Raw genomic sequence first — 86,506 nt, 5'->3', positions numbered from 1 at the left:
CGTGCGGCTTGCGGCTTGCGGCTTGCGGCTTGCGGCTTGCGGCTTGCGGCTTGCGGCTTGCGGCTTGCGGCTTGCGGCTTGCGGCTTGCGGCTTGCGGCTTGCGGGGCAGAGTGGCACGGCCGGGCGTCATTGTCAGCGGGCAGTCAGAACGTTCGGTCGGTTCCGGCCACGAATTGGCCAACTCCCTTCCGTCCCGCCGTCATACGGTGAGCAGCACGCCCGCGTACGAGACGCCCGCCACCACCACCCAGGCACCGAGCCCGAGCGCTGCGGCCCGCCCACCGGTCCGGGCAAGCGTCGGCAGGTGCACCGCGCTCCCCAGGCCGAACAGGGCCGCGGCCAGCAGCGCCTCCTGCACTGTGTGCGCCCACTCCAGCGCCACGTCCGGCAGTGCCCCCGTGGCTCGCAGAGCCGCTGCGGCCAGGAATCCCGCCACGAACAACGGCACCGGTGCCGGGCGGCGGCCCGACGCCGTGCGAACCCCGCGCCGCCGGGCCCGTACGGCGAAGGCCACGGCCGCGACCAACGGGGCGAGCATGGCCACCCGCATCAGCTTGACCAGCACCGCCTCGCCGAGCGCGCCGGGTCCGGCCGTCTGCGCGGTGGCCACCACCTGTCCGACGTCGTGGACGCTCGCGCCGACCCACCGCCCGAAGGCGGGGTCGGAGAGCCCCAAGGGCCCTTGCAGAAGGGGGAGTACCGCGATGGCGAGGGTCCCGCACAGGGTCACCAGAGCCACTGAGGCGGCCACGTCCTCCTCGTCGCTGCCGGACACCTCGCTCACCGCGCCGATGGCCGAGGCCCCGCAGATCGAGTACCCAGTGGCGATCAACAACGGTTGGTCGCCCGGAAGTCCCAGGCGGCGGCCCAGCCAGAGGGTCCCGAAGAAGGTGGCCGCTACCACCCCGGCCACCATCACCACCGTCGCCCAGCCGAGTCGGAGGACCTGGTCCAACCCCAGGCCGAGGCCCAGCAGCACGATACCGATCCGCATCAGCCGCCGGCCCGCCAGGGAAAGGCCCGGACGGGCGCTGCCGCGGACGAAGGTCCGCAGGCCGGGGAGGTGCGCCGCGGCGATGCCGAGCACCACCGACGCGGTCAGCATGGGCACGGCCGGCACCGCCCGATGGATGCCCCACGCCACCAGCGCTCCGCACGCGGCTGCCGTCAACCCCGGCCAGGAAGTGGATGTTTCACGTGAAACACGGGGTGCCGCCACACCCTGAGGACGGTGGAGGAGGGCCATCAGTCGACGGGGAGCGTGTAGACGCGACGGATGCTGGTTCCCAGCCGCGAGACGTCGGCCCCGTACACGTGCAGGGATATCGCCTTCGTGCGACAGGAGTTGCGGACCTTGTGGATGTCACCGGGCGGAGCGAATCCGCAGACCTCGCCCTGGCCGTTGACGACGTCTTCAGTGACCACCAGCCGGGCGGCGTCGGCTCCTGGTGCGAGCCGGTAGCGCCGTTCGCTCTCCTCGCCCTCGTGCACCCCGGCCACGCACCATGACACGTGGTCGTGGATACAGGTCTCCTGGCCCGGCAGCCAGACCAGCGCCACCACGGAGAAGCTTCCGTCGGACTCGGCGTGCAGGATGTGCTGCCGGTACCGCTCCGGGTCGCCTTCCTGCTGCTCCGGGGTCAGCAGGTCGGGGGCGCCCAGGTGCGGGGCGAGGCGTTCGCCCACGAGGTAGGCGGTCAGGTCCGGAGCCAGACCCCGGTCCACGACCCTGCGGATCTCATTGACGAGGGCGGCCATCCTCGTGGTCGTGCGGGCCGGCGTGCTGGTGGTCATATGTGCAGCGTGCCGCCGCCGATCCATCACGTCCAACGACAGTTATGACCCTAAATCCCAAGCCCCGCTTATGGATTGGTCAGCAGCCGACCCGGTTCGCCGCAACCCGCTTCAGCGCGTCGAGCACCACGGCGGTCGCCGGGATCCGCAGGTGGTCCCGGTAGACGTAGGCGGCGATGTGCCGCCGCGCGGCGGACTGGAGCGCCCGCCCGCAGACCCGGCTCAGCGAGAGCGAGGGAAGAACCAACGCCGGCATCATCGCCACGCCCAGCCCCTGTGCGACCAGGCTCTGCACCACCAGGTTGTCGTCGGTGGCGAAGCGGATGTCCGGCACGAAGCCCAGTTCCGCGCACTCGTGCAGCAGGTTGGCCCGGCAGCGCGGGCAGCCCGCTATCCAGCGCTCCTCGGCGAGGTCGGCGAGGTGTACAGCGCGGCGGCGGGCCAGCGGGTGACCGGTCGGGAGCAGCACCGTCAGCTGGTCCTCCATCAGCCTGACCTCGGTCACCTCGTCCGGGACCTCCTCGTGCAGCCCGGGATAGGTGAAGGCCAAGGTGATGTCGCACTCCCCGCGCTCCAGCCTGCGCAACGACTCCGGAGGCTCCCCCTCCAGCAGTTCCACCTGTACGCCGGGGTGCTCCTTCGCCAGTCCGCTCAGGGCCTCCGGAACGAGGGTGGCGTTGGCGCTGGGAAAGCCGCACAGCCGGACCCGGCCCGTACGCAGGCGCGCGTACGCCTTCAACTGGGCCTCGGCGGCGGAGAGACTGCCGAGGATCGTCTCGGCATGCCGGGAAAGGGAAGTCCCGGCCTCGGTGAGCTGCATCTTGCGGCCCACGCGGGTGAACAACGGTGTTCCCACGGCGCGTTCGAGCGCCTTCATCTGCTGCGTGATGGCGGGCTGGGTATACCCCAGCACGCGGGCGGCCGCCGAGTAGGACCCGGCAGCGACAACCGCGTGGAACGTCCGGATGTGCCGGGAATCGAACACCCTTGAAGCATAAGCGGACGTTGGGAGGGCCCGTAGGCGGTATTGCGCCCACGGGCCCGTCGGCATCAAGCCAGTGATCCCGGCTGCGCGGCCGTCACGCGTGGCCGTCACGCGTGGCCGTCACGCGTGCCCGGTGCCCGGGGTCAGAACAAGCGGTCGGGATCAGTGATCGGGCCGACCGCTTGTCCGGACTACTTGTCCCCGACCCGCGAGCCGAGGGTGATGTCGACCGTGGTCGGCTTGCCCCCGCGCAGGTAGGTCAGCTTGACCGTGTCGCCCGGTTTGTAGGTCCAGATCATGCTGATGAGGCTCGGGCCGCTGTCGACCGGCTTACCGCCGAACTCGGTGATGACATCGCCGGGCTTGAGGCCCGCCTTGCCGGCCGGGCCGTTCGGGTCGACCAGGTCGCTGGCGGGCGCCCCCTGCTCGGAGATCTTGGCGCCCTCGGCCTTGGCCTGGAGGTCCACGGAGACCGAGATCACCGGGTAGACCGGCTTGCCCGTCTTGATCAGCGACTCGGCGACGTTCTTCGCCTGGTTGATCGGGATGGCGAAGCCGAGGCCGATGGAACCGGCCTGGCCACCGCCGAAGCCGCCGTTGCCCGCCGACTGGATCGCCGAGTTGATGCCGATGACCGCGCCGCGCCCGTCGAGGAGCGGACCGCCGGAGTTGCCCGGGTTGATCGAGGCGTCCGTCTGGAGCGCACTCATGTACGAGTTCTTGCTGCCGGAGCCGTCACCCGAGGCGACCGGGCGGTTCTTGGCGCTGACGATGCCCGTGGTAACCGTGTTGGACAGGCCGAACGGAGCGCCGATCGCGATGGTGGCGTCACCGACCGCGACCTTCTCGGAGTCACCGAGCGGCAGCGGCTTGAGGCCGGGCGGCGGGTTCTTCAGCTTGAGGACGGCGACGTCGTACCCCTGGGCCCGGCCCATCACCTCGGCTTCGTACCTCTTGCCGTCGGAGAAGGTGGCGGTGAGCTTGCCACCGTTCGCGGCGGAGGCCACGACGTGGTTGTTGGTGAGGATGTGGCCCTGCTGGTCGTAGACGAACCCGGTGCCGGTGCCGCCCTCGCCGTCGCCGGCCGAGGCCTCGATGGTGACCACGCTGGGCAGCGCCCCCGCGGCCAGGCCGGCGATGGAGCCGGCCTCCCGCTTGAGCTCCTTCGGCGTGTTGCCCGCGCTGATCGTGGTGGAGCCGGTGCCGTGCTCGCTGCGGTCCGCGGCCCAGTAGCCGACACCGCCGCCGATGCCACCGGCCAGGAGGGCCGCCACGAGCACGCCCGCGATCAGGCTCCCCTTGCCCTTCGGCTTGGCCGGCGGGGTGCCGTCGGCGCCCGCGGGACCGCCCCAGGCGCCGCCGCCGTAGCCGCCGCCCGCACCGTACGCGGGCACCGTGGGCGGCGGGGGCGGCCAGCCCTCGCTTCCGTGGGCGGCCTGGGCGTGCGGCTGCGCGGGGTACTGACCGTAAGCCGCGGCCGCGGGGCCGGGCGCAGGCGCCGGAGTGGGCGGGATCTGCTGGGTCGGCTCGGTGCCGGGCGCGGGCGTCGGCGGCAGCTGCTGGGTCACCGGCTCGACGGTTTGCGGCGCCGGGGCGCTCAGGGGCGCGGCCGGAGCCGCGGCGACGGGTGCGTCGGCCGGCTGCGGGGCGGACACAGGCGCCGGTCCCGCCGCCTGCGTCTCGGAGGCCTGAGCAGGGGATGCAGACGGGGCCGCGGGGGGTGTCGGGGCCGCGGTGCCCTCGTTCTCGGTGCTCACAGCGCTCTCTCCTCGTCACACACGGCTTCAGAAATCTCTGGCGATATCGGTCCGGCTGAACGTTCGACGTGCCGCACAAGTTCCTGGGCAAAGCCTTTCCCATGACCCGTCAGAGCACTGTAAGCCGGACCTGTGCATCTCCCTCCATTCTTTATATCCGACATTTCAGATGCACCCCCAGTACCGGTCTCGACGCCGGGCGGCTTGTCGGTGGCACCATGACCCAGTGACCCACGCAACGCCGCGCCCCATCCAGGTCGTCGCCCACCGCGGCGCCTCGGAGGACGCCCCCGAACACACCCTGGCCGCCTACCGCCGGGCCATCGAGGACGGTGCCGACGCGCTCGAATGCGATGTCCGGCTCACCGCAGACGGCCATCTGGTCCTGGTCCACGACCGCCGGGTGAACCGCACGTCCAACGGCCGCGGCGCGGTCTCCGCCCTGGAGCTGGCCGATCTCGCCGCCCTCGACTTCGGTTCCTGGAAGGACCGCGAAGAGTCCCCCGACTGGGACGCGGATCCCGAGCTCACCTCCGTCCTCACCCTGGAGCGCCTGCTGGAGCTGGTCTCCGACGCCGGACGGCCGGTGCAGCTGGCGGTCGAGACGAAGCACCCGACCCGCTGGGCCGGACAGGTGGAGGAGCGCCTCCTGTTCCTCCTCAAGCGGTTCGGCCTGGACGCCCCACCCGCCGAGGGCCCGCACCCGGTGAGGGTGATGAGCTTCTCCGCACGCTCTCTGCACCGGGTGCGCGCGGCAGCCCCGACCATCCCGACCGTGTACCTGATGCAGTTCGTCTCGCCCCGGATGCGCGACGGCCGGCTGCCCGCAGGGGTGAAGATCGCCGGGCCTGGCATGCGCATCGTGCGCAACCACCCCGGGTTCATCCGCAAGCTCCAGGGCGCCGGTCATTCCGTACACGTGTGGACGGTAAATGAGCCAGGAGACGTTCAGCTCTGCGCTGATCTGGGTGTAGAAGCGATCATCACGAACAGACCTCGCCAGGTTCTGTCCCAACTCGGCCGCTGATGCCCCTTTTTACCCACCGATCTCTCCCCACCTCGCCGGTAACAGGGTGTGCCCCGGCGCATCCGTTCCGCATTCGGTCGGCGCGAATGCGCCAGAGGGCCGCCCTTCGGCGGTTTCCGGTCCAGGCCATGGGGGCATCCAGACCATGCGTGGGGCTAAGGAGGTTCCGGGGGTGGCGTTGGTGGTGGCACAGGAAGTGCCCACGTCGTCGTACATGGATGTACGCCATGGTCCTGCGGGCGTGGGCGAGGCGCGACAGCGGATGCGCGAGCAGTTGCGTATCAGCGGGGTGTCCGAATCGGTCGTGGACGATGCCGTACTGATCCTTTCCGAACTACTCAGCAACGCTTGTCGACACGGCAGGCCACTGGGCGCGCGGGAAGTCGGGGACGGGGAGATACGCGCCGCGTGGCGCGTCGACGCAGCGGGGCGACTGACGGTCGAGGTCACGGACGGGGGCGGGCCCACTCGCCCTGTTCCTTCCACGCCCTCGGTCACCGCGCGCGGTGGACGGGGGCTGAACATCATCAGCGCCCTGGCGCAGGACTGGGGTGTCCGGGACGGAGCGGCGGGCGAGGTCACCGTGTGGGTGATCGTTGCCTGCGGGCCCCGGCACGACGATTTCGCTACGCGCGTTGCGCCCCCGGCGATCGACTTCAGCACGGCCTTCGACGATCTGGATCCGTGAATCCGGGGGTCCGTGATCGCCGCGGTCATCGCACTGGTCGTCCGCGGTCATCACGCAGGTCATCACAGTAATACCGGCCATCCGCACAGGCGGCCGTCCGGGAGCGCACGCCGACCGTGCTCCCGGCCGCACCCCACCGGTTCCGGCGGTACGAACGGCTAGGCTCGCGCCCAGACACGACGCCGTACCGCCGCAACCGGGAGACATCCACGATGGCCAAGAAGCGCCCCGCAGCCAAGACTGCAAAGCCGCAGCTCAACAACGGTGAGATCCCGGTAGTGGGCGCCCGCGAACCCTGCCCCTGCGGATCGGGGCGCCGCTACAAGGCCTGTCACGGCGCTGCCGCCGCTCACGCCGTCACCGAGCACGTGCAGCGCCCCTTCGAGGGCCTGCCGGGTGAATGCGACTGGGTCGCGCTGCGCGAACTGGTCCCTGCGGCCACCGTTCCGCTGACCCTCAAGGGTGGCCTTCCCCAAGGTGTCCCCTCCGTCACTCTGGTCACCGTGCTCCCCATGGCCTGGCCGGCGCTGCGCCGCGAGGACGGTTCCGTCCTGCTCGGCCTGCAGAACGACTCCTCCACCGGGGACCTCGGCCGAGACATGGCCGACACCCTCGAGCGGGCACTCGCGGCGGAGCCCGGTACTCCGATCGCGGCCCGCCGGGTTCCGGCCGAGGGACCGCGACTTCAGGATCTCCTGGACACCGACGGCGGTTTCGAGCCGGTTGTGCACAGCGGCTTCGAATTCTGGATTCCGGAATCGGAGAGCGCCCAGAGCTCCTCTCCGGAGATCGCCGCCTCGCTGGAGCGCGCCAACGCGGCCGCCATTCCCACCGTCAAGCTGGCCGGCGTCGACGCGGCCTACTGGTGCGAGACTCCGGAGAAGAACCACCTGCGCTGGGTCATGCCGCACCCCGAGGAGAAGCTGCTCGACGCCCTCGCGAGGCTGCACGCGGCCGGCACGTCCTCACTCGGCGAAGGCACCCGACTGGTCGGTTCCTTCCGTGCCCACGGCCTGATGGTCCCGGTCTGGGACCTGCCCACCGGGGTCACGGCCGACGATGTCGAGAAGCCCGCGGCGGAGTTCGCGGAGCGGCTGGCCACGGCCCTGGCCTCGGACGCACCGCTGACCACCGAGGAGCGCCGGGCGCGCGGCGGACTCACCAACCGCCAGGTCACGCTCAGCTGACGCACACTCACGCACAGGTTCGGTGACGGGAGTCACAACTCCCGTTAATCGTCTGCAAATCGGTGTCTGAATATCAGAGATCGAATTTGCGTACAGGCGATCTCTTGTTACCGTTCTTGTAGCCCGGTCGCTGGTGCATCCCCCGTCGCCAGCGACCGGGCCCTTCCATTTCCGGCGGTACTCAACCGTCACCCGGTGCCGGTGAGTTGCTCCCGGACCGGAGCAGTAGCTGCCCTTCATCATCCGGAACTGCAAATTCCGCTACGGCGGAGTAGTTCTCCGGCGCCCCCGCCGAATCCTCCTTGGGCGTCTCGCACAGCCCCGGCTCGTCGCCCCCGCCGAGGGCGCACCGGATCTGCACCGTGCGCCCGCCCGGCCCCATCACCGCCAGCACCGCGTCCAGAGCGCGGCCACTGGTGTTCCGGTAGTAACTCCGGCCCCACGTCTGGCCGTCCGCCACCAGGACGCAGGTCTGCGCCTCCACCCCGTACGGCGAGGACACTTCGGGGCCGCACCGGGAATCCGTGCGGGGCTGCTCGACGGGGCCGGGCCGCTCGGGCCCGCTCGGCGCGCCCGAAGGCGCGGGCGACGCAGGAGACGTGCGCGACGGACCCGACGCGCGCAAGGGGTCCGAAAGCCCGAGCGTCGAGAACAAGCCGCCGCCTTTTCCGTCATCCTGAGCGGCGAAATCCGGCCCGGCGATCGCTCCTGCGAGCGGGAGAGACAAGATGATCAGCACACCGGCGCCGATACCGATCAGGCGGAGATTCATTCGCCGAAGATAGCGATGCGGGAATGGGGCGCGAAGATCCCCGCGCCCAATTCCCTTGGAAACTCGCTCCGCTGGCACCCGTACGAGTGACCAGTCGATCCGGGACAGGTCAGTACGCGAGCCGGCTGCCGCCGCCCGGTGCACCGCTGCTCGCCTCGACCAGCGCGTCAACGACCGCCTCGACCTCGGGCAGCCAGAGATCCGGCGAGCGCACCGGCCCGCCCGCTGATCCCACCGACGCTCCCGCTGATCCCACCGGCCCGTCCGGTGCCGGATGCGGTTCCCGTTCCCAGCGCACCTGGCCGCCGCTGGACGCGGCGGAGGGCGGCAGCAGGAGATAGCCGCCCTCTCCGTGGAAGCGCAGCGAGGACGGCACGTGGTCTTTGGCGTAAAGGAGTTCGCCCAGCCGCTCCAGCGAGTACGGCGCCACCAGCAGCGACCAGCGCGTGGGCGTGGCCACGACCGGTCCGAGCCGCATGCCCTGAGCGTCCAGCCTTACGAGGGCCCGCGCGGCCGCTCCGGCCGGGAGGCTCACCGCGCACGGAGCGGGCCCGCCGGTGGCCATCAGAACAGGGGCGGTGGGCCGGTTGGTCCACCACCAGGACACCATCCGGGGGTCGGTGGTGGCGGCGAGCAGCCCCGGATCGAAGGGGTGCGCGCCGGGGACGACGCAGTCGGGGTCGGGACAGGCACAGCGCGAGCCGTCCACGGCGGACCGGCCGACGCCGGGCAGCACGGGCCATTGCCATGCGGTGGCGCAGGTGAGCGCCGCGTCGAGGAGGGACGGCGTGCCGCCGGTCTCTTCCGGGGCGGAGCGCAGGGATGGGAGACGGTCGCGGAGCCGCTGGAGACGCCTTCCGAGGATCTCGCGCATGAGCGCTCGTTCCTTTCCGTTGAACGTCGAGGGCCACATCACACCACGTAAGCGGTGCCTCACCACACGTACATGTTTCGCGTCACTGTCCGCGCTGAGCAGGTTCACACGGTTCGTGCAGTTCTCTTAAGGGTCCATCAAACGTCGGGCGGGGGTGGAGCACTCCCCGCACCGGATATCGGGACCGGCTGCCGCCGCTAAGGACGACGGCCCGTGCCGGACGGTTCCCGGCGCCCGCCCCGGGCGGCGCTGAAGCGGGACCGGGCGGCGCCAACTGGCTCCGAGCACTACCGATTACGTACCCGAACCCCCTCTGGAGCCCGTCCAGTCGACCGCAAGAACCGTCCGCTTCCGGCATTTTCCGGCCAAGTTCTAGCCTTGGCTGGACAGTGAGTTGCCGCCTCACGGACACCAGGATTCCCACCTGGGCAATGCTGGACATGCGTCCGTGTATGCGTGTAGATGTGGATTCCTTGATGGCGGCGCAGCACGATCTGGGGGTTTGCGATGCTATATGGCGAATCGCACCAGGTGGAAAGGCGGACGCCATGAGCGCTCCGCATCTGCCGAAAGTGGCTGGAATCGATCCAGCAGTGACGACGTCACCGCACACTGTGGCGCCCACGACCGCACGCACCAGCCCCGCCCCGGCCCCGGTACCCGGACCGGGCAACCTCATCCAGGACCGGCTGGCGGGTATGGTCTCGGACCTCACCACCCTCCATGAGCTCACCGAACGCCTGGCCCGCAGCGGCGATCTCGACTCCTCCCTCCATGAATTCCTGCGCGCCGGTGCCGCACTCGTGGGCGCCCGCCGCGGCCTGATCATCCTGGAACCCTCCGACGGGCTCGGCCCCACCCACACGATCGGCCTCGGCCTCGGCCACGCCGACCTCGGCCACATCGAGACGGTGCCGCGCAGCGCCACCTCGTACGGCCGCATCCTCGACGGGCTGCCCGACGCCCATGGCGGTTCCGAGGTGCTCTCCGAGGCGGGCTGCTCCCCCGGCACCGGGGGTTTCGCCACCCCCGTCGACCCCCGGCACCGTGAGGTCGCCGCCCGCCTCGGCTACGCCGCCAGCTACGCCCTGCCGCTGACGGCCGAGGCCACCGGCCGGCTGGGCGCGGCCGTCTGGCTCTACGACGAGCAGGCCGAGCCCAGTGACCGCCAGCGCGACCTCGCCGGCCTGTACGTGCGCCACGCCGCCGAGCACCTGGCCCGGATGCTGGAGGTGGAACGATCCCGCTCCCGCCTGGCCTCCATCAGCGAGGAACTGCTGCCCAGCCGACTCCCCCGGCTCCCCGGGGTCCAGCTCGCCGCCCGCCACCACACCGGGCCGCGCGGCGGGGGCGACTGGTACGACGCCCTGCCCCTGCCCGAGGGCGCCCTCGGGCTGGCCGTAGGCTCCGTCACCGGTTCCGGGCCCAGCGCCGTCGCCGCGATGGGCCGTCTCCGGGCCTCGCTGCGCGCCTACGCCGTCATGGAGGGCGAGGACCCCGTCGCCGTCCTGTCCGACCTGGAGCTGCTGCTGCGCCTCACGGAGCCGGCCCGCTCGGCCACCGCGCTCTTCGCCTACTGCGAGCCCGTCGGGAGCCCCGGTGGGGGCGGCGAACGGAACAAGATCATCCTGGCGGGCGCGGGACACACCCCGCCCCTGCTCATCGGCGAGCGCCGCACCGAGTACGTGGAGACCTCGCTCTCCGCGCCGCTGGGGATGCTGTCCTGCTGGGAGGCGCCCAGCGTGGAGATCGAACCCGCACCCGGAGAAACGGTGCTGCTCTACACGGACGGGCTTCTGCGGCGCACCGGGGACCCGATGGACCGGGCCTACGCCCGGCTGCACGCGGCGGCCGCGGCGGTTCCCCGTGCAGCCCGCGACGACCCGGCCGCCCTCTGCGACCACATCCTGCGGACCGTGCTGCCCGAAGGGGAACCGGCCGACCTCCCCGAGGACATCGTGCTGCTCGCCGCCCGGTTTGAGTGATCTGCGACGATTCAGCCGGTTGGGGCTCTTTGTGCCAAACAGCACATGCCCCTCCGGCCGTTTCCGCTCGCGCCTACGATGGATGGGGCCCACACCCACAGGTCCACACCCATCGCAGCTGAGGAGAAGACGTGGCTGACGAGCTCACCCCGGAGACCCCGGAAGAAGAGCAGCCCAAGAAGGCGCACAAGCAGCGGAAGAACGGGCTGTACCCGGGCGTCAGCGACGAACTCGCCGAGAGCATGCGCACCGGCTGGGCCGACACCGAGCTGCACGGGCTGGAGCCCATCGCCCAGGCCGCGCACACCGCTGCCCGCCGCGCCGCGCTGTCCGCGCGCTTCCCCGGCGAGCGCCTCGTCGTCCCCGCGGGACGCCTGAAGACCCGCTCGAACGACACCGAGTACCCCTTCCGCGCCTCGACCGAGTACGCGTACCTCACCGGCGACCAGACCGAGAACGGCGTCCTGGTCCTGGAGCCCACCGGGGAGAGCGGCCACACGGCCACCGTCTACCTGCTGCCGCGCTCCAACCGTGAGAACGGCGAGTTCTGGCTCTCCGGCCAGGGCGAACTGTGGGTCGGCCGCCGCCACTCCCTCACCGAGGCCGAGCAGCTCCTGGGCATCCCCGCCAAGGACGTCCGCGAGCTCGCCGAGGCCCTCACCGAGGCCGAGGGCCCGGTCCGAAACGTCCGCGGCCACGACTCCGTGATCGAATCCGCCCTCACCGACAAGGTGACCAAGGAGCGCGACGAAGAGCTGCGCGTCTACCTCTCCGAGGCCCGCGCCGTGAAGGACGACTTCGAGATCGGCGAGCTGCAGAAGGCCGTCGACTCCACCGTCCGCGGCTTCGAGGACGTCGTGAAGGTCCTCGACAAGGCCGAGGCCACCTCCGAGCGCTACATCGAGGGCACCTTCTTCCTGCGCGCCCGCGTCGAGGGCAACGACGTCGGCTACGGCTCCATCTGCGCCGCCGGCCCGCACGCCTGCACACTGCACTGGGTCCGTAACGACGGCGACGTCCGCTCCGGCGACCTGCTGCTGCTCGACGCCGGTGTGGAGACGAACTCCCTCTACACCGCCGACGTCACGCGCACGCTGCCGATCAACGGCACGTACACCGACATTCAGCGCAAGATCTACGACGCTGTCTACGAGTCGCAGGAAGCCGGCATCGCCGCCGTCAAGCCGGGTGCGAAGTTCCGGGACTTCCACGACGCCTCCCAGCACGTGCTGGCCGAGAAGCTCGTCGAGTGGGGCCTGCTGGAGGGCCCGGTCGAGCGCGTCCTGGAGCTCGGCCTGCAGCGTCGCTGGACCCTGCACGGCACCGGCCACATGCTCGGCATGGACGTCCACGACTGCGCCGCCGCGCGCACCGAGGCGTACGTCGACGGCACGCTGGAGCCCGGCATGTGTCTCACGGTCGAGCCCGGTCTGTACTTCCAGGCCGACGACCTGACCGTGCCCGAGGAGTACCGCGGGATCGGCGTCCGGATCGAGGACGACATCCTGGTCACCGAGGACGGCAACCGGAACCTGTCGGCCGGGCTGCCCCGCACCTCGGACGAGGTCGAGGCCTGGATGGCGCGGCTCAAGGGCTGACGGCCCCAGGGCTGAGCCCTGCGTGTGACGGTGGGCGGGATCCCCGGGCGGAACCCGCCCATCGGCGTGCCTACGACACCTTCAGCAGTGCGTCGTCGCGCCACTTCAGCATCTTGTCGAAGCTCACCACCGCGCCGCGGCCCGGCCGGTTCCGGAAGCGGACGTGGTCGGCGAGTTCCTCGATCAGGTGCAGTCCCCGGCCGTGCTCGGCCAACGAGGGTCTGTGACGGGCCCCTGTCGCGTACGGGAAACCCGGACCCGAATCGGTCACCTCGATGCGGCATCGGTCCCCGTCCAGATAGGCCGTGACGTGGTACGCCTCGGCCTCATCCGGGATACCGCCGCCCCCACCGTGCTCCACCGCGTTCGTGCACGCCTCGCTCAGCGCCACCGAGAGGTCGAAGGAGATGTCCGGGTCCACCCCCGCGGTCTCCATCGTCCCCAGCAGCAGTCGCCTGGCGAGCGGCACGCTCGCGGCTTCGCGCCTCAAGTGGAGAGACCACCAGATGCTCATACGGTTACCTATTGCCGCCCGTGGGGGGCCGTAAGCGCCCGGCGTCCGTCCGAGCGCTCCATTGCCCTCGTTCGGCCGATGCGCTCGCGGCGGACCCTTGTGCACGCGACGGTGTCCGCCGCGTTGCCCCGCTGTGCCGGTCAAGGGCACCCATGACGGACTCATGGGACCTTCCGGACCTGCCGCATGAAGGCCCTGAGCGCAGTGCGATGATGAGCCGGCCATGACTGACCCCCACGCGACGCACGCCGGAACCGGCCTCCGGCTGATCCGGGCCGCGGTGTTCACCGCGGTCTGCGTCGTGCTGTCCGCGGCCGGGCACGCGCTGGCGTCCTGCGCCACCGTGCCCTGGTGGTCCCTGTTCGCGGGGTTCCTCGTCGTCTTCGCCGTCGCGGCCCCGCTCGCCGGCCGCCGCCGCGCGCTGCCCGGCATCGCCACCGGGCTGGCCGCCGGGCAACTCACGCTGCACACGTTGTTCGGCCTCGCCCAGCACGGCGCCACGGCGGCCCGGACACCGGTCGGCGCCTCCGACGGCTCGCTCCCGGAGCTCGCCGCCAGGCTGGTGTGCGGAGGCAATTCCGTACCGCTCAGCCCGGCCGACGCCAGCCGGATCCTGGAGTCCGCCGGTCTGGACCCGGCCGCCCTGACCGGACAGCTCGCCCAAGCCGGACAGTTCGCGGCCCAAGGCCACAGCGCCCACGCCCACGTGGTCCAGGCAGCCGCCGCGGCCCCCGCGACCGGGCTGTTCAGCCCCGCCATGCTGTTCGGTCACCTGCTCGCGGCGCTGGCCGCCGGCTGGCTCCTCGGCCGCGGCGACGCCGCACTCTTCCGGCTCGTCGAACTGTCCCGGACATCCGCCGAAGCCACCCCGGTACGCCCGCTGCGTGCCGCGCTGGCCTTCGTACGCGCCTTGGGCGCCGGCCTCCCCGGCGCGCCCGCCCGTACCCGGCAGATCCCGCGGACCGAGGCCGATCCCGCTGCCGCCACCGGCCGGGAGGCACTGCACCACTCGGTGATCAGGCGCGGGCCGCCCACGGCCCTCGCCCTCGCAGCCTGACGCGGCACCCTCCTTCCCGGGACACACGACGGGAGCACCGGTGCCGCGAACTCCGCGCGCGCCCGTGCCCGGAGCCAACGTCATCACTGATCCCGTGGAGTGTTTCCGCATGAAGGCCTCTCGCGTCTCCTTCGCCGCCGCCCTCGCCTCCGGTACCGTCCTCGTCCTCTCCGGTACGGCCTTCGCCCACGTCGGCGTGCAGCCCGGCGAGGCCACCAAGGGTGGCTACGCGACGATCAACTTCAAGGTCCCCAACGAGCGCGACAACGCGTCGACCACGCAGCTGGAGGTCAACTTCCCGGTCGACCAGCCGCTCACGTCCGTCATGCCGCAGGACGTTCCCGGCTGGACCGTGGCGGTCGAGAAGAGCAAGCTCGACAAGCCGCTGACCGTGCACGGCAAGCAGATCAACGAGGCTGTCACCAAGGTCACCTGGTCCGGCGGCAAGATCGAGCCCGGCAAGTTCCAGCAGTTCCCGCTGTCCGTGGGCAAGCTGCCCGAGAACGTCGACCAGATGGTCTTCAAGGCGATCCAGACGTACGACAACAACGAGGTCGTCCGGTGGATCGAAGAGGCCAAGGAAGGCGCCGCGGAACCGCAGAATCCTGCGCCGGTCCTGAAGCTGACCGCCGCCAAGGGCGACGACCACCACGGTGACGCCAAGACCGACCAGGCCAAGAACTCCGACAAGGACGCGCAGCACGGCCACGACGAGGCCGCCGAAACGAGCGGCTCGGACACGACCGCCCGGGTCCTCGGCATCGCGGGCATCGTCATCGGGCTCGGCGGTGTCGCCTTCGGTGTCGCGTCGCGTCGCCGCTCCGCCTGACCTGCCGCGCCCGTAGGCGCCGTCGTTCTCAGACCTGTCGTTCTCAGACCTGTCGTTCTCAAACATCCGTACTCCCCGATCCCAGGGACACCTCTCCATGCGCACCACACGTGTGACGGTCGCCGCTCTCATTGCGGCGGCCGCGCTCACCCTGACCGCCTGCGGCGGCCGGCCCGCCGACACGAACTCGGTCACCCAGATCTCCGGCGGCCAGGACAAGACCCGGGCCGCGACCCTCCTGGACCGCCCCTTCACCAAGCCGGAGCTGGTCCTCACGGACACCACCGGCAAGCCGTGGAACCTGCGGGAGCAGACCAAGGGCAGGACGACGCTCGTCTACTTCGGCTACACCAACTGCCCCGACGTGTGCCCGCTGACGATGAGCAACATCGCCGTCGCGAAGAAGGCACTCCCACAGGCGGACCAGGACAAGCTCCGGGTCGTCTTCGTCACCACGGACCCCGAACGGGACACCCCCGACTCACTCGGCGCGTGGCTCAAGTCCCAGGATCCGGCCTTCACCGGGCTCACCGGGGACTTCGCCACCATCCAGGCCGCCGCGCGCTCGCTCGGCATCGGCATCGAGGCCGCCAAGAAGGAGGCCGACGGCAGCGTCGTCTCCATGCACGGCGCCCAGGTCATCGCGTTCTCGCCCAAGACCGACGAGGGCTACGTCCTCTACGGCGAAGGCGCCACCGTCGACGACTACACCAAGGACCTGCCGAAGCTCATCAAGGGAGAGAACCCGTGAACGCCCGCACCACCCGTATCCTCGCCGCCACGCTCTCCCTGACGGCAGCACTCGCCATATCCGGCTGTTCCGGCTCCGAGGGCGACGCGGCCAAGCCCGCGCCGACGGTCAGCGGAGCCTTCATGCCCGAGCCCGTCAACGACAAGATGGCCGGCGCGTTCATGGTCATCAAGAACGGCTCCAAGACCGCCGACAAACTCACCGGCGTCACCTCCACGCTCTCCGACGATCTGCAGATCCACGAGACCAAGGACCAGAAGATGCAGCAGGTCCCGTCCCTGGACGTGCCCGCCAACGGCGAACTCAAGCTGGAACGCGGCGGCAGCCACGTCATGTTCATGGGCCTCAAGAGCACCCCGAAGGTCGGCGACAAGGTCACCATCGAGCTCCGCTTCGAGAAAGCCGACCCCATCAAGGTCGAACTCGACGTGAAGGAACGGACGTACACCGCGCAGAACTCCAACGCCCACTGACGGACCGAGGAAGCCACACGCCATGACGGCCACCGCCCCCGCCCCCTCCACGGTCCACGCCCGGGCCGCAGCACTTGTGCCGCGGTTCACGCTGGTCCTCGCAGCCCTGCTGGCAACCCTGTTCACTGCGGCCTCTCCGGCCTCGGCGCACGCCGCACTCACCGCGAGCGACCCCAAGGACGGGGCGGTGGTCGCCACGGCCCCCGCCCAGGTCACCCTCTCCTTCTCGGAGCAGGTCGCCATGGGCGACGACTCCATCCGCGTGCTGGACCCCCAGGGCAAGCGCGTGGACACCGGCGAACTGCGCGACATGTGCAGCGGGAACACCATCCGCTACGGCGCCGCACTCCACACCGGCCTGCCCAACGGCACCTACACCGTCGCCTGGCAGGCCGTCTCCGCCGACAGCCACCCGGTCTCCGGCGCCTTCACCTTCTCCGTCGGAGCGCCCTCGGCCACCACCGTCGCCCTCCCCGCCCGACAGGCGGGCGGCGGACCCGTCGGCATCGTGTACGGGATCGCCCGCTACGCCGCCTACGCCGGCTTCACCGTCCTCGTCGGCGGTGCCGCCTTCATCCTGCTGTGCCTGCGCCGGGGAGCGGCCGAACGCCCTCTCCAGAAGCTCGTCGTACGCGCCTGGGTGACCCTCACCGCCGCCACCCTCGCGATGCTGGTGCTCCGCACCCCGTACACCGGGTCGGGGAATTTCACCGACGTCTTCGACCTCAACGGACTCAAGGCCGTCCTGGACACCAAGACCGGCGCCTCGCTGATCTCCCGGCTGCTCCTGCTGGGCGCAGCCGCCCTCTTCGTCGCGGTCCTCTTCGGTGTCTACGCTCGGCGCCTGCAGGGCGCCGCGACGGCGGAGGAGGTCAAGGACACCGGCGACCTCACCTTCGGCCTGGGTATCGGCGGCGCCGTCGTCTCCAGCGGCATCGCGGCCACCTGGTCCCTGTCCGAGCACGCCTCCACGGGGATCCAGCCCGGCATAGCCATGCCCGCCGACATCCTGCACCTGCTGGCCGTCGCCACCTGGCTCGGCGGCCTCGCCGCGCTGCTCGTCTCCCTGTACAAGATCCCCGGGATGGAGCGGTCGGCGGTCCGGCGCTTCTCCCGGGTCGCTTTCATCAGCGTCCTGGTGCTCGTCGCCACCGGCGTCTACCAGTCCTGGCGCCAGCTCGGCAGTTGGTCCGCGCTCACGGACACCTCGTACGGGCGGCTGCTGCTCCTGAAGGTCGGGCTGGTGACCGTTCTCGTCGCCATCGCCTACGTGTCCCGGAAATGGACCGCACGGCTCGCCGACGCCCCCGGAGCAACCGTCGATGTTTCACGTGAAACAGATTCCGACGCAGCCGATGTTTCACGTGAAACGGCCTCCGACCCTGCCGATGTTTCACGTGAAACAGAGCCCGTCACCGTACCCGCCGACCCCCGGCGGGCCGCCCAGCTCGCCCGGCAGCACGCCGCCCGCGAGAGCGCGCGCGAGAAGCAGGTGCGTGACGCCGACCCGGAACGCGCCCGCCTACGCCGCTCCGTCCTCGCCGAGGCCGGTGTCGCAGTGGCCCTGCTCGCAGTCACCACGGTCCTCACCAGCACCGAGCCCGGGCGCACCGTTGAGCGGGAGACGACCCGGAGCTCCACCGCCACCGCCGTTCCCGACCGTGCCATCAAGATCAGCCTGCCCTTCGACGCCGGCGGCCAGAACGGGAAGGGGAACGTTCGGCTCGAACTCAATCCGGGCCGGGTCGGCGCCAACGTCCTCCACCTCTGGGCCGACTCAGAGGACGGAAAACCCCTCGACCTCCCCGAGGTCAGGGTGGCCTTCACCCTCCCCGCGAAGGACGTCGGACCCCTGCCGGTGCTGCCCGACCGTTCCGCCCCAGGACACTGGACCGCGTCGGGCGTCCAACTGCCGCTCGCCGGCGAATGGCGCATCGAAGTGACCGTCCGTACCTCCGACATCGACCAGACGACCGTCCAGAAGACCGTGAAGATCGGCTGACCAGCGTGACCGAGAGCAACCCCGACATCGAAATCTCCCGCCGCCGCCTGCTGGGCACCGTCGGCGCCGCAGGCGCCGCAGGGCTCGCGCTCGGCAGCGCAGGCGGCGCGCTCGCGCACTCCGCACTCGCCGGCCCCGCGCACGCCTCCGGCGCCGGGGACGCCTCGCGCCTCTCCTCCCTCGGGGCCACCGAGGCCGCCTTCCACGGCGACCACCAGGCCGGGATCACCACGCCGCTGCAGGCCAAGGGCCACCTCGTCGCCTTCGACCTCGCGGCCGGAGCGGGCCGCACGGAGGCCGCCGCACTGCTGCGCCGCTGGTCCGAAACAGCCCGCCGGCTCATGGCGGGCGAGACCACGGCGTCCGAGGACACCGGGATCGCCCTTGACGCCGGTCCGTCCTCCCTCACCGTCACGTTCGGCTTCGGTCATTCCTTCTTCGAGCGCACCAGCCTGACCGCCCGCCGCCCCGCAGCCCTCGACCCGCTGCCGGACTTCTCCTCCGACCGGCTGGACGACCGGCGCAGCAACGGCGACCTGTGGATACAGATCGGTGCGAACGACGGGCTCGTCGCCTTCCACGCCCTGCGCGCCCTCCAGAAGGACGCCGGGGAGGCCGCCCGCATCCGCTGGCAGATGAACGGCTTCAACCGCTCCCCCGGCGCCACCGCCTCCCCGATGACCGCCCGCAACCTCATGGGCCAGGTCGACGGCACCAGGAACCCGAAGCCCTCGGAGCCCGACTTCGACAAGCGGATCTTCGTCCCCGCGGCGGGCCCCGGGCCCGCCGAGCACTCCTGGATGGCCGGGGGCTCGTACGCCGTCGTCCGGCGCATCCGGATGCTGCTCGACGACTGGGACAAGCAGTCCCTCACCCAGCAGGAGCAGGTCATCGGCCGCACCAAGGCCACCGGCGCCCCGCTCACCGGCGGGGGCGAGACCACCGAGATGGCGCTCGACAAGATCGGCTCCGACGGAAAGCCGGTCATCCCGTCCAACGCCCACGCCCGGATCTCCGCCCCCGAGCAGAACGGCGGGGCCGCCATGCTGCGGCGCCCGTTCTCCTTCCACGACGGAATCGGCTCCGACGGCGCCCCCGACGCCGGGCTCCTCTTCATCTGCTGGCAGGCCGACCCGCTGCGCGGATTCGTGCCCGTCCAGCGCAAGCTCGACCGGGGTGACGCGCTGTCCGCCTTTATCCGGCACGAGTCCAGCGGCCTGTACGCGGTTCCCCCCGGCCCCCGCCCCGGTGAGTACGTGGGGCAGCGACTGCTCGAAGGGTGAACACCGCTCCTTCGGGCAACACCCCGGCATTAGGCTGATCGCATGTCGGCCACCCGCTTCACATATCTCGGTCCCGAGGGCACTTTCACCGAAGCCGCCCTCCGCACACTGCCGGAAGCCGCCACCCGGGAACTCGTCCCGATGGTGTCGGTCCCGGCCGCCCTGGACGCGGTGCGCAACGGCGAGGCGGCTGCCGCGCTGGTCCCGATCGAGAACTCGGTGGAGGGCGGGGTCACCGCCACCCTCGACGAGTTGGCCTCCGGCGAACCGCTGATGATCTACCGCGAGGTGCTGCTGCCCATCGCCTTCGCGCTGCTCGTGCGGCCGGGCACGGCCCTGTCGGACGTCAAGACGGTCACCGGGCATCCGGTCGCCCAACCCCAGGTGCGCAACTGGCTGCGGGCGAACCTGCCCGACGCGGTGTGGGAGTCGGCCGCCTCGAACGCCGACGGCGCCCGACTGGTCCAGGAAGGCCGCTTCGACGCGGCGTTCGCGGGCGAGTTCGCCGCCGCCACCTATGGGCTCGTCCCGCTGATGACAGAGATCCACGACGCGGAGAACGCCGAGACACGGTTCGTGCTGGTCGGGCGCCCCGCCCGGCCCGCCGCCCCGACCGGAGCCGACAAGACCTCCGTCGTGCTGTGGCTCGGTGACGACCACCCCGGTGCGCTGCTGGAACTCCTCCAGGAGTTCGCCGTGCGCGGGGTCAACCTGATGCTGATCCAGTCCCGGCCGACCGGGCAGGGCATCGGCAACTACTGCTTCGCGGTCGACGCCGAGGGCCACATCTCCGACCGGCGCGTCAGTGAGGCCCTCATGGGCCTCAAGCGGACCTGTCCCCAGGTCCGGTTCCTCGGCTCCTACCCGCGCGCGGGTATCGCTCAGGGTGACGTACGCGCTCCGCGGCCGGGGACCTCGGACGGTGATTTCACGGCAGCCTCCGACTGGCTGACCCGTTGCCTCGACGGCCGGGCCTAGGACTTCGTCCACTATCCACAGAGTTATCCACAGGCCGAGTTGAGGACCTGGGGACAAGTCGACAGAGTGGCGCGACAAGGTCGACAAATCGGTCGGGGGCCCGGGTTTCGCGTAGGGGAGCGGGAGGTGAACGGCGTCACCCGTGCATCGCAGATCAACTCTTTGGGACGAGTCATTCCCACCCGAATGAGTGTGTGAGGGTGGTTTGAACCTTGATTCGCCCCGGGCCGCCAACGGATGGGAATGATCTATTTCCGTGTCCACAGAGGCGGCACACAGCCTGTGGATAACATGGGGGCGGCGGGAATTCCTGTGGACAAGGAACCCCTTCCAGCCTGCTCATGCCGTGCCCAACCCCAACGTTGTGCCCCTTTTCGGGGAATGGGCCCGCTTTTCCCGACCGCCCGAGAAGCATCACTTCCGGCCAGCCATCAAGACTTAAGCATTTGCCGCAATTGAGACATAGCGACACGCAGCGTGATATCGGTGTGATCCCAGGAACCCCAGCCCGGTAGCCTGGTGGGGTGATTGACCTCCGGCTGCTCCGTGAAGACCCTGACCGTGTCCGCGCCTCGCAGCGCGCCCGTGGAGAGGACGTCGGACTTGTCGACGCGCTGCTCTCCGCCGACGAGCGCCGCAGGTCCTCGGGCGCTCGCTTCGACGAACTGCGCAATGAGCAGAAGTCGCTCGGCAAGCTCATCCCCAAAGCCTCTCCGGAGGAGCGGGCCGAGCTGCTGAAGAAGGCCGAGCAGCTCAAGCAGGACGTCAAGGCGGCCGAGGCCGAGCAGAACGAGGCGGACGAAGCCGCCAAGCAGCTCCTCCTCCAGCTCGGCAACATCGTCCACGAGGACGTCCCGGTCGGCGGCGAGGAGGACTTCACCGTCCTGGAGACGCACGGCACCATCCGCGACTTCGCCGCCGAGGGCTTCGAGCCCAAGGACCACCTGGAGCTCGGAGAGTCGCTGGGCGCCATCGACGTCGAACGCGGCGCCAAGGTGTCGGGCTCGCGCTTCTACTACCTCACCGGTGTCGGCGCACTGCTCGAACTCGCGCTGGTCAACGCGGCCATCGCGCAGGCCACCGAAGCCGGCTTCATCCCGATGCTGACCCCGGCGCTGGTCCGCCCGCGCGCCATGGAGGGCACCGGCTTCCTCGGCCAGGCCGCGGAGAACGTGTACCACTTGGAGAAGGACGACTACTACCTGGTCGGCACCTCCGAGGTCCCGCTCGCCGCGTACCACATGGACGAGATCATCGACGCCGACAAGCTGCCGCTGCGGTACGCCGGCTTCTCGCCGTGCTTCCGCCGCGAAGCGGGCACGTACGGCAAGGACACGCGCGGCATCTTCCGCGTCCACCAGTTCGACAAGGTCGAGATGTTCTCGTACGTCGCGCCGGAGGAGGCCGAGGCCGAGCACCAGCGGCTCCTGGAATGGGAGAAGCAGTGGCTGACCAGCCTGGAGCTGCCGTTCCAGGTGATCGACGTCGCCACTGGTGACCTGGGCTCCTCCGCCTCCCGCAAGTTCGACTGCGAGGCCTGGATCCCGACCCAGGGCAAGTACCGCGAGCTGACCTCCGCCTCGAACTGCGACGGATTCCAGGCCCGCCGGCTGTCGATCCGCTACCGCGACGGCAAGAAGACCCAGCCGCTGTCCACGCTGAACGGCACGCTGTGCGCCGTACCGCGCACGATCGTCGCGATCCTGGAGAACCACCAGCAGGCCGACGGCACCGTTCGCGTTCCCCCGGTGCTCCGTCCGTACCTGGGTGGCCGCGAGGTCCTGGAGCCGATCACCAAGTGAGTCCGGCCCCGTTCCCGTACAAGCTCGTCGCGACCGATCTCGACGGCACGCTGCTGCGTGGCGACGACACCGTTTCCGAACGCACCCGTGAGGCGCTCGTCGCGGCCACCTCGGCGGGCGCTGCCCACATCATCGTCACCGGCCGCGCCGTGCCCTGGACCCGGCACGTACTGGACGATCTCGGCTACAAGGGGATCGCCGTGTGCGGGCAGGGCGCGCAGGTGTACGACGCGGGCGCGCACCGGCTGCTGACGTCGGTGACGCTCGACCGGCAGCTGGCCGGTCTGGCGTTGTCGAAGATCGAGGCCGAGATCGGCCCGCTGGCCCTGGCGGCCAGCCGGGACGGGGTCGACGGAGAGGTCCTGTTCGGCCCCGGCTACCAGGTGCAGGAAGGCCTCCCGGCCGTCTACCTGGACGACACGGCGGCGATGTGGACGGCCCCGCTGAACAAGCTGTACATCCAGCACCCGGGTCTGGACGACGACGCGCTGGTCAAGGTGGCCCGGGCTACCGTGGGCAGCCTGGTCGACATCGTGATGGCCGGCCCCGGCATAGTGGAGATCCTCCCGCTGGGGCTGACCAAGGCCACCGGCCTCTCGCTGGCCGCCCGTCGGCTGGGGGTGAAGGCAGCGGACACGATCGCCTTCGGCGACATGCCCAACGACATCCCGATGTTCGGCTGGGCTGCGCACGGCGTGGCCATGGCCAACGCCCACCCGGAGCTCAAGGCCGTGGCCGACGAGGCGACGGCCTCCAACGAGGAAGACGGCATCGCCGTGGTGCTGGAACGCCTGCTGGGCGCCGCGTAGCACGCGCGACGCAGAAAGGTCCGGAACGGCCCGCGCCGTATGGCGCGCTCGAAGTGGCCGTCCCGGACCTTTTGTTGCTCCCCGCACCACTCACTCTGCCCCGGTCGGAAGCCCCTTACCAGCGATTTTCCGTGCATCAGCCGTGTGTCCGGCGGCGGCGCCAGTAGGCGGTGGTGAGGACCGCGAGGAGCGGGCCCCACAGGAGCATGGGGATGTAGGGCAGGGTCATGGCCCAGTAACCGATCCCACGCGGTGCGGTCGGGTCGGCCGCGTTGACGCTGTTCCAGAACCAGGCCATGGCGATGGTGACGGCGGTGACGGCGATCGCCGCGAGGGCGAACGGAAGCACGACCAGGAGGCGGGGGATGCGGCGCCCACCGAGCCCGGGTACCCACCGGGGGACCTCTTCGCCCCAACGCTGGACCAGTCCGAAGGCCGCCAGCCCCAGGCACTCCTGGAAGAGGCACAGAAGGACCAGATAGAGCGATCCCCAGCCGGGAAACTGGGAGTGGTGGTGCGGGCTGCCCACGCCGAAGCCGAGAGGGACGCCGGCAGCCATCACCAGCCTCCACAGGCAACTCGGGAGCACCGTGAGCGAGGCCGCCTGGGCCGTCCGCCGGAGCCACGGTGAGACGGTGGCGACAGTGGCGGTCGCGGGGAGTGCAGACATCGTGAAGTCCTTTTGCTGAGACGGCGGGTGATGTCTCAAGCCTCTTGCGGCCCGGCCCTCCCTGACCATCCGCCGATCAGCAGGCCGTTGGCGACGGGCGGGCCGGCCGTCTCTGCCGAACAGCGGATGGCAGGCCCGGAGACCCGCTCGTAGGGTCGGCCCATGACCATGAACCCGCGTGCGGTGTGTGCCCCGTTGCTGGCCTCGGCTGCCGTCGTCGGCATCGTCGCGTTGGTCCTGAGGGCGCCCGCGCCGTGGATGCTGCTCTGGGCCTGCCTCATGCTGCCGCTGCTGGCCCTCATGGCGCGCTGGTCCCCGGTGCGGTCCGGGATCCTCGCGGGCGCGCTGGGTGTGGCGACGGTGGCGGTGTGGCCGGTTCCTCTGGTGTGGGCGACCGGCTCCTGGTTGGACATCTGCGGGGCCGCGGCCTTCTGGTCGCTGCCGGCTCTCGCAGCGGTGGGGGCCGGTGGCCACCTGCGCCGTCAGGCGGCCAGGGCGCGGCAGGCCGTACGCGACGCGCGACGCGATCAACAGCTCGAACTGGCCCGTGATCTGCACGACTTCGTGGCGCACGATGTGAGTGCCATCGTGGTGCAGGCCCAGGCTGCCCGCTTCGTGGCCGCGCAGAATCCCGGGCAGGCGGTTCGCGCCCTGGAGCGGATCGAGGCCGCGGGCCTGAGCGCCCTGGAGTCGATGGACCGAACGGTGCACGCCCTGCGGGAGGCCTCGGGCGGCCCGACCGCTCCGGTACCGGGACTGGCGCAACTGCCGGAACTGGTGGAGCGGTTCGAGGGCGGGTCCCTGGACGCAGACCCGGAGGCCATACGCGGGCTTTCGCGGGAGGCGGACACCACGGCGTACCGGGTGGCCGTGGAGGCGTTGACGAACGTACGCCGGCACGCGCCCGGGGCGGCCCTGGTACGGGTCGCCGTGCGCCGGGCAGGGCCCGCCGTGGAGCTCAGCGTGACCAACTCCGCCGCGGTCAGGGGCGCGGGCCTGCTGGCCCGCCGTCGGCGCGGCGGCACCGGACTGGAAGGGCTGCGCGGACGGGTGGAGGCGGCGGGCGGGACGCTGCGGGCCGGGGCGGACGCGGACGGCGGGTGGCGGGTTTGCGCGGTCTTCCCCCCACAGGAGGGCTCGCTCGGGTGATCATGGCGGCGTGACCACACGCATCCTGATAGCCGATGACCAAGAGGACATCCGCAGCGGTTTCCGGCTGATCCTCGATTCGCAGCCCGACATGACCGTGGTGGGGGAAGCCGCGGACGGGGAGAGCGCGGTGGCACTGGCCGGGGAACTGAGCCCCGACGTGGTGCTGGCGGACATCCGGATGCCCCGCCTCGACGGGCTGGAGGTGACCCGACTGCTGGCACCCCGAACACGGGTGGTCGTGGTGACCACCTTCGACCTGGACGAGTACGTGCACACCGCTCTGCGCAACGGCGCCTGTGGCTTCCTGCTGAAGCGATCGGGACCCGCGCTGCTCATCGAGGGAGTGCGGGCGGCGATGGCCGGGGACACGCTCATCAGCCCGCAGATCACGGTGCGCCTGCTGAGCCGGATCGCCGAGGCCGGGCCGGCCGCTCCGTCGGCGCCCGGGCCCCATCCGCTGACCGGCCGGGAGGTGGACATCGTGCGCCTGGTGGCACGAGGGCTCACCAATGCCGAGATCGGCGCGGAGCTGTTCATCAGCGCGGGGACGGCCAAGACCCACATCGCGAACGTCCAGGCGAAGCTGGGGGCGCGCAACCGGGTCGGGATCGCCGCGTGGGCGTGGGAGCACGGTGTGGCGAAAGCAGAAGCCGACTAGCGATGTTTCACGTGAAACGAGGTGTTTCACGTGAAACACCGTGGCGGGTGAGCGGCCAGGCGAGCAGGCCGACGCAGAGCGCTATGGCGTGGCCGAGGTCGGTGAAGGTGCCGCCGGTGACGAGGGGGAGCCCGAAAAAGGTGATGGCGCCGGCGAGGTAGAGCCATTTCCAGGGGCGGGGGAGCCGGTAGGTGAGGACTCCTATGGAGGCTGCGAGCCCGTAGCTGACGCCGATGTCGACGACATGGGTCATGCTGCGCGGGGCGCGGTGGTCCTGGATGGCCATCAGCAGGACCTTTTGGCTGACCAGCGTGGCGACGATGTGGGCCGTCGCGACGATCAGGAGCCAGCGCATCGTGCCGAGCCAGCGTTCGACGGGGGCGTGGAACAGCTCGAAGAGCAGGGCGTAGAGGGCGAGCGAGGCCGGGTTCTCGATCCAGAAGGCGCTGCTCAGGAGGGCCCGGATGGGGTGTTTGACGAGCTGGTGGATGTTGCTGCTGTTGCGGTGGAGCAGGACGTGCTCGACCCGGTCGGGCGCGATCACGACGACGATGCTGGTGACGGCGATGATCAGCAGCCAGATGTGCGTTCCGGGCGAGGAACGTATCCAGGACCGTATGGGCCTGGACGGCTCGGGCCCGGTGTGCTCGATCATGCACCGATGATGACCCGCAAAGCTGTGCCCCGCCCGGCTGGTGGGCCGGGCGGGGCACAGCTTCGCGAGGGGGGTGCCGCACGGGCGGCGGCGGGGTCTACTCCTCGCCCGCCAGGGTGAGACGGCGCAGCTTCTGGCCCGCGTAGACGGTGGCGCCGACGGTAACGACGGTGAGCAGGACCGCGGCGGTGGGGAGCCCGACGGTGGCATCGACGTATCCCTCGCCCGCGACCCGCTCCGCGAGCGACAGGGCCCACTGCTGGACGCTGAGGGTCTTGGCACCGGAGACCAGGCTGCCGAAGAGCGACTCCCAGATCAGGGCGTAGACCAGGCCGAAGACGACGGCGTGCCGGCTGACGGTGCCCAGGAGGAGGAACAGCGCACTGTAGGCGATCGAGGCGACGAGAGCGGCGACGGTGTAGGCGACGGCGATCTGCTGTCCGTTGCCGTTGAGGATGAAGCCGGCGATCAGGGTGGGGATCGCTGAGAAGGCCATGGTGACGGCGATCGCGACGATCAGCTTGGTCATGATGATCGTCGGGCGCTTCACCGGCTTGGAGAGCAGATAGACGATCGAACCGTCGTCGATCTCGGGTCCGATGGCGCCCGTACCGGCGATGACGCCGATCAGCGGGACCATCGTCGCGAGGGCGAAGCCGCCGAGCAGGTCGGCGGCGACCCTGTCGTCGACACCCGTGAGCGCGCGGACGGCGATGGAGATGACGATCAGCAGGGCCGGGAGCAGGAAAAGGATCAGTGCCCGGCGGCGGCCGAGCAGGGCCCGGTAGGTGAGCCGGGCGACGGTGGGGTTGTACATGGGTGCCAGCTCCTTCAGGCCGCGACGAGGTAGGAGAAGACCGACTCGAGGGACTCGTCGGAAGGCGAGACCGTCAGCAGCCGGATGCCGTGCGCGCGGGCGACTCGCGGCAACAGCTCGGTGAAGCGCCCGAAGTCGACGGCCTGGATGCGCAGGGCGCCTTCCTTCAGGTCGACCTCGATACCGGCCGTGGACGGGTCGGCGATCAGGGCCGCGGCGAGGGCCCGGTCGTCGGAGGAGCGGACGAGGTAGCGGTGCGGGCGGTCCGTCATCAGGCGGCGGATCTTGCGGAAGTCACCCGAGGCGGCGTGGCGGCCGGCGACGACCACCTCGATGTGCGAGGCCAGTTGCTCGACCTCCTCCAAGATGTGGGAGGAGAAGAGGACGGTGCGCCCGTCATCGCCCATCCGCCGCAGCAGGTCCATCAGCTGCATGCGCTGGCGCGGGTCCATGCCGTTGAAGGGCTCGTCGAGGAGCAGGACGGACGGGTCGTGGACCAGGGCGGACGCCATCTTGACGCGCTGGCGCATGCCTTTGGAGTAGGTGGAGATCTTGCGTTCCTGGGCGTACTCCATTTCGACCGTGGCCAACGCCCGCCGAGCGGCCTCGTCGTCGAGCCCGTGGAGTTCGGCGTTGGCGACGACGAACTCGCGGCCGGTGAGGAAGTCGTACATGGCCTCGCGCTCGGGCACGACGCCGATCTGCTTGTAGACCTGCTCGTTGCGCCAGATCGGCGTGCCGTCGAGGGTAACGGTGCCCGTGGAGGGGGCCAGGAAGCCACCCATCATGTTGATGAGCGTGGACTTGCCCGCGCCGTTGGGGCCCAGGAGGCCGGTGACCCCCGGTCCGATGCGCATGGTCACGTCGTTGACGGCGACGACGTTCCCGAACCAGCGGGACGTGTGGTCGATGTCGATGATGGTCACAGCCCGGCCTTCCGGTAGCGGGCCATCAGGGCGGCGTAGGAGCCGGCGATGAGGCCGAGGATGACGAGCAGGTAGACGAAGCCGATACCGGCCGAGGGGCCCTCGCCGCCGGGGAAGGCGGAGGTCGCGCCGAGGAAGGCTGTCTGGAAGCCGTCGATCAGGGTGATCGGGGAGAACAGGCCCATCCACTCGATGGCTCCGGCGTTCCCGGTGTTGTAGGCGATCCCCTGGACGGCGGTCACCGCTCCGTACGGGATCAGGAGCACGGCGATGATCGCGGCGACACCGAACCCGCGGCGCGGGGTGAGCGCGGCCATCACCAGGCCGAGGCCCGCGAAGAGCAGCGACAGCAGCAGTACCGACACGAGTCCTTGCCCGAATCCCTTGGTCTGGTCACCGAAGTCGAACTTCGCCAGCAGCGAGCCGATCCACATGATCAGCAGCGGGGTGGCGGTGAGGATGAACAGGGCCGAGGCCATGGCCGCGTATTTGGCCACGACGTAGTCGACCCGCTCGATGGGCCGTGAGAAGTAGAGCGGCACGGTCTTGAAGCGCAGGTCCCGGGAGACGGACTGGGGTGCCTGGGAGGCGAGGTAGAGGCCGATGACCACCTGGGTGGTCAGGGCGTACGTCGTGTACTTGATCGGCAGTTCGGTGGTGCCGGGGACTGCGATGGCCACCGCGACGAGGATCAGCGCGGGAACGCACATCACCGCGAAGAGGATCATCGGCAGCACCTTGGACTTGGCGGACCTGCCGAGTCCGTAGGCGCCGCGCAGGGACTGTGAGAACAGCGACTTGCGGGCATAGGCGCGGCCGAGCCGGGGACCGTCGTAGGACCGGTAGCCGATGTTGTGGATCTGGGTCGAGGTGTCAGGCGCCATCGGAACCGGCTCCCTTCTGCTGGATGGGCTGCGCGGGCTGGTCGTTGTCGCGGAAGACCTCCGCGATGTGGTGGCGGCGCTGCTCCATGCGGACCAGGCCGATACCGAGGTCGGCGACGGTGTCGCGGACCGTGTCGTACGTGCCCTCGCCCGTGGCCTCGACCAGGAGGATGTGGCCGGCACCCGGCAGGCCCTGCTCCTCGGCCGCATGGAGGGCGAGGCCCGCCTCGGTGAGCGCCTTGCGCAGGGCGGCCGTGCCGTCCGGATGCGCGTCGGAGTCGGTGACCTCGACCGCGAGGGTCGTGGTGATCTGGGTGAAGTCGCTGGTGGAGCTGGAGCGCAGCAGCTTGCCGCCGTCGACGACCACGACGTGGTCGCAGGTCCGCTCCAGCTCGCCGAGGAGGTGGGAGGTGACCAGGACGGAGATGCCGAAGTCGGTGTAGACGCGGCGGATCAGGCCGAGCATCTCGTCGCGGCCGACCGGGTCGAGCCCGTTGGTCGGTTCGTCGAGGAGGACCAGCTGGGGATCGTGGACGAGGGCCTGGGCCAGCTTGACGCGCTGCTTCATGCCCGTGGAGTAGCCGCCGATGGGGCGGTAGCGCTCCTCGTACAGCCCTACGTGGCGCAGGGTGTCGGCGGTGCGCTCCCGGGCTGCTGTCGGCGGGAGCCCGGACATGCGGGCCATGTGGACGACGAACTCGGTGGCCGAGACGTCGGGTGGCAGGCAGTCGTGCTCGGGCATGTAGCCGACGCGTTCACGGATGGCGCTGCCATGCGTGGTGACGTCGAGGCCGAGCACGGCGGCGCTGCCCTCGGTGGCGGGGGACAGTCCCAGCAGAATCTTGATCAGCGTGGACTTGCCGGCTCCGTTGGCACCCACGAGGCCGGTCACACCAGGCCCGATGTCCAGGGAGAGCCGGTCGAGGGCGGTAACTCGGGGGTACCGCTTGCTCAGGCTTTCGGTCGCGATGACAGTCACGGGTTCGACGTTAGTGGCGGAGTTCCCGCGAAACGTCAGACCTTGAGCTGGATCCCGTCTCCGCCTTCCGGCGTACATGCCCGTACTGGAGGCTGATGTGGCCCGGTCAACTTTGTCCACAGGTCTGGGCACGGCTCTTGACGTGACCTCCGGGCATTGTCACATTCATCAGTGTCAACTTACGGGCACGTACGGCGACCGAGACGGGTGCTGACCATGGCAGGGGACGATTTTCGCGGGTTCAGAGAAGTGCAACGCCTCTCCTACGAGTGCGCGCAGACCGTCGCCGCACAGCTGCGGCCCGGGATGACGGAGCGGGAGGCCGCCCGGATGCAGCGGGAGTGGCTGCGCGAGCGCGGGGTACGCGACTGGTTCCACCTGCCCTTCGCCTGGTTCGGGGACCGCACCGCCTTCGTGAACTTCAAGATTCCGCTGCAGTTCTTCCCGACCAACCGGAAGCTGGAGCCGGGGATGCCCTTCATCCTCGACATGGCACCGGTCTACAAGGGCTATGCGGCCGACATCGGATACTCGGGGAGCCTCGGGCTCAATCCGGTGCAGGACCGGCTCATGTCGGATCTGCGGGCGCACCGCACGCTGATCCTGGAGCAAGTACGTGAGCGCCGCTCACTGCGCGAGATCTACGAGAACGTCGAGCGGCTCATGAACCGGCAGGGGTACGCGAACCGGCACCGCGCCTACCCCTTCGGCGTGATCGCGCACAAGATCGACCGGGTCAGGGAGCGGCGCTGGGCGCCTACGGCCTTCGGGTTCGGCACCCAGTCCCTCAAGGGGCTGGCCTCCGACGCCCTGCACGGGCACCGTGAGGGCTGGTCCCCGCTGTGGAGCCCGTACCGCTTCTCCGACCACCCGCCGCAGCCCGGTCTGTGGGCGGTGGAGCCGCATCTGGGCTTCCGGGGCACCGGCGCGAAGTTCGAGGAGATCCTGGTCGTCACCGACTCCCGGGATCCCGAGGAGACCGCGTTCTGGCTGGACGACGATCTGCCGCACGTGCGGCGCTGGGCTGAGGAGAAGACGGCATGAGCGGCATGAGCGAGGCACCTACGACGGGACGACCGGCGGGCGCGCGCGAGCGCTGGGTGAGCACCGGCGGGGTCGAGCTGTGCGTCGTCGAACTCGGCGAGGCCGACCGGCCCACCGTGGTGCTGGTGCACGGTTACCCGGACAGCAAGGAGGTCTGGTCGGAGGTCGCCGAGCGGCTGGCGTCCCGCTTCCACGTGGTGCTCTACGACGTGCGCGGCCACGGGCGCTCGACCGCGCCGCAGCCGTTGCGCGGCGGTTTCACCCTGGAGAAGCTGACCGACGACTTCCTCGCGGTGGCGGAGGCGGTCAGCCCGGACCGGCCGGTCCACCTGGTCGGCCACGACTGGGGTTCCGTCCAGGGCTGGGAGTTCGCCACGGCGGCGCGTACCGAGGGGCGGATCGCCTCCTTCACCTCGATGTCGGGCCCCTCCCTCGACCACTTCGGGCACTGGATCAAGCAGCGCATGACGCGCCCCACCCCGCGCCGGGCTGCGCAACTGCTCGGCCAGGGCGCCAAGTCCTGGTACGTGTACATGCTGCACACGCCCGTGCTGCCGGAGCTCGCATGGCGCGGGCCGCTCGGCAAGCGGTGGCCGGCGATCCTCCAGCGCGTGGAAAAGGTTCCGGCCGGCTCCTACCCGACGGCGTCGCTGCCTTCGGACGCGGCCCACGGCGCCTGGCTCTACCGCGACAACGTCCGTCCCCGCCTGCGCCGTCCGCGCCCCGACGCGTACGCCCACGCACCGGTGCAGCTCATCACCCCGACCGGCGACGCCTTCCTGTCGGAGCGGCTCTACGACGACCTGGAGCGGTGGGCCCCGGACCTGCTGCGCCGCACGCTGCCCGCCAAGCACTGGGTGCCCCGGACCCGGCCCGACCAGCTGGCCGCCTGGATCATCGAGTTCGTCACCACCCGGGAAGAGCCCGCCACGCGGGCACCGGCGCAAAAGGCCCCGGGCAGGTACGCCGACCGCTTCGGCGGCCAGCTGGTCCTGGTCACCGGCGCGGCGAGCGGCATCGGCCGGGCCACCGCCTTCGCGTTCGCCGAGGCCGGGGCCCGGGTGGTGGCCGTGGACCGGGACGCCGAAGGCGCGGCGCGCACGGCGGACATGGCCCGCCTGGTCGGCGCCCCCGAAGCCTGGGGCGAGTGCGCGGACGTCAGCGACGAGCAGGCGATGGAAAAGCTCGCGGAGAAGGTCGCCGCGGAGTACGGAATCGTGGACGTCCTGGTCAACAACGCTGGGATCGGCCTGTCCGGGGCCTTCCTCGACACCACCGCCGAGGACTGGAGGAAGGTTCTCGACGTCAACCTGTGGGGTGTCATCCACGGCTGCCGGCTCTTCGGAAAGCAGATGGCCGAGCGCGGTCAGGGCGGTCACATCGTCAACACCGCCTCCGCCGCCGCCTACCTGCCCTCCAGGACCCTGCCCGCCTACAGCACCTCGAAGGCCGCGGTGCTGATGCTGTCGGAATGCCTGCGCGCGGAACTGGCGTCGAAGTCGATCGGCGTCTCCGCGATCTGCCCGGGCATCGTCAACACCAACATCACCGCCACCTCGCGGTTCGCCGGGGTGGACGAGGCCGAGGAGAAGCGCCGCCAGGAACGCTCCTCGCGGCTGTACGGGATGCGCAACTTCCCGCCGGAGAAGGTCGCCGAGGCGATCCTGCGGGCCGTGGTGCGCAACGAGGCCGTGGTCCCGGTGACTCCCGAGTCCAAGGGCGCCCTGTGGATGTCCCGCTTCGCCCCGCGCACCCTGCGGCGCATCGCCAAGCTGGAGCCCAGGCTGTGAGCGGGGCCTCGTACGCCACCAGCCCTCGCCGGGCGGCCTTCGACTGAAATACCCCCCTGCACTGGATACCCGACGGGCCCACCGCCAGAACTGGGCGGCCGGCTGCGCCACACGCTGCGCGCGCACAACCGGGCGGTGGCCAAGGGACTGCTGCCGACGTGGAGAGAGCTCGGCACGGCCATACCCCGCTACTTCCGGCGGTCGTACCATCCCTCGCAGGAGGGTTCGCTGCGCAGGGCGGTCGAGACCTTGCGGCTTCATCTGCCGCCCGGGCCGCGGCGGGCGCGGCCGGCCGAGCCGCGATGTCGTAGGGAGCCGGGATTGTCCGATCAGACGGTAGCCGAGTACCGGATCGAGGATCTGGCGCACCACAGCGGGGCGACGGTACGCACGATCCGGGCGTACCAGGACCGGGGTCTGCTGCCGAAGCCGGAACGGCGGGGCCGCTCCAACGTCTACCGGGACACGCATCTGGCGCGGCTGCGCCAGATCGCGGACCTGTTGGACCGCGGCTATACCCTGGCCTCGATCAAGGAACTTCTGGAGGCATGGGACGCCGGGCGCGGACTGGGAGGCGTACTCGGGCTGGTCGCCGAGGTCCATGGGCCGTGGACCGATGAGGAAGCGGCCCGGATCAGCCGGGAGGAGCTGAACGAGCGCTTCGGCGGCGCGCCCGACGACGACGCCGTCAACGAGGCGTGCGCCCTGGGGGTGCTGGAGCGGATCCCAGGGCGGCCGGACCGGTTCCTCGTGCCCTCGCCACAGGAGCTGGCGGTGGCCGCCGAGCTGTACGGGGCCGGGGTGCCGCTGTCGGCGATCACCGGGCACCTGCGTGAACTGCGCGGGCAGGTGGAGCACATCGCCTCGCGGTTCCTGGAGTTCACCACCGAGCACGTCTTCGCGCGCTACCTCGGGCAGGTTCCCCCCACCGACGAGGACGCGGCGGAGGCGGCGACGATGGTGCGGCGGCTGCGGCCGCTGGCCCAGCAGACCGTGGACGCGGAGCTGGCGCGGGCGATGAGGCTGTTCGCGACCCGGCATCTGCATCAGCACCTGGGGGCGGCCGGGGGTCCGCAGCCGTCGGGACCGTCTCCGGTGGCCCTGCCGGCCGCGACGGTGCGGGCGGTGCAGGAACTGGTGGGCACCGACCACGTCGCGGAGTTCGTCCGGGCCGCGACGGAACGGGAGCTCCAAGCCCGGACGATGAACGATCTGGCGCGCCGCGCGGACGGGTAGCGCCGCGGGGGCCGGTCGGCAGTCCACTCGGTCGCCCACCCGGTAGTCCACAGGGCGGATCACGCGTTTGGCGTCAAAACCCACCCAAACGGCTGTGGACAAGTGCCGCCTGCCTGTGGGCAACAAGTGTTCCGTCTCAGCCGATGGTCTCGTACGCCGCCTTGTCGGTGGCCACGCCGTCCACCGGCCCGGCCTCGGACAGGGTCCGGGTCTCCACCGCCGCGGGCCGGGGGGACCGGGAGGAGCCGTACAGCAGGCCCGCGAGGACCAGGCCGAGGATCCCACCGATCAGCTGGGCCGCGACGAACCCGGGGATCGACTCCGGGGCGATGCCGGTGAAGGAATCGCTGAAGCTGCGCCCGATGGTGCCGGCCGGGTTGGCGAAGGACCCGGAGGAGGTGAACCAGATCGCGGCGGCGACGTACGCGGCGACCGCGGCCGGGACGAGCCGGGGGCGCCCGATGCGACCGAGGCCCTGAATGACGAGGACGAGTCCCGCCGTGGCCACGACCTCGCCCACGAGCAGGTGACCGCCGTCGCGGACCTGGGTGGCGAAGGTGCCGGGGGTCCGGCCGAACATGGCTTCCGCGAGGACGGCGCCGCCGATGGCTCCGGCCGTCTGAGCCGCGGTGTAGACCAGGGCCTCCCGGGCGTCGAGCCCGTCCCCGCCGGTGCGCCGGGACCACCAGGCGGTGAGGGTGACCACCGGGTTGAGATGGGCACCGGACAGCGGCCCGAACAGGGTGATGATCAGCCCGAGGCCGATGGCGGAGGCGACCGAGTTCGCGATGAGGGCGACACCGGTGTCACGGCTGAGCTCGGCGGCCTGGATTCCGGAGCCGATCACGATCGCGAGCAGACCGGCGGTGCCTATGAGTTCGGCAGCCGCGCGGCGTGGCAGTGAGGTATGGGCTGTCATGTTTCTCCCCCCTGAGCAGAAGTAGCAGCGGAAAATATATTCCGCATACTGGAAGGGTGGTAGGGGGTGTCCACGCCCGGGGGTCCGCGAAAAATCCCTGCCGGAAGCCCTTGTGTGCGGGCACGCTGGGGTCATGGATGACAGGCGCACCGTGAAGGTGTCCAAATACGTCTCGAAACACCTGCGGCATCAGCCGGAACGGATCGGACTGGTTCTCGACACCCACGGCTGGGTGGAGATCGACGACCTGCTGCGCGCGGCGACCGCCCACGGTTTCACCTTCAGCCGGGCCGAGCTCGACCACGTCGTGGCAGCCAACGACAAGCAGCGGTTCGCCGTCGACGGCACCCGGATCCGCGCCAGCCAGGGCCACACGGTCGCCGTGGACCTGGATCTCCCGGAGGCCGAGCCGCCCGCGTACCTCTACCACGGCACCGTGGCCGCCGCCCTGGACGCGATCCGCGCCGAGGGCCTGCGCCCGATGGCCCGCCACCACGTGCACCTGTCCCCGGACCGGGAGACCGCGACCCGGGTCGGCGCGCGGCGCGGCAGGCCCGTCGTGCTCAGCGTGGACGCGGGGGCGATGCGCGCCGCCGGGCACGTCTTCCGGATCAGCGCCAACGGGGTGTGGCTGGTGGACGCCGTCCCGCCGCAGTTCCTGCGCTTCCAGTAGCAACTCCCGACGCACCCCGCGCACCCGGGCACATCACGGCGCACCACTGCCGGCGCTTCCCGGGCACCTCCGGGCGCGGATTCTCGTCTGTACGCCCAGCAGACGGCTTGAGCCCGGCGCCATCGCCGTCGCCGCTCCCCGCTCTGGGCAGCGGCGACGGCCGTGGCATCAGGTGTCCAGCTGGGCCAGGGCCTCCACGGCGATCTTCTCGAAGACCGACTCGTCCGCGGCGAAGTCGGAGTCCGGGATCGGAGCGTGGATCACCAACTCGGTGAAGCCCAGCGCGCGGTGGCGGCCGGCGAAGTCGACGAACGCGTCGACGGATTCCAGCATCGTGCTGCGCTCGGGCGTGAAGCCGGTCAGAAGGATCTTCTCCATCGGCTCGGACTCCCGTCCGATCTCGGCGCAAGCCGCCTCTAGCCCACCGATCTGCCGGCGCAGGGCCTCCAGCGACTGTTCGGGCGTGCCGTCCTCGAAGATCTTCGGATCTCCCGTGGTCACCCAGGCCTGGCCGTGGCGGGCGGCGAGCCGCAGACCTCGCGGTCCGGTGGCGGCAACCGCGAACGGCAGTCGCGGCCGCTGCACGCAGCCGGGGATGTTGCGGGCCTCCTCGGCCGAGTAGAAGGTGCCCTGCGAGTTCACCGCACCCTCGGTGAGCAGCTGGTCCAGCAGCGGTACGAATTCGGCGAAGCGGTCGGCACGCTCGCGCGGGGACCAGGGCTCCTGGCCCAGCGCGGTCGCGTCGAAGCCGTTGCCGCCCGCTCCGATGCCGAGGGTGATGCGCCCGCCAGAGACGTCGTCCAAGGAGATGAGGTCCTTGGCGAGGGTCACCGGATGGCGGAAGTTCGGCGAGGTGACCAGCGTCCCCAGGCGCATCCGCTCGGTGGTGGCGGCCGCCGCGGTCAGGGTGGGCACCGCCCCGAACCACGGTCCGTCGCGAAAGCCCCGCCACGACAGGTGGTCATAGGTGTAGGCGGTGTGGAACCCGAGCGACTCCGCCCGTACCCACTGGTCGCGACCCCCTTCATGCCATCGACGTACCGGAAGGATCACCGTGCTCAGACTCAGACTCATGCGTTCGAGCCTACGGCGCTCAGGCCGACGGGAGTGCCCGCCGGTCTCGCCACGTCGCGTCGGCGCCGAGGCCGCCCTGTCGAATGCCGACGCCTTGTCCGGATTCAGCCTCTGACGCGGCGCCCTCGGCATCGCCGACCGAATGGGCCTCCCCCTGGTGTCCGGGGCCGGATCGCTCCGGCCGGCTGAGCGATCGGGCCGACGCCTCACCGGTGCCAGCCCTGCCGCGGCTTTCGTGTTTCACGTGAAACGCCGCGCCCCGATGTTTCACGTGAAACATCGGAGCCGCCGGCACCGGACGAGCCACACCTGGTCCGGACGCCCTCGGGCCATGGGCGAAGATGGACCCGTGACCTCGGCTCCCCAGTGCCCGGACGGGCCAACCCCCATGCCCCGGCTCATCGCCACCGACCTCGACGGCACCCTGCTGCGCGACGACAAGTCCGTCTCGCCCCGCACGGTCGCCGCTCTCGCGGCCGCCGAGGAGGCCGGCATCGAGGTCTTCTTCGTCACCGGACGCCCGGCCCGCTGGATGGGCGTGGTCAGCGACCACGTCCACGGCCACGGCCTCGCGATCTGCGCGAACGGCGCCGCGGTCGTCGACCTTCACGCCGGACGAGAATTCGTACAGGTGCGAGCCCTCCCGCGCACTGATGCCCTCGCCGTCGTGGACGCTCTGCGGACAGCTGCGCCGGGTACCTCCTTCGCGGTCGAGATGACCACCGGCATCAACTACGAACCGACGTACCCGCCGTTCTTCCAGGACCCGGGCGCCAACGTCGCCCCCGCCGAGAAGCTGCTGCGCGAGGACGGGGAGGAGAGCTCCGCACCCGTGCTCAAACTTCTCGCCCACCACGCCGAGCTGGCCCCGGACGAGTTCCTGGCCCTGGCCCGTTCCACCGCCGGCGAGCACGCATCGATAACCCGCTCCAGCCCGACCTCCCTGCTGGAGATCAGCGGCCAGGGCGTCTCCAAGGCGAGCACCCTGGCGCTGTGCTGCGCCGAGCGCGGTATCTCCCCCTCCGAGGTCGTCGCGTTCGGGGACATGCCGAACGACGTGGAGATGCTCAGCTGGGCGGGCACCTCCTACGCGATGGGTAACGCGCATCCGGATGTGGTCGCGGCGGCGTCCGGCCGTACCACCGCCAACAACGAAGACGGCGTCGCCGTCGTCATCGAGCACATCGTGGCCGAGCGAATCGCGCAGCGACTGCTCTAGGAACCGTCCCGCGGGACGGTTGAAAGCCCGGACGCCTAGAGCGGGGCCTCCCACACCAAGGTGGTCCCGCCGCCGTCCTCGCCGAGGCCCGGGCCGTACGAGCTCGCGCCGCCCAGCGACTCGGCCCGACGGCGCAGGTTCCGCAGCCCACTGCGCCGTCCGCCCCCGGCGATGCCCACTCCATCGTCGGCGACCTCCAGCCGGACGCCGGGGCGCCCGTCGGCCAGCATGACCGTGCAGTCCACGACCACCTCGATCCGGGACGCGTCGGCATGGCGGAACGCGTTGGACAGCGCCTCGCGCAGCGCGGCGATCAGGTTCTTGCCCACCAGTTCGCCGACGACCGCGTCGATCGGGCCGAGGAAACGGTGCGCGGGCTTGAAGCCGAGCGGCACGGCGGCCATGTTGATCTCCCGCAGCACCCGGGTCCGCAGCCCGGAGGGGGCCTCCGCCGGGCCCTGCTGGAGCGCGAAGATCGCGGTGCGGATCTCCTGGATCGTCACATCCAGCTCTTCCACGGCCTTGCCGACCCCGTCACGGACTTCGGGAACGATCGACCGGCGCTGGGCGCCCTCCAGCATCATCCCGGTGGCGAACAGCCTCTGGATGACCAGGTCGTGCAGGTCCCGGGCGATCCGGTCGCGGTCCTCGAACACGGCGAGCCTCTCCCGGTCGCGCTGCGCCTCGGCCATCATCAGGGCGAGCGCGGCCTGGGAGGCGAACTGCGTGGCGAGGGTTCGCTCGGCCTCGCTGAACGGGCGCTTGCCACGGGCCCGCGGCGTGACCAGGGCACCCAGTACCCGGCCGCCGCTGTGCAGCGGAAGCATCATGCAGGGCCCGTACTGGCTGGTGAGTTTGCTGATCATGCGGGGGTCGGACGCGGCATCGTCCGTGAAGACGGGCTCGCCCTGCAACAGCCTGTCCACCACGGGGCTCTCGGCGGGGATCACCACGCCGAGAGAGGTGGCCGGGTTCTCGGCGGAGACGGCGACGATCTCCAGCCCGCCGTCCTCGGTCGGCAGCATCACGATGCCGGCGGAGGAATCCGCCAGGTGACGGGCCTGCTCGGCGACCACCACGAGGGCGTCGTCGGCGTCCCCGCCGGACAGCAGGGCGGTGGTGACGGCCACCGAACCGTCGATCCAGCGCTCGCGCTGGGTCGCGGCCTCGTACAGCCGGGCATTGCCGATGGCGATCCCCGCCTCGGTGGCAAGTACCCGGACCATGTGTACGTCGTAATCGTTGAACGCGCCGCCGCCGTTCTTCTCGGCGAGGTACAGATTGCCGAAGATCTCCCCCTGCACCCTGATGGGGACACCGAGGAAGGTCTTCATGGGCGGATGGTGCGGAGGAAAGCCCGCCGAGCGCGGATCCTTCGTCAGATCGTCGAGGTGCACGGTGTCGGAGTGCGAGATCAGCGCTCCCAGAAGGCCCCGCTTCCCGTCAGGACGGTGCCCGATCTTCCGGGCCAGCTCGGAGCTGATCCCGTACGTGACGAAGTCCGACAGCCCGCGGCCCTCGGTGTCGACGACGCCGATCGCCGCGTAGCGGGAATCCGCGAGCTCGGCCGCGGTCTCGCAGATGCGGTCCAGCGTGGAGTGCAGCTCAAGCCCGGTACCGACCGACCTCATGGCCTCCAGCAGTTGCGGTACGCGGGCCGTGAGCTCGGTGGACAGGCCTTGCAGACTGCTGACGGCCCGAGTGGCGGCCGACAGCGGGTCCGGTGTTCCAGATGACGGGTCCTGCGGTTCCTGCGGCTGCGACTCCTGCAGTGACATGTCCTTGAGACTAGTTAGTCCCCTTTAGCAGGGAAAGTCGGCCTGGAGAGAGTCAGCCACGGTCCCGTCCGCCTCTCTTTCCCGCTCCAGCAACCGCCGCAGCGGACCCTCGGCGGCGGCCAGATCCGCGTACGCCCCGCGCTGGACGACCTCTCCGCCGTCGAGCACGAGCACCTCGTCGACCGCGGCCAGGCCGGCCAGCCGGTGGGTGATCAGCACGGTGGTACGGCCCTCGGTCGCTTCCAGCAGGTCGGCCGTCAACGCGTCTGCCGTGGCCAGGTCCAGATGCTCGGCCGGCTCGTCCAGCACCAGTACGGGGAAGTCCGCGAGCAACGCCCGGGCCAGGGCCAGGCGCTGGCGCTGGCCGCCGGAGATCCGCTCGCCGTGCTCGCCGACCAGCGTGTCCAGCCCGTCCGGAAGTCCGTCGGCCCACTCCAGCAGCCGCGCCGCGGCCAGCGCTTCCCGGAGCTCGTCCTCGCTCGCTCCGGTCCGGGCCAGCCGCAGGTTCTCCCGCACCGAGCTGTCGAAGAGGTGCGCGTCCTGGGCGCAGAGTCCGACGAGCGCGCGGACGTCGTCACCGTCGAGCGTCCGGGCGTCGGTCCCGCCCAGGGTGTACGCCCCGTCGCGCAGGTCCAGGAACCGCAGCAGGACCTGGGCCAGGGTGGTCTTTCCGGAGCCGGAGGGGCCGACGACGGCGACGCGGCGGCCGGCTTCCAAGGTCAGGTCCAGTCCCCGCAGCGCGTCGCGTTCCTGACCGGGGTGCCGAGCGGTGAGCCCCGTCAGCCGCAGCGGGAAGGGCGAGCCGGGCGCGGCCGCCGGCTGCTCCGGCTCGGCGACGGGAACCGGGGCGTCGATGACCTCGTAGACCCGCTCGGCGCTGCGGCGCACCCGCTGGCGGTACTGGACGGCGAGCGGAAGGCCGCCCACCGCCTCAAAGGCGGCGAGCGGCGTCAGCACCGCGACGGCCATGGCCACTCCCGACAGCCGTCCGTCACGAACCGCGTCCGCCGCCGCGGCCGCGGACGCCACGACGGTCAGCCCGCACACCAGGGCGGACAGCCCGCCGCCCAGACCACTCGCGGCGGCTCCGCGCGCGGCGATGCGCGTCAGCACGCCGTCACTCTGCCGGGCCCTGTCCTTGCGGTCCTCCAGCGCCCCGGCGACGGTCAGCTCCGCGGTACCGGTGAGCAGATCCGCCACCCGGGTGGCGAGATCACCCCGGGCGGGAGCGAGCCGGCGCTCGGCCCGCCGGGAGCAAGCCCCGCTCACCAGCGGAACGCCGACTCCTGCGGCGAGCAGTCCGACGGCGAGGGCGGCTCCGGCCTCCGGCAGCAGCCAGCCGGTGAAGGCGACCGAGCCGGTACCCACGAGTACCGCGGTGCCCACCGGCAGCAGCCAGCGCAGCCAGTAGTCCTGGAGTGCGTCGACATCGGCCACCAGCCGGGCCAGCAGATCCCCACGCCGGTGCTCCCGCAGCCCGGCGGGGGCGATGCGCTCCAGCCGCCGGTACACGGAAACCCTCAGATCGGCCAGCATCCGCAGCACGGCGTCGTGCGAGACGAGCCGTTCGGCGTACCGGAAGACAGCCCGCCCCATTCCGAAGGCCCGGGTGGCGGTGACCGCAACCAGCAGGTAGAGCACGGGCGGCTGTTCGGAGGCCCGGGAGATCAGCCAGCCGGACACCGCCATCAGTCCGACGCTGCACCCGACGGCCAGCGCCCCGAGGAGCAGTCCGAGCCTGAAACGCCCCTGCCAGGCCCTGGCCACCGCGCGGACCCGGCGCAGCGGATCGGTCGCTCCCATGTCGTTCCCGCCGCCGGCCCGCGCCCGCTCGGGCGCGGCTCCGAGGATCCGGTCAATGCCGTCCGCGGTGGCACCGTCCGGAGCGGCCCCGGCCCCGGCGGAAGCGGGGCGGGGGAGCGGCCCCGAAGCGGCGGGCGGCCCCGTGCGGCCGGCGGCCTGCGCCACCTGGACCACCCGGTCGGCGACGGCGAGCAGCGCCGGCCGGTGCACGACCAGCAGTACGGTCCGGCCCACGGCGAGCCGCCGGACCGCGTCCACCACTGCGGCCTCGGTGTCGCCGTCCAGCGCCGCGGTCGGTTCGTCCAGCAGCAGCACGGGCCTGTCCGCCAGGAACGCCCGCGCCAGGGCCAGCCGCTGGCGCTGCCCGGCGGACAGTCCCACGCCGCCCTCACCCAGGGGGGTCTCCACTCCGAGCGGCAGGGCCGTCACGAAGTCCCAGGCCCCCGCGTCCTTCAACGCCCGGGCCACCTCCGCCTCACCGGCCCCCGGCCGAGCCAGCCGTACGTTCTCGCCGATGGTTCCGGCGAACAGGTGCGGGCGCTGCGGCACCCAGGCGATCTGCTCCCGCCACTGCTCCTGGGACAGCTCCGCCAGGTCCACCCCGGCTACCCGTACCCGCCCCGCGGTCGGTGTCACGAACCCCAGCAGCACCTGGAGCAGCGTGGACTTCCCCGCCCCGCTCGGGCCGGTGAGGGCCACGCACTCTCCGGGTTCGACCGTCAGCGAGAGCGGTCCGGGCGAATCCTGGCCCCGGCCCTCGTACCGGACGCGGACGTCGTCGATCTCGATGCGCAGGGGAACGCCGGCCGGCATCCCGGCCCCGCCGGCCGGACGCGCGACGGGCGTCTGAAGCACTTCGAAGATCTCCTCCGCGGCGGCCAGCCCCTCGGCGGCGGCGTGGTACTGCGCGCCGACCTGCCGCAACGGCAGGTACGCCTCGGGCGCCAGGATCAGGATGACCAGTCCGGTGTAGAGGTCGAGCTCTCCGTGGACCAGCCGCATGCCGATGGTCACGGCCACCAGCGCCACCGACAGGGTCGCCAGCAGCTCAAGGGCGAAGGACGAGAGGAAGGCGATCCGCAGTGTCCGCATCGTCGCGCGCCGGTAGTCGTCGGTGATCTTGCGGATCGACTCGGCCTGGGCCTTGGCCCGCCCGAAGACCTTCAGCGTGGGAAGTCCGGCGACCACGTCGAGGAAATGCCCCGACAGGCGCGACAGCAGCCGCCACTGGCGGTCCATCCGGGACTGGGTCGCCATCCCGATGAGGACCATGAACACGGGGATCAGCGGCAGGGTGACCACGATGATGGCCGCCGACACCCAGTCCTCGGTGACGATGCGGGCGAGCACGGCCACCGGCACGACCACCGCGAGCCCCAGCTGGGGCAGGTAGCGGGAGAAGTAGTCGTCGAGGGCGTCCACACCGCGGGTGGCCAGCGCCACCAGCGACCCGGTCTTCTGTCCCGTCAGCCAGGCGGGGCCCAGATCGGCGGCCCGGTCCAGCAGCCTTCCCCGCAGTTCCGACTTGACCGCCGCACCCGCGCGGTGTGCGGCCAGCTCCGTCAGCCAGGCGATCAGTCCGCGTCCCAGCGCCACGGCCGCGAGCAGCAGCAAGGGCGTGCGCAGCTCCGTCCCGCCGAGCCCTTCCTCGAAGGCGCCGACCACGATCTCGGCGACGAGCATCGCCTGCCCGACGACCAGCACCGCCCCGGCGAGGCCCAGGGCCACCACCGCCCCCAGGAAGAGGCGGGTGGAACGGGCGTAGCGAAGCAGGCGCGGGTCGATCGGTTTCACGTGAAACATCCCCCAAGGGAGGGTCAGGCGGGAGGGGCGGGTGCCGGGGACTCAGTGCACGTCGACGATGTGCTGCGTCCCGATCCGCTTGCGGAACACCCAGTACGTCCAGCCCTGGTAGAGCAGGACGAGCGGCGTGGCCACCGCCGCGCACCAGGTCATGATCTTCAGGGTGTAGGGACTGGACGAGGCGTTGGTGACCGTGAGGCTCCAGGCGTCGTCCAGCGAGGACGGCATGACGTTCGGGAACAGCGTCAGGAAGAGCATCGCGACGGCCGCCGCGATGGTGATCCCGGACAGGGCGAACGACCAGCCCTCGCGGCCCGCCAGGTTGCAGGCGAGTGCCGCGACCAGCGCGATCACCGCGACGGCCATCGCGACCAGGCTCTTGGCGTCGCCGCTGTCGATCTGGGTCCAGGCCAGGAAGAGCAGGGCCAGTACGGCGGCGGCCACACCCAGCCGGGTCGCCAGCTTCCGCGAGCGCTCCCGGATGTCACCGACCGTCTTGAGCGAGGTGAAGACCGCGCCGTGGAAGGTGAACAGGGTGAGGGTGACCAGGCCGCCGAGGAGCGAGTAGGCGTTGAGCAGGTCGAGGAAGGTGCCGACGTACTCCATGTTCTGGTCGATCTTCACGCCGCGCACGATGTTGGCGAAGGCCACGCCCCACAGGAACGCGGGGATCAGCGAGGTCCAGAAGATCGCGTGTTCCCAGTTGGTCTGCCAGCGTTCCTCGGCCCGCTTGTGCCGGTATTCGAAGGCAACACCCCGAATGATCAGGCAGACCAGGATGAGGAGCAGCGGCAGGTAGAACCCGGAGAAGAGCGTGGCGTACCAGTCGGGGAAGGCCGCGAACGTCGCGCCGCCCGCGGTGAGCAGCCAGACTTCGTTGCCGTCCCACACGGGTCCGATCGTGTTGATCAGGACCCGCTTCTCCGTGCGGTCGCGGGCGAGCAGCTTGGTGAGTACGCCGACTCCGAAGTCGAAGCCCTCCAGGAAGAAGTAGCCGATCCACAGGACCGCGATGAGTACGAACCAGACGTCGTGGAGTTGCATGGTGTGGTCTCCTCAGCCTCAGTACGAGAAGGCCATCGGCCGGTCGGGGTTCTTGTCGTCTCCGCCGATCCTGGTCGGCGGGTTGAGGTCGGCCTCGGTGAGCTCGGGCGGACCGGCCTTGACGTACTTGACGAGGAGCCTGACCTCGATGACGGCGAGCACGGCGTACAGGAGCGTGAAGCCGATCATCGAAGTGAGGACCTCGGCCTGGGTCACGTTCGGCGAGACCGCGTCCCGGGTGCGCAGGACTCCGTAGACCACCCAGGGCTGGCGCCCCATCTCGGTGAAGATCCAGCCCCAGGAGTTGGCGATGAGCGGGAAGCCCATCGTCCAGAGCGCGACGATCCAGTACAGGTTGGCGAACTTCGGGCTCAGCGCCTTCTTGAAGAGGACCAGGTGGGGGACCTCCTCCTCCCCGGTGCGCAGACCCGGCGGCAGCAGGAACTTCTTGCGGGTCAGCCACAGACCCAGCACTCCGACGCCTACGGAGGCCATGCCGAAGCCGATCATCCAGCGGAAGCCCCAGTAGGCGACCGGGATGTTGGGCCGGTAGTCGCCGGGGCCGAACTTCTCCTGCTCGGCCTTGTTGACGTCGTTGATGCCCGGGACGAAGGAGGTGAAGTCGTCGTTCGCCAGGAAGGACAGCAGGCCGGGGATCTCTATCGCGACCTTGTTGTGGCCCTTCTCGACATCGCCGTAGGCGAAGACGGAGAAGGGAGCCGGCGCCTCGCCGTCCCAGAGCGCCTCGGCGGCTGCCATCTTCATGGGCTGCTGCTTGAACATCACCTTGCCGAGCAGGTCGCCGCTCAGGGCCGTGCCCAGGCCGGCGATGATCATGACGACCAGGCCGAGCCGCAGCGAGCTCCGCATCACGGGTACGTGCTTCCTGCGGGCCAGGTGGAAGGCCGCGATGCCGGTCATGAACGCACCGCCGACCAGGAAGGCGGCCGTGATGGTGTGGAAGAACTGGGTGAGCGCGGTGTTCTGGGTGAGCACCTGCCAGAAATCGGTGAGCTCGGCCCGGCCGCGCTCCTCGTTGATCCGGTACCCGACCGGGTGCTGCATCCAGGAATTGGCCGCCAGGATGAAGTACGCGGACAGGATGGTGCCCATGGACACCATCCAGATGCAGGCCAGGTGGATCTTCTTCGGCAGCTTGTCCCAGCCGAAGATCCACAGCCCGATGAAGGTCGACTCGAAGAAGAAGGCGATCAGCGCCTCGAAGGCCAGGGGGGCGCCGAAGATGTCACCGACGAACCGCGAGTAGTCGGACCAGTTCATGCCGAACTGGAACTCCTGGACGATGCCGGTGACGACACCCATCGCGATATTGATCAAGAAAAGCTTGCCCCAGAACTTCGTGGCCCTGAGGTACTTCTCCTTCTCGGTGCGCACCCAGGCGGTTTGCAGGCCCGCCGTGAGGGCGGCCAGCGAGATCGTCAGGGGAACGAAGAGGAAGTGGTAGACGGTGGTGATGCCGAACTGCCAACGCGCCAATGTCTCCGGCGCCAAAGCTAGGTCCACGTCGTCTTCTCCTTGTCGTCGCCGTGGTCACAGCCACAGTCTGCCTGTCGGATTACCCCATAACGGGAGGAAGCGGGACACGCTTGTGAACGCGTTCACATTCACAAGCATTATGGCGCATTCGTTTTCGAGCTCTTGAGGCGGGGTCCCCCTAGCCAACAAATTCAACAGATTGTTGAATGCAGCTCATGAAGATTCGCATCTCCTGGCCCGCCGGCCAGCTCACGGCAACCCTCGACGAGACCCCGACCGGCAAGGCGCTGGCCGAGGCCCTTCCGATCTCCGCGTCCGCGAACACCTGGGGCGAGGAGGTCTACTTCGACACCGGCGTCTCCGTGACCCTGGAGCCCGACGCCCGGCAGGTCGTCGAACCCGGCACGGTCGCGTTCTGGACGGAGGGCGACGCGCTCGCGCTGCCCTACGGCCCCACGCCCCTCTCGCGCGGAGGCGAGAGCCGCCTGGCGAGCCCGTGCAACGTGCTCGGCTCGTTCGACGGCGACTCCCGCCTGCTGGCCACCGTCCGCGACGGCGACCCCATCCGCGTGGAACTCGCGTAACGCGCGGCCGTCACACCACACACGGGCATCACGACACGCGCGAGTCCCCCGCCGGAGCTAGAGCTCCTTGAAGAACGCCTCCGCCGTGTGCAGGAAGATGTCGTTCGCCTCGGCCTCACCGATCGTGACCCGCAGGCCCTCACCCGCGAAGGGCCGGACCACCACACCGGCCTTCTCGCAGGCAGCCGCGAAGTCGGCGGTCCGCTCCCCCAGCCGCATCCACACGAAGTTCGCCTGCGTGTCCGGGACCGTCCAGCCCTGCGCCAGCAGCGTCTCGTGCACCCGGTTCCGCTCGCACACCAGCGCCCCGACGCGGCCCATCAGCTCGTCCTCGGCGCGCAGCGAGGCGACCGCCGCGTCCTGCGCGAGCTGGCTGACGCCGAAGGGCACCGCCGTCTTGCGCAGCGCCGCGGCCACCGGCTCGTGTGCCACTGCGAAGCCGACGCGCAGGCCGGCGAGCCCGTACGCCTTGGAGAACGTACGCAGCACGCAGACGTTCGGGCGGTTCCGGTACAGCTCGATGCCGTCCGGCACGTCCGCGTCGCGCACGAACTCGCGGTAGGCCTCGTCCAGCACCACCAGGACGTCCGAGGGCACGCGGTCCAGGAACCGCTCCAGCTCGGCGCGGCGCACCGCTGTACCCGTGGGGTTGTTGGGGTTGCAGACGAAGATCAGCCGGGTCCGCTCGGTGATCGCTTCGGCCATCGCGTCCAGGTCGTGGACGTCGCCCTCGGTCAGCGGGACCCGCACGGAGGTCGCACCCGAGATCTGCGTGATGATCGGGTAGGCCTCGAAGGAACGCCAGGCGTAGATGACCTCGTCGCCGGGGCCGGCCGTCGACTGGATCAGCGACTGGGCCACACCCACCGAGCCGGTACCGGTGGCGACGTGCTCGACCGGCACCCCGAACCGCTCCGCGATCTCGTTCACCAGCCCGGTGCAGGCCATGTCCGGGTACCGATTGAAGTTCCCGGCCGCCGCGACCGCGCTCTCCAGCACCCCGTTCAGCGGCGGGTACGGGTTCTCGTTCGAGGACAGCTTGTACGCGACGGGCCCGCCCGCGGCGGCCGGCTTGCCGGGCTTGTATGTCGGAATGCCGTCCAGCTCGGCGCGCAGTTTCGGGCTCTTCTCGCTCACCGCAGGTCCTCCTCGACCATCCCGTACGACGTCGCCGTCGACTCAATACTGCTCACCTTATGAGGATTCCGCCCTCCCGAGAATGGGGGCGCCTGGAATGCGGGGGAGCGCGCGCATATATGCGCGCGCCGGTGGCCTACGCCGTGGCGCGCATCCCTCGTGCAGGTGAGTTGAGACCGGCCCGCGACCACACCGCTTTGGCATGCTCGTACCCGCCGACAAGCCTCACGGTAGCCATTGGCCAGCAAGTACCTTCATTTCCAAGGTCATTGGGGGTGGCGAACCATGCAGAAACGTGCCTGTCAACGAGTGCATATGCACCCAGACCACCCACCCCGCCGAGCCCTACTATCGGCTCGCCATGACAGCAGCAGGGAAGCATCACGTGAGCCGGACCGAGACCACCCGGCGGGCCGCCGGCCGACAGGGCCGGGCAGGCATCAGGGACGTGGCCGCCGCGGCGGGCGTCTCCATCACAACCGTCTCCGACGCGCTCAATGGCAAGGGACGGCTGCCGGACGCCACCCGCCGCCACGTTCGCGAGGTCGCCGATCGGCTGGGTTACCGCCCGTCCGCCGCCGCCCGTACCCTCCGTACCGGCAAGTCGGGCCTCATCGGCCTGACCGTCACGACGTACGGGGATGAACCTTTCACCTTCACCGAATTCGCCTACTTCGCCGAGATGGCCAGAGCCGCCACCTCCGCCGCGCTCGCCCGCGGCTACGCCCTCGTCATCCTCCCCGCCACCTCCCGACACGACGTGTGGTCCAACGTCGCCCTCGACGGCACCGTCGTCATCGACCCCTCCGACCACGATCCCGTCGTCACCGAGCTGGTCCGCCAGGGACTTCCGGTGGTCTCCGACGGCCGCCCCGCGGGCTCCCTCCCCGTCACCGCCTGGGTCGACAACGACCACGAGGCAGCCGTACTGGGCCTCCTCGACCACCTCGCCGCCGCCGGCGCCCGCAGGATCGGGCTGCTCACCGGCACCACCACCGACACCTACACCCGGCTCTCCACGACCGCCTACCTCAACTGGTGCGAGCGCGTCGGCCAGGACCCCGTCTACGAGTCCTACCCCGCCCACGACCCCTGCGCGGGCGCCGTGGCCGCCGACCGGCTCCTCGCCCGCCCCGACCGGCCCGACGCCGTGTACGGGCTCTTCGACCCCAACGGCACGGACCTGCTCGCCGCAGCCCGGCGCTACGGCCTGCGCGTCCCAGAGGACCTGCTGCTCGTGTGCTGCAGCGAATCCACCGTGTACGCCAACACCGAACCGCCCATCACCACCCTCTCCCTCAAACCGCGCCGCATCGGCACCGCTGTGGTGCAGCTGCTCATCGACGCGATCGAGGGAGTGGACACCGGACGCCCCGTCGAGCAGGTCGTCCCGACCGAGCTCATCATCCGCACCTCGTCGCAGCGCCGGCAGCCCCGTACGACCGTCAGCCCGCCCCGGTCTCCGGCCCAGGACTGACGCCCACACCGTCCCTCGGAAGGGCCCGTCGGCCCCGCCGAAGATTTCAGCAACACCGATTTTGGGATAAAACGGTAGGAACGATCGGCTCCGCACAGGATTCACCACCCCTGGTGCGTCACACAGCGCGAGCCGCATTCCTATGATGGGCGCACGACATCACGGACCCTCCTCCCCGGAGGTCAGGAGGGTCCGCAGGTGTACGGCAGCGCGACGGTGGTGGAGGGGTCGATGACTCAGGGGGCCGGTCAGGGACCCGCGATGCGGACGGAGACGCTGCGGGACTTCCGGGTTCCGGTCACCGAACCCGACCCGTACGCCGTAGCCACCGGGCTTCCCGGTGAGGCCCCCGTGTACGGCGAGTACCCGGCGTACTACGAGGACGGCGCGCTGAGCGTGCCCCAGCAGCCCGGCTACGCGCCGTCGGCGAACGCACGGGAGGCGCCCCGGTCCGTGGCCCCGCCCGTCCCGCAGCGCGACGCGCACGCAGCGCAGGACCCGCACGCACCGCGCGACCTGCACGCCCCGCACGGAGCCCACGGAGCCCGCGCGACCGCCGAACCAGAGGCCCCCGAGGCCCCCGACGCCCCAACAGACCCCTCGGGCCCCGAGGATGACGGTTTCGACGGCTACACCCCCACCCAGCGCGACCTGCCCGTCATCGGACGCGGCGCACTCGGCGGCCCCGGCGACACCGTCCAGGTCCAGTACGTCCCCCAGGAAGCCGCGGCCGCCGGTCCCGGCCCGCTCTACGTGGTCGGCGACGTCCACGGATACCTCGACGAGCTCGTCACCGAACTCCGGGCCCAGGGCCTGATCGACGCCGAGCGGCGCTGGTCCGCGGGCAACGCCCGGCTCTGGTTCCTCGGCGACTTCACCGACCGCGGCCCCGACGGCATCGGCGTCATCGACCTCGTCATGCGGCTGTCCGCCGAGGCCGCGGCCGCCGGCGGCTACTGCAAGGCCCTGATGGGCAATCACGAGCTGCTGCTCATCGGCGCCAAGCGGTTCGGCGACACCCCCGTCTCCTCCGGTGCCGGTACCGCCACCTTCCAGGCCGCCTGGCTGCTCAACGGCGGCCAGCGCACCGACATGGAGCGCCTGCAGGACGTACACCTGCAGTGGATGTCCCGCCTGGACGCGGCCGTCCTGGAGGAGGACCACCTGCTGCTGCACTCCGACACCACGGCCTACCTGGACTACGGCGACTCCATCGAGGACGTCAACGACACCATCCACGAACTCCTCAACCGGGGCGACGCCGACATCACCTGGGACCTCTTCCGCAAGTTCACCAAGCGGTTCGCCTTCCGCGACGAGGAGACCGGCCCGGGGGCCGTACGCGAATTGCTCGGCACGTACGGCGGCAGCCGCGTCGTGCACGGGCACAGCCCCATCCCGTACCTCCTGGGCGAAGTGGGCACCGAGGACGGCGACGAGGCGCGCGGCCCGGAGGCGGTGGACGGCCCCCACGTGTACGCGGACGGGCTCGCCATCGCCATGGACGGCGGGGTCACGATGGCGGGCAAACTGTTGGTCGTGCAACTTCCCCTGAGTGACTGAGGATTGTCACGAGGGGGGTATTTCCGCATAGCCCCTGTCAACCTGCGGCGTGGTCCCTCTACCATCGCTCTATCCGTAGCAGGCTCTCCTCCGTTTGTGCCGGCGCCCGGGTCTACGCGGGCAAACCGGCCTCCACGGAGCATCGGGGGATGCACATGACCAGCGCTCCGCACCTGCTGACCGAAGACCGGCCCGAGTTCGATCGGCTCCTCGACGAGGCGCTGCGCACCGCACACGAACGGCCCGAGCTCGCCACCCTCGGCGAACGCCTGAACGCCGAACAACTGCGCACCATGGCTCTGGGGGCCAGCGCTCTGCTGACGGCTGCGGCCGCCGCCGAGTACGACCACTACGTGAAGCTCCGCGAGGAACGACGCGACGAGGCCCTCTCCTCGACCGGGGCCCCGGGCGAGGAGGACGTCGGCCAGGACGGCGCGGGCCTCGGCGCCGTGATCGCGGTCCTCGCACCCGTCCTGGCGGGCACCGCCACGCTGATCTTCCTGCTCGTGGGCTACATCCTGAAGATGATCGAGCCCGAACCCGCCTTCGCCGAGACCATGCTGACGGCGGGTTCGTTCTTCGGACTGCTCACCGCCGCCTCCCTGATCTTCGCCGTGATCGGTCTGCTGATGACCGCGGTGCGCAACCGCGCGACCGAGGTGGTCGCGAACGGACCGGAGGCGATACCCGACGAGGTCGTGCGGGCCCGGGAGGCCTGGCGGAACGCGCTGCTGGAGCGCGGGATCATGCCGTTCCTGCGGGACGCCCTGGCCGATCCAGGTGCGGGGCCGCACTATCCGGCGCCCCGCACGCCAGGGGCCGGGCGCATCCCCAACCTGGGATACACCCGGCCCGACTTCACCAGTCCGGGATCCCCGTCACAGGGTCCCCGGCCGGGCTACACGCCTCCGGACTTCACGGGCCCGGACTTCGGCGGCCCGGGGCACGAGCGGGAGTAGACCTCCCGGTCCCCGCCTCGCGCTCCGCTTCCCTTGCTCTGCTGCCGCTACTTCAGTGCCTTCGGCAGGTAGTTGGGGTTCATCGGCCGGATCGGCGGTGCGTTGGCCGCCCGGCGGTCCGGGTCACCCGGGTCGGGCTGGGGTTCTGCCTCTTCCCACACCCCGTTGCATACGAGGGTGTTGGTGGCCGGGGTGACGGCGCAGGTGGTCTCCGAGACCACGCCTTCCGTCGTCACCACCTCGACCAGCAGCTGGTTGGCCTGGTGGCTGACGGAAATCGCACAGGCGTCGTCCGGGTAGTCGCCCTCCGCGTTGAGGGTGAGGTCGTACCAGGCCCAAAGACCCGGGGTCGGCTGGAGCCCGCGGATGCCCGCGTACGCACGGCCGTCACCGGGGAGCACCGCCTTGAACTCCCGTGCGTTGCTGTCCCTGACGGAGTCGATGTCCACGCACTGGGACACACCGGTGGCTCCGGTGGCACCCGTCGCACCGGTCGCACCGGTCGCACCGGTCGCGCCCTGCGGACCGCGGGGACCCGTCGGACCCGTCGGGCCCTGCTTGCACTCGTCGTCGCCGCCACCACCGCGCGGGCCGACAGGGGTCGCCGCTCGCGGATCGTAGTCGTGCTTCTTCGACTCGCAGTGGTCGCCTGCCGGGGTCGCCGCGCGAACCGTCGCGGCCGCCTGGATGGCCTGCCCCGTGGCGAACGCGGGGCTGGAGATCCCCGTCATCACAAGGGCGAGTGATGCGAGGGTGCCGCCAGTCAGCCAACCGCTCCGCCTGGGCAGCGGACCAAGGTGTGACCTGGTCCTTTTCTCGGGGCTCATATACGCCGCTCCTTCTCGAAACCGGATCGAACGATGTGCGATGGGCCTCTCGGGCCACCTCGGTCATCGTGGGGATCGCGGTCGCGGGCGAGGGAACGCCGCGCTGATAAGTCAACTTATCGGACCAGCAGTACGAGCCCAATGGAGGCTTTTACGCGGCGGCGGACGCGACGCGCCCAGGCACGGAGAAACCGTGGCCTACCGTCGGCTCACATTCGTTCTCATCACCACAGGGGATGGAATCCTTGAGAGCAACAGTCTGCCTGAACATGATCGTCAAGAATGAGGCACCGGTGATCCGGCGCTGTCTCGAATCCGTGCGCCCTTTGATCGATACATGGGTGATCGTGGACACGGGCTCGACGGACGGTACCCAGGACATCATCCGGGAATTCCTCAGCGATCTGCCCGGCGCCCTGCACGAACGGCCGTGGAAGGGGTTCGGCGAAAGCCGCAGCGAGGCGATCGACCTCGCACGCTCCAGCGCGGACTACCTGCTGTTCATCGACGCCGACGACGTGATGCAGGTACAGCCCGGCTTTCGCATGCCCGACCTCACTCTCGACGCGTACCGCATCGCGGTGCACCACGAGCCCGTCATCCACTGGAGGCCCGCTCTGGTATCCACCCGCCTGCCGTGGAAATACGTCGGCGTACTCCACGAGTACATCGATTGCGAAGTCCGGCACAGCAGCGGTGTGCTCGAAGGCGCCAATATCCTCATCGTCGGAGGCGGGGCACGGCTCAGGGAATCGGGCGAACGCGAGAAGTACCTGCGGGACGCGGCGGTGCTCGAAGAAGGGCTGATCAAGGAACCCGGAAATGCCCGGTACGCGTTCTATCTGGCCCAGAGCTGGCGTGACGCGGGAGAACCGGAGAAATCCCTCGCCGCCTACGACCGCCGGGCGGCGATGGGCGGTTTCGCCGAGGAAGCCTTCTGCGCCCAGCTGTACGCGGCACGGCTCGCGGCGAACCTCAAGAAGCCGGCCGCCGAGGTGATGGACCGTTTCCTCCGCGCGTACGAGAGCCGTCCCACACGCGCCGAGGCGATGGGCAGCCTCGCCCGCGTCTGCCGCCTCGAAGGCCGCTGGCCCCTGGCGTACATGTTCGCCCGGGAGGCGGTGCGGATCCCGCGCCCGGACGACATCCTGTTCGTCGAGTTCGACTGGCACGACTGGCGCGCGCTCGACGAACTCGCCGTGGCCGCCTACTGGGTCGGCGAATACCAGGAGTCGCTGGACTGCTGCGAACGCCTCCTCCAGGACGGCAGGCTGCCCGACTCGCAGCGTGACCGGGTCACCGAGAACCTCGAATTCGCACGGCGCAAGCTCGACCCGCAGTATCAGGTGGTCGCCTGACCGCCGCTCCCGCGCACGGGACCGGAGGGCGTCGCCCCGGCCGGCAGGCCGTGGAGCGGCGCCCTCCAGTCGTCGCGCTGGGCCGTCACGTCGGCCGGCCGGGGCCGGGCGGATCCCCAACCCGGGATCCGCCCGGCCCGACTTCACGATCCCGGACTTCGGCGTGCCCACGCGGGCCGGAGCGGGCTTCCCTAGGGGAGGCGGTTCTTGGAGGCTCCGCGCATCAGGTCTCCCTTGAATTCCTTGCCGCGGAGGGATCCGGGAGTCGGGGAGGGGGTCAGTTCGATCCACCCCTCGTCCCAGGTGAAGTTGGCGCCGTTGGTGTCGCCGTGTGTCTGGTAGACCTTGCCGTCCGTCGTCACGACCTTGATGTACGAGTTGCTGCCCTGCTCGATGATCGAGATGCCACAGGCCTTGCCGAAGGGGAATCCCGGGTTGTCCGCGTTCGTGAGGTCCTGCCAGACAGGCACACCTCCGGCCGTGGTCGCGCGTCCGGCATAGGCGATGCCGTTCGTGAGAGCGGCACTGAACGACACGGTGTTCGAAGGCGCGTAGCTGTCCATGTCGTCGCAGGGCCCGGTACCCGTAGCGCCCGTACCGCCCGTACCGCCCGTGGCACCCGTGGCACCCGTGGCACCCGTGGCGCCGTCCACGCCGTCCACGCCGTCCGAGCCCGGAGCACCCGTACCGCCCGTCGCACCCGTTGCGCCCGTTGCGCCCGTCGCGCCCGTCGCACCGTCCGTGCCCGGAGCACCCGTACCACCCAGGGCACCCGTACCACCCGTCGCGCCAGTCGCCCCAGTCGCGCCCGTCGCGCCGTCCACGCCGTCCGCGCCCGTGGCACCCGTCGCACCCGTCGGCCCTGTCGGGCCCGGCCTGCCCTGTTCGCACCTGTCGTCACCGTCGGGCCCGGCCTCGATGCCCGCGGCCTTCGGGTCGTCGTCCGGGTCCTGGTCCGGTCCGTGGTCCGGGCGGTGGTGATGCCCATTCGTCTTGCAGTGATCCCCACCCGTGGGGCTCGCCGCGTTCACCCGCTCGGCCGCCCGAATGCTCTGAGCAACGGCGAAGGCGGGGCTGGCGACTCCCATCATGACCAGGGCAAGCGATGCGAGGGTGCCGCCCGTCAGCCATCTGCTCCCCCTCGGCAGCGGTCCAAGCGTCGTTGACCTGGTCCTGTTTTCGGGGCTCATACCACTCCTACTCGAAACCGATCGAACGATGTGTGGTCGGGCGTCTCTGGCCACACACTCGGTCAGCGTGGAAAGCACTGCCGCGAGTGGCGGGACAACTCGCAGATAAGTCCACTTATCGGATGAGCGATGCGACACCAACGGCCGCTCTGACGGACACGACGAGCGCGAGCCGTCAGAACGCGGCGGGCGACGACCGGCCGGCCATGGCGAGTGGGAGCACTCCGGCGCCAAAAAACGGGCGGACCCGCGACTCCCCCCTTGGGTCGCGGGTCCGCTCCGTAGCTCCTGTCGAACGGCTCAGTCGGCCAGCGGCAGGTAGACGCGGTTGCCCGAGGCCGCGAACTCGGCGGACTTCTCCGCCATGCCGGCCTGGATCTCCTCGGCCTTCAGGTCGCCGCCGTGCTCACGGCGGATGTCCTGCGAGATCTTCATCGAACAGAACTTCGGACCGCACATGGAGCAGAAGTGCGCGGTCTTGGCCGGCTCGGCGGGAAGCGTCTCGTCGTGGAACTCACGGGCCGTGTCCGGGTCGAGGGCCAGGTTGAACTGGTCCTCCCAGCGGAACTCGAACCGCGCGTCCGACAGCGCGTCGTCCCACTCCTGGGCACCGGGGTGCCCCTTGGCCAGGTCCGCGGCGTGCGCCGCGATCTTGTACGTGATGACGCCGGTCTTGACGTCGTCACGGTTGGGCAGGCCCAGGTGCTCCTTGGGCGTGACGTAGCAGAGCATCGCGGTGCCCCACCAGGCGATCATCGCGGCGCCGATGCCCGAGGTGATGTGGTCGTACGCGGGCGCGACGTCCGTGGTCAGCGGGCCGAGCGTGTAGAACGGCGCCTCCTCGCAGATCTCCTGCTGGAGGTCGATGTTCTCCTTGATCTTGTGCATCGGGACGTGGCCCGGGCCCTCGATCATGGTCTGCACGTTGTGGCGCTTGGCGATCGTGTTCAGCTCGCCCAGCGTCTTCAGCTCCGCGAACTGCGCCGCGTCGTTGGCGTCCGCGATGGAACCGGGGCGCAGGCCGTCACCCAGCGAGTACGTGACGTCGTACGTCGCGAGGATGTCGCACAGCTCCTCGAAGTTCGTGTAGAGGAAGTTCTCCTTGTGGTGAGCCAGGCACCAAGCGGCCATGATCGACCCGCCGCGCGAGACGATGCCGGTCTTGCGGCGGGCGGTCAGCGGCACGTACGGCAGCAGCACGCCGGCGTGGACCGTCATGTAGTCGACGCCCTGCTCGGCCTGCTCGATGACCGTGTCCTTGTAGATCTCCCAGGTCAGGTCCTCGGCGCGGCCATCGACCTTCTCCAGCGCCTGGTAGAGCGGGACGGTGCCGATCGGGACGGGGGAGTTGCGCAGAACCCACTCGCGCGTGGTGTGGATGTTGCGGCCCGTCGAGAGGTCCATGACGGTGTCGGCGCCCCACTTGGTCGCCCAGGTCATCTTGTCGACCTCCTCCTCGATGGAGGAGGTGACCGCGGAGTTGCCGATGTTGGCGTTGACCTTCACCAGGAACCGCTTGCCGATGATCATCGGCTCGATCTCCGGGTGGTTCACGTTCGCCGGGAGCACCGCGCGACCTGCGGCGATCTCCTCGCGGACGACCTCGGGGGAGACGTTCTCGCGGATCGCGACGTACTCCATCTCCGGGGTGACCTCGCCCCGGCGGGCGTACGCGAGCTGTGTGACGGCGGCGCCGCCACGGCCCCGGCGGGGCTGGCGGGGGCGGCCCGGGAAGACGGCGTCGAGGTTCTTGAGCCCGCCCCGCGGCGAAGTGTGCTTGACGCCGTCGTCCTCGGGACGCACGGGACGTCCCGCGTACTCCTCGGTGTCCCCGCGGCCGATGATCCAGTTCTCGCGCAGCGGCGCGAGACCCCGGCGCACGTCCGTCTCGATCTGGGGGTCGGTGTACGGACCGGACGTGTCGTAGAGCGTCACGTCCTTGCCGTTGGTGAGGTGGACCTGACGGACCGGCACCCGGATGTCGGGGCGGGAGCCCGCCACGTACCCCTTGTGCCAGCCCGGCTGGCGCTCGGTCCGGCCGTCGGCGTCCTGGCTGACGGCAGGCGTGCGTGCGTCCTGAATGGTCATGAGACCTATCTCCCTACGCCGGCATTACCCGGTAACAGGTTCGGCGGTCGACGCAGCCTCCTCCCGTACGCATCCGTGATGCGCGTACGGTGATCAGCGTCCTCTCAGCCCGGTGCTCCGAGCTCCCGCGTTGTGCAAAGGTGCCCCCACGCTAGCGCCACCCATGGCGTGCTGAACAGTAGGCCCCCTCATCTCTTGCGATGATCTGCTGGTGACGATCTCGCCGCAGCCCCCCAACGAGCCCAACGAGCCCACCAGCCACTCGGACCACGAGCACTCCCACGGGCAGAGCCACGGGCACGGCCATGGGCACGGCCACGGGCACGGTCCGGCGGCCCCCGTCTCGCAGCACCTGCGCAAGGTCATCGCGGCCGTGCTGATCCCCTTCGCCGTCGCCGTCTTCGTCGGCATGGCGGTGCTCTGGCCGGGCGGCGCCCCCGCCCACGAGCGCACGGGGGTCGGTTTCGACCGGCAGACGCAGCAGGGCGCGGTCGTCTCGCTCGAACAGGTGGACTGCAAATCGGTGAACGCCTCGCAGGTGCCGCCCACCGGGGACACGTCCACCCCCGAGGGCCGCGAGGCCCAGGCGGCGCAGACCGGCGACTGCAAGAAGGCCACCGTCGAGGTCGGCACCGGACCGGACAAGGGCCGCACCTTCGTGGAGATCGTCCAGCCTGGCGCGCCGCGGCAGTTGGCGAAGGGGCAGGAGGTGGTGGTCGCGTACGCGCCGGACGCCCCCCGGGACCTCCAGTACTCGGTGATCGACGTGAACCGGAAGTTCCCCCTGGCGCTGCTGGCCGGGATCTTCGCGGTCGCCGTCGTCCTGGTCGGCCGCATGCGCGGGGTGTTCGCACTGATCGCGCTGGTCATCAGCTTCGGCGTGCTGACCCTCTTCATCCTGCCGGCCATCCTGCAGGGGTCGAACCCGCTGGTCGTCGCCGTCATCGGGGCCAGCGCCATCATGCTCATCGCCCTGTACATCTGCCACGGGCTGACCGCGCGCACCTCGGTCGCCGTTCTCGGCACGCTCGTCTCACTGCTGCTGATCGGGCTCCTGGGCTCGGTGTTCATCGACTGGGCGTTCCTCAGCGGCAACACCGACGACAACACGGGCCTCATCCACGGGCTCTACCCGGACATCGACATGAGTGGTCTGCTGCTCGCGGGCATCATCATCGGATCGCTGGGCGTCCTCGACGATGTGACGGTCACCCAGACCTCCGCGGTCTGGGAACTCCACCAGGCCGATCCCTCGATGGGGTCGCGCGCCCTCTACCGGGCGGCCATCCGGATCGGTCGCGACCACATCGCGTCGGTGGTCAACACGCTCGTACTGGCCTACGCGGGCGCTGCACTCCCCCTACTGCTGCTGTTCTCGATCGCGAACAGCAGCATGGGGTCGGTGGCCAACAGCGAGCTGGTCGCGGTGGAGATCGTGCGGACCCTCGTGGGCTCGATCGGCCTCGTGGCCTCGGTTCCCGTGACGACGGCACTGGCATCCCTGGTCGTGTCCGCCGACCGTCCGGCGGCCACGGTCTCCGGGCCGGCCCCGGGGCCGGCCCGCACCGGCCGGGGCCGCCGTCGCAAGCGCTGAAAGGTGTTCGCCGGAGGAACGGAGCGGTCGGCGCGGAGGGTCGAGTCAGTGCGCGCCCGGCGGCGGGTCAGCCCGCGTTCTGCTCGTTCTGCCGGGATTCGGCCAGGATCTTGCCGAGCGCCTCGTCAAGGTTCTCCTCGAAGTCGCCCAGGTTGCGCTCCTGGCCGAGCGGTACGAGCCGGTCGGTGCGGTCGAGGAACGCGACGAGCGGCGCCGCGCTCGCGCGGAACAACGCCCGGTCGCCGCCGACCTGGAGGCGGATGTGGACATCGGACAGGTCCTCGGGCTCGGTCGGGGCGATGTGGACATCGCCGTCGCCGCACGGCTTGTTGATGCCGTCGAGGAGGAGTTCCCGGCCGAACGCCCAGGTCACGGGCGCGTCTCCGGGAAGGTGGAAGGTCAGGCGGACTGCGTAGGGGTCCCGAGCGTCGTACCGGAGCTCCACCGGAATCCGGAACGAGAGTTCCTCGGAAACGAGGAAGCTCATCATGACCTCTGCCTGTACCGACTCGCGCATTGCCTACCCCGCTGTAGTGGAAGTGGCCAGGAATGTCCCCCAGGGCCCTCTTGACAAGGGTGGTGGAAGCGCTAGCAGATCACAAGGAGTGAGTTTTCAGATACTGATAGAGAACGAGAGGGTGCTCAACAGCGCGCCTACTTCACTCCGTAGTCGATCGACCACATACAGCAACCGGTTTTCCTGGTGGAGGGGTAGAGAAATGGCCATCGTGGCGACGGTGTCACCCGCAGTGAGGGGGATGGCCGCACATACCGTGCCCAAGGCATATTCCTGACGCTCGATCACAGGCTGCATTCGCCCCAGGGATCCGATCCGGTGTTCCAGGGAACGCTGATCCGGCACGGTGTAAGCGGTGATCGCCTCGACCGGATGCCGGTCGTAGTAGTCCTTGCGCGTCTTCTCGTCGAGCTGGCCGAGCAGGCACTGCCCGATGGCGTGCGCATGGCCGGTCTCACGGAAATCCGCCCACTCCTCGCAGGCGGGGCTGGCCGGGGTGTCCGAGACGCCCACGACCTCGATCTCACCCTCGCGGAAGACCGCGAAGTAGACGGGGGCCCCGACCGCGTCGCGGAAGTGCGCGAGTGAGTCGAGGATCATGCTGCGACGTTTCTGCTGGAGCCCCCCGCCGACCAGCCGCCCAGCCGCGTCGCCGAGGACGAAGACCCCGCCCTCCCGGCGCAGATAGCCCTCGTGCGTGAGGGTGCGCAGCAGGTGGTACGCGGTGGGCAGCTGGAGCCCGGCCTCGCGGGCCAGTTGTTTCGCCGGCGCTCCCCCGCTGTGCGAGCCCGCCGCTTCGAGCAGCCTCAGCGCCCGCTGCACCGAACCGATCAGAGTCGGCACACCGGCGTTGGGAACCGAAGACAAAGCTCACCCCCAGGCATGGCGGCGGGCTTGGGGGGCCCGCCCCGCGGGGGCCGCCCCCGCGTATGCCGTGGCTCCTGGGGGTCGTGCTCGGCGGCTGCTCAACGCGCCCGCGGGTCAGAGCGGTGGTACCGGCTTTCGTGCCCAGGGGACGGCACAGATTGCCACTGTATCCACCGAATCCCGGAGTGTGAGTGGTTTCGCGCGCCATGTTCCCCCGCCTGGCCCAATCCCGGGAGCGCCCGGGCCGAGTCCCCCTACCAATCCCCGGAGGAGGACTTCGTACCGCCGCTGACCTTCTTCACCACGAAGATCAGGCCGCCGACGAGGGCGACGAAGAGGAGCAGCTTGAAGACGAACCCGATCAGGGCTCCCAGGATGCTCGTGATCGCACCGCCGAAGACGAACAGGGCCAGCAGCGGAACGGCGACCCACTTAACCCACCAGGGCATGCCTGCGAAAATCTCTCGGATGCCGTTCATGGCCTCGTCCTCTTCCTCGTCCGTGACTTCCTGCTGTCGATGCTAGGAGTCCGCGGACCGCCGCGGGGGCCCGCGAGCCCCCGCGGTCCCCTGATCCGCCCCCTAGGGGGGCCAGGGGCGCGACCCTCATGCGGCCGGACCGTTCAGCCCTCCGGCGGGGAGAAGACGACCATCACGCGCAGGTCCTCGCTGATGTGGTGAAACTTGTGCGGGACTCCCGCCGGGACGTAGACGACGCTGCCGCGCGCCACCGTCGTCGTCTCCTCCCCGACCGTGATCGAGGCCCGGCCGCTCACGACGAAGTACACCTCGTCCTGCCGGTGCGGCTGCTGCGGATCGCTCTGTCCGGCGTCGAGCGCGTACAGCCCGACCGACATGTTCCGCTCGCGCACGAACTGCAGGTAGGCGCCGTCGTTGGCGACCCGCTCCGCTTCGAGCTCGTCAAGACGGAAGGCTTTCATCGTCGTTGCGCCCCTTGTACTCGATCGTTCCCGCACATCCGCTGATCTGCGCATGTTCCACCGGGATCTTCTCTGCCACGATCAGACACATGACCAATTTCGTAGTCAAGACGCTCGCCAACGCAGCGGCCCTGGCCGTCGCCATCTGGTTGCTCGCCGGCATCACCCTCGACGACGGCAGCAGCCTGGGCCGCAGGACGCTCACCCTGTTCCTGGTCGCGCTCGTGTTCGGCCTGGTCAACGTCATCGTCAAGCCCGTGGTGAAGTTGCTCTCGCTGCCGCTGTTCATCCTCACCCTCGGGCTGTTCACCCTGGTCGTGAACGCCCTGATGCTGCTGCTCACCTCCTGGCTGGCCGACCTGCTCGACCTCAGCTTCCACGTCGACGGCTTCTGGACGGCGGTCATCGGCGGCCTGATCATCTCCATCGTCTCGTGGGCCGTGAACATGGTCCTGCCCGACAAGAACTGACCGGACTGCCATGTACCGCGTGTGCTTCGTCTGCACGGGCAACATATGCCGCTCGCCCATGGCCGAGTCCGTCTTCCGGGCCCGCATCGCCGAAGCCGGGCTCGACGCCCTGGTCGAGGTCGACAGCGCCGGGACCGGTGGCTGGCACGAGGGCGACGGCGCCGACCCGCGCACCGTCTCCGTCCTGCAGGCCGCCGGATACGAGCAGGACCATCGGGCCCGCCAGTTCCGGACCTCCTGGTTCGACCGCCTCCACCTGGTCATCGCGCTCGACGCCGGGCACCTGCGGGACCTGCGGGCGCTCGCGCCCACCCCTCGGGACGCCGCCAAGGTCCGGCTGCTGAGGTCCTACGATCCGGCGGCCAAGGTCGCCGAGACCGACGTGCCGGATCCCTACTACGGTTCGTTCGACGGGTTCGAGGAGTGCCTGGAGCTGATCGAGGCATCGATCCCGGGACTGCTGGACGCCGTACGCGAGGCCATGAAGGAGCACACCGCGTGAACTCCCCCCACCACGACCACGGGCACGGCCCCGGGGCGGCCCGGCGCGGCGACGGCACCCTGGCCGTCCGCGCCGGGTTGCCCGAGCCCGTGAAGAACGAGCCGCCCTTGCCCGGACCGGTCTTCGCCGCCCACTTCCACCTCCCCGGCGACGTCGAGGGCCCGTACACCTACGGCCGCGACACCAACCCCACCTGGACCTTGCTGGAACGGGCCGTCGGAGAGCTGGAAGCCCCCGGCCAGGACGTGCACACGATCGTCTTCGCCTCCGGCATGGCCGCCGTCTCCGCCGTCCTCCTCTCCCAGGCGCACACCGGCGACACCGTGGTCCTCCCCGACGACGGCTACCAGGCCCTGCCCCTGCTGCGGGAGCAGCTGGAGGCGTACGGGATCCGGGTGCGCACCGCCCCGACCGCCGACGACGCCCAGCTCGCGGTGGTCGACGGCGCCCGGCTGCTGTGGATCGAGACACCCTCGAACCCCGGGCTCGACGTGTGCGACGTACGCCGCCTCGTGGACGCGGCGCACGCAGGCGGAACCCTGGTCGCCGTCGACAACACCCTCGCCACCCCACTGGGCCAGCGGCCCCTCGAACTCGGCGCGGACTTCTCCGTCGCCAGCGGCACCAAGGGCCTCACCGGCCACGGCGACGTGCTGCTCGGGTACGTCGTCTGCCGCGACGCCGAGCTCGCCGCCCGCGTCCGCAAGTGGCGCAAGATCGTCGGAGCGATCCCGGGCCCCATGGAGGCGTGGCTCGCCCACCGCTCCCTGGCCACCATCCAGTTGCGCGCACAGCGCCAGTGGGCCAACGCGCTGGCCGTCGCCGAGGCACTGGCCGACCGCACCGACGTGACCGGGCTGCGCTACCCGGGGCTGGCCTCGGACCCGTCCCACGAAACGGCGGCCCGGCAGATGCGGGGCTTCGGGTCGGTGGTCTCCTTCACCCTGCCCGACCGCGCGCACGCCGAACGCTTCATGGCGGCCCTGCACCTCGTCGAGGACGCGACGAGCTTCGGGGGCGTACGGTCCACCGCCGAGCGGCGCGGACGGTGGGGCGGCGACGCCGTGCCGGAGGGCTTCATCCGCTTCTCCGCCGGAGCCGAGGACACCGACGACCTCGTCGCGGACGTCCTGCACGCCCTCGGCCGCGCGGCGGACGGCGGCTGAACAGGCTGTGGAACGGCGGTCCGAGCCTCCCCCCTCGTGGCTCGGACCGCCTCGGGTTCCGCCCGCGAAGAACCACGCGACAAGGCTAGTTGACTCTGTGTCAGAGTCCAATCACGGTAAAGACAGGGGGCTATCGGCATATTTATAGTTGAAGGCCCCCACCGAGAGGTGCCGCGATGGACCTGGCCCTGCTGCGCACCTTCATCGCCGTGCACCGGGCGGGCTCCTTCACCCGCGCCGCCGCGCTCCTGGGCCTGTCCCAGCCGGCCGTCACCTCGCAGATCCGCACCCTCGAACGCCAGCTGGGCCGCCCCCTGTTCCACCGTCGCGCCCGCGGTGTCACCCCCACCGCCGTGGGCGACGAACTCGCCCACAAGGCCGCCCCGCACCTCGACGCCCTGCTGCGGATCACCGAGGCCGGGCGGGAGGCCGCCGGCGCCATGCGCTCCCTGCACGTCGCCGGGCCCCCTGAGTTCCTGTGCGTGCGGGTACTCCCTGCCCTCGCACCCCTCGTCGGCCAGGGCCACACCCTGCGCGCCGCTCTCCAGTCCGGCGCCGAGGAGACCCTCGACGGGCTCGCCGCCGGCCACCACGACCTCGTCGTCACGACCGCCCACCCCCGGGGCGGGCTGTTCACCGTCACCGCGCTGTGCGACGAGGAGCACGTCCTGGTCGCCGCGCCCTACTGGGCCGCCCTCGTCGGCCAGGACCGGGTGCGCGACGAGGGGCCCGCCGCTCTCGCCGGCGTCCCGCTCGTCGAGGTCCACGAGACCCTGCCGCTCGTCACCCGCTACTGGGCCGCCGTCTTCGACACCCGGCCCGATGCCGGTGCCCTAGCCGCCACCGTGGTCGCCCCCGACCTGAGGGCCGTACTGGAATGCGTCCAAGCCGGCGCGGGGCTCGCCGTCCTTCCCCGCTACCTCTGCCAGGACGCGCTCGACAGCGGCCGGATCGTGGCCCTGGCCGATCCCCCGGTTCCCCCGCTGCGCACCTGGTTCCTGGTCGTGCGGACCGGCAGCCTCGCCCTCGCCCACCTCGCCCGGGCCCATGACCGGCTGCTGCGTGCCGCCGCGCACTGGTGAGCCTGCGTAAGGCTCCGTTTCCGGCCCGTGACGCGTTTCAGAAGCGGAGCGGTGGGCCACTCTTCTCCCATGACCGAACGTCCCGTGGTCAAACGCACCGCCCGCGCGATCCTGCTCGACGGTGACGACCTGATCCTCATCAAACGCACCAAGCCCGGCGTCGATCCGTACTGGGTCACCCCCGGCGGCGGGGTGGAGTCCACGGACGCCACCGTCGTCGACGCCCTCCACCGGGAGGTCCACGAAGAACTCGGCGCGAAGATCACCGATGTGGTGCCCTGCTTCGTCGACACCGTCGAGCACATCGCCGACGGGGGAGTGACCGGCGTCAAAGTGCAGCACTTCTTCGTCTGCCACCTCGAATCGATGGACCCCAGCCAACGGCACGGTCCGGAGATCGACCACCCCGAGGGCGAGTACGAGATCGTCCGCGTGCCCTTCAGCCGGGTCGGCATCGCCGCCGTCCACCTCGTCCCGCTGTCCTTGCGGCACTACCTCGACGGGAACATCGAGGGCGTCCGCGCCATGCACGCACCCGACCTGGGCTGAGGACCCTGCCCGACCGAGACCGGCGGGACGCCCGCCGGTCTCAGCCGGCCACGCCTGCCAGCTCTTCCACCGCGTCGTGCCGGATCCGCTCACCCGGTATCCCGATCCGCATGAGCTCGTCCACCCCGCTGCGGATCATCGCGGGCGGCCCGGAGATGAACGCGTCGTACGAACTCCACGGTCCGTGCCGGCCGACCGCCTGAGGCAGCTGCCCGGAGAGCCAGTCGCCGATCACCGGGCGCACCGACAGCCAGGGGTGCGAGCGCTGCAGCCCCAGCAGCGTGTCCTTGTCGTACAGGTCGTGGTCACTGCGTGCCCCGAAGAACACCTCCACCGGCCGCCGCTCACCGTGCTCGGCCACATCTTCGATCAGTGCCTTGATCGGGGCGATTCCGGTACCCCCGCCCAGGCACAGCATCCCGTTGTCCGTCGTGTGGTCCACCACCATCGAACCGGCGGGCGGGCCGAGACGCAGCACGTCCCCCGGCCGGGCGTGGCGTACGAGCGCGTTGGAGACCCACCCCGCGGGCACGGCCTTGATGTGGAAGGAGAGCAGTCCGTCGGCGCGCGGCGCCGAGGCGAAGGAGTAGTGCCGCCACACCCGGGGCCACCACGGGGTCTCCAGGCTGGCGTACTGGCCGGCGACGAAGGCGTACGGCTGATCGGGGCGAACGGTCAGCACGGCGATGTCCGAGGTCCGCAGATCGTGCGAGACGACCTCCGCGTGCCACCACGCCGGGGCCCTGACCTCGTCCTCCGCTGCCGCGTCGATCATGATCTGGGACATCGCGGTGTAGGCCCGCACCCACGCGGCTTCCGTCTCCGGCCCCCAGGTGCCCACCGCGTAGCGGGCCAGCGCGCCGACGAGGGCCTCGCCCACCGCCGGATAGTGGCCCGCCATCGTGCCGTACTTTCGGTGCCCCGTCCCCAGCCGGCGCAGATAAGGGGTCAGTACCGCGGGATTGTCGATGTGTTCGGCGGCAGTCAGCAACGCCTTCAGCAGCCGGTCGCGCTGGGCGTCCATGGCGGCGGGGAACATGCCGCGCACTTCGGGGTGTCCGGTGAACACCAGAGCATAGAAGTACGAGGTCACCCTGTCGGCGACGGGTGCGATCTCGGCGAGGGTCCGGCGGATGAGCACGGCATCCGGCGAGGGCTCGATCGCACCGCCCTCGACGGGTATCCGGGATGTCCCCCGGCTGGCCGATCTGTTGGGCGGAGCGTCCATGCGGTGCCTCGCTTCGAGCATCTCGGTCGGTCTGCACACGCCACGGCCTGTGAATCCGTGGTTCCGGGCTCCACAGCGTGCCAGCCGACCCGGAGGCCTGCGGGGAAACACGGAAAATCTGCGCTCCCCACCCACTTTCCTCCTAAGATGCCTCAACTCCCGGGCGTGGCACCCCTGCAAGCTGGTATGCCTCCCGAAGGTCGCGCCCCTCGTAGACGTGCGTCGCGCGCTCCGCCAGATACGGCCGCGCGTTGACCGCCACCGAGACCGGCACCGCCTCGAAGAGCACCGCGTCGGTCATCGAATCCCCGTACGCGACGCAGTCGCCCCGGCTCACCCCGAACCGCTCGCACAGCCGGTCCGCAACCGTGACCTTGCCCTCGGGCGTCAGGATTCCGGACACCTCCATGGGACCGGTGAACGGCACCGCCGGGAAGACCGACCCGTGTGCGGCGTGCGCGCCCCACTCCATCAGCAGTTCCACGAAGAAGGACGGCGACAGGGAAATCACCGCGCAGTAGTCCCCGCGCTCACGGATCTCCCGCCACACGTCCTTGATGCCCGCCAGCCACGGGGAACCGTCGAAGGCCGCACGGACATGCGCGGGCGTCAACCCGGCCCACAGCGCGTGGACTGCCACGGAGAACTCATGCGGCCCGATCTTCCGTGCGCCGAACGACCGCTCCAGCTCTGCGATCTCGGCACTCAGCCCGAGCTGTCGGGAAATCTCGACCGGCGCCGCGGAGCCGAACATCAGCGTCCCGTCGAGGTCGAAGAGGTGCAGGGTGGTCATAGCCGTCGAGGCTAGCCCTCCCCCCGCACACCACGGGCGACACAAGCCGATGTTTCACGTGAAACATCGGCTTGTTTCACGTGAAACATCCGCGTCCAAATCCCCTGGACGGCTCCCGATCGATGATCCAGTCTGAGTCGGTGACACCACCACACCTCACCGATCTGCCGATCCGAGCGCTGACCGTGGACGATCTCCGCCACTGCGCCGACCTGTCCGAAGACCGCGGCTGGCTACGCGAGGAACACAAGTGGGGCCTCCTCCTCGCCGCCGGAAACGGCTACGGCGTCGCCGCCCCGGACGGACAGGGACTCGCCGCCGCCTGCGTCGTCACCCGTTACGGCGGAACCCACGCCGAACCGGAGCTCGCCGCCATCGGGATGGTCCTCGTGGCCGGCCGCTACGCCCGCCGGGGGCTGGGCCGCCGCCTGATGACGTACGTCTGCGACGACGTACTCAAGGGCATCCCCCTCACCCTGCACGCCACGCCGTACGGCCGCCCCCTCTACGAGGAGCTCGGCTTCGAGACGACGGGCCGCGCCGAGATGCTCTGCGGGGACTTCCAGGCTGCGGGCACCCCCGCCGGCTTCGGCGCCACCCGGGTACGGCCGGCCCGCGCCGATGACCTCCCGCGCATACTGCGACTGGACGCCGAGGTCTTCGGCAGCGACCGAACCCACATGATCACCCGGCTGCCCGCCTTCGCCGACCAGTTCATCGTCGCCGAGGAACCCGGCGACGGCACCCTCACGGGCTACGCCGCGGCCTGGCCCAACATGGACACCCATGTGATCGGGCCGCTGATCGCCCGCGACACCGCCACCGCCCAGTCCCTCGTCACCGCAATCGCCCAGGGCACCGACCGGCCGCTGCGCACCGACGTCGACGTACGCCACGAGGAACTCCTCGCCTGGCTCAAGGACCGCGGCCTCGGCTCCGTGGCCTTCAACGCCGTCATGACCCGCGACATCCCCGGCCTGCCCGGTGACTGGACCCGCCGCTGGGCACCGCTCACCGTGGCCGCAGGCTGAGAGAGGAGCACCCGAGTTGACCGACGCCCCCGAACTCGCCATTCGCCCCGCCACCGAGGCCGATCTGCCCGCCGTCGTCGCCATGCTCGCCGACGACCCCCTCGGCGCCACCCGTGAATCCCCGGACGACCTCACCCCGTACCGCGCGGCCCTGAAGCGCCTCACCGACGACCCGAACCAGCACCTGGTCGTCGCCGTCCGCGGGGACCGCGTCGTGGGCACCCTCCAGCTCACCATCGTCCCGGGCCTCTCCCGCAAGGGGTCCACCCGCTCCATCATCGAAGGCGTCCGCGTCCACGCCGACGAGCGCGGCGGCGGCCTCGGCACCCGCTTCGTCGAATGGGCCATCGAGAAGTCCCGCGCCGAGAAATGCGACCTGGTCCAGCTGACCTCGGACGCGAGCCGCACCGACGCCCACCGCTTCTACGAGCGGCTCGGCTTCGCCCCCTCCCACGTCGGGTTCAAATTGCAGCTCTGACCGGCCAGATCGGCAGGCCGGGCCGCTGTGTCGGCGGCCCTGCCTACGATCGGGAGGATGAGCCCCAGCCTCCCCCGCATCAGCACCATCGAGCGCCGCCACCGCCTCGGGCGGCGCCACCGCCTGGCTCCCTCGACCCGCGCCGCCACGGTTCCCGAGGCCGCGGACGCCGTCGTCGCCCTGCACGCGACCGACGCCGCGACCGTCTTCCTGTCCGCCCGCGCCCGGCTCACCGAAGGCGGACCCGGCGCGATCGAGCGGGCCCTCTACGAGGACGTCAGCCTGGTCCGGCTGCTGAGCATGCGCAACACGCTCTTCGCGGTCTCCACCGACCTCGCCCCCTACGTCGACTCCTCCACCGCCCGGGGCATCGCGGTCAAGGAGCGCCGCACCCTCATCAAGCGCCTCGAAGAGGACGGCCAGGGCCTCGACGCCGACTGGCTGGCCCAGGCGGAGGCCGCCGCGCTCGACGCCCTCGACAGCCGCGGCCCCTCCACCGGCAGCGAGCTGTCCGCGGCCGTCCCCGCCCTGCGCCAGAAGATCACCCTGTTCCGGGGCAAGAAGAACGAGACGCAGACCGGCGTGGCCAGTCGCGTCATCCGCCTGCTGGCCGCCGAAGGCCGGATCCGCCGCGACCGCCCGCGCGGATCATGGACCTCCAGCCAGTACCGCTGGGTGCACACCGACCCCTGGCCCGCCGTACCCGCCGCCGAGGCCCGCGCCGAGATCGCCCGTCGCTGGCTCCACGCGTACGGTCCGGCAACCGAGGCCGACCTCAAGTGGTGGACCGGCTGGACCCTCACCGACGCCCGCAAGGCCCTCGCCGCCGTGGGACCCGACCAGGTGCGCCTCGACGACGGGACCACCGCCCTCGTCAGCCCCGGCGACACCGCGGCCGAACCGGCCCCGGAGCCCTGGGCCGCCCTGCTGCCCGGCCTCGACCCCTCTGGCATGGGCTGGGCCGACCGCGGCTTCCATCTCGACCCCGCCCACAAGCCCGCCCTGTTCGACCACGCCGGCAACATCGGCCCGACCGTGTGGTGGAACGGCGAGATCGTCGGCGGCTGGGCCCAGCGCCCCGACGGAGAAATCGTCTGGCGGATGCTGAGCAGCCCCGGCCGGACCGCCGAGAAGGCGATCACCGCCGAGGCCGCCCGCCTCGCCGAATGGGTGGGCCACGCCCGCATCACCCCGCGCTTCCGCACCCCGCTGGAGCGCGAACTCGTCGCGTGAGCGGAGGCTTCAGCCGATGCCCCGCCAGCCCTGCGGGTCCACGCCGCCGGGCACCGCGGCCTGGTCCTCGTACGGCTCCCGCGTGAACACGAAGGACGCCAGATCGAGGTGGCTCACGGAGCCGTCCTCGCGACGCACCGCCCGCAGCGTCTCCCCCGCGTAGTAGCCGTTCAGCCCCGTCCAACTGCCGTCCGGCTCCGCCCGGAAGCGAGCCGCCCGCCCCATGGCGCCCAGCGGTCCCAGCTCCAGTGACCCGTCCGCCTTGAGTCGCACCACCTGGGCCGAAGTCCCCCAGTACCAGGGGCCGCACAGCTCCAGCGGCACCTGGTCGGACTCCGCGAAGGGCCGCCACGGCTTCGGGATCCGCGGCTCGGCCTCCGCGACGATCCCCACGAGGTCCGCGGCCAGCGTCGCGGCCGCGAGGCCCGAGGTGCAGTTCGCCAAGACCACCGCCGCCACGTCGTCCATCTCGCTCAGCCACAGCCCCGCCACGAACCCGGGCAGCGATCCGCTGTGCCCCGCCAGCCGGTACGCGCCGTGGGCCACCAGTTGCATGCCGAGCCCGTAGCCGAGATCGGCGGAACCAGGCTCCGGAGGCGCGGCCGGCGTACGCATCTCCCGTACGGACTCCACGCTCAGCACCCGCTCGTCACCCCGGAGCAGGAAATCCGCGAACCGCGCCAAGTCCCTCGTCGTGGACCACAGCTGACCCGCCGGAGCCATCAGCCCGAGGTCCTCCAGGGGCTCCGGCATCATCACGTCGGCCCACGGATGCACCGCCCAGCCGCCCGCGTGCGGGGCCTGCGGCCGCGCACTCGTCCGGTCCAGCCCCAGCGGCTCCAGGACCTCGGCCCGCAGCACCTCATCCCACGGCTTCCCGCGCAGCGCCTCGACGAGCGAACCCAGCAGCGTGTAACCGGGGTTGGAGTAGTGATGCCGGGTCCCCGGGGTGTGCTTGAACGGCTCCTCGCCCAGCACGTCGGCGAGCTCGGGCCGCAGTTCACCGGGCGTGCGCTCCCACCACGGGCCGGGCGTCTCCGCGGCCAGTCCACTGGTGTGGGACAGCAGTTGGGCAACGGTCGTCTCACCGGCGGCGGTGCCCGGCAGGTGCTTCTCCAGCGGATCCGCGAGCGCCAGCAGCCCCTCGTCGCGCAGCCGCATCACCAGCACGGCGGTGAAGGTCTTCGTGATCGAACCGATCCGGTACTGGATGTTCCCGTCCGGGCCGTGGCCCTCCACCGAGGTCCGGGAGCCCTCCCAGACCAGGTGCCCGCCCCGGGTAACTGCCGCCACCACGGACGGAGCCCGTCCTTCACTCTGCGCGACGGCGATCCGGTGCCGCAGTGCCCGCCGGGTGGAAGGGAGAAGTTCCAGGTCCTCACGAAGCTCATCCATGATCGGATGCTACGTGTTGGCCATGTCCACGAACCGCGAATAATGGCCCTGGAAGGCCACGGTGATCGTCGCCGTCGGGCCGTTACGGTGCTTCGCCACGATCAGGTCCGCCTCGCCCGCGCGGGGGGACTCCTTCTCGTAGGCGTCCTCACGGTGGAGCAGGATCACCATGTCCGCGTCCTGCTCGATGGAGCCCGACTCACGCAGGTCGGAGACCATCGGCTTCTTGTCGGTGCGCTGCTCGGGACCACGGTTCAGCTGGGAGAGCGCGATCACCGGGACCTCCAGCTCCTTCGCCAGCAGCTTGAGGTTTCGGGACATGTCCGAGACCTCCTGCTGACGGCTCTCGGGACGGCGTGAGCCGCCCGACTGCATCAGCTGGAGGTAGTCGATGACCACGAGGGAGAGGTCGTTGCGCTGCTTGAGCCTGCGGCACTTGGCCCGGATCTCCATCATCGACAGGTTGGGGGAGTCGTCGATGTACAGCGGAGCGGCGGACACGTCCGGCATCCGGCGGGCGAGCCGGGTCCAGTCGTCGTCCGTCATCGTGCCGGAGCGCATGTGGTGCAGAGCCACCCGGGCCTCCGCCGAGAGGAGGCGCATCGCGATCTCGTTGCGCCCCATTTCGAGAGAGAAGATCACGCTGGGCAGATTGCTCTTGATGGAGCAGGCGCGGGCGAAGTCCAGCGCGAGCGTGGACTTGCCCATCGCGGGACGGGCGGCGATGACGATCATCTGACCCGGGTGCAGGCCGTTGGTCAGCGAGTCGAGGTCCGTGAAGCCGGTCGGCACGCCCGACATCTGGCCGCTGCGCGACCCGATCGCCTCGATCTCGTCGAGGGCGCCCTCCATGATGTCGCCCAGCGGCAGGTAGTCCTCGGAGGTCCGCTGCTCGGTGACCGCGTAGATCTCGGCCTGGGCGCTGTTGACGATCTCGTCGACGTCGCCGTCGGCCGCATAACCCATCTGTGTGATCTTCGTACCGGCCGCGACCAGCCGCCGCAGGACGGCTCGCTCGTGGACGATCTCCGCGTAGTACTCGGCGTTCGCGGCCGTCGGGACGGACTGCACCAGCGTGTGCAGGTACGAGGCCCCGCCGACCTTGCTGATCTCCCCGCGCCGGGTCAGCTCGGCGCCGACGGTGATCGGGTCGGCCGGCTCGCCCTTGGCGTACAGGTCGAGGATGGCCTGGTAGATCGTCTCGTGCGAGGGCCGGTAGAAGTCGTGGCCCTTGAGGACCTCCACGACATCGGCGATCGCGTCCTTGGACAGCAGCATGCCGCCGAGTACCGACTGCTCGGCGTCGAGGTCCTGCGGGGGGACGCGCTCGAAGCCGCCGGCGCCACCGCCGCCGTCCCAGGAACCGCCCTCGCGGCCCCGGTCGTGCTGTTCGTCCCCCCGGCCGCGGCCTTCGCTGTTGCGGCGAGTGCGGGCGGGCAGACGGTCGCCCGGACCGCTGTCGGCCCAAGGGTCGTCCATGGGCTCGGGCATGTTCACCGGGCCGCCTCCTCCCGTCCGCAACGCGGACCTCGCCGTGCCACTCTTTCTACGACACGGCTCTGACATCTGGGACACCCGAATCGACTGTCGGCGAGTCGGGCAACGCACCACGGTAGGGCCGCGGGCGGCATCAGCCAATCTTGTTATCCACAGGGTGTGTGGATGAGATGTGGACGACGGCGCCAATGCTGTGGGTAAGTCCCCGGAAGCTGTGTACGGACCGGGGGACGACGCTGTGGACAAAATCACCTGACCCACCCCGCCATGCCACCTGACCTGCGATTTCCCTATCTCTCGACCCTCGGCCGGAAAATTCTTGGCCACTGTCTCAAGATCGCCTCCAACGGGTTGGGGAGAACGCCCAAGTCAGCCGCTTGGTAAGGACTCTATTGGCCTTGCATCTATTACCTGTGGAAGATTAGATTGAGCGCATGACACAGGCCCCCGTCGCACCGAAGGCTGCTCCCCGACGGCACGACCGAGAGATCTTCGCCCTCGCCGTCCCCGCCTTCGGCGCCCTCGTCGCCGAACCGCTCTTCGTGATGGCCGACAGCGCCATCGTCGGGCACCTCGGGACACCCCAGCTGGCCGGTCTCGGCATCGCCGCCGCACTGCTCACCACCGCCGTGAGCGTCTTCGTCTTCCTCGCCTACGCCACCACCGCGGCCGTCGCCCGCAGGGTCGGGGCGGGCGACATCCAGGCGGCGATCCGGCAGGGCATGGACGGCATCTGGCTCGCCCTCCTGATCGGCGCCGTCGTCATCGCCGTGGTCCTGCCCGCGGCGCCAGGGCTGGTCTCCCTGTTCGGGGCCTCCGACACCGTCACCCCGTACGCGATCACCTATCTGCGGATCTCCTCGCTCGGCATCCCGGCCATGCTCATGGTCCTGGCCGCAACCGGCGTCATCCGAGGCCTCCAGGACACCCGTACGCCGCTCTACGTGGCCGTCGGGGGATTCACCCTCAACGCCGGCCTCAACGTGCTCCTGGTCTACGGTGCGGGACTCGGGATCGCGGGCTCCGCCTGGGGCACGGTCATCGCCCAGTGCGCCATGGCCGCCGCCTACCTCGTCGTGGTCGTCCGCGGCGCCCGGCGGCACAGCGCCTCCCTGCGTCCCGACCTGGCGGGGATCCGGGCCTGCGCGCAGGCCGGTGCGCCCCTGCTCGTCCGCACGCTGTCCCTGCGCGCCATCCTGATGATCGCGACCGCCGTGGCCGCCCGGCTCGGCGACGCCGACGTCGCGGCCCACCAGATCCTGCTCGCGCTGTGGAGCCTGCTGGCGTTCGCCCTGGACGCCATCGCGATCGCCGGGCAGGCGATCATCGGCCGCTACCTGGGCGCGAGCGATACCGAGGGCGCCAAGGCCGTCTGCCGGCGGATGGTGCAGTGGGGAATCGCGGCGGGCATCGCGCTCGGCCTGCTGGTCGTCCTGGCCCGCCCGGTGTTCATTCCGCTGTTCACCAGCGATCCGGCGGTCGAGGACGCCCTGCTGCCCGCGCTGCTGGTCGTGGCCCTTTCCCAACCCCTCTCCGGCATCGTCTTCGTTCTCGACGGGGTTCTGATGGGTGCGGGTGACGGCCCCTACCTGGCCTGGGCGATGCTGCTGACACTGGCCGCGTTCGTCCCGGCGGCGCTCCTCGTGCCGGCCTTGGGAGGCGGCCTGACGATGCTGTGGTGGGCCATGACGCTGATGATGCTGATCAGGATGGTCACCCTCCAGCTCCGTGCCCGCTCGGGCCGGTGGCTGGTCGCGGGAGCCACCCGCTAGCAGCTCGACGTTTCACGTGAAACATCGCGAGGCACCGCGAGGCACCGCCGGCCCTTCCCGGCGAACGACGAAGGGCCGCACCCCACAGGGGTGCGGCCCTTCATGCGCAGCCCTTAGGCGGCGACGACCTCGATGCCCACGTTCGCGGCCACGTCGGCGTGCAGACGCACGGAGACCTGGTACGAACCGAGGGTCTTGATCGGGGAGCCCAGCTCGACGCGGCGCTTGTCGACCTTCGGGCCACCCGAGGACTCGATCGCCGTGGCGATGTCGGCCGGGGTCACGGAACCGAAGAGGCGACCGGCGTCACCCGCGCGGGTGGCCAGACGGACCTTCACACCCTCGAGCTTGGCCTTGACCTCGTTGGCCTGCTCGATGGTCGCGATCTCGTGGATCTTGCGGGCGCGGCGGATCTGCGCCACGTCCTTCTCGCCACCCTTGGTCCAGCGGATCGCGAAACCACGCGGGACCAGGTAGTTGCGAGCGTAACCGTCCTTGACGTCGACGACATCGCCGGCGGCACCGAGGCCAGAAACCTCGTGGGTCAGGATGATCTTCATTAGTCGGTCACCCTTTCCTTATCGCGCGGTGGACGTGTAGGGCAGCAGCGCCATCTCACGGCTGTTCTTGACGGCCGTGGCGACGTCACGCTGGTGCTGCGTGCAGTTGCCGGTAACGCGGCGGGCACGGATCTTGCCGCGGTCGGAAATGAACTTCCGCAGCATGTTCGTGTCCTTGTAGTCCACGTACGCGGTCTTGTCCTTGCAGAACGCGCAGACCTTCTTCTTAGGCTTGCGCACAGGCGGCTTCGCCATTGTGTCTCTCCTGTGTGATCAAGAAGTGGGGTTGCGAGCTGCCCTAGAAGGGCGGCTCGTCCGAGTAGCCACCGCCGGAGCCGCCGGAGCTTCCGCCCCAGCCGCCCCCGCCGCCGCCCTGCTGCTGGCCACCGGCCGGCGCGCTGGACGCCCACGGGTCGTCGGAGGGAGCTCCGCCGCCCTGCGGGGCACCGGCGCTGGGGGCTCCGCCCCAGTTACCGCCGCCGCCACCCTGCTGCTGACCGCCGCCGTATCCACCCTGGCCACCGCGACCGGTGGTCTTGGCGACCTTGGCCGTGGCGTTCTTCAGGCTGGGGCCGACTTCCTCGACGTCCAGCTCGTAGACCGTGCGCTTGACACCCTCACGGTCCTCGTACGACCGCTGCCTCAGCCGGCCCTGCACGATGACGCGCATGCCCCGCTGGAGGGACTCGGCGACGTTCTCAGCCGCCTGCCGCCACACCGAGCAGGTCAGGAACAGGCTCTCGCCGTCCTTCCACTCATTGGTCTGACGGTCGAAGGTGCGGGGGGTGGACGCGACACGGAACTTCGCGACCGCCGCACCCGAGGGGGTGAAGCGCAGCTCGGGGTCGTCGACGAGATTGCCGACGACCGTGATGACGGTCTCGCCTGCCATGGATGAACCTCTCGGCGGGGATTGCTGCTGGGCTGCTGTGCTACTCGGTCCCGATTACCGCTGAACCGGAGTTCAGTGGGTCTCGGGGCGAAGGACCTTGGTCCGGAGAACCGACTCGTTCAGGTTCATCTGTCGGTCAAGCTCCTTGACGACCGCAGGCTCGGCCTGAAGGTCGATGACCGAGTAGATGCCCTCGGGCTTCTTCTTGATCTCGTAAGCGAGACGACGACGGCCCCAGGTGTCGACCTTCTCGACCTTTCCGTTGCCCTCACGGACGACGGAGAGGAAGTTCTCGATCAGCGGGGAGACAGCGCGCTCCTCGAGATCGGGGTCGAGGATGACCATCACTTCGTAGTGACGCATGTGGAACCCACCTCCTTTGGACTCAGCGGCCACGGTCGTTCCGTGGCAGGAGGGTCGTGATGCGTGCGCACGGCATCCGCAGAGCAGACACCGCGCAGACCGTACAGACTACCTGCTCGACTCCTTCCGGTTGAAATCCGGCAGGAGGGGGCCACAATCTGTATCCATCGGGTGTGCTCGGTGCTATGCCTTCGGCTCCCGCCGGAGACGGCCCGGAGCACCGCTCTGCTTCAGCCAGGAGGTGCCTTCCGATGGCACAGGCAATGCGGCCCCAGTCCTCGCCCCAGTCCTCGCCCCCGTCGATCTCCCTCTTGTCCACCGACGGCAAGCCCCACCCGCTGCAGGACACCCTGATGGCGGCCACCCTGATCCTCGGAGCCGTGGCGTTCGTCACGGCTTTCTTCCACAGCCTGCACCTGCTCACCTCGTGGGCAGGGCTGATCGGGATCCTGACCGGCGCGTACGGACAGTTCGTCTCCGTCACGACACGCGAGCGCTTCGCACTGATCATCGGCCTTGGCGCGTCTGCCATCGGCTTCTTCATCGGCATGTTCCACGGCGGCCTCTTCGGCGGCTGGCTGGGCTGACCGGGGTACCTCCGCGACGGGGCGCCGGCCGCCGGACGGCCCGGGCCCCGGCCCGTCCCCCAGATGGGTGGCGCCCCTGTCGCAGTAGGCTTCGCGCCATAGCCAGCGAAGCCGCCGGAGGAGACACCCCGCATGAGCCTGTCCCTGAGGACCATCAGCCGAGAGCAGCATCTGGCCTACCTCCAGAGCCTGCCGTCGGCTAGCCACTGCCAGGTCCCGGCATGGGCCGACGTCAAGAACGAATGGCGTTCGGAGAACCTCGGCTGGTTCGACAAGTCCGGCGAACTCGTCGGTGCCGCCCTGGTGCTGTACCGGCAGCTGCCCAAGGTGAAGCGCTACCTCGCGTACCTGCCCGAGGGCCCGGTCATCAACTGGTACGCCCCGAACCTGGAGGAGTGGCTCCAGCCGATGCTGGGGCACCTGAAGAACCAGGGCGCCTTCACCGTGAAGATGGGCCCGCCCGTCGTCATCCGCCGCTGGAACTCCACCGCCATCAAGGCCGGCATCCAGGACCCGGACGTCAAGCGCCTGCGCGACGTGGAGGCTTCGCACATCGAGCCCCGCGCCTTCGAGGTCTCCGACAAGCTGCGCCGCATGGGCTGGCAGCAGGCCGAGGACGGCGGCGCCGGGTTCGGCGACGTCCAGCCCCGCTACGTCTTCCAGGTGCCGCTGGCCAACCGCTCGCTGGACGACGTCCTCAAGGGCTTCAACCAGCTGTGGCGCCGCAACATCAAGAAGGCCGAGAAGGCGGGCGTCGAGGTCGTCCAGGGCGGCTACGAGGACCTGCCGACCTGGCAGCACCTGTACGAGATCACGGCCGAGCGCGACAAGTTCCGCCCGCGCCCGCTCAGCTACTTCCAGCGCCAGTGGACGGCCCTCAACTCCGAGGACCCCAACCGGATGCGGCTGTACATCGCCAAGCACGAGGGGGAGCCGCTGGCCGCCGCCACGATGCTCACCGTCGGACAGCACGTCTGGTACTCGTACGGCGCCTCCGCCAACCACAAGCGCGAGGTACGTCCCTCGAACGCGATGCAGTGGCGGATGCTGCGCGACTCCTACGCGCTGGGTGCCAGCGTCTACGACCTGCGCGGCATTTCTGACACGCTGGACGAGAACGACCACCTGTTCGGCCTGATCCAGTTCAAGGTCGGCACGGGCGGCGAGGCCGTCGAGTACGTCGGCGAGTGGGACTTCCCGCTCAACAAGATGCTGCACAAGGCGCTCGACATCTACATGTCGCGTCGCTGACCCCCCACCCCCACCCACCCACGCACCGCTGCATCCCGCAGCCATTCAGGAGAGGTTCCGGACGGGCATGGCGCTCACGCTCTACGTCGACACCGCGCGCTGGCGTGCGCACCAGAAGCAGATCCAGGACCAGTTCCCCGGAATGGTCCCGGTCTGCAAGGGCAACGGCTACGGCTTCGGCCACGAGCGCCTGTGCGAGGAGGCGACCCGGATGGGCGCCGACGTGCTGGCCGTCGGGACGACGTACGAGGCCGCCAGCATCAAGGACTGGTTCGGCGGCGACCTGCTGGTCCTGACCCCGTTCCGGCGGGGCGAGGAGCCGGTACCGCTGCCCGACCGGGTCATCCGCTCGGTGTCCTCGCTGGACGGGGTCCGCGGCCTGGTCGGTGCCCGCGTGGTCATCGAGTGCATGAGCTCGATGCGCCGCCACGGCATCTCCGAGCAGGACCTGGGACAGCTGCACTCGGCGATCGAGGACGTCCGGCTGGAGGGCTTCGCCCTGCACCTGCCGCTGGACCGCCCGGACGGCTCGGACGCCGTCGAGGAGGTCATCGGCTGGATGGACCGGCTGCGCGCGGCCCGGCTGCCGTTGCACACGATGTTCGTCAGCCACCTGCGGGCCGAGGAGCTGGCGCGGCTCCAGCAGCAGTTCCCGCAGACCCGCTTCCGCGCCCGTATCGGCACGCGCCTGTGGCTGGGCGACCACGACGCGACCGAGTACCGCGGCGCGGTACTCGACGTCACGCGCGTGGCCAAGGGCGACCGCTTCGGCTACCGCCAGCAGAAGGCGGCGTCGGACGGCTGGCTGGTCGTCGTGGCCGGCGGTACCTCGCACGGCGTGGGCCTGGAGGCCCCCAAGGCCCTCCACGGCGTGATGCCGCGGGCCAAGGGCGTCGCCCGGGCGGGCCTGGCCACGGTCAACCGGAACCTTTCGCCGTTCGTCTGGGCGGGCAAGCAGCGCTGGTTCGCGGAACCGCCGCACATGCAGGTGTCGATCCTGTTCGTGCCGTCGGACGCGACCGAGCCGAAGGTCGGCGACGAGCTCGTGGCGCACCTGCGCCACACCACCACGCAGTTCGACCGGGTGCTCGACGCCTGACGGCCGTGTGCCGGCCCCGGGCCGGCGCCTCCGGTCAGTCCGTGGGGCTCGTGCCCCAGTCGACCCGCTGTCCCTCCGAGGGCGTCGCGTACCGCGGCGCCCTCGCCGCGTCCGACAGCACGAACACGTCCCGGGCGCCGTCCAGGACCCCGCCGGAGGGGTCGTCCGAGCCGTCCCGGCGTACGACGTCCCGTTCGGGCATCAGGATGTCCCGGACGATGACCGCGCACAGGTAGAGGGTGCCCAGCAAGTGGGCGGCGATCGCCAGCTGGTAGCCCTCCACGGGCAGGCCCTGGTGCTTGTCGCCGCTGGTCGTGTAGGCGAGGTAGAACCAGATCCCGAGGAAGTAGACGACCTCGGTGGCCTGCCAGATCAGGAAGTCCCGCCAGCGCGGTCGGGCGAGGGCCGCGAGCGGGATGAGCCACAGCACGTACTGCGGCGAGTAGACCTTGTTGGCCAGGATGAAGGCGGCGACGACCAGGAAGGCCAGCTGGGCGAAGCGTGGGCGCCGGGGGGCCGTCAGGGTGAGCAGCCCGATGCCTCCGCACAGCAGGAGCGTCAGCCCGGTCGCGTAGGCGTTGGCGCCGTCGAGGGGGTTGCCGGAGCGCTGCGAGATCAGCAGCCATACGGAGCCGAAGTCGATGGGCCGCTCCTGGCTGAAGGTGTAGAACTTCGTCCAGCCCTCCCAGGCGGGGATCATGACGGGCAGGTTCACCAGGAGCCACGAACCGGCCGCGCCGAGGGCGGCGGCCCCGAAGGCCCGCCACTTCCCGGCCCGCCAGCAGAGCACGAACAACACCCCGAGCAGCAGCACCGGGTAGAGCTTCGCGGCGGTGGCCAGGCCGATGAAGACGCCGAAGAGCACCGTGCGGCCCCTGGACCACATGAGCATCCCGGCAGCGGTCAGGGCGATGGCCAGCAGGTCCCAGTTGATCGTCGCGGTGAGCGCGAAGGCGGGTGCGAGGGCGAAGAGCAGGGCGTCCCAGGGCCGGCGGCGGTGGGTCCTCGCGACGCACACCGCGATGACGGCGGCGCAGGCCATCAGCATGCCCGCGTTGACCATCCAGTAGATCTGCTCGCGGTGCTGCATGGAGCCGCTGCCGGGAGTCAGCCATGAGGCGATCTGCATGAACAGCCCGGTGAGGACGGGGTACTCCAGGTACTCCATGTCACCGGGGAGCCGGTCGAAGTAGGGCGTCAGGTTGTCGGCGAAGCCGCGCGCCACATAGAGGTGCGGGATGTCCGAGTAGCAGGCGTGGGTGTACTGCGAGCCGGCCCCCCGGAACCACGCCCAGTCGTAGCAGGGCAGCTTCTGCACCATGCCCAGCGCGAACATGCCGATGGCGATGAGGGCCACCACGCGCACCGGCCCCAGCCAGTGCCCGCCCAGCCGGGCGTAGCGGCCGAGCGGGCCGCCGATGAACTCACTGCCCGCCGCGGCGACCTCGTCCTGCTGCGTGGGCAGTACGGGGCGGTCCTCGTGCACCTTCGTCATGGGCACATCCTGCCGTACCGGGCCGGACATGGGGGAAGGCCGTCGCACCCCGTGCGACGGCCTTCCCCTGCTCGATCAGTCGGTCACTCGGTCGGCGGTCGCGGTCAGTTGGCCGCCGTACCGGTCGGCCAGCCCGTGGTGCCGCCCGGGCGGCCGGGTTTGCCGGTGTCCGTCGGGGAGGGTGATCCGCTGGCTCCGCCGTCGGCGCCTCCTATGACCCCTGTACTCGTTCCCCCGGTGCTGCTCCCGCCGGTGGTGTTCGGGTCGCAGTACAGCTCCCACGGCTTGCACGAGGGCTTGCCGCCCTTGGACGGGCTCGGGGACGGCGAGGGGGAGCTCGACGGGGACGGCGAGGGAGACGTGGACGGCAGCGCGGGGGCCGAGGGGGTGGGGGAGGGCGCGCCGGCCGAGTCGGCCACCACACCGATCTCCTCGGCCTCGGGGAACGGCTTGACCGGGGCGCCCTTGAGCGCCTCGCGCATGTACTCGGTCCAGATCACGGTCGGGATGTCACCACCGTGGATGGAGTCGGTGCCACCCACGCCGTTCATGGACATCAGCTTCTTGTCGGCCGAGTTCGGGTCGGTGCGGAAGAGCGTGACGGCGGTCGACAGCTCCGGGGTGTAGCCGACGAACCACGCCGACTTGTTCTGGTCGGTGGTACCGGTCTTGCCCGCGGCGGGCCGGCCCAGCGCCTTGGCCTTCTTGCCGGTGCCGTTCTGGACGACGTTCTCCAGGACCTTGGTGACGTTGTCCGCGACGGCGTTGTCCATCGCCCGCTCGGCCTTCGGGGCCTCGAAGCCGGACAGCTTCTCGCCGTCCTTGATGACCTCGGTCACGGAGTAGGGCTCGTGGTGCGTGCCGGACGCGGCGAAGGTGGCGTACGAGTCGGCCATCCGGATCGCGCTGGGGGTCGAGGTGCCCAGTGCGAAGGAGGCGTCGTCGCCCGCGCTCATCGTCTCCTTGAGGATGCCGGTGGACTTGGCCACCTCGCGGACCTTCGTGTGGCCCACGTCGAAGACGAGCTGTGCGAACGGCACGTTGATGGACTTCTCCATCGCCTCGTTGAGGGTCACGTAGCCGAAGGCGGCGGAGCTCTCGTTCTTCTGCTTGAACGGCTTGCCTGAGTTGTCCAGCAGGGGCCTGCCCTGACGGTTCTTGATCACCGTGAGGTCGTCGGCGAGGTACTTGCTGTCGGCCGACAGGCCCTGGCCGTTCGAGTTCTGGGTGCCGTACTCCATCGCCGCCGCCAGGACGTACGGCTTCCAGGTCGAGCCGACCGGGACACCGGTGGTGTTGGCGTTGTTGCTGAAGTGCTTCTTGTCCATACCGGGACCGCCGTACAGGGCGACGATCGCCCCGGTCTTCACGTCGACGGAGGCGGCGCCGAACTGCACGAAGGTGTCCAGTTCGGGGCGCTTCTTCTCGTCGAGGAAGTCGTTGCGGGTGTCCTCGACGGCCTTGACCAGGGCGTCGACGCGGGGCTTCTCGAAGGTGGTCTTGATCTGGTAGCCGCCCATGGCCATCTGCTCCGGCGTGATGCCCTTGGTCTTCATCACGTACTGCTTGGCCGTCTCGACCAGGTAGCCGATCTGGCCGGACATGGCGCGGGCCTGCTCCGAGTCGACCCGGGCGGGGAAGTCCTTGTACGTGGCCCGCTCGGCCTTGTCCATCCGGCCCACCTCGACCTCGCGGTCGAGCACCCAGGCCCAGCGCTTCCTGGCCCGGTCCTCGTTGAGGACGGGGGTGGCCGCGGATCCGATGCCGCCGTCCGGGTTGTACAGGTTGGGGCCCTTGAGCACGGAGGCCAGGAAGGCGCTCTCGGAGGGGTTCAGGTCCTGGCAGTCCTTGCCGAAGTAGGCGCGGGCCGCGGCCTGGATGCCGTAGGCGTCGCGACCGTAGTACGCGGTGTTGAGGTAGCCCGCGAGGACCTTGTCCTTCTCCTCGGAGACACCCAGCTTTATCGCGATGAAGAGCTCGGTGACCTTCCGCTTGAGCGTCTGCTCGGAGTCCAGGTAGGTGTTCTTCACGTACTGCTGGGTGATGGTCGAGCCGCCCTGGGTGGAGCCGCCCGTGGCCATGTTGTAGACGGCCCGGGCGATGCCCATCGGGTCCACGCCCTTGTCCGTCTCGAAGGACTCGTTCTCCGCGGCGATCACGGCGTCCCTCATCGACCGGGGGATCTTGTCGATGGGCACGATCTGCCGGTTCATCGACCCGCCGGTCGCGACCATCTGCTCGCCGTTGGCCCAGTAGAAGACGTTGTTCTGCGCCTGGGCCGCCTTGTTCGCGTCGGGCTTGTTCACCATCGCGATGCCGATGCCGGCACCGGCGATGATCACCGCGAAGAAGCCCAGCACCGTACCGGAGACGAACTTCCATGACGGCACGAAGCGCTTCCAGCCGTCCCTGTCGGACCGCGGGTAGTTGATCAGGCGCTTGTCCGGGCGGCCCGTGCCGCGAGCGGCTCTGCCGGAGCTCCGTCCGGGGCCCGCGGGCCCTCTCGGCGCGGTCCGGCGGGCGTCGGCGCGACTGCCCTGGGGCGGCCGCTCGGCGTGGGGGCCACTGGGTGACGCCGTGGGGACGTCACGCCGGGCATCGGCGCCCCGGCCGGGGCGCGGCTGGGCGGCCCGGCGGGCCGAAGCTCGCCCGCCACCTTGGGGCTGCGGCGGTTTGCGGCGGTGCTCGCTCATCGAACGACTACTCCTCGGGCAGGCGAGTGGCCTGGAAGCGGCAGATGAATTCCGGTTCCCCCGGTGTCATGGCGCACAGACTACGCACGGTCAAAACCCAACCAGTGCCAAAGTTCACCCCAAATCGGGCAACTTACCTGGCACGAATTCATGATGTGACGCCGGTCACCACGTCACCCCTTGTCGTCGGACGCGCACCGTTCTATCGTCTGGATGTATCGAGTCGATACATCAGCTCGGTATAAAGACTCAGAGTCGGAGGAGAGGCGGGCGGATGAGCAGGCGCTCAGGCATCCTCGAATTCGCCGTCCTCGGCCTGCTTCGCGAATCCCCCATGCACGGGTACGAGCTGCGCAAGCGGCTCAACACCTCACTGGGAGTGTTCAGGGCCTTCAGCTACGGGACGCTCTATCCCTGCCTCAAGACGCTGGTCGCCAACGGCTGGTTGATCGAGGAGCCGGGCAACGCCCCGGAAGACGCGCTCGCCGCTTCACTCGCAGGGCGCCGCGCCAAGATCGTCTACCGGTTGACGGCCGCGGGTAAGGAGCACTTCGAGGAGCTCCTCTCCCACACCGGCCCCGACACCTGGGAGGACGAGTCCTTCGCCGCCCGCTTCGCCTTCTTCGGCCAGACCGAACGAGACGTACGCATGCGGGTACTGGAAGGCCGCCGCAGCCGGCTGGAGGAGCGTCTGGAGAAGATGCGCGCCTCACTGGCCCGCACGCGGGAACGCCTCGACGACTACACGCTGGAGCTGCAGCGACACGGCATGGAGTCCGTCGAGCGCGAAGTGCGCTGGCTGAACGAGCTCATCGAGAGCGAGCGGGCGGGACGGGATCGCAGACGACCCGGTCCGTCCGACGAAACTGCAAAATGAGGCCTGCATCTCGCAGGCCTCGTCCGAGAACAAACAGGGAGCAACCGGAATGGGTTCGGTTCGCGTAGCCATCGTCGGCGTGGGCAACTGCGCCGCCTCGCTGGTGCAGGGCGTCGAGTACTACAAGGACGCCGACCCGGCGGCCAAGGTCCCCGGTCTGATGCACGTCCAGTTCGGCGACTACCACGTGCGTGACATCGAGTTCGTCGCCGCGTTCGACGTCGACGCGAAGAAGGTCGGCCTCGACCTTTCGGACGCCATCGGCGCCAGCGAGAACAACACCATCAAGATCTGCGACGTCCCGAACACCGGTGTGACCGTTCAGCGCGGCCACACCCTCGACGGGCTGGGCAAGTACTACCGCATGACGATCGAGGAGTCCGCCGAGACTCCGGTCGACGTGGTCCAGATCCTCAAGGACCGCCAGGTCGACGTCCTGATCTGCTACCTGCCCGTCGGCTCCGAGGACGCGGCGAAGTTCTACGCCCAGTGCGCCATCGACGCCAAGGTCGCCTTCGTCAACGCCCTCCCGGTCTTCATCGCCGGCACCAAGGAGTGGGCTGACAAGTTCACCGAGGCCGGTGTCCCGATCGTCGGCGACGACATCAAGTCGCAGGTCGGCGCCACCATCACGCACCGCGTGATGGCGAAGCTGTTCGAGGACCGCGGTGTCCGTCTTGAGCGCACCATGCAGCTCAACGTCGGCGGCAACATGGACTTCAAGAACATGCTCGAGCGCGACCGCCTCGAGTCGAAGAAGATCTCCAAGACGCAGGCCGTCACCTCGCAGATCCCCGACCGTGAGCTCGGCGAGAAGAACGTCCACATCGGCCCGTCCGACTACGTCGCCTGGCTCGACGACCGCAAGTGGGCCTACGTCCGCCTTGAGGGCCGTGCCTTCGGCGATGTCCCGCTGAACCTCGAGTACAAGCTCGAGGTGTGGGACTCCCCGAACTCCGCCGGTGTCATCATCGACGCCCTGCGCGCCGCGAAGATCGCCAAGGACCGCGGTATCGGCGGCCCGATCCTGTCGGCGTCCAGCTACTTCATGAAGTCCCCGCCGGTGCAGTACTTCGACGACGAGGCCTACGCGAACGTCGAGAAGTTCATCAAGGGCGAGGTCGAGCGCTAGTCGCTCCCCAAGGGTCGTCAACGACACCTGGACTTCGGCTGTTCTTCCGCGGAGGGTCCCCGGGCAATGTGCCCGGGGACCCTCCGCGTATGTGACCCTTTCCCTCATGCCTGTCGTACGTGATCTGCGCGTACTCCTGCGCCTGAGGGACTTCCGCAACCTGCTCGCCGTACGGCTGCTCTCCCAGGCGGCGGACGGCGTCTACCAGGTCGCGCTCGCCACCTACGTGGTCTTCTCCCCGGAGAAGCAGACCTCGCCCGCGGCCATCGCCTCGGCCATGGCGGTCCTGCTGCTGCCGTATTCGGCGATCGGCCCCTTCGCCGGCGTGCTCCTCGACCGCTGGCGCCGCCGCCAGGTCTTCCTCTACGGCAACCTGCTGCGCGCCTTCCTCGCCTGCGTCACCGGCATGCTGATCGTCGCGCACGTCCCCGACTGGCTGTTCTACGCCTCCGCGCTGTCCGTGACCGCCGTCAACCGCTTCGTCCTGGCGGGGCTCTCCGCGTCCCTGCCCCATGTCGTCGGCCCCGGCCAGCTGGTCACGGCGAACGCACTGTTCCCCACCGCCGGAACGCTCGCGGCGACCCTCGGCGGGGGGCTGGCCTTCCTCGTCCGACTGCTGGCCTCCGACTCCAACGCCCTCGTCGTCCTCCTCGGGGCCGGGCTGTACCTGTGCTCGGCCCTGGTGTCCCTGCGCCTGGCCGTCGGCCTGCTCGGGCCCGACCATCCCCCCGGACGGCTCCACCCTTCGGTCGCCGAGGGGGTCGCCCTGACCGTCCGGGGCATGGCCGAAGGCCTGCGGCACCTGGCCACCCGCCGGGAGGCCGCCCAGGCGCTCACCGCGATGACCATGATGCGGTTCTGCTACGGAGCCCTCTTCGTCATGCTGCTCATGCTCTGCCGCTACTCCTGGTCGGACAACGAGTCGGACGGACTGGCTCTCCTGGGCGTGGCGATCGGCGTCTCCGGGGCCGGGTTCTTCACGGCCGCCGTGATCACGCCCTCGCTGGTGGGCCGGCTGGGACCGCTGGGCTGGATCACCGCCTGCTCGGCGGGCGCCGCGGTCCTGGTCCCCGCGCTCGGCCTGTTCTTCGCCCCCGGCCCGATGGTGATCGCCGCGTTCGTCCTCGGCCTCGCCACCCAGGGAGCCAAGATCTCCACCGACACGGTCGTCCAGTCCCGCGTGGACGACGAGTACCGCGGCCGGGTCTTCTCCCTCTACGACGTGCTCTTCAACGTGGCCTTCGTCGGCGCCGCGGCGGTGGCCTCCCTCATGCTGCCCCCCGACGGGCGGTCCGCGACCCTGATCCTGTCCGTCGCCGCCCTCTACGCGGCCACCGCCGCCCTGCTGGCACGGCAGAGCCGACGCCTCACCGGGGGCACCTCCCGGCGGTAGCCGACGCGGATCCGTCCGGCGCGTGCGGCCGGGGGGGGGTTTTTAGGGGAAAAAAAAACCCCCCCGGGCCCCCAAACGCC

77 protein-coding genes, 3 pseudogenes and 1 riboswitch are annotated in these 86,506 nt (G+C 70.2%); of the genes and pseudogenes, 42 read left to right on the top strand and 38 right to left on the bottom strand.

Going from position 1 to position 86,506, the window contains the following annotated elements:
- The 5 genes and pseudogenes from ACFCZ1_RS09960 to ACFCZ1_RS09940 all read right to left on the bottom strand — a co-directional run.
- A pseudogene (locus ACFCZ1_RS09960) lies at nt 1-182 on the bottom strand (hypothetical protein); the annotation flags it as partial.
- Nucleotides 183-200: 18 nt separating this feature from the next.
- Nucleotides 201-1,247: a YeiH family protein gene (locus ACFCZ1_RS09955; RefSeq protein ID WP_376677892.1), complete on the bottom strand. Its 1,047-nt coding sequence runs from the start codon at nt 1,245-1,247 to the stop codon at nt 201-203.
- Nucleotides 1,247-1,795 (bottom strand): cysteine dioxygenase, encoded by a 549-nt coding sequence (locus tag ACFCZ1_RS09950; RefSeq protein WP_376677891.1) that lies wholly within the window; start codon nt 1,793-1,795, stop codon nt 1,247-1,249. The genes ACFCZ1_RS09955 and ACFCZ1_RS09950 overlap by 1 nt, the downstream gene beginning before the upstream one ends.
- Nucleotides 1,796-1,874: 79 nt before the next feature.
- Nucleotides 1,875-2,780, bottom strand: a complete 906-nt coding sequence (locus ACFCZ1_RS09945) for a LysR family transcriptional regulator (protein WP_376677890.1) — start codon at nt 2,778-2,780, stop codon at nt 1,875-1,877.
- Between the two features lie 191 nt (nt 2,781-2,971).
- Nucleotides 2,972-4,537, bottom strand: a complete 1,566-nt coding sequence (locus tag ACFCZ1_RS09940; protein ID WP_376677889.1) for a S1C family serine protease — start codon at nt 4,535-4,537, stop codon at nt 2,972-2,974.
- Nucleotides 4,538-4,706: 169 nt separating this feature from the next.
- Here ACFCZ1_RS09940 and ACFCZ1_RS09935 point away from each other — a divergent pair, with 169 nt between their 5' ends.
- The 3 genes and pseudogenes from ACFCZ1_RS09935 to ACFCZ1_RS09925 all read left to right on the top strand — a co-directional run bounded on the left by ACFCZ1_RS09935 (nt 4,707) and on the right by ACFCZ1_RS09925 (nt 7,439).
- Nucleotides 4,707-5,564, top strand: a complete 858-nt coding sequence (locus tag ACFCZ1_RS09935; RefSeq protein ID WP_376677888.1) for a glycerophosphodiester phosphodiesterase — start codon at nt 4,707-4,709, stop codon at nt 5,562-5,564.
- A gap of 86 nt (nt 5,565-5,650) precedes the next feature.
- Nucleotides 5,651-6,252: pseudogene (locus ACFCZ1_RS09930) on the top strand (ATP-binding protein).
- A gap of 212 nt (nt 6,253-6,464) precedes the next feature.
- The gene (locus tag ACFCZ1_RS09925; RefSeq protein WP_376677887.1) at nt 6,465-7,439 is read left to right on the top strand and encodes a DUF5926 family protein; all 975 of its coding nucleotides are present in this window, start codon (nt 6,465-6,467) and stop codon (nt 7,437-7,439) included.
- A gap of 181 nt (nt 7,440-7,620) precedes the next feature.
- Here ACFCZ1_RS09925 and ACFCZ1_RS09920 read toward each other — a convergent pair whose 3' ends face one another.
- Nucleotides 7,621-8,211 (bottom strand): hypothetical protein, encoded by a 591-nt coding sequence (locus ACFCZ1_RS09920; RefSeq protein WP_376677886.1) that lies wholly within the window; start codon nt 8,209-8,211, stop codon nt 7,621-7,623.
- Nucleotides 8,212-8,320: 109 nt separating this feature from the next.
- Nucleotides 8,321-9,085, bottom strand: coding sequence for a bifunctional DNA primase/polymerase (locus tag ACFCZ1_RS09915; protein WP_376677885.1), 765 nt, complete (start codon nt 9,083-9,085; stop codon nt 8,321-8,323).
- 431 nt (nt 9,086-9,516) lie between these two features.
- Here ACFCZ1_RS09915 and ACFCZ1_RS09910 point away from each other — a divergent pair, with 431 nt between their 5' ends.
- Both ACFCZ1_RS09910 and ACFCZ1_RS09905 read left to right on the top strand, forming a co-directional pair.
- Nucleotides 9,517-11,070 (top strand): PP2C family protein-serine/threonine phosphatase, encoded by a 1,554-nt coding sequence (locus ACFCZ1_RS09910; protein WP_376677884.1) that lies wholly within the window; start codon nt 9,517-9,519, stop codon nt 11,068-11,070.
- A 131-nt stretch (nt 11,071-11,201) separates the two neighbouring features.
- Nucleotides 11,202-12,668 (top strand): aminopeptidase P family protein, encoded by a 1,467-nt coding sequence (locus tag ACFCZ1_RS09905; RefSeq protein ID WP_376677883.1) that lies wholly within the window; start codon nt 11,202-11,204, stop codon nt 12,666-12,668.
- 70 nt (nt 12,669-12,738) lie between these two features.
- Here the strand turns inward: ACFCZ1_RS09905 and ACFCZ1_RS09900 are convergent, their stop codons facing one another.
- Nucleotides 12,739-13,182: an ATP-binding protein gene (locus ACFCZ1_RS09900; RefSeq protein WP_376677882.1), complete on the bottom strand. Its 444-nt coding sequence runs from the start codon at nt 13,180-13,182 to the stop codon at nt 12,739-12,741.
- A gap of 223 nt (nt 13,183-13,405) precedes the next feature.
- Between ACFCZ1_RS09900 and ACFCZ1_RS09895 the strand changes: the two genes are divergently transcribed.
- From ACFCZ1_RS09895 to ACFCZ1_RS09855, 9 genes are all read left to right on the top strand, one after another.
- Complete coding sequence (locus ACFCZ1_RS09895; protein ID WP_376677881.1) at nt 13,406-14,239, top strand: hypothetical protein; 834 nt, start codon at nt 13,406-13,408, stop codon at nt 14,237-14,239.
- 109 nt (nt 14,240-14,348) lie between these two features.
- Nucleotides 14,349-15,068, top strand: coding sequence for a YcnI family protein (locus tag ACFCZ1_RS09890; RefSeq protein ID WP_376677880.1), 720 nt, complete (start codon nt 14,349-14,351; stop codon nt 15,066-15,068).
- A gap of 97 nt (nt 15,069-15,165) precedes the next feature.
- Nucleotides 15,166-15,819, top strand: a complete 654-nt coding sequence (locus ACFCZ1_RS09885) for an SCO family protein (protein WP_376677879.1) — start codon at nt 15,166-15,168, stop codon at nt 15,817-15,819.
- Complete coding sequence (locus tag ACFCZ1_RS09880) at nt 15,816-16,292, top strand: copper chaperone PCu(A)C (protein WP_376677878.1); 477 nt, start codon at nt 15,816-15,818, stop codon at nt 16,290-16,292. Before ACFCZ1_RS09885 ends, ACFCZ1_RS09880 begins: the two co-directional genes overlap by 4 nt.
- Nucleotides 16,293-16,314: 22 nt before the next feature.
- A complete protein-coding gene (locus tag ACFCZ1_RS09875) occupies nt 16,315-18,294 on the top strand; it encodes a copper resistance CopC/CopD family protein (RefSeq protein WP_376677877.1) in 1,980 nt (659 codons plus the stop codon).
- Nucleotides 18,219-19,577: an iron uptake transporter deferrochelatase/peroxidase subunit gene (efeB, locus tag ACFCZ1_RS09870; protein ID WP_376677876.1), complete on the top strand. Its 1,359-nt coding sequence runs from the start codon at nt 18,219-18,221 to the stop codon at nt 19,575-19,577. The genes ACFCZ1_RS09875 and efeB overlap by 76 nt, the downstream gene beginning before the upstream one ends.
- A gap of 42 nt (nt 19,578-19,619) precedes the next feature.
- Complete coding sequence (gene pheA / locus ACFCZ1_RS09865) at nt 19,620-20,555, top strand: prephenate dehydratase (protein WP_376677875.1); 936 nt, start codon at nt 19,620-19,622, stop codon at nt 20,553-20,555.
- A gap of 524 nt (nt 20,556-21,079) precedes the next feature.
- Nucleotides 21,080-22,357: a serine--tRNA ligase gene (gene serS, locus ACFCZ1_RS09860; protein ID WP_376677874.1), complete on the top strand. Its 1,278-nt coding sequence runs from the start codon at nt 21,080-21,082 to the stop codon at nt 22,355-22,357.
- A complete protein-coding gene (locus ACFCZ1_RS09855) occupies nt 22,354-23,166 on the top strand; it encodes an HAD family hydrolase (RefSeq protein WP_376677873.1) in 813 nt (270 codons plus the stop codon). Before serS ends, ACFCZ1_RS09855 begins: the two co-directional genes overlap by 4 nt.
- 136 nt (nt 23,167-23,302) lie before the next feature.
- On the opposite strand, the gene ACFCZ1_RS09850 is transcribed toward ACFCZ1_RS09855, so the two are convergent.
- The gene (locus tag ACFCZ1_RS09850) at nt 23,303-23,836 is read right to left on the bottom strand and encodes a hypothetical protein (RefSeq protein WP_376677872.1); all 534 of its coding nucleotides are present in this window, start codon (nt 23,834-23,836) and stop codon (nt 23,303-23,305) included.
- Between the two features lie 162 nt (nt 23,837-23,998).
- Between ACFCZ1_RS09850 and ACFCZ1_RS09845 the strand changes: the two genes are divergently transcribed.
- Nucleotides 23,999-24,985, top strand: a complete 987-nt coding sequence (locus tag ACFCZ1_RS09845) for a sensor histidine kinase (protein WP_376677871.1) — start codon at nt 23,999-24,001, stop codon at nt 24,983-24,985.
- Nucleotides 24,986-24,995: 10 nt separating this feature from the next.
- Nucleotides 24,996-25,646, top strand: coding sequence for a response regulator (locus ACFCZ1_RS09840; protein ID WP_376677870.1), 651 nt, complete (start codon nt 24,996-24,998; stop codon nt 25,644-25,646).
- 7 nt (nt 25,647-25,653) lie between these two features.
- Here the strand turns inward: ACFCZ1_RS09840 and ACFCZ1_RS09835 are convergent, their stop codons facing one another.
- The 5 genes from ACFCZ1_RS09835 to ACFCZ1_RS09815 form a co-directional block, all read right to left on the bottom strand.
- A complete protein-coding gene (locus ACFCZ1_RS09835) occupies nt 25,654-26,301 on the bottom strand; it encodes a rhomboid-like protein (RefSeq protein WP_376677869.1) in 648 nt (215 codons plus the stop codon).
- A gap of 97 nt (nt 26,302-26,398) precedes the next feature.
- Nucleotides 26,399-27,118: an ABC transporter permease subunit gene (locus ACFCZ1_RS09830; RefSeq protein WP_376677868.1), complete on the bottom strand. Its 720-nt coding sequence runs from the start codon at nt 27,116-27,118 to the stop codon at nt 26,399-26,401.
- A 14-nt stretch (nt 27,119-27,132) separates the two neighbouring features.
- On the bottom strand, nt 27,133-28,044 hold the full coding sequence (locus tag ACFCZ1_RS09825; RefSeq protein ID WP_376677867.1) for an ABC transporter ATP-binding protein: 912 nt from the start codon (nt 28,042-28,044) through the stop codon (nt 27,133-27,135).
- A complete protein-coding gene (locus tag ACFCZ1_RS09820; RefSeq protein ID WP_376677866.1) occupies nt 28,041-28,928 on the bottom strand; it encodes an ABC transporter permease subunit in 888 nt (295 codons plus the stop codon). The genes ACFCZ1_RS09825 and ACFCZ1_RS09820 overlap by 4 nt, the downstream gene beginning before the upstream one ends.
- Complete coding sequence (locus tag ACFCZ1_RS09815; RefSeq protein WP_376677865.1) at nt 28,918-29,907, bottom strand: ABC transporter ATP-binding protein; 990 nt, start codon at nt 29,905-29,907, stop codon at nt 28,918-28,920. The genes ACFCZ1_RS09820 and ACFCZ1_RS09815 overlap by 11 nt, the downstream gene beginning before the upstream one ends.
- Nucleotides 29,908-30,123: 216 nt before the next feature.
- Between ACFCZ1_RS09815 and ACFCZ1_RS09810 the strand changes: the two genes are divergently transcribed.
- The 3 genes from ACFCZ1_RS09810 (at nt 30,124) to ACFCZ1_RS09800 (ending at nt 33,977) form a co-directional block, all read left to right on the top strand.
- A complete protein-coding gene (locus ACFCZ1_RS09810; RefSeq protein ID WP_376677864.1) occupies nt 30,124-30,951 on the top strand; it encodes a M24 family metallopeptidase in 828 nt (275 codons plus the stop codon).
- Nucleotides 30,948-32,741 (top strand): SDR family oxidoreductase, encoded by a 1,794-nt coding sequence (locus ACFCZ1_RS09805; RefSeq protein WP_376677863.1) that lies wholly within the window; start codon nt 30,948-30,950, stop codon nt 32,739-32,741. Before ACFCZ1_RS09810 ends, ACFCZ1_RS09805 begins: the two co-directional genes overlap by 4 nt.
- 321 nt (nt 32,742-33,062) lie before the next feature.
- Complete coding sequence (locus ACFCZ1_RS09800) at nt 33,063-33,977, top strand: MerR family transcriptional regulator (protein ID WP_376677862.1); 915 nt, start codon at nt 33,063-33,065, stop codon at nt 33,975-33,977.
- Between the two features lie 136 nt (nt 33,978-34,113).
- Here ACFCZ1_RS09800 and ACFCZ1_RS09795 read toward each other — a convergent pair whose 3' ends face one another.
- Complete coding sequence (locus ACFCZ1_RS09795; protein ID WP_376677861.1) at nt 34,114-34,896, bottom strand: aquaporin; 783 nt, start codon at nt 34,894-34,896, stop codon at nt 34,114-34,116.
- Between the two features lie 133 nt (nt 34,897-35,029).
- On the opposite strand from ACFCZ1_RS09795, the gene ACFCZ1_RS09790 reads away from it, so the two are divergent.
- Nucleotides 35,030-35,569: an RNA 2'-phosphotransferase gene (locus ACFCZ1_RS09790; RefSeq protein ID WP_376677860.1), complete on the top strand. Its 540-nt coding sequence runs from the start codon at nt 35,030-35,032 to the stop codon at nt 35,567-35,569.
- A gap of 168 nt (nt 35,570-35,737) precedes the next feature.
- On the opposite strand, the gene ACFCZ1_RS09785 is transcribed toward ACFCZ1_RS09790, so the two are convergent.
- The gene (locus tag ACFCZ1_RS09785; protein ID WP_376677859.1) at nt 35,738-36,643 is read right to left on the bottom strand and encodes an LLM class flavin-dependent oxidoreductase; all 906 of its coding nucleotides are present in this window, start codon (nt 36,641-36,643) and stop codon (nt 35,738-35,740) included.
- A 331-nt stretch (nt 36,644-36,974) separates the two neighbouring features.
- Between ACFCZ1_RS09785 and ACFCZ1_RS09780 the strand changes: the two genes are divergently transcribed.
- Entirely contained in the window at nt 36,975-37,862 is an 888-nt protein-coding gene (locus tag ACFCZ1_RS09780) for a Cof-type HAD-IIB family hydrolase (RefSeq protein ID WP_376677858.1), read from the top strand.
- Between the two features lie 35 nt (nt 37,863-37,897).
- Here ACFCZ1_RS09780 and ACFCZ1_RS09775 read toward each other — a convergent pair whose 3' ends face one another.
- Genes ACFCZ1_RS09775 through ACFCZ1_RS09760 form a run of 4 tightly spaced genes read right to left on the bottom strand, consistent with a single transcriptional unit; the run spans nt 37,898 to nt 45,814 of the window.
- Nucleotides 37,898-39,640: a GAF domain-containing sensor histidine kinase gene (locus tag ACFCZ1_RS09775; protein WP_376677857.1), complete on the bottom strand. Its 1,743-nt coding sequence runs from the start codon at nt 39,638-39,640 to the stop codon at nt 37,898-37,900.
- A 24-nt stretch (nt 39,641-39,664) separates the two neighbouring features.
- On the bottom strand, nt 39,665-43,237 hold the full coding sequence (cydD, locus tag ACFCZ1_RS09770) for a thiol reductant ABC exporter subunit CydD (protein ID WP_376677856.1): 3,573 nt from the start codon (nt 43,235-43,237) through the stop codon (nt 39,665-39,667).
- Nucleotides 43,238-43,288: 51 nt separating this feature from the next.
- A complete protein-coding gene (gene cydB, locus ACFCZ1_RS09765; RefSeq protein WP_376677855.1) occupies nt 43,289-44,290 on the bottom strand; it encodes a cytochrome d ubiquinol oxidase subunit II in 1,002 nt (333 codons plus the stop codon).
- 18 nt (nt 44,291-44,308) lie between these two features.
- Nucleotides 44,309-45,814: a cytochrome ubiquinol oxidase subunit I gene (locus ACFCZ1_RS09760; RefSeq protein WP_376677854.1), complete on the bottom strand. Its 1,506-nt coding sequence runs from the start codon at nt 45,812-45,814 to the stop codon at nt 44,309-44,311.
- A 188-nt stretch (nt 45,815-46,002) separates the two neighbouring features.
- Here ACFCZ1_RS09760 and ACFCZ1_RS09755 point away from each other — a divergent pair, with 188 nt between their 5' ends.
- Nucleotides 46,003-46,371 (top strand): cyclophilin-like fold protein, encoded by a 369-nt coding sequence (locus ACFCZ1_RS09755; RefSeq protein ID WP_376677853.1) that lies wholly within the window; start codon nt 46,003-46,005, stop codon nt 46,369-46,371.
- Nucleotides 46,372-46,428: 57 nt separating this feature from the next.
- Here the strand turns inward: ACFCZ1_RS09755 and hisC are convergent, their stop codons facing one another.
- A complete protein-coding gene (gene hisC / locus ACFCZ1_RS09750) occupies nt 46,429-47,508 on the bottom strand; it encodes a histidinol-phosphate transaminase (protein ID WP_376677852.1) in 1,080 nt (359 codons plus the stop codon).
- Nucleotides 47,509-47,869: 361 nt separating this feature from the next.
- Here hisC and ACFCZ1_RS09745 point away from each other — a divergent pair, with 361 nt between their 5' ends.
- The 3 genes from ACFCZ1_RS09745 (at nt 47,870) to ACFCZ1_RS09735 (ending at nt 51,507) form a co-directional block, all read left to right on the top strand.
- On the top strand, nt 47,870-48,985 hold the full coding sequence (locus tag ACFCZ1_RS09745; RefSeq protein ID WP_376677851.1) for a LacI family DNA-binding transcriptional regulator: 1,116 nt from the start codon (nt 47,870-47,872) through the stop codon (nt 48,983-48,985).
- 231 nt (nt 48,986-49,216) lie between these two features.
- Entirely contained in the window at nt 49,217-50,548 is a 1,332-nt protein-coding gene (locus ACFCZ1_RS09740; RefSeq protein ID WP_376677850.1) for a metallophosphoesterase, read from the top strand.
- Between the two features lie 149 nt (nt 50,549-50,697).
- Complete coding sequence (locus ACFCZ1_RS09735) at nt 50,698-51,507, top strand: hypothetical protein (RefSeq protein ID WP_376677849.1); 810 nt, start codon at nt 50,698-50,700, stop codon at nt 51,505-51,507.
- A 47-nt stretch (nt 51,508-51,554) separates the two neighbouring features.
- On the opposite strand, the gene ACFCZ1_RS09730 is transcribed toward ACFCZ1_RS09735, so the two are convergent.
- Nucleotides 51,555-52,238, bottom strand: a complete 684-nt coding sequence (locus ACFCZ1_RS09730) for a hypothetical protein (protein WP_376677848.1) — start codon at nt 52,236-52,238, stop codon at nt 51,555-51,557.
- Nucleotides 52,239-52,603: 365 nt separating this feature from the next.
- Here ACFCZ1_RS09730 and ACFCZ1_RS09725 point away from each other — a divergent pair, with 365 nt between their 5' ends.
- On the top strand, nt 52,604-53,692 hold the full coding sequence (locus tag ACFCZ1_RS09725) for a glycosyltransferase (RefSeq protein WP_376677847.1): 1,089 nt from the start codon (nt 52,604-52,606) through the stop codon (nt 53,690-53,692).
- 191 nt (nt 53,693-53,883) lie between these two features.
- Here the strand turns inward: ACFCZ1_RS09725 and ACFCZ1_RS09720 are convergent, their stop codons facing one another.
- Together ACFCZ1_RS09720 and thiC are read right to left on the bottom strand one after the other, a co-directional pair.
- Nucleotides 53,884-54,345 carry a hypothetical protein gene (locus ACFCZ1_RS09720; RefSeq protein ID WP_376677846.1) on the bottom strand — a complete coding sequence of 154 codons (462 nt, stop codon included), beginning with the start codon at nt 54,343-54,345 and terminating at the stop codon, nt 53,884-53,886.
- Between the two features lie 837 nt (nt 54,346-55,182).
- The gene (gene thiC, locus ACFCZ1_RS09715; RefSeq protein WP_376677845.1) at nt 55,183-56,970 is read right to left on the bottom strand and encodes a phosphomethylpyrimidine synthase ThiC; all 1,788 of its coding nucleotides are present in this window, start codon (nt 56,968-56,970) and stop codon (nt 55,183-55,185) included.
- A riboswitch (TPP riboswitch) is annotated at nt 56,964-57,109 on the bottom strand. Its footprint overlaps the gene before it by 7 nt.
- A gap of 72 nt (nt 57,110-57,181) precedes the next feature.
- On the opposite strand from thiC, the gene ACFCZ1_RS09710 reads away from it, so the two are divergent.
- Nucleotides 57,182-58,564 (top strand): YibE/F family protein, encoded by a 1,383-nt coding sequence (locus tag ACFCZ1_RS09710; protein ID WP_376677844.1) that lies wholly within the window; start codon nt 57,182-57,184, stop codon nt 58,562-58,564.
- A 67-nt stretch (nt 58,565-58,631) separates the two neighbouring features.
- On the opposite strand, the gene ACFCZ1_RS09705 is transcribed toward ACFCZ1_RS09710, so the two are convergent.
- The 4 genes from ACFCZ1_RS09705 to ACFCZ1_RS09690 all read right to left on the bottom strand — a co-directional run bounded on the left by ACFCZ1_RS09705 (nt 58,632) and on the right by ACFCZ1_RS09690 (nt 60,888).
- Nucleotides 58,632-59,081, bottom strand: a complete 450-nt coding sequence (locus ACFCZ1_RS09705; RefSeq protein WP_376677843.1) for an SsgA family sporulation/cell division regulator — start codon at nt 59,079-59,081, stop codon at nt 58,632-58,634.
- Nucleotides 59,082-59,177: 96 nt separating this feature from the next.
- Nucleotides 59,178-59,948 (bottom strand): IclR family transcriptional regulator, encoded by a 771-nt coding sequence (locus ACFCZ1_RS09700; RefSeq protein WP_376677842.1) that lies wholly within the window; start codon nt 59,946-59,948, stop codon nt 59,178-59,180.
- 254 nt (nt 59,949-60,202) lie between these two features.
- Nucleotides 60,203-60,427, bottom strand: a complete 225-nt coding sequence (locus ACFCZ1_RS09695) for a DUF5326 family protein (RefSeq protein WP_376677841.1) — start codon at nt 60,425-60,427, stop codon at nt 60,203-60,205.
- A gap of 143 nt (nt 60,428-60,570) precedes the next feature.
- On the bottom strand, nt 60,571-60,888 hold the full coding sequence (locus tag ACFCZ1_RS09690; RefSeq protein WP_362389503.1) for a cupin domain-containing protein: 318 nt from the start codon (nt 60,886-60,888) through the stop codon (nt 60,571-60,573).
- An 89-nt stretch (nt 60,889-60,977) separates the two neighbouring features.
- Between ACFCZ1_RS09690 and ACFCZ1_RS09685 the strand changes: the two genes are divergently transcribed.
- The 5 genes from ACFCZ1_RS09685 (at nt 60,978) to ACFCZ1_RS09665 (ending at nt 64,657) form a co-directional block, all read left to right on the top strand.
- Complete coding sequence (locus ACFCZ1_RS09685; RefSeq protein ID WP_376677840.1) at nt 60,978-61,358, top strand: phage holin family protein; 381 nt, start codon at nt 60,978-60,980, stop codon at nt 61,356-61,358.
- A gap of 10 nt (nt 61,359-61,368) precedes the next feature.
- Nucleotides 61,369-61,860: a low molecular weight protein-tyrosine-phosphatase gene (locus ACFCZ1_RS09680; RefSeq protein ID WP_376677839.1), complete on the top strand. Its 492-nt coding sequence runs from the start codon at nt 61,369-61,371 to the stop codon at nt 61,858-61,860.
- Nucleotides 61,857-63,026, top strand: a complete 1,170-nt coding sequence (locus ACFCZ1_RS09675) for a cystathionine gamma-lyase (protein WP_376677838.1) — start codon at nt 61,857-61,859, stop codon at nt 63,024-63,026. Before ACFCZ1_RS09680 ends, ACFCZ1_RS09675 begins: the two co-directional genes overlap by 4 nt.
- 176 nt (nt 63,027-63,202) lie before the next feature.
- Nucleotides 63,203-64,108, top strand: a complete 906-nt coding sequence (locus tag ACFCZ1_RS09670; protein WP_376677837.1) for a LysR family transcriptional regulator — start codon at nt 63,203-63,205, stop codon at nt 64,106-64,108.
- A gap of 69 nt (nt 64,109-64,177) precedes the next feature.
- Nucleotides 64,178-64,657, top strand: a complete 480-nt coding sequence (locus ACFCZ1_RS09665) for an NUDIX domain-containing protein (protein WP_376677836.1) — start codon at nt 64,178-64,180, stop codon at nt 64,655-64,657.
- A 40-nt stretch (nt 64,658-64,697) separates the two neighbouring features.
- Here the strand turns inward: ACFCZ1_RS09665 and ACFCZ1_RS09660 are convergent, their stop codons facing one another.
- Both ACFCZ1_RS09660 and ACFCZ1_RS09655 read right to left on the bottom strand, forming a co-directional pair.
- Entirely contained in the window at nt 64,698-65,906 is a 1,209-nt protein-coding gene (locus ACFCZ1_RS09660; protein WP_376677835.1) for a globin domain-containing protein, read from the bottom strand.
- A gap of 121 nt (nt 65,907-66,027) precedes the next feature.
- Nucleotides 66,028-66,678: an HAD family hydrolase gene (locus tag ACFCZ1_RS09655; RefSeq protein ID WP_376677834.1), complete on the bottom strand. Its 651-nt coding sequence runs from the start codon at nt 66,676-66,678 to the stop codon at nt 66,028-66,030.
- A 140-nt stretch (nt 66,679-66,818) separates the two neighbouring features.
- Here ACFCZ1_RS09655 and ACFCZ1_RS09650 point away from each other — a divergent pair, with 140 nt between their 5' ends.
- Genes ACFCZ1_RS09650 through ACFCZ1_RS09640 form a run of 3 tightly spaced genes read left to right on the top strand, consistent with a single transcriptional unit; the run spans nt 66,819 to nt 69,420 of the window.
- Entirely contained in the window at nt 66,819-67,709 is an 891-nt protein-coding gene (locus ACFCZ1_RS09650; protein WP_376677833.1) for a GNAT family N-acetyltransferase, read from the top strand.
- A 16-nt stretch (nt 67,710-67,725) separates the two neighbouring features.
- Nucleotides 67,726-68,187: a GNAT family N-acetyltransferase gene (locus tag ACFCZ1_RS09645; RefSeq protein ID WP_376677832.1), complete on the top strand. Its 462-nt coding sequence runs from the start codon at nt 67,726-67,728 to the stop codon at nt 68,185-68,187.
- A gap of 57 nt (nt 68,188-68,244) precedes the next feature.
- Entirely contained in the window at nt 68,245-69,420 is a 1,176-nt protein-coding gene (locus tag ACFCZ1_RS09640; protein WP_376677831.1) for a winged helix DNA-binding domain-containing protein, read from the top strand.
- A gap of 9 nt (nt 69,421-69,429) precedes the next feature.
- On the opposite strand, the gene ACFCZ1_RS09635 is transcribed toward ACFCZ1_RS09640, so the two are convergent.
- Entirely contained in the window at nt 69,430-70,815 is a 1,386-nt protein-coding gene (locus ACFCZ1_RS09635; protein ID WP_376677830.1) for a serine hydrolase domain-containing protein, read from the bottom strand.
- A gap of 9 nt (nt 70,816-70,824) precedes the next feature.
- A complete protein-coding gene (gene dnaB / locus ACFCZ1_RS09630; RefSeq protein ID WP_376677979.1) occupies nt 70,825-72,294 on the bottom strand; it encodes a replicative DNA helicase in 1,470 nt (489 codons plus the stop codon).
- A 452-nt stretch (nt 72,295-72,746) separates the two neighbouring features.
- Here dnaB and ACFCZ1_RS09625 point away from each other — a divergent pair, with 452 nt between their 5' ends.
- Nucleotides 72,747-74,084, top strand: coding sequence for an MATE family efflux transporter (locus tag ACFCZ1_RS09625; protein ID WP_376677829.1), 1,338 nt, complete (start codon nt 72,747-72,749; stop codon nt 74,082-74,084).
- 113 nt (nt 74,085-74,197) lie between these two features.
- On the opposite strand, the gene rplI is transcribed toward ACFCZ1_RS09625, so the two are convergent.
- The 4 genes from rplI to rpsF all read right to left on the bottom strand — a co-directional run bounded on the left by rplI (nt 74,198) and on the right by rpsF (nt 75,899).
- Nucleotides 74,198-74,644 carry a 50S ribosomal protein L9 gene (gene rplI, locus ACFCZ1_RS09620; protein ID WP_030008386.1) on the bottom strand — a complete coding sequence of 149 codons (447 nt, stop codon included), beginning with the start codon at nt 74,642-74,644 and terminating at the stop codon, nt 74,198-74,200.
- 18 nt (nt 74,645-74,662) lie between these two features.
- On the bottom strand, nt 74,663-74,899 hold the full coding sequence (rpsR, locus tag ACFCZ1_RS09615; RefSeq protein ID WP_005315025.1) for a 30S ribosomal protein S18: 237 nt from the start codon (nt 74,897-74,899) through the stop codon (nt 74,663-74,665).
- A 43-nt stretch (nt 74,900-74,942) separates the two neighbouring features.
- Nucleotides 74,943-75,536: a single-stranded DNA-binding protein gene (locus ACFCZ1_RS09610; RefSeq protein ID WP_376677828.1), complete on the bottom strand. Its 594-nt coding sequence runs from the start codon at nt 75,534-75,536 to the stop codon at nt 74,943-74,945.
- Between the two features lie 72 nt (nt 75,537-75,608).
- Nucleotides 75,609-75,899, bottom strand: coding sequence for a 30S ribosomal protein S6 (gene rpsF, locus ACFCZ1_RS09605; RefSeq protein ID WP_004950685.1), 291 nt, complete (start codon nt 75,897-75,899; stop codon nt 75,609-75,611).
- Between the two features lie 251 nt (nt 75,900-76,150).
- Here rpsF and ACFCZ1_RS09600 point away from each other — a divergent pair, with 251 nt between their 5' ends.
- The 3 genes from ACFCZ1_RS09600 (at nt 76,151) to ACFCZ1_RS09590 (ending at nt 78,836) form a co-directional block, all read left to right on the top strand.
- Nucleotides 76,151-76,486 (top strand): hypothetical protein, encoded by a 336-nt coding sequence (locus tag ACFCZ1_RS09600; protein ID WP_376677827.1) that lies wholly within the window; start codon nt 76,151-76,153, stop codon nt 76,484-76,486.
- 132 nt (nt 76,487-76,618) lie between these two features.
- Nucleotides 76,619-77,737 (top strand): lipid II:glycine glycyltransferase FemX, encoded by a 1,119-nt coding sequence (locus tag ACFCZ1_RS09595; protein ID WP_376677826.1) that lies wholly within the window; start codon nt 76,619-76,621, stop codon nt 77,735-77,737.
- A gap of 67 nt (nt 77,738-77,804) precedes the next feature.
- Nucleotides 77,805-78,836, top strand: coding sequence for an alanine racemase (locus ACFCZ1_RS09590; protein WP_376677825.1), 1,032 nt, complete (start codon nt 77,805-77,807; stop codon nt 78,834-78,836).
- Between the two features lie 34 nt (nt 78,837-78,870).
- Here the strand turns inward: ACFCZ1_RS09590 and ACFCZ1_RS09585 are convergent, their stop codons facing one another.
- Both ACFCZ1_RS09585 and ACFCZ1_RS09580 read right to left on the bottom strand, forming a co-directional pair.
- The gene (locus ACFCZ1_RS09585) at nt 78,871-80,331 is read right to left on the bottom strand and encodes a glycosyltransferase family 87 protein (RefSeq protein WP_376677824.1); all 1,461 of its coding nucleotides are present in this window, start codon (nt 80,329-80,331) and stop codon (nt 78,871-78,873) included.
- Between the two features lie 104 nt (nt 80,332-80,435).
- Nucleotides 80,436-83,024, bottom strand: coding sequence for a transglycosylase domain-containing protein (locus tag ACFCZ1_RS09580; RefSeq protein ID WP_376677823.1), 2,589 nt, complete (start codon nt 83,022-83,024; stop codon nt 80,436-80,438).
- Between the two features lie 274 nt (nt 83,025-83,298).
- On the opposite strand from ACFCZ1_RS09580, the pseudogene ACFCZ1_RS09575 reads away from it, so the two are divergent.
- The 3 genes and pseudogenes from ACFCZ1_RS09575 to ACFCZ1_RS09565 form a co-directional block, all read left to right on the top strand.
- A pseudogene (locus tag ACFCZ1_RS09575) lies at nt 83,299-83,898 on the top strand (helix-turn-helix transcriptional regulator); the annotation flags it as partial.
- Between the two features lie 52 nt (nt 83,899-83,950).
- On the top strand, nt 83,951-85,033 hold the full coding sequence (locus tag ACFCZ1_RS09570; protein ID WP_376677822.1) for an inositol-3-phosphate synthase: 1,083 nt from the start codon (nt 83,951-83,953) through the stop codon (nt 85,031-85,033).
- A gap of 106 nt (nt 85,034-85,139) precedes the next feature.
- On the top strand, nt 85,140-86,426 hold the full coding sequence (locus ACFCZ1_RS09565) for an MFS transporter (RefSeq protein ID WP_376677821.1): 1,287 nt from the start codon (nt 85,140-85,142) through the stop codon (nt 86,424-86,426).
- Nucleotides 86,427-86,506: the final 80 nt, after the last annotated feature.

The organism is Streptomyces sp. NPDC056224 (genome assembly GCF_042267665.1).
Lineage (GTDB): Bacteria > Actinomycetota > Actinomycetes > Streptomycetales > Streptomycetaceae > Streptomyces.
Note: the sequence above shows the minus strand (reverse complement) of the source record. Positions and strands in the feature narration are given on the sequence as shown.

Coding starts and splice junctions, on each gene's coding strand:
- ACFCZ1_RS09955 (WP_376677892.1), bottom strand. CDS start 1,247: ATGGCCCTCCTCCACCGTCCTCAGGGTGTGGCGGCACCCCGTGTTTCA.
- ACFCZ1_RS09950 (WP_376677891.1), bottom strand. CDS start 1,795: ATGACCACCAGCACGCCGGCCCGCACGACCACGAGGATGGCCGCCCTC.
- ACFCZ1_RS09935 (WP_376677888.1), top strand. CDS start 4,707: ATGCACCCCCAGTACCGGTCTCGACGCCGGGCGGCTTGTCGGTGGCAC.
- ACFCZ1_RS09925 (WP_376677887.1), top strand. CDS start 6,465: ATGGCCAAGAAGCGCCCCGCAGCCAAGACTGCAAAGCCGCAGCTCAAC.
- ACFCZ1_RS09920 (WP_376677886.1), bottom strand. CDS start 8,211: ATGAATCTCCGCCTGATCGGTATCGGCGCCGGTGTGCTGATCATCTTG.
- ACFCZ1_RS09915 (WP_376677885.1), bottom strand. CDS start 9,085: ATGCGCGAGATCCTCGGAAGGCGTCTCCAGCGGCTCCGCGACCGTCTC.
- ACFCZ1_RS09910 (WP_376677884.1), top strand. CDS start 9,517: ATGCTGGACATGCGTCCGTGTATGCGTGTAGATGTGGATTCCTTGATG.
- ACFCZ1_RS09900 (WP_376677882.1), bottom strand. CDS start 13,182: ATGAGCATCTGGTGGTCTCTCCACTTGAGGCGCGAAGCCGCGAGCGTG.
- ACFCZ1_RS09895 (WP_376677881.1), top strand. CDS start 13,406: ATGACTGACCCCCACGCGACGCACGCCGGAACCGGCCTCCGGCTGATC.
- ACFCZ1_RS09890 (WP_376677880.1), top strand. CDS start 14,349: ATGAAGGCCTCTCGCGTCTCCTTCGCCGCCGCCCTCGCCTCCGGTACC.
- ACFCZ1_RS09885 (WP_376677879.1), top strand. CDS start 15,166: ATGCGCACCACACGTGTGACGGTCGCCGCTCTCATTGCGGCGGCCGCG.
- ACFCZ1_RS09875 (WP_376677877.1), top strand. CDS start 16,315: ATGACGGCCACCGCCCCCGCCCCCTCCACGGTCCACGCCCGGGCCGCA.
- efeB (WP_376677876.1), top strand. CDS start 18,219: ATGGCGCATCGAAGTGACCGTCCGTACCTCCGACATCGACCAGACGAC.
- pheA (WP_376677875.1), top strand. CDS start 19,620: ATGTCGGCCACCCGCTTCACATATCTCGGTCCCGAGGGCACTTTCACC.
- ACFCZ1_RS09850 (WP_376677872.1), bottom strand. CDS start 23,836: ATGTCTGCACTCCCCGCGACCGCCACTGTCGCCACCGTCTCACCGTGG.
- ACFCZ1_RS09845 (WP_376677871.1), top strand. CDS start 23,999: ATGACCATGAACCCGCGTGCGGTGTGTGCCCCGTTGCTGGCCTCGGCT.
- ACFCZ1_RS09835 (WP_376677869.1), bottom strand. CDS start 26,301: ATGATCGAGCACACCGGGCCCGAGCCGTCCAGGCCCATACGGTCCTGG.
- ACFCZ1_RS09830 (WP_376677868.1), bottom strand. CDS start 27,118: ATGTACAACCCCACCGTCGCCCGGCTCACCTACCGGGCCCTGCTCGGC.
- ACFCZ1_RS09820 (WP_376677866.1), bottom strand. CDS start 28,928: ATGGCGCCTGACACCTCGACCCAGATCCACAACATCGGCTACCGGTCC.
- ACFCZ1_RS09810 (WP_376677864.1), top strand. CDS start 30,124: ATGGCAGGGGACGATTTTCGCGGGTTCAGAGAAGTGCAACGCCTCTCC.
- ACFCZ1_RS09805 (WP_376677863.1), top strand. CDS start 30,948: ATGAGCGGCATGAGCGAGGCACCTACGACGGGACGACCGGCGGGCGCG.
- ACFCZ1_RS09795 (WP_376677861.1), bottom strand. CDS start 34,896: ATGACAGCCCATACCTCACTGCCACGCCGCGCGGCTGCCGAACTCATA.
- ACFCZ1_RS09790 (WP_376677860.1), top strand. CDS start 35,030: ATGGATGACAGGCGCACCGTGAAGGTGTCCAAATACGTCTCGAAACAC.
- ACFCZ1_RS09785 (WP_376677859.1), bottom strand. CDS start 36,643: ATGAGTCTGAGTCTGAGCACGGTGATCCTTCCGGTACGTCGATGGCAT.
- ACFCZ1_RS09780 (WP_376677858.1), top strand. CDS start 36,975: ATGGGCGAAGATGGACCCGTGACCTCGGCTCCCCAGTGCCCGGACGGG.
- ACFCZ1_RS09775 (WP_376677857.1), bottom strand. CDS start 39,640: ATGTCACTGCAGGAGTCGCAGCCGCAGGAACCGCAGGACCCGTCATCT.
- cydB (WP_376677855.1), bottom strand. CDS start 44,290: ATGCAACTCCACGACGTCTGGTTCGTACTCATCGCGGTCCTGTGGATC.
- ACFCZ1_RS09755 (WP_376677853.1), top strand. CDS start 46,003: ATGAAGATTCGCATCTCCTGGCCCGCCGGCCAGCTCACGGCAACCCTC.
- ACFCZ1_RS09745 (WP_376677851.1), top strand. CDS start 47,870: ATGACAGCAGCAGGGAAGCATCACGTGAGCCGGACCGAGACCACCCGG.
- ACFCZ1_RS09740 (WP_376677850.1), top strand. CDS start 49,217: ATGACTCAGGGGGCCGGTCAGGGACCCGCGATGCGGACGGAGACGCTG.
- ACFCZ1_RS09735 (WP_376677849.1), top strand. CDS start 50,698: ATGCACATGACCAGCGCTCCGCACCTGCTGACCGAAGACCGGCCCGAG.
- ACFCZ1_RS09730 (WP_376677848.1), bottom strand. CDS start 52,238: ATGACGGGGATCTCCAGCCCCGCGTTCGCCACGGGGCAGGCCATCCAG.
- ACFCZ1_RS09725 (WP_376677847.1), top strand. CDS start 52,604: ATGATCGTCAAGAATGAGGCACCGGTGATCCGGCGCTGTCTCGAATCC.
- thiC (WP_376677845.1), bottom strand. CDS start 56,970: ATGACCATTCAGGACGCACGCACGCCTGCCGTCAGCCAGGACGCCGAC.
- ACFCZ1_RS09705 (WP_376677843.1), bottom strand. CDS start 59,081: ATGCGCGAGTCGGTACAGGCAGAGGTCATGATGAGCTTCCTCGTTTCC.
- ACFCZ1_RS09695 (WP_376677841.1), bottom strand. CDS start 60,427: ATGAACGGCATCCGAGAGATTTTCGCAGGCATGCCCTGGTGGGTTAAG.
- ACFCZ1_RS09690 (WP_362389503.1), bottom strand. CDS start 60,888: ATGAAAGCCTTCCGTCTTGACGAGCTCGAAGCGGAGCGGGTCGCCAAC.
- ACFCZ1_RS09685 (WP_376677840.1), top strand. CDS start 60,978: ATGACCAATTTCGTAGTCAAGACGCTCGCCAACGCAGCGGCCCTGGCC.
- ACFCZ1_RS09680 (WP_376677839.1), top strand. CDS start 61,369: ATGTACCGCGTGTGCTTCGTCTGCACGGGCAACATATGCCGCTCGCCC.
- ACFCZ1_RS09670 (WP_376677837.1), top strand. CDS start 63,203: ATGGACCTGGCCCTGCTGCGCACCTTCATCGCCGTGCACCGGGCGGGC.
- ACFCZ1_RS09665 (WP_376677836.1), top strand. CDS start 64,178: ATGACCGAACGTCCCGTGGTCAAACGCACCGCCCGCGCGATCCTGCTC.
- ACFCZ1_RS09660 (WP_376677835.1), bottom strand. CDS start 65,906: ATGCTCGAAGCGAGGCACCGCATGGACGCTCCGCCCAACAGATCGGCC.
- ACFCZ1_RS09655 (WP_376677834.1), bottom strand. CDS start 66,678: ATGACCACCCTGCACCTCTTCGACCTCGACGGGACGCTGATGTTCGGC.
- ACFCZ1_RS09640 (WP_376677831.1), top strand. CDS start 68,245: ATGAGCCCCAGCCTCCCCCGCATCAGCACCATCGAGCGCCGCCACCGC.
- ACFCZ1_RS09635 (WP_376677830.1), bottom strand. CDS start 70,815: ATGGATGAGCTTCGTGAGGACCTGGAACTTCTCCCTTCCACCCGGCGG.
- dnaB (WP_376677979.1), bottom strand. CDS start 72,294: ATGGACGACCCTTGGGCCGACAGCGGTCCGGGCGACCGTCTGCCCGCC.
- ACFCZ1_RS09625 (WP_376677829.1), top strand. CDS start 72,747: ATGACACAGGCCCCCGTCGCACCGAAGGCTGCTCCCCGACGGCACGAC.
- rplI (WP_030008386.1), bottom strand. CDS start 74,644: ATGAAGATCATCCTGACCCACGAGGTTTCTGGCCTCGGTGCCGCCGGC.
- rpsR (WP_005315025.1), bottom strand. CDS start 74,899: ATGGCGAAGCCGCCTGTGCGCAAGCCTAAGAAGAAGGTCTGCGCGTTC.
- ACFCZ1_RS09610 (WP_376677828.1), bottom strand. CDS start 75,536: ATGGCAGGCGAGACCGTCATCACGGTCGTCGGCAATCTCGTCGACGAC.
- rpsF (WP_004950685.1), bottom strand. CDS start 75,899: ATGCGTCACTACGAAGTGATGGTCATCCTCGACCCCGATCTCGAGGAG.
- ACFCZ1_RS09600 (WP_376677827.1), top strand. CDS start 76,151: ATGGCACAGGCAATGCGGCCCCAGTCCTCGCCCCAGTCCTCGCCCCCG.
- ACFCZ1_RS09595 (WP_376677826.1), top strand. CDS start 76,619: ATGAGCCTGTCCCTGAGGACCATCAGCCGAGAGCAGCATCTGGCCTAC.
- ACFCZ1_RS09590 (WP_376677825.1), top strand. CDS start 77,805: ATGGCGCTCACGCTCTACGTCGACACCGCGCGCTGGCGTGCGCACCAG.
- ACFCZ1_RS09585 (WP_376677824.1), bottom strand. CDS start 80,331: ATGACGAAGGTGCACGAGGACCGCCCCGTACTGCCCACGCAGCAGGAC.
- ACFCZ1_RS09580 (WP_376677823.1), bottom strand. CDS start 83,024: ATGAGCGAGCACCGCCGCAAACCGCCGCAGCCCCAAGGTGGCGGGCGA.
- ACFCZ1_RS09570 (WP_376677822.1), top strand. CDS start 83,951: ATGGGTTCGGTTCGCGTAGCCATCGTCGGCGTGGGCAACTGCGCCGCC.
- ACFCZ1_RS09565 (WP_376677821.1), top strand. CDS start 85,140: ATGCCTGTCGTACGTGATCTGCGCGTACTCCTGCGCCTGAGGGACTTC.